General features: G+C 67.0%; 108 protein-coding genes, 1 tRNA gene and 1 pseudogene (1 of these 110 only partly in view). 63 read left to right on the top strand and 47 right to left on the bottom strand.

Annotation, left to right across the window (positions count from 1 at the left end; genetic code table 11):
* Window positions 1-538, top strand: the final stretch of a protein-coding gene (gene glgC, locus AC5Y4C_RS13550; protein ID WP_499909765.1) for a glucose-1-phosphate adenylyltransferase. It extends 677 nt beyond the left edge of the window; the window shows 538 of its 1215 coding nt (coding positions 678-1215); its start codon lies off the left edge, out of view; its stop codon occupies window positions 536-538.
* Window positions 539-562: 24 nt separating this feature from the next.
* On the opposite strand, the gene AC5Y4C_RS13545 is transcribed toward glgC, so the two are convergent.
* Genes AC5Y4C_RS13545 through AC5Y4C_RS13530 form a run of 4 tightly spaced genes read right to left on the bottom strand, consistent with a single transcriptional unit; the run spans window position 563 to window position 4420 of the window.
* Window positions 563-1243 carry a methyltransferase family protein gene (locus tag AC5Y4C_RS13545; protein WP_499963593.1) on the bottom strand — a complete coding sequence of 227 codons (681 nt, stop codon included), beginning with the start codon at window positions 1241-1243 and terminating at the stop codon, window positions 563-565.
* On the bottom strand, window positions 1240-2877 hold the full coding sequence (locus AC5Y4C_RS13540; protein WP_499963591.1) for an ABC transporter permease: 1638 nt from the start codon (window positions 2875-2877) through the stop codon (window positions 1240-1242). Before AC5Y4C_RS13540 ends, AC5Y4C_RS13545 begins: the two co-directional genes overlap by 4 nt.
* Window positions 2874-3779, bottom strand: coding sequence for an ABC transporter ATP-binding protein (locus tag AC5Y4C_RS13535; protein WP_499963589.1), 906 nt, complete (start codon window positions 3777-3779; stop codon window positions 2874-2876). Before AC5Y4C_RS13535 ends, AC5Y4C_RS13540 begins: the two co-directional genes overlap by 4 nt.
* Window positions 3776-4420, bottom strand: coding sequence for a TetR/AcrR family transcriptional regulator (locus AC5Y4C_RS13530; RefSeq protein WP_499909774.1), 645 nt, complete (start codon window positions 4418-4420; stop codon window positions 3776-3778). The genes AC5Y4C_RS13535 and AC5Y4C_RS13530 overlap by 4 nt, the downstream gene beginning before the upstream one ends.
* Window positions 4421-4551: 131 nt before the next feature.
* On the opposite strand from AC5Y4C_RS13530, the gene AC5Y4C_RS13525 reads away from it, so the two are divergent.
* Window positions 4552-4791 (top strand): hypothetical protein, encoded by a 240-nt coding sequence (locus AC5Y4C_RS13525; protein ID WP_499909776.1) that lies wholly within the window; start codon window positions 4552-4554, stop codon window positions 4789-4791.
* A 5-nt stretch (window positions 4792-4796) separates the two neighbouring features.
* Here the strand turns inward: AC5Y4C_RS13525 and AC5Y4C_RS13520 are convergent, their stop codons facing one another.
* Window positions 4797-5429: an O-methyltransferase gene (locus AC5Y4C_RS13520; protein ID WP_499909779.1), complete on the bottom strand. Its 633-nt coding sequence runs from the start codon at window positions 5427-5429 to the stop codon at window positions 4797-4799.
* Between the two features lie 181 nt (window positions 5430-5610).
* Here AC5Y4C_RS13520 and sigE point away from each other — a divergent pair, with 181 nt between their 5' ends.
* The 4 genes from sigE (at window position 5611) to tatB (ending at window position 8899) form a co-directional block, all read left to right on the top strand.
* Entirely contained in the window at window positions 5611-6408 is a 798-nt protein-coding gene (gene sigE, locus AC5Y4C_RS13515) for an RNA polymerase sigma factor SigE (protein WP_499909781.1), read from the top strand.
* Between the two features lie 53 nt (window positions 6409-6461).
* On the top strand, window positions 6462-6857 hold the full coding sequence (gene rseA, locus AC5Y4C_RS13510) for an anti-sigma E factor RseA (RefSeq protein ID WP_499963587.1): 396 nt from the start codon (window positions 6462-6464) through the stop codon (window positions 6855-6857).
* A gap of 105 nt (window positions 6858-6962) precedes the next feature.
* Complete coding sequence (gene htrA / locus AC5Y4C_RS13505; protein ID WP_499963585.1) at window positions 6963-8489, top strand: serine protease HtrA; 1527 nt, start codon at window positions 6963-6965, stop codon at window positions 8487-8489.
* A complete protein-coding gene (tatB, locus tag AC5Y4C_RS13500) occupies window positions 8489-8899 on the top strand; it encodes a Sec-independent protein translocase protein TatB (RefSeq protein ID WP_499963583.1) in 411 nt (136 codons plus the stop codon). Before htrA ends, tatB begins: the two co-directional genes overlap by 1 nt.
* Before the next feature lie 6 nt (window positions 8900-8905).
* Here the strand turns inward: tatB and AC5Y4C_RS13495 are convergent, their stop codons facing one another.
* The 4 genes from AC5Y4C_RS13495 to AC5Y4C_RS13480 form a co-directional block, all read right to left on the bottom strand.
* Window positions 8906-10051 (bottom strand): Mrp/NBP35 family ATP-binding protein, encoded by a 1146-nt coding sequence (locus AC5Y4C_RS13495; protein WP_499963581.1) that lies wholly within the window; start codon window positions 10049-10051, stop codon window positions 8906-8908.
* A 29-nt stretch (window positions 10052-10080) separates the two neighbouring features.
* On the bottom strand, window positions 10081-11496 hold the full coding sequence (locus AC5Y4C_RS13490; protein ID WP_499963579.1) for a lytic transglycosylase domain-containing protein: 1416 nt from the start codon (window positions 11494-11496) through the stop codon (window positions 10081-10083).
* 124 nt (window positions 11497-11620) lie between these two features.
* Window positions 11621-12166: a DUF1003 domain-containing protein gene (locus AC5Y4C_RS13485; protein ID WP_499909865.1), complete on the bottom strand. Its 546-nt coding sequence runs from the start codon at window positions 12164-12166 to the stop codon at window positions 11621-11623.
* 32 nt (window positions 12167-12198) lie between these two features.
* Window positions 12199-13497, bottom strand: coding sequence for a magnesium transporter MgtE N-terminal domain-containing protein (locus AC5Y4C_RS13480; protein ID WP_499909793.1), 1299 nt, complete (start codon window positions 13495-13497; stop codon window positions 12199-12201).
* Window positions 13498-13521: 24 nt separating this feature from the next.
* Here AC5Y4C_RS13480 and AC5Y4C_RS13475 point away from each other — a divergent pair, with 24 nt between their 5' ends.
* Window positions 13522-14487, top strand: coding sequence for an HpcH/HpaI aldolase/citrate lyase family protein (locus tag AC5Y4C_RS13475; RefSeq protein WP_499963577.1), 966 nt, complete (start codon window positions 13522-13524; stop codon window positions 14485-14487).
* 2 nt (window positions 14488-14489) lie between these two features.
* On the opposite strand, the gene AC5Y4C_RS13470 is transcribed toward AC5Y4C_RS13475, so the two are convergent.
* Both AC5Y4C_RS13470 and AC5Y4C_RS13465 read right to left on the bottom strand, forming a co-directional pair.
* On the bottom strand, window positions 14490-14930 hold the full coding sequence (locus AC5Y4C_RS13470) for a DUF4190 domain-containing protein (RefSeq protein ID WP_499963575.1): 441 nt from the start codon (window positions 14928-14930) through the stop codon (window positions 14490-14492).
* 17 nt (window positions 14931-14947) lie between these two features.
* On the bottom strand, window positions 14948-15460 hold the full coding sequence (locus tag AC5Y4C_RS13465) for a DUF4190 domain-containing protein (RefSeq protein WP_499963573.1): 513 nt from the start codon (window positions 15458-15460) through the stop codon (window positions 14948-14950).
* Window positions 15461-15569: 109 nt separating this feature from the next.
* On the opposite strand from AC5Y4C_RS13465, the gene AC5Y4C_RS13460 reads away from it, so the two are divergent.
* From AC5Y4C_RS13460 to AC5Y4C_RS13435, 6 genes are all read left to right on the top strand, one after another.
* Window positions 15570-16079 (top strand): YflT domain-containing protein, encoded by a 510-nt coding sequence (locus AC5Y4C_RS13460; protein WP_499909799.1) that lies wholly within the window; start codon window positions 15570-15572, stop codon window positions 16077-16079.
* Between the two features lie 121 nt (window positions 16080-16200).
* Window positions 16201-17616: an ABC transporter substrate-binding protein gene (locus tag AC5Y4C_RS13455; protein WP_499963571.1), complete on the top strand. Its 1416-nt coding sequence runs from the start codon at window positions 16201-16203 to the stop codon at window positions 17614-17616.
* On the top strand, window positions 17613-18515 hold the full coding sequence (locus AC5Y4C_RS13450; RefSeq protein WP_499909803.1) for a carbohydrate ABC transporter permease: 903 nt from the start codon (window positions 17613-17615) through the stop codon (window positions 18513-18515). The genes AC5Y4C_RS13455 and AC5Y4C_RS13450 overlap by 4 nt, the downstream gene beginning before the upstream one ends.
* Window positions 18515-19351 (top strand): carbohydrate ABC transporter permease, encoded by an 837-nt coding sequence (locus AC5Y4C_RS13445; RefSeq protein ID WP_499909805.1) that lies wholly within the window; start codon window positions 18515-18517, stop codon window positions 19349-19351. Before AC5Y4C_RS13450 ends, AC5Y4C_RS13445 begins: the two co-directional genes overlap by 1 nt.
* 3 nt (window positions 19352-19354) lie before the next feature.
* Window positions 19355-20530, top strand: a complete 1176-nt coding sequence (locus AC5Y4C_RS13440) for an ABC transporter ATP-binding protein (RefSeq protein WP_499909808.1) — start codon at window positions 19355-19357, stop codon at window positions 20528-20530.
* Between the two features lie 5 nt (window positions 20531-20535).
* Window positions 20536-21036, top strand: coding sequence for a suppressor of fused domain protein (locus tag AC5Y4C_RS13435; RefSeq protein WP_499963569.1), 501 nt, complete (start codon window positions 20536-20538; stop codon window positions 21034-21036).
* Between the two features lie 29 nt (window positions 21037-21065).
* Here the strand turns inward: AC5Y4C_RS13435 and corA are convergent, their stop codons facing one another.
* From corA to AC5Y4C_RS13420, 3 genes are all read right to left on the bottom strand, one after another.
* Window positions 21066-22160, bottom strand: coding sequence for a magnesium/cobalt transporter CorA (corA, locus tag AC5Y4C_RS13430; RefSeq protein ID WP_499963567.1), 1095 nt, complete (start codon window positions 22158-22160; stop codon window positions 21066-21068).
* 76 nt (window positions 22161-22236) lie between these two features.
* Window positions 22237-23442: a cytochrome P450 gene (locus tag AC5Y4C_RS13425; RefSeq protein ID WP_499963564.1), complete on the bottom strand. Its 1206-nt coding sequence runs from the start codon at window positions 23440-23442 to the stop codon at window positions 22237-22239.
* A 2-nt stretch (window positions 23443-23444) separates the two neighbouring features.
* Window positions 23445-23900 (bottom strand): 2,4'-dihydroxyacetophenone dioxygenase family protein, encoded by a 456-nt coding sequence (locus tag AC5Y4C_RS13420; RefSeq protein WP_499963562.1) that lies wholly within the window; start codon window positions 23898-23900, stop codon window positions 23445-23447.
* A 121-nt stretch (window positions 23901-24021) separates the two neighbouring features.
* Between AC5Y4C_RS13420 and AC5Y4C_RS13415 the strand changes: the two genes are divergently transcribed.
* Entirely contained in the window at window positions 24022-25011 is a 990-nt protein-coding gene (locus AC5Y4C_RS13415; RefSeq protein ID WP_499909818.1) for a malate dehydrogenase, read from the top strand.
* Here AC5Y4C_RS13415 and AC5Y4C_RS13410 read toward each other — a convergent pair.
* Window positions 25008-25847: an SDR family oxidoreductase gene (locus tag AC5Y4C_RS13410; protein WP_499909820.1), complete on the bottom strand. Its 840-nt coding sequence runs from the start codon at window positions 25845-25847 to the stop codon at window positions 25008-25010. The two genes, AC5Y4C_RS13415 and AC5Y4C_RS13410, sit on opposite strands and share 4 nt — an antisense overlap.
* Window positions 25848-25913: 66 nt before the next feature.
* Between AC5Y4C_RS13410 and AC5Y4C_RS13405 the strand changes: the two genes are divergently transcribed.
* Window positions 25914-27113, top strand: coding sequence for an NAD(P)-dependent malic enzyme (locus tag AC5Y4C_RS13405; protein WP_499909822.1), 1200 nt, complete (start codon window positions 25914-25916; stop codon window positions 27111-27113).
* Window positions 27106-27948, top strand: a complete 843-nt coding sequence (locus AC5Y4C_RS13400; RefSeq protein WP_499963560.1) for a glycine betaine ABC transporter substrate-binding protein — start codon at window positions 27106-27108, stop codon at window positions 27946-27948. Before AC5Y4C_RS13405 ends, AC5Y4C_RS13400 begins: the two co-directional genes overlap by 8 nt.
* Here the strand turns inward: AC5Y4C_RS13400 and AC5Y4C_RS13395 are convergent.
* The gene (locus AC5Y4C_RS13395) at window positions 27937-28785 is read right to left on the bottom strand and encodes an SDR family NAD(P)-dependent oxidoreductase (RefSeq protein ID WP_499909826.1); all 849 of its coding nucleotides are present in this window, start codon (window positions 28783-28785) and stop codon (window positions 27937-27939) included. The two genes, AC5Y4C_RS13400 and AC5Y4C_RS13395, sit on opposite strands and share 12 nt — an antisense overlap.
* Window positions 28786-28928: 143 nt before the next feature.
* Here AC5Y4C_RS13395 and AC5Y4C_RS13390 point away from each other — a divergent pair, with 143 nt between their 5' ends.
* On the top strand, window positions 28929-29339 hold the full coding sequence (locus AC5Y4C_RS13390) for a DUF732 domain-containing protein (RefSeq protein WP_499912764.1): 411 nt from the start codon (window positions 28929-28931) through the stop codon (window positions 29337-29339).
* Here the strand turns inward: AC5Y4C_RS13390 and AC5Y4C_RS13385 are convergent.
* Window positions 29336-32980, bottom strand: a complete 3645-nt coding sequence (locus tag AC5Y4C_RS13385) for a multifunctional oxoglutarate decarboxylase/oxoglutarate dehydrogenase thiamine pyrophosphate-binding subunit/dihydrolipoyllysine-residue succinyltransferase subunit (protein ID WP_499912803.1) — start codon at window positions 32978-32980, stop codon at window positions 29336-29338. The genes AC5Y4C_RS13390 and AC5Y4C_RS13385 overlap by 4 nt on opposite strands.
* A 245-nt stretch (window positions 32981-33225) precedes the next feature.
* Entirely contained in the window at window positions 33226-33978 is a 753-nt protein-coding gene (locus tag AC5Y4C_RS13380) for a hypothetical protein (RefSeq protein WP_499912766.1), read from the bottom strand.
* 80 nt (window positions 33979-34058) lie between these two features.
* On the opposite strand from AC5Y4C_RS13380, the gene AC5Y4C_RS13375 reads away from it, so the two are divergent.
* Together AC5Y4C_RS13375 and AC5Y4C_RS13370 are read left to right on the top strand one after the other, a co-directional pair.
* A complete protein-coding gene (locus AC5Y4C_RS13375) occupies window positions 34059-35309 on the top strand; it encodes a multidrug effflux MFS transporter (RefSeq protein ID WP_499963558.1) in 1251 nt (416 codons plus the stop codon).
* Window positions 35310-35479: 170 nt separating this feature from the next.
* Complete coding sequence (locus AC5Y4C_RS13370) at window positions 35480-37429, top strand: MFS transporter (RefSeq protein WP_499963709.1); 1950 nt, start codon at window positions 35480-35482, stop codon at window positions 37427-37429.
* On the opposite strand, the gene AC5Y4C_RS13365 is transcribed toward AC5Y4C_RS13370, so the two are convergent.
* From AC5Y4C_RS13365 to AC5Y4C_RS13355, 3 genes are all read right to left on the bottom strand, one after another.
* Window positions 37426-38778, bottom strand: coding sequence for an FAD-binding oxidoreductase (locus AC5Y4C_RS13365; RefSeq protein ID WP_499963556.1), 1353 nt, complete (start codon window positions 38776-38778; stop codon window positions 37426-37428). The two genes, AC5Y4C_RS13370 and AC5Y4C_RS13365, sit on opposite strands and share 4 nt — an antisense overlap.
* Window positions 38775-42215 (bottom strand): TM0106 family RecB-like putative nuclease, encoded by a 3441-nt coding sequence (locus tag AC5Y4C_RS13360; RefSeq protein WP_499963707.1) that lies wholly within the window; start codon window positions 42213-42215, stop codon window positions 38775-38777. The genes AC5Y4C_RS13365 and AC5Y4C_RS13360 overlap by 4 nt, the downstream gene beginning before the upstream one ends.
* Before the next feature lie 106 nt (window positions 42216-42321).
* Window positions 42322-42885 carry an LppP/LprE family lipoprotein gene (locus AC5Y4C_RS13355; RefSeq protein WP_499947512.1) on the bottom strand — a complete coding sequence of 188 codons (564 nt, stop codon included), beginning with the start codon at window positions 42883-42885 and terminating at the stop codon, window positions 42322-42324.
* A 78-nt stretch (window positions 42886-42963) separates the two neighbouring features.
* On the opposite strand from AC5Y4C_RS13355, the gene AC5Y4C_RS13350 reads away from it, so the two are divergent.
* Entirely contained in the window at window positions 42964-44619 is a 1656-nt protein-coding gene (locus tag AC5Y4C_RS13350) for a DEAD/DEAH box helicase (RefSeq protein ID WP_499963554.1), read from the top strand.
* Window positions 44616-45755: an acyltransferase family protein gene (locus AC5Y4C_RS13345; protein ID WP_499963552.1), complete on the top strand. Its 1140-nt coding sequence runs from the start codon at window positions 44616-44618 to the stop codon at window positions 45753-45755. The genes AC5Y4C_RS13350 and AC5Y4C_RS13345 overlap by 4 nt, the downstream gene beginning before the upstream one ends.
* 15 nt (window positions 45756-45770) lie before the next feature.
* On the opposite strand, the gene AC5Y4C_RS13340 is transcribed toward AC5Y4C_RS13345, so the two are convergent.
* The 7 genes from AC5Y4C_RS13340 to tap form a co-directional block, all read right to left on the bottom strand.
* Window positions 45771-46139 carry an aminopeptidase gene (locus AC5Y4C_RS13340; protein ID WP_499912778.1) on the bottom strand — a complete coding sequence of 123 codons (369 nt, stop codon included), beginning with the start codon at window positions 46137-46139 and terminating at the stop codon, window positions 45771-45773.
* A gap of 63 nt (window positions 46140-46202) precedes the next feature.
* Window positions 46203-46784: a TetR/AcrR family transcriptional regulator gene (locus AC5Y4C_RS13335; RefSeq protein WP_499963705.1), complete on the bottom strand. Its 582-nt coding sequence runs from the start codon at window positions 46782-46784 to the stop codon at window positions 46203-46205.
* Window positions 46781-48022, bottom strand: a complete 1242-nt coding sequence (locus AC5Y4C_RS13330) for a cytochrome P450 (protein ID WP_499963550.1) — start codon at window positions 48020-48022, stop codon at window positions 46781-46783. The genes AC5Y4C_RS13335 and AC5Y4C_RS13330 overlap by 4 nt, the downstream gene beginning before the upstream one ends.
* A 44-nt stretch (window positions 48023-48066) precedes the next feature.
* Window positions 48067-49431, bottom strand: coding sequence for an FAD-binding oxidoreductase (locus AC5Y4C_RS13325; protein ID WP_499963548.1), 1365 nt, complete (start codon window positions 49429-49431; stop codon window positions 48067-48069).
* A complete protein-coding gene (locus AC5Y4C_RS13320; protein ID WP_499963546.1) occupies window positions 49428-50993 on the bottom strand; it encodes a succinic semialdehyde dehydrogenase in 1566 nt (521 codons plus the stop codon). The genes AC5Y4C_RS13325 and AC5Y4C_RS13320 overlap by 4 nt, the downstream gene beginning before the upstream one ends.
* 125 nt (window positions 50994-51118) lie before the next feature.
* Window positions 51119-51526, bottom strand: a complete 408-nt coding sequence (locus AC5Y4C_RS13315) for a dopamine receptor D4 (RefSeq protein ID WP_499912787.1) — start codon at window positions 51524-51526, stop codon at window positions 51119-51121.
* An 89-nt stretch (window positions 51527-51615) separates the two neighbouring features.
* Window positions 51616-52860 (bottom strand): multidrug efflux MFS transporter Tap, encoded by a 1245-nt coding sequence (gene tap, locus AC5Y4C_RS13310; RefSeq protein ID WP_499963544.1) that lies wholly within the window; start codon window positions 52858-52860, stop codon window positions 51616-51618.
* A gap of 73 nt (window positions 52861-52933) precedes the next feature.
* On the opposite strand from tap, the gene AC5Y4C_RS13305 reads away from it, so the two are divergent.
* Window positions 52934-53758, top strand: coding sequence for a uracil-DNA glycosylase (locus AC5Y4C_RS13305; RefSeq protein ID WP_499963542.1), 825 nt, complete (start codon window positions 52934-52936; stop codon window positions 53756-53758).
* Window positions 53759-53766: 8 nt separating this feature from the next.
* Window positions 53767-54804, top strand: coding sequence for an LLM class flavin-dependent oxidoreductase (locus AC5Y4C_RS13300; RefSeq protein WP_499963540.1), 1038 nt, complete (start codon window positions 53767-53769; stop codon window positions 54802-54804).
* Here AC5Y4C_RS13300 and AC5Y4C_RS13295 read toward each other — a convergent pair.
* A complete protein-coding gene (locus tag AC5Y4C_RS13295; RefSeq protein WP_499963538.1) occupies window positions 54801-55256 on the bottom strand; it encodes a nitroreductase family deazaflavin-dependent oxidoreductase in 456 nt (151 codons plus the stop codon). The two genes, AC5Y4C_RS13300 and AC5Y4C_RS13295, sit on opposite strands and share 4 nt — an antisense overlap.
* A gap of 10 nt (window positions 55257-55266) precedes the next feature.
* The gene (locus AC5Y4C_RS13290; RefSeq protein WP_499912799.1) at window positions 55267-55698 is read right to left on the bottom strand and encodes an HIT family protein; all 432 of its coding nucleotides are present in this window, start codon (window positions 55696-55698) and stop codon (window positions 55267-55269) included.
* 31 nt (window positions 55699-55729) lie between these two features.
* Between AC5Y4C_RS13290 and AC5Y4C_RS13285 the strand changes: the two genes are divergently transcribed.
* Window positions 55730-56221, top strand: coding sequence for a DNA-deoxyinosine glycosylase (locus AC5Y4C_RS13285; protein WP_499963536.1), 492 nt, complete (start codon window positions 55730-55732; stop codon window positions 56219-56221).
* Between the two features lie 309 nt (window positions 56222-56530).
* Here AC5Y4C_RS13285 and AC5Y4C_RS13280 read toward each other — a convergent pair whose 3' ends face one another.
* Entirely contained in the window at window positions 56531-57787 is a 1257-nt protein-coding gene (locus tag AC5Y4C_RS13280; protein ID WP_500008471.1) for an HNH endonuclease signature motif containing protein, read from the bottom strand.
* An 87-nt stretch (window positions 57788-57874) separates the two neighbouring features.
* On the opposite strand from AC5Y4C_RS13280, the gene AC5Y4C_RS13275 reads away from it, so the two are divergent.
* Window positions 57875-58078: a hypothetical protein gene (locus tag AC5Y4C_RS13275; protein ID WP_499912701.1), complete on the top strand. Its 204-nt coding sequence runs from the start codon at window positions 57875-57877 to the stop codon at window positions 58076-58078.
* Window positions 58079-58145: 67 nt separating this feature from the next.
* Window positions 58146-58709, top strand: a complete 564-nt coding sequence (gene abmR / locus AC5Y4C_RS13270; RefSeq protein ID WP_499912703.1) for an ATP-binding transcription factor AbmR — start codon at window positions 58146-58148, stop codon at window positions 58707-58709.
* Here abmR and AC5Y4C_RS13265 read toward each other — a convergent pair.
* The 3 genes from AC5Y4C_RS13265 to AC5Y4C_RS13255 all read right to left on the bottom strand — a co-directional run bounded on the left by AC5Y4C_RS13265 (window position 58706) and on the right by AC5Y4C_RS13255 (window position 64647).
* Window positions 58706-60880: a molybdopterin-containing oxidoreductase family protein gene (locus AC5Y4C_RS13265; RefSeq protein WP_499965128.1), complete on the bottom strand. Its 2175-nt coding sequence runs from the start codon at window positions 60878-60880 to the stop codon at window positions 58706-58708. The genes abmR and AC5Y4C_RS13265 overlap by 4 nt on opposite strands.
* A gap of 135 nt (window positions 60881-61015) precedes the next feature.
* Window positions 61016-62908 (bottom strand): ABC transporter ATP-binding protein, encoded by a 1893-nt coding sequence (locus AC5Y4C_RS13260; RefSeq protein WP_499965140.1) that lies wholly within the window; start codon window positions 62906-62908, stop codon window positions 61016-61018.
* 8 nt (window positions 62909-62916) lie between these two features.
* Entirely contained in the window at window positions 62917-64647 is a 1731-nt protein-coding gene (locus AC5Y4C_RS13255; protein ID WP_499912707.1) for an ABC transporter ATP-binding protein, read from the bottom strand.
* Between the two features lie 184 nt (window positions 64648-64831).
* Between AC5Y4C_RS13255 and AC5Y4C_RS13250 the strand changes: the two genes are divergently transcribed.
* Both AC5Y4C_RS13250 and AC5Y4C_RS13245 read left to right on the top strand, forming a co-directional pair.
* Window positions 64832-65392: a DUF3558 domain-containing protein gene (locus AC5Y4C_RS13250; RefSeq protein WP_499912710.1), complete on the top strand. Its 561-nt coding sequence runs from the start codon at window positions 64832-64834 to the stop codon at window positions 65390-65392.
* Window positions 65393-65436: 44 nt separating this feature from the next.
* Entirely contained in the window at window positions 65437-65943 is a 507-nt protein-coding gene (locus AC5Y4C_RS13245) for a DUF3558 domain-containing protein (protein WP_499912755.1), read from the top strand.
* A gap of 32 nt (window positions 65944-65975) precedes the next feature.
* Here AC5Y4C_RS13245 and AC5Y4C_RS13240 read toward each other — a convergent pair whose 3' ends face one another.
* Window positions 65976-66476 carry a SixA phosphatase family protein gene (locus AC5Y4C_RS13240; protein ID WP_499965126.1) on the bottom strand — a complete coding sequence of 167 codons (501 nt, stop codon included), beginning with the start codon at window positions 66474-66476 and terminating at the stop codon, window positions 65976-65978.
* Window positions 66477-66577: 101 nt separating this feature from the next.
* Here AC5Y4C_RS13240 and AC5Y4C_RS13235 point away from each other — a divergent pair, with 101 nt between their 5' ends.
* From AC5Y4C_RS13235 to AC5Y4C_RS13220, 4 genes are read left to right on the top strand one after another with little or no spacing between them, the layout of a single operon-like run.
* Window positions 66578-67711 (top strand): metallophosphoesterase family protein, encoded by a 1134-nt coding sequence (locus tag AC5Y4C_RS13235; protein WP_499965124.1) that lies wholly within the window; start codon window positions 66578-66580, stop codon window positions 67709-67711.
* Window positions 67708-70320: an AAA family ATPase gene (locus AC5Y4C_RS13230; RefSeq protein ID WP_499965122.1), complete on the top strand. Its 2613-nt coding sequence runs from the start codon at window positions 67708-67710 to the stop codon at window positions 70318-70320. The genes AC5Y4C_RS13235 and AC5Y4C_RS13230 overlap by 4 nt, the downstream gene beginning before the upstream one ends.
* 50 nt (window positions 70321-70370) lie before the next feature.
* Window positions 70371-71348 (top strand): alpha/beta hydrolase, encoded by a 978-nt coding sequence (locus AC5Y4C_RS13225; RefSeq protein WP_499912719.1) that lies wholly within the window; start codon window positions 70371-70373, stop codon window positions 71346-71348.
* Window positions 71349-71396: 48 nt separating this feature from the next.
* Complete coding sequence (locus AC5Y4C_RS13220; RefSeq protein WP_499912721.1) at window positions 71397-72644, top strand: alpha/beta fold hydrolase; 1248 nt, start codon at window positions 71397-71399, stop codon at window positions 72642-72644.
* Here AC5Y4C_RS13220 and AC5Y4C_RS13215 read toward each other — a convergent pair.
* The 4 genes and pseudogenes from AC5Y4C_RS13215 to AC5Y4C_RS13200 all read right to left on the bottom strand — a co-directional run bounded on the left by AC5Y4C_RS13215 (window position 72634) and on the right by AC5Y4C_RS13200 (window position 78181).
* Window positions 72634-74262, bottom strand: a complete 1629-nt coding sequence (locus AC5Y4C_RS13215) for an ABC transporter family substrate-binding protein (RefSeq protein WP_499965138.1) — start codon at window positions 74260-74262, stop codon at window positions 72634-72636. The genes AC5Y4C_RS13220 and AC5Y4C_RS13215 overlap by 11 nt on opposite strands.
* Before the next feature lie 183 nt (window positions 74263-74445).
* A pseudogene (locus tag AC5Y4C_RS13210) lies at window positions 74446-76275 on the bottom strand (dipeptide ABC transporter ATP-binding protein); the annotation flags it as partial.
* Window positions 76272-77207 (bottom strand): ABC transporter permease, encoded by a 936-nt coding sequence (locus AC5Y4C_RS13205; protein WP_499912723.1) that lies wholly within the window; start codon window positions 77205-77207, stop codon window positions 76272-76274. The pseudogene AC5Y4C_RS13210 and the gene AC5Y4C_RS13205, both read right to left, overlap by 4 nt.
* The gene (locus AC5Y4C_RS13200; RefSeq protein ID WP_499965120.1) at window positions 77204-78181 is read right to left on the bottom strand and encodes an ABC transporter permease; all 978 of its coding nucleotides are present in this window, start codon (window positions 78179-78181) and stop codon (window positions 77204-77206) included. Before AC5Y4C_RS13200 ends, AC5Y4C_RS13205 begins: the two co-directional genes overlap by 4 nt.
* Before the next feature lie 192 nt (window positions 78182-78373).
* On the opposite strand from AC5Y4C_RS13200, the gene AC5Y4C_RS13195 reads away from it, so the two are divergent.
* Complete coding sequence (locus AC5Y4C_RS13195; RefSeq protein WP_499965118.1) at window positions 78374-78865, top strand: beta-class carbonic anhydrase; 492 nt, start codon at window positions 78374-78376, stop codon at window positions 78863-78865.
* 10 nt (window positions 78866-78875) lie between these two features.
* Here AC5Y4C_RS13195 and AC5Y4C_RS13190 read toward each other — a convergent pair whose 3' ends face one another.
* Window positions 78876-79259 carry a VOC family protein gene (locus AC5Y4C_RS13190; protein WP_499912729.1) on the bottom strand — a complete coding sequence of 128 codons (384 nt, stop codon included), beginning with the start codon at window positions 79257-79259 and terminating at the stop codon, window positions 78876-78878.
* Window positions 79260-79320: 61 nt separating this feature from the next.
* Here AC5Y4C_RS13190 and AC5Y4C_RS13185 point away from each other — a divergent pair, with 61 nt between their 5' ends.
* The 7 genes from AC5Y4C_RS13185 to AC5Y4C_RS13155 all read left to right on the top strand — a co-directional run bounded on the left by AC5Y4C_RS13185 (window position 79321) and on the right by AC5Y4C_RS13155 (window position 84237).
* Window positions 79321-79848, top strand: a complete 528-nt coding sequence (locus AC5Y4C_RS13185; RefSeq protein WP_499965116.1) for a GNAT family N-acetyltransferase — start codon at window positions 79321-79323, stop codon at window positions 79846-79848.
* 2 nt (window positions 79849-79850) lie between these two features.
* A complete protein-coding gene (locus AC5Y4C_RS13180) occupies window positions 79851-80873 on the top strand; it encodes a nitronate monooxygenase (RefSeq protein WP_499965114.1) in 1023 nt (340 codons plus the stop codon).
* Window positions 80874-80875: 2 nt separating this feature from the next.
* The gene (locus AC5Y4C_RS13175; protein WP_499965112.1) at window positions 80876-81751 is read left to right on the top strand and encodes an LLM class flavin-dependent oxidoreductase; all 876 of its coding nucleotides are present in this window, start codon (window positions 80876-80878) and stop codon (window positions 81749-81751) included.
* A 28-nt stretch (window positions 81752-81779) separates the two neighbouring features.
* Window positions 81780-82232, top strand: a complete 453-nt coding sequence (locus tag AC5Y4C_RS13170; protein ID WP_499912735.1) for a MarR family winged helix-turn-helix transcriptional regulator — start codon at window positions 81780-81782, stop codon at window positions 82230-82232.
* A complete protein-coding gene (locus tag AC5Y4C_RS13165) occupies window positions 82229-83044 on the top strand; it encodes an ATP-binding cassette domain-containing protein (RefSeq protein ID WP_499965110.1) in 816 nt (271 codons plus the stop codon). The genes AC5Y4C_RS13170 and AC5Y4C_RS13165 overlap by 4 nt, the downstream gene beginning before the upstream one ends.
* Window positions 83045-83102: 58 nt before the next feature.
* A complete protein-coding gene (locus AC5Y4C_RS13160; RefSeq protein WP_499912761.1) occupies window positions 83103-83855 on the top strand; it encodes an ABC transporter permease in 753 nt (250 codons plus the stop codon).
* 67 nt (window positions 83856-83922) lie between these two features.
* The gene (locus AC5Y4C_RS13155; protein WP_499912741.1) at window positions 83923-84237 is read left to right on the top strand and encodes a hypothetical protein; all 315 of its coding nucleotides are present in this window, start codon (window positions 83923-83925) and stop codon (window positions 84235-84237) included.
* A gap of 10 nt (window positions 84238-84247) precedes the next feature.
* Here the strand turns inward: AC5Y4C_RS13155 and AC5Y4C_RS13150 are convergent, their stop codons facing one another.
* The 4 genes from AC5Y4C_RS13150 to AC5Y4C_RS13135 form a co-directional block, all read right to left on the bottom strand.
* On the bottom strand, window positions 84248-84775 hold the full coding sequence (locus AC5Y4C_RS13150; protein ID WP_499965108.1) for a peptidoglycan endopeptidase: 528 nt from the start codon (window positions 84773-84775) through the stop codon (window positions 84248-84250).
* 224 nt (window positions 84776-84999) lie between these two features.
* On the bottom strand, window positions 85000-85521 hold the full coding sequence (locus tag AC5Y4C_RS13145; protein ID WP_499965106.1) for a DUF4333 domain-containing protein: 522 nt from the start codon (window positions 85519-85521) through the stop codon (window positions 85000-85002).
* Window positions 85522-85537: 16 nt separating this feature from the next.
* Window positions 85538-87001 carry a neutral zinc metallopeptidase gene (locus AC5Y4C_RS13140; protein ID WP_499965105.1) on the bottom strand — a complete coding sequence of 488 codons (1464 nt, stop codon included), beginning with the start codon at window positions 86999-87001 and terminating at the stop codon, window positions 85538-85540.
* Between the two features lie 253 nt (window positions 87002-87254).
* Window positions 87255-88016 (bottom strand): Rv3717 family N-acetylmuramoyl-L-alanine amidase, encoded by a 762-nt coding sequence (locus tag AC5Y4C_RS13135; RefSeq protein WP_499965103.1) that lies wholly within the window; start codon window positions 88014-88016, stop codon window positions 87255-87257.
* A gap of 155 nt (window positions 88017-88171) precedes the next feature.
* Here AC5Y4C_RS13135 and AC5Y4C_RS13130 point away from each other — a divergent pair, with 155 nt between their 5' ends.
* Window positions 88172-88351, top strand: coding sequence for a hypothetical protein (locus tag AC5Y4C_RS13130; RefSeq protein WP_499965101.1), 180 nt, complete (start codon window positions 88172-88174; stop codon window positions 88349-88351).
* A 203-nt stretch (window positions 88352-88554) separates the two neighbouring features.
* On the opposite strand, the gene AC5Y4C_RS13125 is transcribed toward AC5Y4C_RS13130, so the two are convergent.
* Window positions 88555-88627, bottom strand: a tRNA-Arg gene (locus tag AC5Y4C_RS13125).
* 124 nt (window positions 88628-88751) lie between these two features.
* On the opposite strand from AC5Y4C_RS13125, the gene argS reads away from it, so the two are divergent.
* The 6 genes from argS to rho all read left to right on the top strand — a co-directional run bounded on the left by argS (window position 88752) and on the right by rho (window position 97305).
* On the top strand, window positions 88752-90404 hold the full coding sequence (gene argS, locus AC5Y4C_RS13120) for an arginine--tRNA ligase (RefSeq protein ID WP_499965100.1): 1653 nt from the start codon (window positions 88752-88754) through the stop codon (window positions 90402-90404).
* Between the two features lie 35 nt (window positions 90405-90439).
* Complete coding sequence (gene lysA / locus AC5Y4C_RS13115; protein WP_499965136.1) at window positions 90440-91825, top strand: diaminopimelate decarboxylase; 1386 nt, start codon at window positions 90440-90442, stop codon at window positions 91823-91825.
* The gene (locus AC5Y4C_RS13110) at window positions 91822-93147 is read left to right on the top strand and encodes a homoserine dehydrogenase (RefSeq protein WP_499965098.1); all 1326 of its coding nucleotides are present in this window, start codon (window positions 91822-91824) and stop codon (window positions 93145-93147) included. The genes lysA and AC5Y4C_RS13110 overlap by 4 nt, the downstream gene beginning before the upstream one ends.
* The gene (gene thrC / locus AC5Y4C_RS13105; protein WP_499912586.1) at window positions 93144-94226 is read left to right on the top strand and encodes a threonine synthase; all 1083 of its coding nucleotides are present in this window, start codon (window positions 93144-93146) and stop codon (window positions 94224-94226) included. Before AC5Y4C_RS13110 ends, thrC begins: the two co-directional genes overlap by 4 nt.
* 14 nt (window positions 94227-94240) lie before the next feature.
* Complete coding sequence (thrB, locus tag AC5Y4C_RS13100) at window positions 94241-95194, top strand: homoserine kinase (protein WP_499965096.1); 954 nt, start codon at window positions 94241-94243, stop codon at window positions 95192-95194.
* Window positions 95195-95535: 341 nt separating this feature from the next.
* Entirely contained in the window at window positions 95536-97305 is a 1770-nt protein-coding gene (gene rho / locus AC5Y4C_RS13095) for a transcription termination factor Rho (RefSeq protein ID WP_499965134.1), read from the top strand.
* A gap of 59 nt (window positions 97306-97364) precedes the next feature.
* Here rho and AC5Y4C_RS13090 read toward each other — a convergent pair whose 3' ends face one another.
* Window positions 97365-97817 carry a hypothetical protein gene (locus AC5Y4C_RS13090; protein ID WP_499912580.1) on the bottom strand — a complete coding sequence of 151 codons (453 nt, stop codon included), beginning with the start codon at window positions 97815-97817 and terminating at the stop codon, window positions 97365-97367.
* Window positions 97818-98175: 358 nt separating this feature from the next.
* On the opposite strand from AC5Y4C_RS13090, the gene rpmE reads away from it, so the two are divergent.
* The 15 genes from rpmE (at window position 98176) to AC5Y4C_RS13015 (ending at window position 111023) form a co-directional block, all read left to right on the top strand.
* Window positions 98176-98418, top strand: a complete 243-nt coding sequence (gene rpmE / locus AC5Y4C_RS13085; protein WP_499912578.1) for a 50S ribosomal protein L31 — start codon at window positions 98176-98178, stop codon at window positions 98416-98418.
* A 132-nt stretch (window positions 98419-98550) separates the two neighbouring features.
* Window positions 98551-99603, top strand: a complete 1053-nt coding sequence (gene prfA, locus AC5Y4C_RS13080) for a peptide chain release factor 1 (protein WP_499965132.1) — start codon at window positions 98551-98553, stop codon at window positions 99601-99603.
* Complete coding sequence (gene prmC / locus AC5Y4C_RS13075) at window positions 99600-100451, top strand: peptide chain release factor N(5)-glutamine methyltransferase (protein ID WP_499965094.1); 852 nt, start codon at window positions 99600-99602, stop codon at window positions 100449-100451. The genes prfA and prmC overlap by 4 nt, the downstream gene beginning before the upstream one ends.
* Window positions 100448-101101: an L-threonylcarbamoyladenylate synthase gene (locus AC5Y4C_RS13070; protein WP_499912573.1), complete on the top strand. Its 654-nt coding sequence runs from the start codon at window positions 100448-100450 to the stop codon at window positions 101099-101101. Before prmC ends, AC5Y4C_RS13070 begins: the two co-directional genes overlap by 4 nt.
* A 32-nt stretch (window positions 101102-101133) precedes the next feature.
* Entirely contained in the window at window positions 101134-102333 is a 1200-nt protein-coding gene (locus AC5Y4C_RS13065; protein WP_499965092.1) for a glycosyltransferase family 4 protein, read from the top strand.
* A 235-nt stretch (window positions 102334-102568) separates the two neighbouring features.
* Window positions 102569-103018 (top strand): ATP synthase subunit I, encoded by a 450-nt coding sequence (locus tag AC5Y4C_RS13060; protein WP_499965090.1) that lies wholly within the window; start codon window positions 102569-102571, stop codon window positions 103016-103018.
* Window positions 103015-103770: a F0F1 ATP synthase subunit A gene (atpB, locus tag AC5Y4C_RS13055; RefSeq protein ID WP_499912566.1), complete on the top strand. Its 756-nt coding sequence runs from the start codon at window positions 103015-103017 to the stop codon at window positions 103768-103770. Before AC5Y4C_RS13060 ends, atpB begins: the two co-directional genes overlap by 4 nt.
* 60 nt (window positions 103771-103830) lie before the next feature.
* Window positions 103831-104085 carry a F0F1 ATP synthase subunit C gene (locus tag AC5Y4C_RS13050; protein ID WP_499912564.1) on the top strand — a complete coding sequence of 85 codons (255 nt, stop codon included), beginning with the start codon at window positions 103831-103833 and terminating at the stop codon, window positions 104083-104085.
* 9 nt (window positions 104086-104094) lie between these two features.
* The gene (locus AC5Y4C_RS13045; protein WP_499912562.1) at window positions 104095-104604 is read left to right on the top strand and encodes a F0F1 ATP synthase subunit B; all 510 of its coding nucleotides are present in this window, start codon (window positions 104095-104097) and stop codon (window positions 104602-104604) included.
* A 2-nt stretch (window positions 104605-104606) separates the two neighbouring features.
* A complete protein-coding gene (locus tag AC5Y4C_RS13040; protein ID WP_499965088.1) occupies window positions 104607-105944 on the top strand; it encodes a F0F1 ATP synthase subunit B/delta in 1338 nt (445 codons plus the stop codon).
* 77 nt (window positions 105945-106021) lie between these two features.
* Window positions 106022-107674: a F0F1 ATP synthase subunit alpha gene (gene atpA, locus AC5Y4C_RS13035; RefSeq protein WP_499912558.1), complete on the top strand. Its 1653-nt coding sequence runs from the start codon at window positions 106022-106024 to the stop codon at window positions 107672-107674.
* A 4-nt stretch (window positions 107675-107678) separates the two neighbouring features.
* Window positions 107679-108602, top strand: a complete 924-nt coding sequence (locus tag AC5Y4C_RS13030) for a F0F1 ATP synthase subunit gamma (protein WP_499912556.1) — start codon at window positions 107679-107681, stop codon at window positions 108600-108602.
* Window positions 108603-108627: 25 nt separating this feature from the next.
* Window positions 108628-110193 carry a F0F1 ATP synthase subunit beta gene (gene atpD, locus AC5Y4C_RS13025; protein WP_499912553.1) on the top strand — a complete coding sequence of 522 codons (1566 nt, stop codon included), beginning with the start codon at window positions 108628-108630 and terminating at the stop codon, window positions 110191-110193.
* 8 nt (window positions 110194-110201) lie between these two features.
* A complete protein-coding gene (locus AC5Y4C_RS13020) occupies window positions 110202-110567 on the top strand; it encodes a F0F1 ATP synthase subunit epsilon (protein ID WP_499965086.1) in 366 nt (121 codons plus the stop codon).
* Between the two features lie 12 nt (window positions 110568-110579).
* Window positions 110580-111023, top strand: a complete 444-nt coding sequence (locus AC5Y4C_RS13015) for a DUF2550 domain-containing protein (protein WP_499912549.1) — start codon at window positions 110580-110582, stop codon at window positions 111021-111023.
* 1 nt (window position 111024) lies between these two features.
* Here the strand turns inward: AC5Y4C_RS13015 and AC5Y4C_RS13010 are convergent, their stop codons facing one another.
* Window positions 111025-111603: a cob(I)yrinic acid a,c-diamide adenosyltransferase gene (locus tag AC5Y4C_RS13010; protein ID WP_499912547.1), complete on the bottom strand. Its 579-nt coding sequence runs from the start codon at window positions 111601-111603 to the stop codon at window positions 111025-111027.
* A gap of 84 nt (window positions 111604-111687) precedes the next feature.
* Here AC5Y4C_RS13010 and murA point away from each other — a divergent pair, with 84 nt between their 5' ends.
* Complete coding sequence (gene murA / locus AC5Y4C_RS13005) at window positions 111688-112941, top strand: UDP-N-acetylglucosamine 1-carboxyvinyltransferase (protein WP_499965084.1); 1254 nt, start codon at window positions 111688-111690, stop codon at window positions 112939-112941.
* The last annotated feature ends 216 nt before the right edge of the window (window positions 112942-113157 follow it).

Genomic DNA, 113157 nt, shown 5'->3' with positions numbered 1-113157 from the left:
CGGCGACATCATCCCGCGGCTGGTGGCCGACGGGCGTGCGGCGGTGTACGACTTCGCCGACAACGAAGTGCCTGGCGCGACGGAGCGCGACCGCGGATATTGGCGCGACGTCGGCACGCTGGACGCGTTCTACGACGCGCACATGGACCTGGTGTCGGTGCACCCGATCTTCAACCTGTACAACAAGCGCTGGCCCATCCGCGGCGAGTCGGAGAACCTGGCGCCGGCGAAGTTCGTCAACGGCGGCTCGGCGCAGGAGTCGGTGGTCGGCGCCGGCAGCATCGTGTCCGCGGCATCGGTGCGCAACTCCGTGCTGTCGTCCAACGTCGTGGTCGACGACGGCGCGATCGTCGAAGGCAGCGTGCTGATGCCGGGCGTGCGGGTGGGCCGCGGCGCAGTGGTGCGGCACGCGATCCTGGACAAGAACGTCGTCGTCGGGCCGGGCGAAATGGTGGGTGTCGACCTGGAACGCGACCGTGAACGCTTCGCGGTCAGTGCCGGCGGCGTGGTGGCCGTCGGCAAGGGCATCTGGATCTAGCGGTCCGGGCCGATTTCTGCGCCGTCACCACACGTACGGCACCAGACGGTAACGGACGTCGTCGGTGTATTCGCGGTAGCCGGCGAGCCCTTGATCCAGTGCCCGCTCCTCGTCGACGATCCGCATGGCGAGCATCGCGACGGCCGGCACGAGGGTCAGCAGCGCCCAGTAGGAACCGAGCGCCAGCGGCATTCCTGCCGACATGACTAGCGCCCCGGCGTACATGGGGTGCCGGACGAGGCGGTAGAGCCCTGTGGTGACCAGCTGTTGTCCATCTTCGATGGTGACGTTCGCTGCGGCATAAGCGTTTTGGATGACCACCAGTTGCGACATGGAGAATCCCGTCGCGACGAGGACGTCACCGGCGATCACTGCCCACAACGGCACGGTCGACCAGCCGAACCGGTAGTCGAGCGCGCTGATCACGATGCTCGCCAGGCCCGAGACGAACACGCCCGTGACGGCGATCTTCTGGGTTGTCCGGGTTTCGGCTGCAGGTCCGGCATGCATGCGACGCTCCAAGGCGGCCGGATTCGTCGTGAGCAGATAGATGGCCGGCACCACTGTGCATGCCATGAACACGGCGATGAAAACCCAGGCCTGCCAATACCGTAACGTCCCGGCGGGAATGAACAGCAGCGCACCCAAGCCCACCAGACCCAGCAGCGACGTGGTCGCGGCTCGTGCGGCAACCGTCGTCCTCATACGCGTAAATCCCTGCGGCCGAAGGCAATAGCGCCGAGCACAGTCAGCACAGAATCGAGTACCAGCAACCACACCAGCGGCGTCGCGGTGAAGGTACCGGTGCCCACGAGCGGAATCTGCCCGAACGGCTCGAGGTTCAGCAGCCACTGGGGGAAACCCGACAACGACCCGAGCAGGTAAAGCGCGATGAACGCCACCAATACGCCCCAAGCCACCGGCGTGAAACGCGGGACGATCCCGAACAGAGCGACCGTGACCGCCGCCGACAGCCACACCGCAGGTATCTGCACGGCGGCGGTGCCCAGCACGAAGGACAACTTCGCGCCGATGTCGCCGGCCGCTGCGCCGTAAGTCACGCCGGCGACCAGGCCGGTGATCATCAGTGCAGTCGCCGATCCGAGCAGCGCAATGCCGAAATGGCTTGCCAGCCAACGTGTTCTGCTTACTGCGCCGGCCAACAGGGTCTCGGCGCGGGTACTCGACTCCTCGTTGTGCAGCCGCAGGGTCAGCGAGATCGCGAACGCCGACGCCACCATGGCGAGCATGCTGAACGCGACCGCCATGAACGCCTGCTCGAGCGCTCCGCTGCCGCCGAGGCGCGCCACGATCTCGCGCGCCGACGCACTGCCGAGCTCGTCGCCGATACCGTGCACGACGCTGCCGACCACCAACCCGTAGAGGCCCAGGCCGATCGTCCACAACGCAACCGCGCCGCGGTCGAGCCGGCAGGCCAGGCTCAGCGGCCCACGCAACCACGGTCGCGCCTCACCAGGGCCGGGCCGGTCGGCGATCAGGCCGGCGCCTACGTCGCGCCGAGACAGCAACCGGTAGGCGACGACCATCAGCACCGCGGTGGTGGCCAGGTGCAGCGTCAGCACCCAGTAGCGGTCGCCGGCGTACGGCCGCACCTGCAGTGACCACCCGAGCGGCGAAAGCCATGACATCGCCGACGCTCCGGCATCGCCGACGGCGCGCAGCGTGAAAGCGGCTGCCAGCACGGCGAACGCGGCACCGCGCGCGAAGCGGGCACTCGGTGACAGCTGCGCGGCGACACCGGCCACCGCGGTGAACACCAGCCCGGAGCAGGCCAGTGCGAGCCCGAATGCCAGCGAGCCGGTCGCCGGCACGTCCGTGGTGAGCAGCCCGGCGAATCCGACGAGACCGGTCACAATGGACGCACCCGAGGCCAGGATCAGCGCAGCGGTCAAACTCGCGTACCGGCCGACTGCTGTGGAGTCGATCAAATCCGTGCGGCCGTTCTCCTCGTCGCCCCGCGTATGGCGGACCACTGTAAGGATGACGGCCACCGCGATCAGCGTGTGGAACATGCCGGCCTTCCAGATCCCCACGGCGCCAAGGTTGTCCGCGTAGATTGCCCCGTAGAGCGCGCGCTGCGCGGGGCTGGCCATGATCGTCGCGGCGAACGCCGCTCGGTCTGCCTGACTGGGATAGACCGCCGCGATGCTGCCGACGTACACGGTGGCCAGCGGCACCGACAACAAGAGCACCCACAGCGGCAGCACGATCCGGTCGCGGCGCAGATAAAGCCGCAGCAGAGCACTGGTGCCAGAGAACAGCGAGCCGCTTGGCAGCTCGTGGGCAGGGTGCCGACGCTCCAAAGTCGCGGTGCTCATGCGCTCACCTTCTGCGCCTCGTCGTCGACGTTGTAGTGCCGTAAGAACAACTCTTCGAGCGTGGGCGGCTGACTGGTCAGGCTGCGTACCCCGGCGTTGCCGAGCACCCTGACAAGCTCACCTAGCGCCTCGGCGTCGACTTGGGCTCGTATCGTGTTGCCGTCCACGGACACGTCTTCGACCCCGTCGATGCGGCTGATGTCGCCTGGGTCGCCGATCATCTCGGCCTTGATCGAGGTGCGGCTGAGGTGACGCATCGAGTCCAGCGTCCCGCTCTCCACCGTCTTGCCGGCGCGGATGATGGTCATCCGCTGACAGAGCGCTTCTGTCTCGCCGAGGATGTGGCTGGACAGCAAGATCGTGGCGCCGCGCTCGCGCGCTTCCCGCACACACTGCTGAAAGACCTTCTCCATCAACGGGTCCAGCCCGCTGCTCGGCTCGTCGAGGAGAAGCAGTCGGGCGTTCGACGAGAACGCCGAAACCAGTGATACCTTCTGGCGGTTGCCTTTCGAGTAGGTGCGCGCCTTCTTGTGCGGGTCGAGCTCGAAGCGCTCGATGAGCTCGTTGCGGCGCTTGGCGTCGATGCCGCCGCGCATCCGGCCCAGCAGGTCGATGATCTCGCCGCCGGTCAGCGACGGCCATAGCGTGACATCGCCTGGCACATAGGCGATTTCGCGGTGCAGAGCGACCGCGTCGGTCCACGGGTCGCCGCCGAGCACACGCACCGTGCCGCCGTCGGCTCGCGCCAGGCCCAGCAGGATCCGGATCGTCGTCGACTTGCCGGCGCCGTTGGGTCCCAGAAAGCCGTGGACTTCGCCGTCGTGCACTGTCATCTCGAAGCCGTCGAGCGCGCGTACGGTGCCGAAGTTCTTTGTCAGCCCGTGGATTTCGATCGCCGTCATCCGACTTCTCCTTGCTTGTCCAGTTGTTCTCGTCGCGCCACGAACGCGTCGTACATCGTGGTATCGGTCAAGAGCCCGTGCGAATAGACCTCCAGCGCCGGCAGGACCATCTCCTCGCCGTAGTCGTGCAACACCGCGGCCATGTCGGTCGGCTTGTCGTGCATCTGCAGATACATCAGAAACGCCCCGCCACCGGTCATGGCAAGGAACTTCGCGCGGGCCTTCGGGTCGCGGCTGGGCTTGATGGTGCCGGCTTGCACACCTTCTTCGATGTACTGCTCGGCGTTGTCGATCATTCGCTGCCAGAACGACTTCGCGAGCGCGGTGCCGGACTGCAGGCTACGCACCAGATAGGCCATCAGCGGCGCGTAGGACTCCATTTCGGCGACCTGGGCGAACCAGGTCGCGGGGTCGGCCGACCGCAGCGACTCCGATTTGATGCTGCGGACCTCTTCGGCGATGTAGTCGTCGCAGGCCTTGCGTAAACCGTCTTTGGACCCGAAGTGGTGGATCACCAGTGCAGCACTGACACCGGCCGCTTCGGCGATGGCGCGCAGGCTCATCTGAAAGCCGTGCTGTCCCCACTGCTCGATGGCGGCATCGCGGATCTTCGCCGCCGCGGTGAGGTCGGCTGAACGCATGTTCAGTAGACTAAACGCGTGTTCAGTCCGTCGTCAAGGGAGAACGAGCGTCGTCGCAATGTCGGCGAAACGCCCCGCGGCATGCAGGCTCGGTGTCACGCTGTCAACACCAGAAGCGAAGTGGGGGTGAGATGGGCACACCATTGCAGGAAACGGCGCCGGACACCGTGTCGGCATTGCTACGGATGCTGAAGGTCAACCATGCGTCCGCCGAAAGCCAGGCGGCGGCACTGCGTAACTGGTTGCGCGCCAACGTAGCTGGGCCCGCGTTGCGTCTGAGCCTGCTGGCCAATGGCTACGGGGACATCTTCGACGAGGCCGTCGGTCGCCTGCCGCGTCACGCCCACCACGCGACCATGTACTCGGCCTGACGAATTCAGTCCCGGGCGGCAATCAAGATGCCGTCGCCGAGCGGCACCAGCACGGGGGTCAGCCGCTCGTCTTCGGCGATCAGGCGCGCCGCCTCGCGGACCGCGGTCACCTCGGGGTCGGCTGCCTCGGGGTCGCCCGCGCGGCCGCCGAGTGCCGCGCGATGCACCACGATCGCCCCGCCGGACCGCAGCAACCGGACGCCCTCGGCAATGAACTGCGGCTGGTCGATCGGATCAGCGTCGACGAAGACGAGGTCGTAGGACTCGTCGGCCAGCCGCTGCAGAACCTGTTGGCCCCGGCCGACGATCACGCGGGTGCGCGACGGGGCGATGCCCGCCTCGTTGAACGCTTGCTTGGCCAGCCGCTGGTGCTCCGGCTCCACGTCGATGGTCGTCAGCACGCCGTCGTCGGCCATGCCGCTCAACAACCACAACCCACTGACACCGGCACCGGTGCCTACCTCGGCGACCGCCTTGGCGCCCGACAGCCGCGCCAGCACAGAAAGCAGCGCACCCACCGCTGGAGTGACGGCGCCGGCGCCGGCGTCGACCGCGCGCTCTCTGGCGGCGGCGACAATCGGATCCTCCGAAATCGAGCCCTCGGCGTGTCCCAGGATTCCAAGCTGCGAGGCGACCATGCCCGCAGCGTAGAGCCAAAACCCGCCGGACCCGGGCAGGCGCGCCAGAGAACCGACACGCCCGGTTCTCGGCACGAATTTCGCCGGATCCGCCCAGCCAGTGGCCCTGATGGACGGCATTCTCAGGGAAACTTCAGGTACCTCATATATCGGGCACACCGGCATGGGGAACGGTAAGCGGATGGCTCACCCAGGCTGGCTGTTCGGGAATAGCTCCGACGGACTCGACGTTGGCCGCTACGACGCATCATCGCCGGCGCCTGCCGGCAGCGACGAATTGCCGGCGGCCGCCGGCTCGGACCTGGAGGATCTCACGACCCGCACGCTAGCCCAGACCGTGGTGCCGCCTGCAAGCATGACGCACTTCGAGCGTTCCTTCGATTCCGGCTGGGTGGAGGAACCCGACGAGCCCCAAGGCACCGCGGTGTTCGACGCCACCGGCGACAAGAACGCCATGCCCTCATGGGACGAGCTGGTGCGCCAGCACGCCGATCGGGTGTACCGGCTGGCCTACCGGCTGTCGGGGAACCAGCACGACGCCGAGGACCTGACCCAGGAGACGTTCATCCGGGTGTTCCGTTCGCTGCAGAATTACCAGCCCGGAACCTTCGAGGGCTGGCTGCACCGCATCACCACCAACCTGTTCCTCGACATGGTGCGCCGGCGCGCGCGGATTCGGATGGAGGCGCTGCCGGAGGATTACGACCGCGTGCCCGCTGACGAGCCGAACCCCGAGCAGATTTACCACGACGCCCGGCTGGGGCCGGACCTGCAGGCGGCGCTCGATTCGCTGCCGCCGGAGTTCCGCGCCGCAGTGGTGTTGTGCGACATCGAAGGCCTGTCGTACGAGGAGATCGGCGCGACGCTGGGCGTCAAGCTGGGCACTGTGCGCAGCCGCATCCACCGTGGTCGCCAGGCGCTGCGGGACTACCTCGCCGCACACGGCAGCACCGAAGCCCCGGCCGCCGAATCTGTCTGAGCGCCGTGACCCGCGCTACATTCGAGGGTGCCACGTCCGCCAGAGGAGGGATCATGGCCGATCCAGGGCACGTGTTCAGGCGCGTGTTCTCGAGGCTGCCCTCGCCGTTCGCCTCGCAAACCGACGCGCCAGTCGGCCCGCGCCAATTCAGCTCTACTGAGCACCTGTCGACTGAGGCCATCGCCGCGTTCGTCGACGGGGAATTGCGGATGACGGCTCATCTGCGCGCCGCCAACCATCTGTCGCTGTGCCCGCAATGCGCGGCCGAGGTCGAAGGCCAGCGGCAGGCCCGCGCCGCGTTGCGTGATTCGCGGCCCATCCATGTGCCCACCTCGCTGTTGGGCGCGCTGGCGCAGATTCCGAACCTGTCCGAGCAACCCGAGGAGGACCCGGGCGGCACGGCCACCGACGAGTCAGGCATGCCGCGCGGTCGCCGCAAGCGCCGGTAGGGTGGACAGCACTTCACAGGCTATGAGCGCATCACGCGACGGACACCACAGTGCGATCAGCGCCCCGCCATGGCACGCCGTCCGCAGGCCCGAAAGAGGAGCCCGTTGAGCCCCGACAAGCACAACACCGACACCCCTGACGGCTGCCCGCCTCTCGGCTCGGGCGACGGCAACGCGTCCACCCGCCTGGCTCCCCGGCCGATCTCGCGGCCCCCGGTCGATCCTGCCGCCAGCCGCGCGTTCGGCCGCCCGGCCGGCGTCGCCGGCTCGTTCCTCGGCGCCGACAAGCATCGCGACCAGGGCGAATACACCCCGCGCGACGCCCCGCCAGATCCCGTGCTGGCCGAGGCGTTCGGCCGCCCCTACCCGGGTGTCGAGTCCCTGCAGCGCCACCCCGCCGACGCGGGTGCGCTCGACGGCGAGCGCGACGACGAGACCGATGGCGCCGAGGACCCGTGGCGCGACCCGGCCGCGCCGGCGTCCCTGACCGCGCCGGCGTTGCCCCAGCCCCGACCGGTGGCGGCGAGTGGTGACACCGGCAAGCTCGGCGTGCGCGACGTGCTGTTCGGCGGCAAGGTGTCGTACCGCGCATTGGCGGTACTGGCGGGCATCGCGTTGGCGATCGCGTTCATCGGCGGCTGGGTGGGCCGCAAGACCGCCGAGGTGGTCGAGGCGTTCACCACGTCGAAGGTCACGCTGTCGACCAGCGGCAGCCAGCCGCCCGAGGGCCGGTTCGCACAAGTGGCCGCGGCCGTGGCCGACTCCGTCGTCACCGTCGAGGCGCTCAGCGACCAAGAGGGGTCGCAGGGCTCCGGCGTGGTGGTCGACGGCCGCGGCTACATCGTCACCAACAACCACGTCATCTCGGAGGCGGCCAACAGCCCGAGCCAGTTCAAGATCACGGTGGTGTTCAACGACGGCAAAGAGGTGCCGGCCAACCTGGTCGGCCGTGACCCCAAGACGGACCTCGCGGTGCTGAAGGTCGACAACGTCAACAACCTGACCGTCGCCCAGTTCGGCGACTCCGACAAGGTCCGCGTCGGCGACGAAGTGATCGCCGCAGGGGCGCCGCTCGGCCTGCGCAGCACCGTCACCGCAGGCATCATCAGCGCGCTGCACCGGCCGGTCCCGCTGTCCGGTGAAGGGTCCGACACCGACACCGTCATCGACGCCCTGCAGACCGACGCGTCGATCAATCACGGCAACTCCGGCGGTCCGCTGATCGACATGAACTCTCACGTCATCGGAATCAACACCGCCGGAAAGTCGTTGTCCGACAGCGCAAGTGGGCTCGGCTTCGCGATCCCGATCAACGAGGCGAAATCCACCATCGAAGCGCTGATCAAAGACGGCAAGGTCGTCCATCCCACGCTCGGCCTGACGGCCCGCTCGGTCAGCAACTCGGTGGCGTCCGGCGCGCAGGTGGCCAATGTGAAGGCCGGCGGACCCGCCGAGAAGGGCGGCATCCTGGAGAACGACGTGGTGGTGAAGGTGGGCGACCGAACAGTCGCGGACGCCGACGAGTTCGTAGTCGCGGTCCGTCAGCTCAAGATCGGCGAGCCGGCTCCGATCGAGGTGGTGCGCGACGGCAGGCATGTGACGTTGACGGTCACTCCAGCGCCGGAAAGCTGATGTTCGCCAACATCGGCTGGGGCGAAATGCTCGTGCTGGTGGTGGTCGGGCTCGTCGTGCTCGGTCCGGAACGGCTGCCGGGAGCCATCCGCTGGACAGTCAACACGCTGCGCCAAGCCCGCGACTACGTCAGTGGCGCCACCAAGGACCTGCGCGACGAGCTGGGGCCCGATTTCGATGAACTGCGCGAACCGCTCGCCGAGTTGCAGAAGCTGCGGGGCATGTCGCCGCGTGCCGCGTTGACCAAGCATCTTCTCGACGGCGACGACTCGATTCTCACGGGCAAGTTCGACAAGCCGGCCGATGAGCGCTTGCGCGAAGAGCAAAAATTCCACCTACCACCGGACACGCCCGCGACGAAGCCCCAAACACCAGACGGCCCCGCGCCCTTCGATACCGACGCGACGTAGGCGCGCTCAGCGGCGGGCGGTGTCGATGCCCAGCGACAAGCCGGCCAGCCCGCGCCGGCGCGACGCCAGCGCGTCGGCAACCTTGCCGAGTTCTTTGCCAGCAGGCGAATCCGGCGCCGACAGCACCAGCGGCACGCCCGCATCGCCGGCGGTCACCAGCGCAGGATCCAGCGGCACCTGACCCAGCAGCGGAATCTCCGCGCCGACGGCCTTGGACAGCCGTTCGGCCACCTGGCGGCCACCGCCCTCGCCGAACAGCTGCATCGTGGACCCGTCAGGCATCAGCAGCCCGGACATGTTCTCGACGACCCCGACGATGCGCTGGCGGGTCTGCAACGCGATCGCGCCGGCGCGCTCGGCCACCTCGGCGGCCGCGATCTGCGGCGTGGTCACCACGAGGATCTCCGCGGTCGGGATCAGCTGGGCCACCGAGATCGCGACGTCGCCGGTGCCCGGCGGCAAATCGAGCAGCAGCACGTCCAGGTCACCCCAGTACACGTCGGCGAGGAACTGCTGAAGTGCGCGGTGCAGCATCGGGCCGCGCCACACCACCGGGGTATTGCCCTGGGTGAACATCGCGATCGAAATGACCCGCACGTCGTGAGCGACGGGAGGCAGGATCATCGACTCGACCTGCGTCGGCCGGTCGGTGACGCCCATCATCCGCGGGACCGAGTGGCCGTAGATGTCGGCATCGAGCAGCCCGACGGACAGGCCCCGGGCCGCCATTGCCGCCGCCAGGTTCACCGTCACGCTCGACTTGCCCACGCCGCCTTTTCCGGAGGCGACGGCATACACCCGGGTCAGCGAGCCGGGCTGGGCGAACGGAATCACCGGTTCGCGTTCGTCGCCCCGCAGCATCTTGCGCAGCTCGGTGCGCTGCTGATCGCTCATCACGTCGAGGCTGACCCGGACCGCGCCGGTGTCCGGGACGTCGGTGACGGCTCGGGTGACCCGTTCGGCGATCTCGGTCTTCTTCGGGCAGGCCGCGGTGGTCAGGTAGATCTCGACGTGCACGCCGCCGCCCGGCTCGATCGAAATGTTCTTGACCATGCCCAGTTCGGTGATGGGCCGGCGCAGCTCAGGATCGATCACCTTGGCCAGTGCTGAGCGCACGGCTGCCAACGTCAGGTCGGTGGGGTTTTCGGCCATCGCCGACGAGTCTACGGGCCGACCTCGGTTCAGCTGGCTGGGCCGGGCAGCGGTCCCGTCGACGGCGGCAACCCAGCTGCCGGCGTCTGCTCGGCAGGAGCGGGAGCGGGCGGCGCAGGCATGCCGGGCCACGGCGGCATTGCGGGTGCCGGCGCTGCGACGACCGGCATCGGCGCGGCCGGACCCGGAAGCGGTGCGGCGGGACCCGGCAGCGGTGCGGCCGGCGCCGGGCCGGGCAGCCCGCCCGGCCACTGGCCAGCCGGCGCCATCCCGGGCAGCGGCGGCCCGAACGGCGTCGCAGTCGGCGGTGTGACGGCGGGCATGGAGTTGGGGCCGAAGCACACCAGCGTCGGGCAGGCAGGCGGTTGCTCCGGGTACTGGCTGGGGTCCATGCCCGGCGGTAGCGCCGGCATCTGGTTGGCGACGGACGTGTTGCCGAAGTTGACAAGCTGCATCTGGGTCATCGGGTCGCCCATCGGCAAGCCCAGCACGTTGAGCGGCAGGCCAGGCCCGAGCCCCTCTGGCATGGACCCCTGTGCACCTTCGAGGTGCGCGTCACCCATTGGCGGAACCGGTCCGGTGATCGGCGGCAGATCGACGGGCACCACGCCGGTCGCATATGCCGCGGCCCAGCCCAGTACGTTGCGGGCATACGGCATCGAGTTGTTGTAGCGCAGGATCGCGCTCAGCACCTGCGACTGGTCACGCAGGTTCAGTCCGCCGCTGCACAGGTAGCGTGCCGCGGCCAGCGAGGAGTCGAACAGGTTCTGCGGGTCGGCCTTGCCGTCGCCGTCGCCGTCGGACGCATAGCGGGCCCAGGTGCCCGGCAGGAACTGCATCGGACCCATCGCGCGGGCGTAGGTCGGCTGACCGCTGGGCGCCATGCTCTGCACGATCACCTCGTTGCCCGGCAGCGATCCGTCCAAAGTCGGGCCGTAGATCGGGCGCACGGCGGTACCGCGAGCGTCGGTGGCGCCGTTGTTGGCGTGCAGCGATTCGATGCGCCCGATGCCGGCGAGCAGGTTCCAGCTGACGCCACAGGCCGGCTGGGCCAGCGACATCATCCGCTCGGCGTTGCGGTAGGCGGACAGCGCCATCGACGGAATGCGAAGAGCGCCAGGGGAATTGACGACGACCGCGGGCGGCGGCGCGGAGATCGACGCGGCCGCCACGTGGAAGCTCGACGGCGGGCGGCTGACCTGGACCACCGAGGGACCCGAGATGTCACCGCGGTTGGGCACCACCGCGGCCAGCGTCATCACGTTGGCGTCCTGGGTGGGCGGATGCACCAGCGGCGCCGGGTTCGGCGCAGCGGCGACAGCGCCCGCGAACACTACCGGCGCCACAACGATCAGGGCCGTCGCAGGCGTGCGAGCGGCTCGGGTAACCCGTCGGCGCGCCCACTCGAGGGCGTTGCGAGCCCCGGAGCCTCCCCCTTCGTGCACTCACACCGTCCTGACGTCGTCGGGCCTGTGAACTGAATCACCATACCTATTCGGAAACGAGATGTATGCACATTGGTCACTGTGAAATCTCCCGCACCAGAAAGACGCGCTGCGATCTCGCCGGCTACGTAGCGCGCTTCGCCCGCCGCTCGGCGAGATCGGCCTTGGCCGCGGCCTCCGGTTGCGACGAATCCGCCAGCGACTGCTCGATGACTTCGCGCAGCTCGTCGAGCTCGCGGCGAAGGTAGTCGCGGGTCGCCACTTCGCCGATCGCCAGGCGCAGCGCCGCCAGCTCCCGGGCCAGGTACTCGGTGTCGGCCTTGGTCTGGGCTGCTCGTCGGCGGTCCTCGTCGAGCGCCACCCGGTCGCGGTTCTCCTGCCGGTTCTGCGCCAGCAGGATCAGCGGCGCGGCGTAGGCGGCCTGCGTGGAGAACGCCAGATTGAGCAGGATGAACGGGTAGGGGTCCCAGCGCCAGCGCACCGCGCCGAGGTTCAGCCCGATCCAGACGACCACGATGATCGTCTGCCACAGCAGATAGCGGCCGGTGCCCAGGAAACGTGCGATCGACTCACTGAATCGCCCCACCGCCTCGGGGTCGAACGAAGGCGTCAAGCGGTGCCGGTAGGGCCGGGGGGTGTCGAGCCGCTGACGCGCCGACGCCGCGCTGATGGGCCGATCCGTCTGCGCTTCTCGCCTGCTGCTCACGTCACCCCCTCAGCGCTCGACGAGAGTTCGGGTTCCTCGAATTGCAGCCGCCAGTCGTCCGGCAGCAGGTGGTCGAGAACGTCGTCGACGGTCACGGCGCCCAGCAGGTGGTTCTGGTCGTCGACCACCGGCCCGCAGACGAGATTGTAGGCAGCGAAGTATCGGGTCACCGCCGCCAGCGACGACTCGGGAGCCAGGCTTGGCAGGTCGGTGTCCACCATGCCGCTGACCAGCGCCGCCGGTGGTTCCCGCAGCAGGCGCTGCAGATGTACGCAGCCCAGATAGCGGCCGGTCGGGGTGGCCGTCGGCGGCCGCGCGACGAACACCAGCGACGCCAGCGCCGGCGTCAGATCCGGGTCGCGGACTCGGGCCAGCGCTTCGGCGACTGTGGTGTCCGGCGCGAGCACCACCGGATCGGACGTCATCAACCCGCCCGCGGTGTCGGGGGAGTGGCTGAGCAGCCGGCGCACCGGCTCCGAGTCCTCAGGGTCCATCCGACGCAGCAGCACCTCGCGATCGACCGGGTTGATCACCTGCAGCAGGTCGGTGGCGTCGTCGGGATCCATCGCCTCGAGCACGTCAGCCGCGCGTTCGGTGTCCAGCTGCATCAGCAGCGCGCGCTGCTCGCTTTCGGACAGCTCCTGCAGCACGTCGGCGAGGCGTTCGTCGTCAAGCGCGTTGATCAGCTCGACGCGGCGCTTGGTGGGCAATTCGCGGATCGCTTCGGCGACCTCGATCGGGCGCTGGTCCTCGAACTGGTGCAGCAGCTGTGCCACTCCCTGGCCGGGCAGCGCCAGCGCCGACGGCGTCAGGCCCTGCACGTGCTGCCAGTCGACGACGTAGATGTTGCTGCGCCGACCGAGCCGGCGCGGGCTGCGCACCGCGACCTTGGTCACCACCCACTCGCGGGTACGCGTCTGCTCCACGCCCAGATCCACGACCACGACGTCCATGCCGGCCAGCTGCTCGAGTTCGGGATCGGTGACCCGCACGCGGGTCTCCACCACCTGGCCGAGCACCAGCACCTCACCGGGGCGCTGTGCGAACCGGCGCAGCGACACATTGGCCGTGGTGAGGGTGACCGCATTCGGCTCGATCGCGGTCACTCGGGTGATTGGAACGAAAATCCTTCGGCGCGTGAGCAATTCGACAACCAAACCCAACACGCGCGGCTGCTGGCGGACGATGCTGATGCTGATCACCACATCGCGCACCCGGCCGATCGACTCGCCGTCGGGGCCGAGCACGACCATGCCCGCCAGCCGCGCCGCGTACACCCTGTTCACCGCAGCCATGACTGCAAGGGTAGGAGTAATCCCGTGGATGAGACTGAGCAGACCGCCTATCGGCCGCGCCGGACCTGTCTTTCCGTGCCGGGCAGCAGCGCCAAGATGATCGAGAAGGCCAGGGGCCTGAGCGCCGACGAGGTGTTCGTCGACCTGGAGGACGCCGTCGCGGTCGACGCCAAGGAACAAGCCCGCACGCAGGCGGCGATCGCGCTGTCAGAACCCGGCTGGAATGCGAAGCTGCTCGGGGTTCGCGTCAACGACTGGACGACGCCGTGGACGTACACCGACGTGATCGAGGTGGTGTCCACCGCTGGTGCCGCGCTGGACATCGTGGTGCTGCCGAAGGTCAGCGACGTGTCACACGTTCAGGCGCTTGATCTTCTGCTGACTCAGCTGGAGATGACGCACGGCCTTCCGGTCGGCCGCATCGGCATCGAGGCGCAGATCGAGAACGCCCAGGGGTTGACGAACCTGGACGCGATCGCGGGCGGCCCGCGGATGCAGGCGCTGATCCTCGGACCCGCCGATCTGATCGCCAGCCTCAACATGCGCACCCAACAGGTCGGTGAGCAGCCGCCGGGCTACGACGGCGACGCGTACCACCACGTTCTGATGTCGATTCTGATCGCCGCCCGCACGCACGGGATCGCCGCGATCGACGGGCCGTACCTGAAGGTGCGCGATGTCGACGGATTCCGAAGAGCCGCAGGCCGATCCGCGGCACTGGGCTATGACGGCAAGTGGGTGCTGCACCCCGACCAGATCACGGCGGGCAACGAGATCTTCAGCCCGCGCCAGGACGAGTACGACCACGCCGAGCTGGTTCTCGAAGCCTACGAGTGGCACACCTCGGCGGCCGGGGGCGCGCGGGGCGCAGTGATGCTCGGCGACGAGATGCTCGACGAGGCCAGTCGCAAGATGGCGCTGGTGATCGCCGCGAAGGGCCGGGCCGCCGGCATGACGCGCCAAGGCGAACGGTTCCAGCCGCCGCGCTGAGGCTAGGTGTAGGACGAGGAGTCCGGGGACATTCCGATGAAAATCCAAAACGGTATGCCGAGCACCAGCGTGACCACGCCGACGATCACGGCCGCCAGCGCCATGCCGTGCCCGCTTTGGCCGGTGCGCGCAGTCTGACTCATCGCGACCACGCCCAGCACGATCCCGACGAGCGAGGGAACGAAGCAGAAGCACAGCGGCACCCCCAGGCAGGCCGCCACGAGCGCACCGATCGCCATGCCGTTGGTGCCTTGCGGTCGCTGCATCGCGTACGGGTCGTACGGGTTCGCGCCGTATTGCTGGTACGGCGGCGGGAACGGCGGATATCCGGGAGGCGGGCCGGGATAGCCGGGAGGCGGGCCGGGATACGGCGGCGGACCCGAAAACCCTTCCGTCGACGGGTATTCGAACGGACGGTCGGGGTCGTTGGGATCGTACGTCACGACTGACTCACGGCGGACTATGAAGAACCGAAGGCGAAGAGGCCGATGACGAGGATCGCGACGATGGCGAGCAGCAGCGTCACGGCACCGACGATGATCCCGGCAAGCGCCATGCCGCGGCCCTGTTCACCGGATTCTTTGATCTGGTTGATCGCGATGATGCCGAGCACGACGCCGACGATCGCGGCGATCACTCCGAATATCCCGCACAGGAAATCCAGAGGAATACCGATGATCGAGGCGACCAGCGAGCCGACGGCCAAGCCGTTTGTTTTCTGTTGGGGCGGATAACCTCCCGCGTAGGGCACGGGGGGATATCCGGGCATCGGCGGCGGCGGATAACCGCCCGGCGGCGGGTATGACGGCGGCGGGTAGGGCGGCGGATAGCCCGGTGGCCCATACGCGGGCGCAGGAGGCGGGGGATAGCTTGGCGGCGGCGACTGCGGCTGCTCGATCGGGGGCGGCTCGTATCCCCCCGAGGGAACGTCGTGCTCGCCGGGCCGCCGGCCCGGGTCGCCGGGTGTCGTCATGGCGATCAAAATAGCTTACGGGCTGGTGACGCGCGGACCTTCACCGACTTCGAGGCCGGCCGGGGCACAATCGAGCGGTGCACCGCACACACGTGAGGAGACAGAACCGATGACGAGCCCATTCCAGGGGCAGACGCCCAACACACCGGGACCGGGGCCCAAAGGGCCGTCGCTGCCCACCCCGCCGAAGGGTTGGCCGATCGGGTCGTATCCGACATATGCCGAAGCGCAGCGCGCGGTGGACTACCTGTCCGACCAACAGTTTCCGGTGCAGCAGGTCACGATCGTCGGCGTCGACCTGATGCAGGTGGAACGCGTCACCGGCCGGCTGACCTGGCCCAAGGTGCTCGGCGGCGGCGTCGTCACCGGGGCCTGGCTGGGTATTTTCATCGGCCTGGTGCTCGGGCTGTTCACCGGGACGTTGCTGGTGCCACTGCTGTACGGGGTGGTCTCGGGTGTGGTCTTCGGGTTGATCACTTCAGCGGTCCCGTACGCAATGGCCCGCGGCACAAGGGATTTCAGCTCCACGATGCAACTCGTGGCCGGGCGCTACGACGTGCTGTGCGATCCGCAGAACGCCGAGAAGGCCCGAGACTTGCTGGCCCGCTTGACGTTATAGCCGCGCAGGTTGGCGCTACGCCGTTTTTCGGCGCAGGTCACGATTGCGCTGCAAGCGCCGCGAGGGGTTGGACATCGCGCGCGTCGGCCTTTACCGTTTGCGCGCGGGAAAGGAGGCGGCCGTGCGGGACAGGTGGCGCAGTGCACTGCGCCGGCTCTGTGCGGCGACGGCTGCCGCACTGACCGCGACGACTGTCGTGTCCGGCTGCTCCACCGCCGCCCACGGCACCGTGATCACGTTCTACACCCCGGCCGGCGACGCGAACACGTTCGCCGCGCTCGCCAAGAAGTGCACCGAGCAGTTCTCCGGGCGCTTCCGCGTCCAGCAGATGAGCCTGCCCAAAGGCGCCGACGACCAGCGGCTGCAACTGGCCCGCCGACTCACCGGCAATGACACGACGCTCGACGTGATGGCGCTGGACGTGGTGTGGACGGCCGAATTCGCCGAGGCGGGCTGGGCGTTGCCGCTATCCGACGACCCGGCGGGCCAAGCGGAGGCCGACGCGCGTGCCGACACTCTGCCCGGCCCGCTCGAGACCGCCGAATGGAACGACAAGCTCTACGCCGCACCGATCTCGACGAACACCCAATTGCTCTGGTACCGAGCCGATTTGGTGTCCACGCCCCCGACGGACTGGGACCAGATGGTGGCCGAGGCCACCCGCCTGCACAAGGAGGGCAAGCCAAGCTGGATTGCGGTGCAGGGCAGGCAGTACGAGGGCCTGGTGGTGTGGTTCAACACCTTGCTGGAAAGCGCTGGGGGACAAGTACTTTCCGACGACGGCAAGACGGTCACGCTGACCGACACCCCGCAGCACCGAGCGGCGACCGTCCGAGCACTGCAGATCATCAAGAACGTCGCCACCGCGCCAGGAGCCGACCCGTCGATCACCCAGACCAACGAAGAGACCGCGCGGCTGGCGGTGGAGCAGGGCAAGGCAGCGCTGGAGGTGAACTGGCCGTTTGTGCTGCCCTCGATCATGGGCAACGCGATCAAGGGCGGGGTGTCGTTCCTGCCGCTCAACCAGCGCGGCGACCTCGCCGGCGCGATCAACGACATCGGCGACTTCGACGCCGACGACAGCCAGTTCGCCACCGCATACGACGCAACCAAGGAGGTGTTCGGCTTCGCGCCATACCCCGGCGTGCAGGCCGACCAGCCGGCCAAAGTCACTCTCGGCGGCCTGAACCTCGCCGTCGCCAAGACCACGCAACACCGCGCCGAGGCCTTCGAAGCGATCCGCTGCCTGCGCGACCTCGACAACGAGAAGTACTTGTCGACGCAGGGCGGCCTGCCCGCGGTGCGGGCGTCGCTGTACGACGATCCGCAGTTCCAGCTGAAATATCCGGCCTACGACATCATCCGGCGCCAGCTCACCGACGCCGCGGTGCGACCTGTGACGCCGAATTACCAGACCGTGTCGATGCGGATCGCCGCCGCGCTCGCGCCGATCACCGAGATCGACCCTGAAAAGACAGCGGACAAGCTGGCCGCCGAAGTGCAGAAGGCGATCGACGGCAAGGGGCTGATTCCGTGACAGCCACGACCGCCCCGGCGCGCAGCGAACGTCGAGCGCAGCTGCGGCTGGCCTACCTGCTGATCACGCCCGCGGTGCTGATGATGTTGGCGGTCGCGGCGTACCCGATCGGCTACGCGGTGTGGCTGTCACTTCAGCGGATCAATCTGGCCACGCCCGCCGACCGGGCGTTTGTCGGGCTGGCCAACTATCAGACCGTGCTCGCCGACCACTACTGGTGGACTGCTTTGGCGGTGACGTCGGCGATCACGGTGGTCTCGGTGACCATCGAGCTGTTCCTCGGCCTTGCGCTGGCGCTGGTGATGCACCGCACGATCTTCGGCAAAGGCGTGGTGCGCACCGCCGTGCTGATCCCGTACGGGATCGTGACCGTCGCCGCGTCGTACAGCTGGTACTACGCGTGGACGCCGGGCACCGGCTACCTCGCGAACCTGCTTCCGCAAGGCAGTGCTCCACTGACACACCAGATTCCGTCGCTGGCCATCATCGTGCTCGCCGAGGTGTGGAAGACCACCCCGTTCATGGCTCTGCTGCTGTTGGCCGGCCTGGCACTGGTGCCCGACGAGCTGATGCGGGCCGCGCAAGTGGACGGCGCGGGCGCGTGGAAGCGGCTGGTGAAAATCACGCTGCCGCTGATCAAGCCGGCCGTGCTGGTGGCCTTGCTGTTTCGCACGCTGGACGCGTTTCGGATCTTCGACAACATCTACATCCTGACCGCCGGCGCCAACAACACCGGTTCGGTGTCGATCCTGGGCTACGACAACCTGTTCAAGGCCTTCAACCTCGGGCTCGGTTCGGCGATCAGCGTGCTGATCTTCGTGTGCGTGGCGCTGATCGCGTTCGTCTTCATCAAGCTGTTCGGGACGTCGGCGCCCGGAGCGGACGACAGAGAGACCTGATGGCCGAACGGGTGAGCGCCGGGCGCAAAGCGTGGTGGGTGATTGTCGACGTGCTCGTGGTGGTCTACGCGCTGTTTCCGGTGCTGTGGATCCTGTCGCTGTCGCTCAAGCCGACCTCGACGGTCAAGGACGGCAAGCTGATCCCGGCGCAGATCACTTTCGACAACTACCGCGGCATCTTCAGCGGCGACCTGTTCGGCCCGGCACTGCGCAATTCGGTGGGCATCGGGCTGATCACCACGGTCATCGCGGTCGTGATCGGCGCGATGGCCGCCTATGCGGTTGCGCGCCTTGACTTTCCGGGCAAGCGATTACTCGTCGGCGTCGCACTGCTGATCGCAATGTTCCCCCAGATATCCTTGGTGTCACCGCTGTTCGACATCTCCCGCGCGCTTGGGCTGTTCAACACTTGGCCGGGGTTGATCATCCCGTACATCACGTTTGCGCTGCCGCTGGCCATCTACACACTGTCCGCGTTCTTTCGCGAGATCCCGTGGGATTTGGAGAAGGCCGCCAAGATGGACGGCGCCACCCCGTTCCAGGCTTTCCGCAAGGTGATCGTCCCGCTGGCGGCACCCGGTGTGGTCACCGCGGCGATCCTGGTCTTCATCTTCGCGTGGAACGATCTGCTGCTGGCGATTTCGCTGACGGCCACCACCGCGTCGCTCACCGCGCCGGTGGCGATCGCGAACTTCCCGGGCAGTTCGCAGTTCGTCGAGCCCACCGGATCCATCGCCGCCGGCGCGATCGTGATCACGGTGCCGATCATCGTTTTTGTTCTAGTCTTCCAGCGACGGATCGTCGCCGGGCTGACGTCCGGCGCAGTGAAGGGATAGCCGATGGCCGAGATCGTGCTGGACAGGGTGACCAAGAGTTACCCCGACGGCACCACCGCCGTGTCCGAGCTGTCCCTCGAGATCGCCGACGGCGAGTTCATCATCCTGGTCGGCCCGTCGGGCTGCGGCAAGTCCACGACGCTGAACATGATCGCCGGCCTCGAGGAGATCACATCGGGGGAGTTGCGCATCGACGGGCAGCGGGTCAACGAGAAGGCGCCCAAAGACCGCGACATCGCGATGGTGTTCCAGTCGTATGCGCTGTATCCGCATATGACCGTGCGTCAGAACATCGCTTTCCCTTTGACATTGGCGAAGATGAAGAAGGCCGAAATCGCCCAGAAGGTCGAGGAGACCGCGAAAATCCTTGACCTGACCGAGCTGTTGGACCGCAAGCCCGCCAGCCTGTCCGGCGGTCAGCGGCAGCGCGTGGCGATGGGACGCGCGATCGTCCGCAACCCGAAGGCTTTTCTGATGGACGAGCCGTTGAGCAACCTCGACGCCAAGCTGCGCGTGCAGATGCGCAGTGAAATCTCCCGCCTGCAGCACCGCCTCGGCACTACCACGGTCTACGTCACCCACGACCAGACGGAGGCGATGACGCTGGGTGACCGCGTCGTGGTGATGCGCGCCGGAGTGGCCCAGCAGGTCGGGACTCCGCAGGAGCTCTACGACAAACCGGCCAACTTGTTCGTCGCCGGGTTCATCGGTTCCCCGTCGATGAACTTCTTTCCCGCGCAGCTGACCGACGTCGGGGTCCGCCTGCCGTTCGGCGAGATCACGCTCATGCCTGAGGTGCTCGACGTCGTCGCCCAACATCCCACGCCCGACAACGTCATCGTCGGCGTGCGGCCGGAGCATCTCGACGACGCTGCGCTGATCGACACGTTCCAGCGGCTGCGCGCGCTGGTGTTCGAAGCCGACGTCGAAATCGTCGAGTCGTTGGGCTCAGAGAAGGTGGTGCACTTCTCCACCGACGGTGCCTCGGCCCAGTCGGCTCAGCTGGCCGAACTGGCGGCCGACTCCGGAGTTGGCGAAAATGATTTCGTCGCAAGGCTTTCCGCCGAATCAGCCGCCGCGGCCGGTCAGCGCATCGAGTTGGCATTCGACATCACCAAGCTGGTGATCTTCGATGCCGACTCAGGGGTGAACCTGACGATTCCGCCCGCATCCGGGTGACCGACGTGCGTGCGCACCTACAGGCGCACTTCGCTGCCGGTGAGCCGGACACCGCGAGCGTCACGTTCGTGGGCGTCGCACCGATCGACGTGTTGCGGTTCGGTCCTGACGTCGACGGGGTGGTGCACTACGTGTCGGTTGCGGGCGACGCGGCCGCGCAGGTGGTGGTCAGCCTGAGGACCGCCACCCCGCTGCCCGGCTTGGCGCGCAGCGTCGCGGTGCTGGCAGCAGCGCCGGTCGTGGAGGGATTGGTGTTGACGGCCGACGCACTCGTCGACCTGGGCCACCCGCTTTGGCAGGGCGCCCCATTCACGGCAGTCCTGTTGGGCCACAGCACTATTGAGCCGTCCGACGCGGTAGAGTTCTTCAGCGCGGTCCCGGTCACCGCCAACGAGGCGGCGTGGGTGCGGCTGAAAGGGCCCGCGGCGATGCGCCAGGCGTGGCGCGAGGACGGCGTCGACGTGCTCGACCCGGCGCGGCGGGCGGGCTCGCCCGGCGGGTGGTGACTGCGACAGACTCGACGAGCGCGCGGCCGCTACAGCCACTCGTTGTTGCGGAATATGCGGTACAGCGTCAAGCAGACCACCAGCATCAACCCGAGCACTGCGGGATAGCCCCACACCCAATGGGTTTCGGGCATGTGGTCGAAGTTCATCCCGTAGATCCCGGCGAGCGCGGTCGGCACCGCGGCGATGGCCACCCAGGCCGAGATCTTGCGCATGTCGACGTTCTGCTGCATCGCGACCTTGCCGAGCGCTGCCTGCACCAGCGAGGACAACATCTCGTCGTAGCTGACGATCCGGTCGGACGCCGCGATGTTGTGGTCCAATACGTCGCGCATGTAGCGGCGCACCTCGATCGAGACCAGATCGTCGTTTTCGGCCAGCCGCTGCAGCGCCAACGTCAGCGGGCTCACCGACCGGCGTAGCTCGGCGACCTCACGCTTGAGCAGGTAGATGGCTTCGATGTTGGTGCGCTTGCGCGGCGAGAAAATGTCCAATTCCATTGCGTCGACGTCGACTTCGATCATGTCGGTGACTTCCAGGTAGTGGTCCACCACATGGTCGGCGATCGCGTGCATCACCGCGTACGGGCCCAGGTTGAGCATCGCGGGCGAAGTCTCCAGCCGCTTGCGCACGCCCGCAAGGCCGCTGAAGTCGCCGTGGCGGACGGTGACGACGAAGTCGCGGCCGACGAAGATCATGATCTCGCCGGTCTCGACCACCTCGCGCGCCTTGGCCATGGACTCGTGCTCGACGTACTTGACGGTCTTGAGCACCATGAACAGCGTCTCGTCGTAGCGCTCCAGCTTGGGCCGCTGGTGTGCATGCACCGCGTCCTCCACGGCCAGCTCGTGCAGGCCGAAAACATCAGCGACCGTCTGCATCTGGCGCTCGTCGGGTTCGTGCAATCCGATCCACACGAACGCCTCGTTGCCCGCACGCTCCAGCTCGTGCACCTTGTCCAGCGCGGCGGCGTGGGCGTACTTGCCCGGCAGGCGCTTGCCGTCCATGTAGACGCCGCAGTCCACCATCGCGTGCGCGACGGGAACATGGATGGAGCTGGGGTCGGCGGTCTTGCCGCGCACGGCCGGTCGCAACGACGGCGGCAACGAGGGAAACGATGGCATCGGGACCGGACCTCCCGTCGCAACGCAGTCTGACGCGACGATCATGCTACGCGCTTTCGCGGTCTGGCCGACGCTGTCAGGCGACGAGCCGCACGGGCAGGCGTTTGAACGAATTGTTCAGGTTCGAGCGGATTCGCACCGGCTCGCCGGTGATGTCGATGCTCGAGAACGTCGAGAGCAACTCGTCGAAGAACACCCGCCCTTCCAGGCGCGCAAGATGCACACCGAGGCAGAAATGACTGCCGATCCCGAACGACAAATGTGGATTCGGATGCCGGTGAATATCGAAGGCCTGTGGGCGATCGAAGACTTCTTCGTCACGGTTGGCCGACGTGTAGTACATCGCGACCTTGTCTCCGGCCGCAATGTATGTGCCGGCCAGTTCGGTATCGATTAGTGCTGTGCGCCGGAAGTAGTGCAACGGATTGTCGTAGCGGATGATCTCTTCGACGGCGCCGGGCAGAAGCGACGGGTCGGCCCTCAGCTCGGCGAGTTGATCCGGGTGACGAAGCAATGTGAGGAGCCCCGACGACAGAATGCCTTTGGTGGTGTCGTTGCCCGCGGTGACAAGCTGAACGAAGAAGCCGCCGAAGTCGACGTCGCTCATCGGCTTGCCGCCGAAGTCGGCGCTCAAAATCGCCGTGGTCAGGTCCTCGGTGCCACCCCGTTTTCGCCGCGCGGCTGCCAATTCGATTGCATACATTGCCATCTCGATGGTCGCCGCTTGGGCGTCACCTTCCGGGCCGGCCAGCTCCGGGTCTTGTCCGGAGGTGTTGCGTTCGGCCAGCTCATGCAAGTGGTCCCAGTCTTGCGGTGGCAGGCCGAACAACTCGCCGATCACGCGTGTCGGTAGGCGCGCGGCGACCTGGTGGACGAACTCGACGTCGCGACGCTCGCGGGCCTCGGCCATGATGCCGCGGCACACGTCGCGCACGCGGTCCTCCAGCCCGGCGACCACCCGGGCGCGGAAGTGCAGCGAGAGCGGGCCCCGGTGCGCGGTGTGCGCCGGCGGGTCCATCGCCAGCAGCATGGTGCGCATCATCACCAGGTTCTCGGGCGACAGGTTTTCGACGACCACGCCGCCCTCGCTGGCCGAGAAGATCTCCGGGTGGCGGGCAACGTGGGCCACGTCGGCGTGGCGCAGCACGGCCCAGAACCCCGGCTCGCCGTCCATCGGCTGCCAGTGCACAGGATCAGTACGCCTCAGCTCGGCCAGGGCGGCATGCGGCGGACCGCCGACGAATGCGTCGGGGTTGGCCAGGTCGACGGAGGACGTCGTCACGGCTACCCGATCAATACACTCGGCCGAGGCAGCCCGGCCGCCTCACACAGCGCGACGTACGCCGCCAGGGTCAGGGCACCGTCGAGCACGCTCTCGACGTTGCCGTCCGCGTCGAGGTTCAAGTTCGCCCCGTACATCTGGAACCAGACGTGGGTGTCGTCCTCGAGCACCTCGAGCGTGTGCACCGATCCCGCAGGTTCGTACAGGAACGACCCTGCGCGGTTGACGTACTCGTATTCCTTGTATTTCCAGGCGCCCGAGGTCGTGTACGCGTACACCGGGCCGGTGTGCTTGTGGCGCTGTACTTCATAACCGGCTCCGAAAATGTTCTCCACGATCCACAGGCCCTCGGCCTCCTTCACCTGGACCACCTTGAGCTTGGAGCCGTCACCGATGTCGACGAACGGAAGATCGTCGGCGCCGATGTGCACGGCCGTCGGCACTTCGACTGTCGTCATCGCAAGGCCTCCTGAAAGATCGGCGTGAACTGACGGTACGCCTGGCCTACTGGTGCCCGGCGGCTTTTCGAGGTGCGCTAGTTTCGTCGGCGAACCCATCGGAGACGAGGAGCAACCTGACGTGAGCACAACTCCCCTCAAGGTCGCCGTCACCGGCGCCGCCGGCCAGATCGGCTACAGCCTGCTGTTCCGCCTGGCGAGCGGCTCGCTGCTGGGGCCGGACCGCGAGATCGAGCTGCGGCTGCTCGAGATCGAGCCCGCGCTGAAGGCACTCGAAGGTGTGGTGATGGAGCTCGACGACTGCGCGTTCCCGCTGCTGGCCGGCGTCGAGATCGGCGCCGACCCGAACAAGATCTTCGACGGCGCCAACCTGGCGCTGCTCGTCGGTGCCCGTCCGCGCGGGCCGGGCATGGAGCGCAGTGACCTCCTGGAGGCCAACGGCGCGATCTTCACCGCACAAGGCAAGGCGCTCAACGAGGTTGCGGCCGACGATGTCCGTGTCTTGATCACCGGCAACCCGGCCAACACCAACGCGCTGATCGCGATGAGCAACGCCCCCGACATCCCGCGCGAGCGGTTTTCTGCGCTCACCCGCCTGGACCACAACCGCGCGATATCCCAGCTGGCCAAGAAGACCGGTGCGAAAGTCACCGACATCAAGAAGATGACGATCTGGGGCAATCACTCGGCCACCCAGTACCCGGACATCTTCCACGCCGAAATCGGCGGCAAGAACGCCGCCGAAGTGGTCAACGACCAGAACTGGATCGAAAACGACTTCATCCCCACCGTCGCCAAGCGTGGCGCTGCGATCATCGACGCGCGCGGCGCCTCGTCGGCAGCGTCGGCCGCATCGGCGACCGTCGACGCCGCGCGCGACTGGCTGCTGGGCTCGCCCGAGGGGGACTGGGTGTCGATGGCGGTGGTCTCCGACGGTAGTTATGACGTGCCGGAAGGCCTGATCTCGTCGTTCCCCGTCACCACCAAGGACGGTAACTGGACGATCGTGAGCGGCTTGGAGATCAACGACTTCTCCCGCTCCCGGATCGACAAGTCGACCGCCGAGCTCGCCGACGAGCGCAAGGCCGTCACCGAGCTCGGGCTTATCTAGAGGATCGGCCTGCCGCCGGTCACCGCGATCCGCGCGCCGGAGATGTAGCTGCCCTCGTCGGAGGCCAGCAGCACGTAGACCGGCGCGAGCTCGGCGGGCTGACCGGCCCGCCCGAGCGGAGTGTCGTCGCCGAAGTTCTTGACCTTCTCCGGCGGCATCGTCGCCGGGATCAACGGGGTCCAGATCGGTCCTGGCGCAACGCTGTTCACGCGAATTCCCTTGTCGCCCAACAGCTGTGCCAGGCTGGCCGACAGGTTGGCGATCGCCGCCTTGGTGGCGGCATACGGTGCCAGCGTGGGGGAAGGCATGTCGGAGTTGACCGACGAGCTGCCGATGATCGACGAGCCGGGCGGCATGTGCGGCAGCGCCGCCTTGACGAGATAGAAGTACGCGCCGACATTGAGCCTGAACGTGTAGTCCCACTCCTCGTCGGAGATCTCGTCGAGGCTCTGGTGCGTCATCTGGAAGGCGGCGTTGTTCACCAGCACGTCGATGCTGCCGAATTCGTCGACGGCACGCTGGATCACAGCGCGGCAGTGCTCGGGGCTGGACAGGTCGCCGTCGACCAGCACGCATGTGCGGCCGGCCTCTTCGACGAGGCGCGCGACCTCGCGGGCGTCGTCGTGCTCGTTGAGGTAGGCGATCAGCACGTCGGCGCCTTCGCGGGCGAACGCGATCGCAACCGCGCGACCGATGCCGCTGTCCCCGCCGGTGATCACCGCCTTCTTGCCGGTCAGCTTGCCCGAACCGCGGTAGCTCTGCTCGCCGCAGTCGGGTACCGGATCCATCTGCGCTTGACTGCCGGGAACCTGTTGCTGTTGTTCGGGGAAACCCATGGCGCACGGATAGCCGATCCGGCGCCGTGAAAACCTGCGGGCAGCGGTTCAGTACGCTAGACCCCCGTGTCCGAAAAGCCCCACGCCAACGAAAACTCGCCAATCGTCATCGGAGATGACGAGATCTTCGAAGCGCATGTGGGAGGCAAGCTTTCCGTGGGGCTGAAGGCCCCGCTCGACACCCAGCGGGCGCTGTCGATCGCCTACACCCCCGGAGTTGCACAGGTCAGTCGTGCCATCGCGGCCGACCACACGCTGGCCGCCCGCTACACCTGGGCGCACCGGCTGGTGGCCGTGGTCAGCGACGGCAGCGCAGTGCTGGGCCTGGGCGACATCGGCGCGGCTGCGTCGCTGCCGGTGATGGAAGGCAAGAGCGCGCTGTTCAAGGCGTTCGGCGGGCTTGACTCGATCCCGATCGTGCTGGACACCAAGGACCCCGACGAGATCGTCGAAACCCTGGTGCGGCTGCGCCCCACGTTCGGCGCCGTCAGCCTCGAAGACATCTCGGCACCCCGCTGCTTCGAGATCGAGCGGCGCGTCGTCGAAGCGCTGGACTGCCCGGTCATGCACGACGACCAGCACGGCACCGCGATGGTGGTGCTGGCGGCGCTCAAGGGTGCCACCACACTGCTCGACCGCGACATGACGTCGCTGCGCGTGGTGATCTCCGGTGCCGGCGCCGCGGGCGTCGCCTGTGCGAATCTCCTTCTCGCAAGCGGAGTTTCGGACATCATCGTGCTCGACTCGCAAGGCATCGTCCATCCCAGCCGCGGCGATATGAACAGCGTCAAGGCTGAGCTGGCGCAACGCACCAACCCGGCCGGACGCACCGGCGGCATGGTGGAGGCGCTCGACAAGGCCGACGTGTTCATCGGGGTGTCGGCGGGTGTGGTGCCCGAGGAGCTGATCGCCACGATGGCGCCCGAGGGGATTGTGTTCGCGCTGTCCAATCCGGATCCGGAGATTCATCCGGATGTCGCCGCCAAGCACGCCGCGGTGGTGGCCACCGGCCGCAGTGACTTCCCCAACCAGATCAACAACGTGCTCGCGTTCCCCGGTGTGTTCCGCGGAGCCCTGGACGCCGGCGCGCCCAGGATCACCCAGAAGATGATGGTGGCCGCCGCCGACGCGATCTTCTCTGTGGTGGCCGACGATCTCGCGCCGGATCGGATCGTGCCCAGTCCGCTGGATCCGCGCGTGGCGCCGGCGGTGTCGGCGGCGGTGGCCGCCTCGGTAGAAGCCTCAGCAGACGCCTCGGGTGGCTAACCGCCTGCTCGGTGTGCTGCTGGCTGCGGTGCTGCTGCTGGCCGGCTGCGCCGAGCGGCCCGCGACTCGTGACGTGGTGGTCGGCGCCGGAACCGACGCCCGATCGGCAGTGCTCGCAGAGTTGTACGCGGCGGCGCTGCGGTCCTACGGCTCGACGGCGAAGGTGGCACGCATGCCCGACCCGGTAGGCGCCCTGGAGGGCGGTGACGTGGACGTGGTGCCGGGGTTCACCGGCCAGCTGCTGCAACGGTTCGCCCCGGGGACCGCCGCGATCTCCGACAAGAGCGTCTACCACGCGCTGGTGTCGGCGCTGCCCGAAGGGGTGGCGGCCGGTGACTATGCCACCGCGGCGCAGGACAAGCCGGCGCTGGCCGTGACGACGAAGACCGCCGACGCGTGGGGCGGCCGGGATCTGAGCGCGGCGGTCCGCCACTGTGCGCAGGTGACGACGGGTGCGGTGGCCGGCGCGTGGCCACCGGCGAAGATTGGCAGTTGCAACCTCGCGCCGCCTCGCGAATTCCCAACGGCGGCGGCACTTTTCGATGCGCTCAGCGCGGGCCGGCTCATCGCGGCGTGGACTACCAGCGCTGCGCCTGACATTCCCGCCGACGTCGTGCTGCTGGCCGACCGCTCACCCCCGATGATTCAGGCCGAAAACGTGGTGCCGCTGTACCTCCGCAACAAGCTCACCGAGCAAGAAGTGCTTGCCGTCAACGGCATCGCCGGCGAGTTCGATACCACCGCGCTGGCCGACATGCGCCGCCAGGTCGACCAGGGGGCCGATCCCCGACAGGTCGCCGAGGCGTGGTTGGCCGCGCACCCGCTAGGTCGATGACCCGTACCGCGGCTTGGTCGGAATAGCGCGCGCGGTGACGGCGGCGAACAGCCGCTGATAGCCCGAGCCGGTCAGCCGCACGATCACGTCGAGCACCTTTGCGTCCGGGCCCACCAGAACGCGGGCCTTGTTCTTGCGCACCCCGTCGAGGATGATGCGTGCCGCCTTCTCGGGTGTGGTGTTGGCCAGCCTGGTGTCGAACCGGTGTGCCAGGTCGGCGACGTCGATGCCTTCGGCGGCGGTCATGTTGCGCGCGATCGCGGTCTTGATTCCGCCGGGGTGCACGGTGGTGACCTTCACCGGATGCTTGGCCAGAAGCATCTCCTGGCGCAGCGCCTCGGTGAATCCGCGCACCGCGAACTTGGCCGAGTTGTAGGCGGCTTGCCCGGGCACCGAGAACAACCCGAAGATGCTCGAGACGTTGACGACGTGTCCGTCGCCGGAGGCGATCAGGTGCGGCAGAAATGCCTTGGTGCCATTGACCACGCCCCAGAAGTCCACGTCCATCACGCGTTCGATGTCTTTGAATCCGCTGACCTCGACGTCGCCGGTGAACGCGATGCCGGCGTTGTTGTAGATCTGGTTGACGGTGCCGTAGTGGTCGTTGACGGCGTCGGCGTAGGCGAGCACGGCTTCGCGTTCGGTGACGTCGAGGCGGTCGGCCTTCACCGGTGCGCCGATGGCCTTGATCCGCTCCTCAGTGGCGGCCAGACCCTCGAGGTCGACGTCACTGATGGCCAGCTTGGCACCCGAACGCGCCAGTTCAATGGCCAGCGCCTGGCCGATGCCGGAGCCCGCCCCGGTGATTGCAACGACTTTTCCGGCGAACCCGTCCACTGAGCTCCTTACCCGTCTTGCGCGAGCGTGCGTGTCGCGTCAGCGCCACGCCGATGTCGCTGACACTCTACGCACGCTCGGCAGGCGCGTGGACGGTCGGGCGATTCGGTAACGCCGGCCCGTCCGGTTACGATGCCCCAATCATGAAGCGCACTTTTGCTGCGGCCGTCGGGTCGCTCATTGTTTCCGGCGGACTCGCGGCCGCGGCGACCGGGGTGGCCGCCCCGGCGCAGGCCGACCCCGACAGCGACGCGTTCATCAGGAACCTCGCAGACGCCGGCCTGGGCAACGTCGACCCGGCATACGCGGCGCAGCTGGGTCAGCAGGTGTGCCCCATGCTGGCCGAAAGTGGCCAGAACACGGCGGACGTCGCGTCCAAGGTCGCCGACGCGGGCGGCATGTCGATGGGGCCCGCCACCATGTTCACCGGGATCGCGATCTCGCTGTGGTGCCCGGGAGCGATCGCGCGGATCGGCAACGGGCAGATCGACGGCTTGCCGGGCATCGACACCCTGCCGGCCCTCAACAGCCTCAACAGCATTCTCGCCCGCTAAGCGAACGCCTCGTCGAGAATCTCCTGCTGCTCGACCGCGTGCACTTTCGCCGAACCCGATGACGGCGCGGACATGGCCCGTCGCGAAATCCGTTTGATCCCTTGGAGTTCGGGCACCAGCTCGGGCAACGCCAAACCGAAGGTCGGCCACGCACCCTGGTTCGCCGGCTCCTCCTGCACCCAGAAGTACTCCTCGACGTTCGGGTATTGCTCGAGCGTGTTCGGCAGCCGGTAGCGCGGGATCGGGTACAGCTGCTCGACGCGCACGATCCCCACGTCCTCGCGCTTCTCCTTGGCTTTGCGCTGGGCCAGCTCGTAGTACAGCTTGCCGCTGACCAGAAGCATCCTCTTGACCTTGCTGCGGTCGCCGTCGCCCACGTCGTACATCGGTTCCTCGAGCACCGAGCGGAACTTCATCTCGGTGAACTCACGCAGCTCGCTGACCGCGGCCTTGTTGCGCAGCATCGACTTCGGCGTGAACACGATCAGTGGCCGGTGGATGCCGTCCAGTGCATGCCGGCGCAGCAGGTGGAAGTAGTTCGCGGGCGTCGACGGCTGCGCGACCGTCATCGAGCCCTCCGCGCATACCTGAAGGAACCGCTCGATGCGGCCGGAGGTGTGGTCGGGCCCTTGGCCCTCGTGGCCGTGCGGCAGCAGCAGCACCACGTCGGACGTCTGGCCCCACTTGGCCTCGCCGGAGCTGATGAACTCGTCGATGATCGACTGGGCGCCGTTGATGAAGTCGCCGAACTGCGCTTCCCACAGCACCAGCGCGTCGGGGTTGCCCAGCGAGTAGCCGTACTCGAAGCCGACGGCGGCGAACTCCGACAGCGGCGAGTCATACACCATGAACTTGCCGCCCGTGGGGTTCCCGTCCTCGTCGGCGGCCAGCAGCTGAAGCGGTGTGAACTCTTTGCCGGTCTTGCGGTCGATGATCACCGAGTGCCGCTGGCTGAACGTGCCGCGGCGGCTGTCCTGGCCCGTCAGCCGCACGGTGCGGCCCTCGGCCACCAGCGAACCCAGCGCCAGCAGCTCGGCGAACGCCCAGTCGATCTTGCCGTTGTAGGCCATCTCACGGCGCTTCTCCAGGCCGGGCTTCACGCGCGGGTGAACGGTGAACCCGTCGGGGAAGGACAGGTGCGCGTCGCCGATGCGGGCCAGCAGTGACTTCTCGACGGCCGTGGCCAGCCCACGCGGCAGCTGCTGTTCGGCTTCCACCGACTCACTCGGCTCGATCTCGTGTTTCTCGAGTTCGCGCACTTCGTTGAAGACCTGCTCCAGCTGGCCCTGGTAGTCACGCAGCGCGTCCTCGGCCTCTTTGATCGAGATGTCGCCGCGGCCGATCAGCGCCTCGGTGTAGGTCTTGCGGACACCGCGCTTGGTGTCGATGACGTCGTACATCGCCGGCTGCGTCATCGACGGGTCGTCGCCCTCGTTGTGCCCGCGGCGGCGGTAGCAGATCATGTCGATGACGACGTCTTTCTTGAACTTCTGCCGGAAGTCCACCGCCAGCCGCGCCACCCAGACGCAGGCCTCCGGGTCGTCACCGTTGACGTGGAAGATCGGCGCCCCGATCATCTTCGCCACGTCGGTGCAGTACTCCGACGACTTCGCGTCGGAAGGCGATGTGGTGAAACCGATTTGGTTGTTGACGACGATGTGGATCGTGCCGCCGGTGCGATAGCCGCGCAGCAGCGCGAGGTTCAGCGTCTCGGCCACCACGCCCTGCCCGGCGAACGCCGCATCGCCGTGCAGCATCAACGGCAGCACGGTGAACCCGTCGTCGCCGTCACCTTTGTCCAGCAGATCCTGTTTGGCTCGCACCAAGCCCTCGAGCACCGGGTCGACGGCTTCGAGGTGCGACGGGTTGGCGGTCAGCGACACCTTGATGTCGTTGTCGCCGAACATCTGGATGAACTTGCCTTCGGCGCCGAGGTGATACTTCACGTCGCCGGAACCGTGCGCCTGCGACGGATTCAGGTTGCCTTCGAATTCGGAGAAGATCTGGCTGTACGGCTTGCCGACGATGTTGGCCAGCACGTTGAGCCGGCCGCGGTGCGGCATGCCGATCACCACTTCGTCGAGCCCATGCTCGGCGGACTGGTCGATCACCGCGTCCATCGCCGGGATGACGGTCTCGGCACCCTCGAGCGAAAACCGTTTCTGGCCAACGTATTTCGTCTGGAGGAAAGTTTCGAAGGCCTCGGCGGCGTTCAGCTTGCTCAGGATGTACTTCTGCTGGGCGACGGTGGGCTTCTCGTGCTTGACCTCGATGCGCTCCTGCAGCCACTTCTGCTGCTCGGGCTCGAGGATGTGGGTGTACTCGACGCCGATGTGGCGGCAGTACGCGTCGCGCAGCAGGCCGAGCACGTCGCGCAGCTTCTTGTATTCCGCGCCGCCGAACCCGCCGACCTTGAACACGCGGTCGAGGTCCCACAGCGTCAGCCCGTGGGTCGCGATGTCGAGGTCGGGATGGCTGCGGAACCGGGTCTTGTCCAGGCGCAGCGGGTCGATGTCGGCCATCAGGTGGCCGCGGTTGCGGTACGCCGCGATCAGTTCGATGACGCGGGCGTTCTTGTCTTGGATCGAGTCGGGGTTGTCGGTGCGCCAGCGGACCGGCTCGTAGGGGATGCCCAGCTCGTGGAAGATGTCGTCCCAGAAGTCGTCGGAGAGCAGCAGCTGGTGCACCGTGCGCAGGAAGTCGCCGGATTCCGCGCCCTGGATGATGCGGTGGTCGTAGGTCGACGTCAGCGTCACCAGCTTGCCGACGCCCAGGTCGGCGATGCGTTCTTCGCTGGCGCCCTGGAACTCGGCGGGGTACTCCATGGCGCCGACGCCGATGATCGCCCCTTGCCCGCGCATCAGCCGCGGCACGGAGTGCACGGTGCCGATGGTGCCGGGGTTGGTCAGCGAGATCGTCACCCCGCTGAAGTCCTCGGCGGTGAGCTTGCCGTCGCGGGCCCGCCGGACGATGTCCTCGTAGGCGGCGATGAACTGGCCGAACCGCATGGTCTCGGCCTTCTTGATCCCGGCGACCACCAGTTGGCGGCTGCCGTCTTTGCCTTGCAGGTCGATCGCGAGCCCCAGATTGGTGTGCGCCGGGGTGATCACAGTCGGCTTGCCGTCCACTTCGGCGTAGTGCCGGTTCATGTTCGGGAACTTCTTGACCGCCTGCACGATCGCGAACCCGAGCACATGGGTGAACGAGATCTTGCCGCCGCGCGTGCGCTTGAGGTGGTTGTTGATGACGATCCGGTTGTCGATCATCAGCTTGGCCGGGACCGCGCGCACGCTGGTGGCGGTCGGCACGTCCAGCGACGCCGCCATGTTCTTGGCCACCGCCGCCGCGGCGCCACGGATCACCTGCACCTCGTCGTCGGGCGCCACGCTGACTGCGGGCGCCTTGGCCGGCTTGGACTCTCTCTTCGGCTCCGGCTTGCTCTTGGGTTCAGCGTCTTTCGGTTCGGCTGACGCGGTCTTCGCCTGGCCGTCGGCTGCGGGCTTCGTGGTGGACTGCTGCTGCTTCTGCGGCGCGCTGTCGGTCTGCTGACCGTTGCCCGTCGGCTCGGGTGAGTAGTCGACCAGGAAATCGTGCCAACTCGGGTCAACCGACGAGGGGTCGTCGCGGAACTTGCGGTACATCTCTTCGACGAGCCACTCGTTCTGACCGAATGGCGAAGGTGAACTGCTCACAGCGGCTGCTCGCCTCGATTCCTCTGTCCGGGAAGCGTCCTGGAGGGCGCTTGCCCACCTCTGCTACTGGCGACGGTCTCTGCTGTTTCCGCCTCGGTAAAGGCTAACCCGTTGGTCTTCGCAGCGACCACGTGCGCGGTATTCCCGGCGTCGCCGTTTCTAACAGTACGCCCGTTCTGGGAGAGGTGCGTGGCCTAAGACGACGCGGTGGCCGACGGCAGCACGTGCAACGCGACGGGCCAGCGGGCCGGCGCAGGCCCAAAAGCCTTGCGCGCGTTGGCGATGATCTTCTTGGCCATCATCCGGTTACCGCCGCCGCCGATCGCGGCGCCGATGCCCATCGGCAACATCTTGCCGACGGCCATCACACCCCGCTTGAGTGTGTAGCGCTTCACGAAGTAGCGCAGCAGCCGATTGTTGAGTTGCGACACCACCGGCAACGGCAGCGACGCGGTGCTCTCGGCCAGCCAACCGCCGTTGGTGCGGCCCGGGCCGACCAGGTCGCGCACCGCGCGCTTGCTGTCCTCACCGACCAGCACGGCCAGCACCAACGCTCGCCGGTGCTCACGCTGATCGGCCGGGATGCCGTGCACTTCGGCCACGGCCAGCACGAAAAGCGCGGTGGTTTCCAGGAACAGCACGGTCTCGCCGGCCACCGCGGACAGCGCAGCCACCGTGCCGATGCCCGGGAGGGCGGCCGCCGAGCCCACCGCCGCCCCGCTGGCCATGGCCGCGGCCAGATAGCGCTTCTCGAGCATGGTGACGATTTCGGCCGGTGAGGCATCGGGATGCTGTCGTCGCAGCCGCTGCACGTACGCCGTGACCGCCGGTGCCTGAACGCGCGCCCCGCGCTCGAGGATGTATGACAGCGCTTTGGCGCCCGCCCCGGCGTTGTCGTCGGTGGCAGCGTTGAGCTGCGCTGGAGGGCGCGGGCGTGCGGCGTTCATGAGGCCTCCTGGCGGATCGCGTCTTTCCAGGCTACCGGCGGGTGGGAAGAAAATACCGGCGTGCGGTGCTGGTGTGGGTCATGGCAACATCGCGGGCTGTGGGTGTGACGAGCGAGGGCGAGCTGACGACGGGACGTCCCCTCACTCCGAGCCGCACCCGGATGATCGTCGTGCTCGGTGCCCTGGTCGCGCTCGGTCCGTTGACGCTCGACCTCTATCTGCCGGCGCTGCCGAGGATCACCGAAGAGTTGGCGGTGTCCTCGTCGGTGACGCAGTTGACGTTGACGGGGACGCTGGCCGGGCTGGCGCTGGGCCAGCTGATCGTCGGACCCTTGTCGGACTCGGTGGGCAGGCGCCGGCCGCTGATTGCCGGGATCGTGCTGCACATGATCGCGTCGCTGGTCTGCCTGGCGGCTCCCGACATCGCGGTGCTGGGCAGCGCCAGAGTGCTCCAGGGCGTCGGCGCGTCGGCGGCGATGGTGGTCGCGATCGCTGTGGTCGGTGACCTGTTCGACGACTCGGCCGCCGCCACGGTGTTGTCGCGGCTGATGCTGGTGCTCGGTGTGGCGCCGGTCGTCGCGCCGTCACTGGGGGCGGCGGTGCTGCTGCATGCGTCGTGGCACTGGGTGTTCGCAGTGCTCGTGGTGCTGGCGGGTGGCCTGCTCGTGGTGGCCGCGCTGGCGTTGCCTGAAACCCTTCCGGTCGAGCATCGCCGGCCGTTGCGGTTGGGTGCGGTCGGCGCCACGTACCTTGCGTTGTTGCGCGATCTGCGGTTCGTGACCCTGGTGCTGGTCGCCGCGCTGGCGATGTCGGGGTTGTTTGCCTACATCTCGGGGGCCTCGTTCGTGCTGCAGGGCGGCTATGGGCTGACCCAGCAGGTGTTCGCGGTCGTGTTCGGTGCGGGAGCGATCTCGTTCATCACCGCATCGCAGATCAATGTGGTTCTGCTGAAACGGTTTTCGCCGCAACGCATCGTCGTGTTCGCGTTGGGCTTCGGCGTGGTGGTCGGCGCCGCGTTCGTGGCGCTGGCGCTGTCTCGCGTCGGCGGGCTGGTCGCCTTCCTGGTCCCGGTGTGGCTGATCCTGGGCTCGATGGGTCTGGTGATTCCGAATGCGCCGGCGTTGGCGCTGTCCCGCCATCATGAGGCGGCGGGAACCGCTGCCGCGCTGTTGGGTGCCGCACAGTTCGGCATCGGCGCTGCCGTCGCGCCGGTGGTGGGACTGCTGGGCAACGACGAGCGCGCGTTAGCCGCGGTGATGGCGGCGGGCGTGGTGGTGGCTCTGGTCGCGTTGGTCACCGTGATCCGCAGCACCGAGAACGCCTCGGCCTAGCGGCCGCTGGGTACCGTCGCATGCGGTTACTCCGGCGGAGTAGTTCGCGCCGGAATAGGGAATGATCTGCGCATGGCCGGTCACGTGACGTCGTGGGGCACCTCGGTGCTGGTGACGACGTGACCGCCGCTGAGCGCGACATACCACCGTGGGAGCGCGGGGAGCGCGACATGCAACCGTGGGAGCGCGCTGAGCGCGACATGCAACCGTGGCGTGCGCTGTGGGCCATGATGGTCGGCTTCTTCATGATTCTGGTCGACTCGACGATCGTCGCCGTCGCCAACCCGCGCATCATGGAGAAGCTGAACACCGACTACGACGCGGTGATCTGGGTGACCAGCGCTTATCTGCTGGCGTACGCGGTGCCGCTGTTGGTGGCCGGCCGACTCGGTGACCGGTTCGGCCCCAAGAATCTGTACCTGGCCGGCTTGGCGATCTTCACCGCCTCGTCGCTGTGGTGCGGGTTGGCCGGTTCGATCGAGATGCTGATCGCCGCGCGGGTGGTGCAGGGCCTCGGCGCCGCGCTGCTCACGCCCCAGACGTTGTCGACGATCACCCGCATCTTCCCGCCGGAACGCCGCGGCGTCGCGATGAGCGTCTGGGGTGCCACCGCAGGGGTCGCCACGCTGGTCGGCCCGCTTGCCGGCGGCACCTTGGTCGACAGCCTGGGCTGGCAGTGGATCTTCTTCGTGAACGTGCCGATCGGGGTGCTCGGCCTGGTGCTGGCGGTGTGGCTGATCCCGGTGTTGCCGACGCAACGCCACCGCTTCGACGTGCCGGGCGTGCTGCTTTCGGGCGCGGCGATGTTCCTGATCGTGTTCGGCCTGCAGGAGGGCCAGTCGCACGACTGGGCGCTGTGGATCTGGGCGACCATCGTCGGCGGCATCGCGGTGATGGGACTGTTCGTCTGGTGGCAGTGGGTGAACAAGAACGAGCCGCTGATCCCGCTGCGGGTGTTCCGCGATCGCGACTTCTCGCTGTCGAATGTCGGGGTCGCGGTGATGGGCTTCATCGCCGTGGGGATGGTGCTGCCGCTGATGTTCTATCTGCAGGGCGTGTGCGGCTTGTCGCCTACCCGCTCGGCGTTGGTGACAGTGCCGATGGCGGTGTGCACCGGGCTGCTGGCGCCTATCGTCGGGCGCATCGTCGACCGGTCCCATCCTCGCCCGGTGGTCGGGTTCGGTTTCTCGATGCTGGCGATCGCGCTGACGTGGCTGTCGGCGGAGATGACGCCGACGACGCCGATCTGGCGGCTGGTGCTGCCGTTCGCCGCTATGGGCGTCGGCATGGCATTCGTATGGGCGCCGTTGGCCGCCACCGCGACCCGCAACCTGCCGCCGCATTTGGCCGGCGCGGGGTCGGGCGTCTACAACGCGACCCGGCAGGTGGGTTCGGTACTAGGCAGCGCGAGCATGGCCGCGATGATGACCTGGCGGATCAGCGAAGAACTGCCGCCGATGCCGGCAGGTACTCCGCGTGGCGGCGAGGGGGCGGTGAGCCAGCTGCCCGGATTCTTGCACCAGCCGTTCTCCGACGCGATGTCCACGTCGACGCTCTTGCCGGCGTTCGTGGCGCTGTTCGGGGTGATCGCGGCACTGTTCCTCATCGGGGGCCGAACCGCTGGTGTTGCGAAATCCGTTGAGCCGCAACCATTTGACGATTCGGAGCCCCGCACCGACGCGATGCCGGTGATTGCCGCGCGCGCCGGCGACTCCGGCGGCTACTTCGGCGACGACGACGATTACCCGGAATACATCCTCGTGCCACCGGATCCCGACAGCGGGCCGCAACCGATTCCTTCGCCGGATGCCGACGACTCCGACACCGAACCGCTGGCCGTCCCTGCCGAGGCGGCGGGCAGCGAGCCGGTCGAGCTGGGGGCCGACAACCCGTACCAGACGCTCTACCACGAGCCGCCGGAGCGCTGGCTGCGTTCGGTGAGCGAGCCGATTGGCTTCGCGCACAACGGCTTTCGGGTACCTCATGGTAACGGATTGCCGGACGTTCCCGAGCAGCGGCGGCCAGGCAGGCACGCCGCCGACGACAGCGGGCCGACGTTCACATGGTTCGATCCGGACGCCGACAGCTACGGCAGGCACGCGACTCCTGCCGGTGACTAGGCGAACAGCACCGCGGCGTTCAGGTAGCCGGTGGGGTCGAGGGCGTTCTTGATCGTCCGCATCGCGGCGATATCCGCCGGTTCGCGGGACATCCCGACGTAGTCGCGCTTGAGGCTGCCGACGCCGTGCTCAGAGCTGACGTTGCCGCCGCAGCCGGCGATCAGCGTCATCATCGCCGCGTACAGCGCCCTTTCACGCTCAGCAGTCATGCTGCAGCGCAACACATTCAGATGCAAGTTCCCCTCGGCGATGTGGCCGAACAGCACGGGGATCGCATCGGGTGCATGCTCGGCGATCAGGGCGGACGACTGCTCCGCGAAGGTCGCGATCGCCGGCAGCGGCAGCGAGACGTCGAACTTCAGCGGCGGCCCGAAGACGCCGAGGATGTCGGCGATCGCCTCGCGTAGCCGCCACATCCGCTGCTGCGCAACGGCATCCACGCCGACCGCCGGCTCCGCGGACAACGGCGCATCCGTCAGCGCATCGGCCAGTCGGTCCGACTGATCGCGGTCACCGGCCATCTCGATCAGCATCAGCCAGGGGGCCGCCACCGGAGACGCGACGTCCAGATGCCGTGCGGTGAGCTCGAGCGCCCGCGCGTCGATCAGTTCCAGCGCCGCGATGCCGTCGAGATCGCGAAGGACCTGACCGGCCGCGGTCACCGCGGACAGGTCCGCAAACCCCGCCACCGCGGTGATCCGGTGCGCGGGCGTGGGGTGCAACCGCACGTCGAGCTCGGTGATCACACCCAGCGTGCCCTCGGCGCCGACGAACAGCGCAGCCAAGTCGTAGCCGGTGTTGTCGCGACGAACAGCGCTGTGCCGCCGCAGAATCGAGCCGTCGGGCAGCACCACCTCCAGTCCGACCACCTGCTCGCCCATGTTGCCGTACCGCACGGTGCGCAGCCCGCCCGCGTTCGTCGATGCCATGCCCCCGACCGTCGCGGAATCGCGGGCGGCGAGGTCCACCCCGAACACCAGCCCGGCTCCAGCGGCGACGCGCTGCGCCGCCGCCAGCGGAACGCCCGCACCCAGCCGCAGCCGGCGCTCGCCGGTGTCGACATCGCCGACTGTCGTGAGCCGCTCCGTGGACACCAACACGTCGTCGTGTTCGGGAACAGTGCCGGCCACCAACGACGTCCGCCCGCCCTGGATCGTGACGTGCGCGCCGGCGTCGCGGCATTCGGCCAGCACGGCCGCGATCTCGTCGGCGCACGCGGGCCGCACCAGCGCCGCGGCGCGCCCGCGATAACGCCCGGTGTGGTCGAGGCTGCGCGCCGCGAGCACGTCCGGATCGGTGCTCAGGTAGCTGCCGCCGACGATGCCTGCCAGCCGCTGCGCCAAACTCATTGCGGCGTCTCGCCCGGCGACAAGGTGAGAAACGCGCCGAGGGCCACCAAGTCGTCGGGGCTGGCCGGCAGGTACTCGGTCAGCGACGGCGATCGCACGATCACGGCCCGATACTTGGCCCGGCTGATCGCGACGTTGAGCCGGTTGCGGTTGAGCAGAAAACCCATGCCGCGCGGAATGTCGTCGATGGTCGACGAGGCCATCGACAAGAACACCACCGGCGCCTGCCGGCCCTGGAACTTGTCGACGGTGCCCACCCGCACGTCGTCGAGCTTCGCCGCGTGCAAGTGCGACCGGATGCACAGCACCTGGGCGTTGTACGGCGCCACCACGAGCACGTCGTCCTCTGTCAGCGCGCGTGTGCCGTGCTCGTCGGTCCACGGCGTGCCGATCAGCGCTTGGATCTGCTCGACGATTGCCGCGGCCTCTTCGTCGCTCGCGGTGTCGTTGTCGCGGTGGTCCACGAACAGGGTGTGCACGCCCGGCGCATGACCGGCTAGTTCGCGATGCGCGGCGATGTCGTCGGGCCGCAGCCGATTCTCATACGACAGCGCCGAAACCGCTTGGCAGACAGCGGGATGCATGCGGTAGCTGCGTTCGAGGAAGTACCCGAACTCGTCGGGCAACACATCGCGGTCGTCGACCAGCCAGCCCAGCGCCGAGCGGTCCACCGGTTCCGGGTGGGTGCCTTGGCTGACTTCCGGCAGTTGTTGCGGATCGCCCAGTAGCAAAAGGTTCCTCGCGGCCAGGGAGACTGCGATGGTGCTGGCCAGCGAGAACTGGCCCGCCTCGTCGATGGTCAGCACGTCGAGGCTACGCGGTGGAACTCGGGCAGCGTTGGCGAAATCCCACGCCGTGCCGCCGATGACGCAGCCGGCGTGCCCGGCGATGAAGTCGGCGTACTTGTTCTCGGGAACTACTTGCCAGGCACGGTGATTGGTGTGTTCGGCGCCGGATTTCTTTCCCACCAGCGACGGATCGACACCCGCACCGACGATCTCGTCGAGCAGGTTTTCGACCACCGCATGCGACTGCGCGACCACACCGATGCGCCAGTGGTGCTCGTCGACCAACCTGGCGATCACCCGTGCGGCCGTATACGTCTTGCCGGTGCCCGGCGGACCGTGCACCGCGACGTACGAGTCGCTCAACGCCAGCAGCGCCGCCGTGATCGACTCGATGTGGTCGCCGAGCCGGGGGAGAGGCCCGCCGCCGGTCAGTGTCGGCGGCTGGCGGCGCAAGATGTCGATCACCGCGCCATGCGGCAACCGCGAGCAGGTGCGCAGCGACTCGGCGGCCTCCGCCGCGACCGTCTCGATCACCTGCTCCATGTTGTCTGTGGACACCGGAAATCCCGGCGTCAACGCCATCGGGAGGTTGTCGAACGGGCCCGCGTCGGGCTGCAGTTCACAGATCAGCACCTCGACGGGCAAACCGGCTGCGGCATCGACAGTTTCGAGCACCGTCGCCTTGCCTGCCGCGCGCCGGTCGGGGTGGGCGTCGTCGAGGCCCGGGGGCGCCGGGCGGTCGTAGAGCACGCACACATTACGGTCGAGCTGCCCGCCGCAGAGGCTGCCGTACAGCCGGACATGGCGTCGTGGCTTGCGTTTGCGCGGCGGCAGATGCCAATCGGCCTCCACGCGCGCGTCCTCGACGCGGAACACCCCCGAGGTGTCGGCCCACTCCTCGACCGGCCCGGTGAGCCGGTCGAAGTGGCTCCACCAGAAGGGTTTTCGTTCTCGTTGGTAGTAGCCGCGCGCGGCGGCGATCAATGCAGCCGCCATCTGGTCGGGTGAGCGGTGATCGCGGTCTGCTGCGTCTCCCGCGAAATCGTTCAGCAGACAAGCGATGTCATCGTCAGTGGGTACGGTTTCCCCCGGGGGCGCCGGCCGGGTCAGATGGGTGACCCCGTTCTCGAACGCCCGCAGCACCAGCCAGTCGCGGAGCTTGCGCGTCGACGTGCAGTCGTAGTGGTTGTAGTCCTCGATTTCCTTGAGCACGCTTGCTGCCTCGTCGTCGCGGCCGGCGTCACGCAGTGCGCAGTACCGCGCGTACTGGGTGATCGAGTCAGTTGCGGTGGTGACGTCTCCGCCGCGCAGCTGCTCACCCATGTACAGCGGCTCGATCGCCTTGAGCCCGTAAGATTCTGCGCCGACGAGGATGGCCTTGCGCACGATGGGATAAAGGTTCACCAGCACCTCGCTGCGCAGCAGCTCGTCGACCTCGTCTTCGCCGACGCCGTGGCGCGCGGCCAGCCGCAGCAACGCGGTCTTCTCGTACGCGGCGTAGTGGTAGATGTGCATGTTCGGGTAGCGCTTGCGGCGCTTGCGAACCATCGCCAGGAACTCGACCAGCGCCTCCCGTTCGCCGGGTCGATCGTGCGCCCACAACGGGTGGAAGGTGCCGTCGCGTTCGAGCACCCCGAACAGGTACTCCAGACCCCAGTCGACGCCATTGCTGGTCCACAGCGGATCGCCTTCGAAATCGAAGAACAGGTCGCCGTCGTCGATCGCGGGCAGCGCGCCGAGCGGATCCGGGTCGACGACGTCGTACTCGGCGACACCGGATTGCGCCTGGCGCACCTGTATGCGCGCCTGGGCGGTCAGCGTGGCAAGGGTTGCCGCAGCCATTCCGTCCACCGGGCCGGTGTGGTGGGCGAGTTCGGTGACGGTGCTGATGCCCGCGCCGAGCAGTTTGGCCCGCTGGCTGGCCCGCATGCCGGCCACCAGCAGCAGATCGTCGGATGCCCGCAGATGCGGCTCGCAAGCCGCGCAGCGCATGCAGGCACGCAGTTGCGGGTCGCCCCAGCTGACCGGCTGTCCCGACGCGAGGTGGCGGTCGAGCAGGTCCTCGAGCGCCGCCCGCTGGCGCAGATACACCTCGACGAGCTCGTGCACCGGGTATTCCGCCACAGCCTGGTCGCCGAGGATCAGACCGACGGTGGGGCTCACCGGGGCGCCCATCGCGCGCAGCGCTTCGGCGTAGCCCGCGATCTGCAGCAGCGCTTCGACTTTGGCGTGCCGCGCCAGTTTGGTGTCGCGAATCTGATACGCACAGCTCGCGTCTTCCCGAACCAGGAAGTCGGCGAATCCGACGAACCTGCCGTCGATCAGGGCCGCCTGGTACACCACCGCCGGTTGGCGAGCCAGCGCCTCGAGCGTCGCGCGCGCCGCTGCCTCGAACGACGCCACGGTGTACGCGGGCCGGCCAATGGTGACCACCCCGTCTCCGTAGCGGGCGACGTAATCGTCGAGGATGCGGCGTTCGTGCGCACCGCCCAATTCGGCGGTGCGCCTGAGTAGTTCGTCGTCGTCGGTCTCGGGGGCGGGCCCGCGGCCGAGCTTGTGGTCGAACTCGCGCAACAACGCATACTCACACCTGGCGGCGGCGGCCAGGTCCGAGGCGCTGTAGTACACGCGGCCGTTGTCGACGAACACGGTGTCACTGTAGGTTTCTTCGCCGCGAGCGTGCATGTCTGTACACCGACACGCCGCGTTCGCCGTACCCCAGCGCACGCTCACGGCTCACCAGCCGTGCGCGTGCTTACGCCGTGTTGGCGACCAGTTCCACGTTGTTGCCGTTCCACCGGAATCGCACCACGCTGTCCAGCCCGGGCATCCCGTTGGAGAATTTCAGCGCGACGGTGTCGCCGGTACTCGCCGACGAGTCGATCGCATTGAAGCCGAACGTGTCAGGCACCCCTGAGGGAATGAACTTGCCCTGGTGGAACATCACCGCGCGGGTGTTCGGGTTGTCGGCGTTGGTGTTGGCCCGCACGATCACCACCGACAGCTGCGCGCATTCGTTGTAGTTCCCGGCGACGGGCTCAGGGTTCCAGCGCTGGCCGCTGCGCGGGTCGGGCGGCAGGCTGGCGACGGCTTTGGCGATCTCAGGTGCCGCCAGGTTGACCGCGCAGGGGTCGTATGGGGCGGGCGGCGGTGGGGCGGGCGCCGCTGGCGGCGGCACGGGCGGTGCCGGGGGCCCAGCCGCCAGCGCAGTGCTACGCGGCTCCGGGGTCTTCGCGACGGTGGAATCCCCGGCGCCGCAGCCGGCCGACGCCACCGTCACCGCCGCGGCCACCGCGACGACGATCCCGATCCCTTTCACAAGTGCGCACCGTACCGTCGCGGTCCGCGATTCGATCGCAGGCGGGGCCGACTGCGCGGCCACTAGACTCATCTCACGATGACCTCCCCGGACCAGGACCTTTCGCGTCCTGCCACCTCGTTCGCCGACCTGCACATCCATCCCGCGGTGCTGGCCGCTGTCGACGACGTCGGCTACGAATCGCCTTCACCGGTCCAGGCGGCGACGATCCCGGCGATGATGGCCGGCTCCGACGTCGTCGGCCTGGCGCAGACCGGTACCGGCAAGACCGCCGCGTTCGCGATGCCGATCCTGTCGAAGATCGACACGTCGAGCACCGCGACGCAGGCGCTGGTGCTCGCACCCACCCGCGAGCTCGCGCTGCAGGTGGCCGAGGCGTTCCGCCGCTACGGCGCACATCTGCCTCGGATCAACGTGCTGCCCATCTACGGCGGTCAGTCCTACGGCGTGCAACTGGCCGGGCTCAAACGCGGCGCGCACGTGGTGGTCGGCACCCCCGGACGGGTGATCGACCACCTCGAACGCGGCACGCTGGATCTGTCTCGCCTGGACTATCTGGTGCTCGACGAGGCCGACGAAATGCTGCAGATGGGCTTCGCCGAAGACGTCGAACGCATCCTCGCCGACACTCCCGAGTACAAGCAGGTGGCGCTGTTTTCCGCGACCATGCCACCGGCCATCCGCAAGATCACCTCCAAGTACCTGCACGATCCGGTCGAGGTCACCGTCGAGGCGAAAACCGCGACGGCAGAGAACATCTCGCAGCGCTACATCCAAGTGGCCGGTCCACGTAAGATGGACGCCCTGACACGGGTGCTCGAAGTCGAGCCGTTCGACGCGATGATCGTGTTCGTGCGCACCAAGCAAGCCGCCGAGGAGGTGGCCGAAAAGCTCAGCGCCCGTGGGTTTTCCGCGGCGGCGATCAACGGTGACGTGCCGCAGGCGCAGCGTGAGCGCACCATCGCGGCGCTGCGGGACGGTGGCATCGACATCCTCGTCGCTACCGACGTCGCGGCCCGCGGCCTGGACGTGGAGCGCATCTCGCACGTGCTCAACTACGACATCCCTCATGACACCGAGTCGTACGTGCACCGGATCGGACGCACGGGCCGGGCCGGCCGCAGTGGCTCGGCGCTGCTGTTCGTCTCGCCGCGGGAACGGCACCTACTCAAGGCGATCGAGAAGGCGACACGCCAAAAGCTCACGGAGGCACAGCTTCCCACCGTCGAAGACGTCAACGCACAACGGGTCGCCAAGTTCCGCGATTCGATCACCGACGCGCTCAGTGCGCCCGGCATCGAACTGTTCCGCAGCTTGGTCGAAGAATACGAACGTGAGCACGACGTGCCGATGGCCGACATCGCCGCCGCGCTCGCTTTGCAGTCGCGTGACGGTGAGCAGTTCCTGATGGCGCCGGAGCCGCCCGTGGAGCGGCGCAAGGAGCGTGCCGAACGCCCGGCCAAGCCGCGCCGCACCAACCAGAAGATGGCCACCTACCGCATCGACGTCGGCAAGCGGCACAAGGTCGGCCCGGGCGCCATCGTGGGGGCCATCGCCAACGAAGGTGGTTTGCACCGAAGCGATTTCGGCCACATCGCGATCCACTCGGACTTCTCACTCGTCGAACTTCCGGCGAAGCTGCCCCGCGAGACGCTCAAGGCCCTGGAGAAGACCCGCATTTCCGGCGTGCTCATCAACCTCAAGCCCGACCGCAGGAGACGGCCGACGCAATGACGGTGTCGCGGGAACTCGACGCGCAGGGTGGGCTGGAGTCGGTCTCGCGGGCCGAACGGGTGGCGTCTCTCACCGGCATCCGCGCCGTGGCCGCACTGCTGGTGATGGGCACGCATGCGGCCTACACGACGGGCAAGTATCCGCAGGGCTACTGGGGTTTGTTCTTCTCGCGCATGGAGATCGGCGTGCCGGTCTTCTTCGTCTTGTCGGGGTTTTTGCTCTTCAGTCCATGGGTGCGCGCAGCCGAGCAGGACCGGCCGGCTCCGTCGATCGCCCGCTATGCCTGGCACCGGGTGCGACGCATCATGCCGGCCTATGTGGTCACGGTCGTCGCGGCCTATGTGGTGTACCACTTCCGTACCGCCGGTCCGAACCCCGGCCACCACTGGACCGGGTTGGTGCGCAACTTGACCCTGACCCAGATCTACACCGACAACTACATGTATTCCTATCTGCACCAAGGGCTTACGCAGATGTGGAGCCTGGCCGTGGAGGTGGCGTTCTACGTGGTGCTGCCGCTACTGGCCTATCTGCTGCTGGTGGTTCTGTGCCGCCGACGGTGGCAGCCGCGGCTGCTGCTGACAGGTCTGGCCGCACTCAGTCTGGTCACGCCGCTGTGGCTGATTCTGGTGCACACCACCGACTGGCTGCCCGATGGCGGACGGCTTTGGCTACCAACATATTTCGTGTGGTTTCTCGGCGGCATGATGCTGGCCGTCCTGGCCCCGATGGGCCGGCGCTGGCATGCCGGCGTCTGCCTGTCACTGGCGCTGGTGTGCTACCTGATCGTCTCGACGCCGATCGGCGGCGAGCCGACCACGTCTCCCACGAAGTTGTGGGAGGCGCTGGCCAAGGCGGCGTTCTACGCGGTGATCGCGACGTTGATGGTGGGACCGCTGGCTCTGGGCAACCGCGGCTGGTACGCCCGTGTACTGGCCAGCCGGCCGATGGTGTGGCTGGGCGAAATCTCCTACGAGATCTTTCTGATCCACCTCGTCGTGATGGAGATCGCGATGGTCGAGGTGCTGCATTGGCGGGTCTACACCGGCAACATGCTCGCGCTGTTCGCGGTCACGTTGACCATGACGGTGCCGCTGGCATGGCTGCTGCACCGCGTCACTCGCGTGCGCGCCTGACGTCGACGCGTGCCGTCAGCGGGCCGGTGCCCGACCGCGGATCAGGAACGAGCCACCCGCCAAGACCAATCCCAGCACTGCCACGGGGATCGCCCACTCGAGGCGGTTGTTGATCGCGTTCTTGCAGTTGTCCTCGTACTGGTGGCTCTGGGTCTGCGGCGCGACGTCCTGGATGACCGGCCCGATGACCGGGGTGTTGCCGAGCTGGTTCCCGACGGTCTCGTTGTCCTTGTCGCGCGCCGCTTGCAGGTCGCCACCGGCGATCGGAACTCCGCAGCCGACGCTGCCCCGATCACCCGAAGCGCTGGGCGGGACCAGCAAGAAGATGATCCCCACGATCGCTGCGATCGCCCCGACCAGCAATAACAACCGTTGCGCGTTCACCGTTTAACCCCCTGGGCTGTCGAATGTCTGAGCCTCGATACCCGGGCCCAGTTGCGTCCAAACCTAGCGTCGCGCCGGGGCGCCGACGACGGTCGACACGACGAACTCCCGCAACAGGTGCCGTTCGTCGTCCTCGTCGCGGCCCGGGAACATCAACAGCGAGGTGATCACCCGGACCAGCCAGCGGGCGCGCCGCTCGACGACGGCCGGATCGTCGGCGCCAAGTGAGTTCAAGAACGCGGCCGTCAGCGCTTTGATCACCTCGGACTGCTCGGCCATCTCGCCGCCGATCGGCGGCTCGTTCGCCGCGAACCACGACGCCAGCGCCGGACTGCTGCGCACCATTCGCAGCGCGGTGGTGACACCGGCGATCAGCCGTTCGGCAGGGTCTTCGACGTCGCGGATCTGATCGGTGAGTTCCCGGTGCAGCCGGTAGGCCTCCCGGTTGACGAACGCGGTGTGCAGCGCCTCGCGGTTTTCGAAGTAGCGATACAGCGTAGCGCGCGAACAGCCTGCGGCACTTGCGATTTCCTGCATACCGACGGTCGCCGCGTCACGTTCGGCGAACAGCGTCGCCGCCGCGTCCAGGATGCGGTCGACAGCCACCTCGCTGCGGTTGCTGGCCAGCCAGTCGCGTGCCATCAGCTGGTAACCCGGAACGGCACCGACAGCGGACGGCGCACGTAGCTGCCGCCGGCCCAGACGATGCGGTCCTCGTCGACCTCGAAATCGGGGCAGTGGGCCAGCAGTTCGGTCAGCGCGACGCGGGCCTGCATGCGGGCGGCGGCCGCGCCGAGGCAGTGGTGAGCGCCATGGCTGAACGTCAGGATCTTCGCCGGGCGGCGTGTCACGTCGAGTTCCCCTGCGTCAGGGCCGTATTCGCGTTCGTCGCGGTTGGCCGACCCGTACAGCAGCAGTACCCTGCGTCCGGCCGGAATCGTGGTGTCGCCGACGGTGACGTCGCGGGTCGTCGTGCGCGCCAGCCCTTGCACCGGCGAGGTCAGCCGCAGCAGCTCGTCGACCGCGTCGGCGATCAGGTCCGGTTGCTGGGCCAGCAGCCTGCGCTGGTCGGGCCGCTGGTGGAGCAGTTGCACGGAGCCGCCGAGCATGCCGGTGGTGGTGTCGTTGCCTCCGGTGACCATCGTGAACGTGAACGCCAGCACTGACAGCGTGCCCGCGATGTCGCCGTCGGCCCCGACGCCGGCAGCCACCAGGTGTGACACCGTGTCGTCGCCCGGCTCGCGCCGTCTGCGCTCGATCAGCTCGGTGAAGTAAGCCATCATCGAGCCCACCGCGTCGCCTACCGATTCGAGCGCGTTGCCGATGCCCCCTTCGACGGTGTTGGCCGCGACGATCGCCTCGGTCCAGCCGTCGAACTGGTCGCGGTCCTCTTCCGGCACGCCGAGGTAGTGGGCGACGACCATCGAAGGCAGCGGCTTGAACAGCTCGGTGACGATGTCGCCGCCGCCGGCCGCCAGTAGCTTCTCCAGCCGTTCGACGACGAATGCGCGCACCACGGGCTCGACGGCCTGCACCTGGCGCGGTGTGAAACCGCGCGCCACCAGCTTGCGGAATTCGGTGTGCACCGGCGGGTCCTGCATTACCATCGGTGGATTGTCTTGCAGCCCAATCAATTCCAGTTCACCGTAGTTGACCGTCAGACCCTGTGCGGAGGAGAAGGTCTCGTGGTCGCGCGCTGCCGCCCACACGTCGGCGTGCCGAGACAGCACCCAATAGTCGTGGTCGGGCTTCTCCGGCGGGACGACGTGGTGGACGGGATCGTGGTCGCGCAGCGCCCTGTACATCGGCCACGGATTGGGCCAGGTCTGCGCGCTCGCGAGCTGGAACGCCACCGGAGAATTGTGAGACAGAACCGCCGTCATGTCTCATAGCATCGACAAGCTACGGGCGCCTGTCAAGACAACGGCTAGATCGCCGCGCCAGGGTTGAGAATGCCCGCCGGGTCGAGTGCGTCCTTGATGCGGCGGTTCAGCGCCATCGCGTCGGGCCCCAGCTGACCGGCCAGCCATGGCCGCTTCAGCCGACCCACCCCATGCTCACCGGTGATCGTGCCGCCCAGCTGCACGGCGAGATCCATGATCTCGCCGAACGCCAGCTCGGCGCGCTGGCTCATCGCGGCATCCGACGGGTCGAACACGATCAGCGGGTGGGTGTTGCCGTCGCCGGCGTGCGCGATCACCGAAATCATCACGTCGCGGTCGGCGGCGATTCGGGCCACCCCGGTCACCAGATCGGCCAGCGCCGGCAGTGGCACCCCGACGTCCTCGAGCAGCAGCGAGCCCTTCAATTCCACCGCAGGGATTGCAAAGCGGCGCGCGGCGACGAACGCCTCGCCCTCGTCGGGGTCGTCGGTGGAGAACACCTCGGTGGCCGCATGCTCGGCGAAAACCGAGGCCATGAAGTCGGCGTCTTGCCCGGCTGCGCCACGCTCGTCAGAGGCGGCCACCAGCATCGCTGCGGCGTTGCGGTCCAGCCCCATTCGCAGTTTGTCTTCGACGGCGTTGATCGCGACGGCGTCCATGAACTCGAGCATGGCCGGGCGGATCTTCGCCGTCACCGCCAGCACCGCGCGCATGGCGGCCTCGACGGACGAGAACGTGGCCACCACGGTGCTCTGCGGCTGTTGCGGTGGCAGCAGCCGCAGCGTCACCTCGGTGATCACACCCAGTGTGCCCTCACTGCCGACGAACAGCTTCGTCAAACTCAGCCCTGCAACGTCTTTCAGTCGTGGGCCGCCCAGCCGCACCGCAGTGCCGTCGGCCAATACCACCTGCAGTCCCAGCACGTAGTCCGTCGTGACGCCGTACTTCACGCAGCACAGCCCACCCGCATTGGTGGCGATGTTGCCGCCGATGCTGCAGATCTCATACGACGACGGGTCCGGCGGATACCACAGCCCGTGTTCGGCGACTGCGTGTTTCACCTCGGCGTTGAACAGCCCCGGCTGCACGACGGCCGTGCGGGTGACCGGGTCGACGGTGATGTCGCGCATCCGCTCGGTGGACAGCACGATGCCGTTGTCCAAAGCTGTTGCACCACCTGACAATCCGCTGCCGGCGCCCCGCGGCACGACTGGGACACGATGCCGCGTGGCCCAGCGCAGCACCGTCTGCACGTCCTCGGTGCGGCGCGGCCGGATCACGGCCATCGGCTTGCCCGCGGCGGGGTCTGCCGCACGGTCCTGCCGGTACGACTCGGTGATCGCCCGATCGGTCACCACCATGCCGTCGGGTAGCGAGGCGATCAGTTCGGCGAGGACGTCTGCGGTCATTTGACGCCCGGCAGCCGGCGCAGCGCGCGAAGGCCGGTCGTCATCACGCGTGCGTAGCGGTCGGCGCGCAACCACGGCGGCGGCCCTACTGGGAGCAGCTTCTCGATCGCAATCGTTTGCGGCTCAGTGTATTTCAAGATGCCATGCTCTCCGTGGCGCCGCCCGAGGCCGGAATCCTTCATGCCGCCCATCGGGGCGTCGATCGACCCCCACGCGGCGGCGTAGCCCTCGTTGACGTTGACGGTGCCCGCCTGCAGCCGAGTCGCGACACGCCGCCCGCGCGCCGGGTCGGAAGTCCAGACGCTGAAGTTCAGGCCGAACCGGCTGTCGTTGGCCTTCGCGATCGCCTCGTCCTCGCTGTCGACGCGGTAGAGCGACACCACCGGCCCGAACGTCTCGTCGGCGAATGCGGTCATGCCCTCGCGCACGCCGGTGAGAATCGTCGGCTCGTAGAAGAACGGACCGATGTCCGGCCGCGCCCGGCCACCCGCCAGCACGGTCGCGCCCTTGCTCACCGCGTCGTCGACGTGATGTGTGACGGTCTGCAACTGCGTCTCGTTGATCAGCGAGCCCATGTCTGCCGAATAGTCAAGCGCAGCAGACAGTTTCATGGCCTTGGTGGCTGCGACGAACCGGTCGACGAAGTCGTCCCACAGCGGCGTCGGGACGTAGATCCGCTCGATCGAGATGCACAGCTGGCCCGCGTTGGAGAACGCGGCCCGCACCGCGCCGGTCGCTGCCTTGCCGACGTCGGCGTCGTCGAGAACAAGCAGCGCGTTCTTGCCGCCCAGTTCCATCGAGCAGTCGATCAGGCGTTCGCCCGCTTGGGCCGCCACCTTTCGTCCGGTTTCGGTGGAACCCGTGAACATCAGGTAGTCGCTCTGCTGGATGATCGGCGTGCCCAACTCGGAGCCGGGCCCGGTGACCATCTGCACCAGGCCGGCCGGCATCCCGGCCTGCTCGAGCAGCTGCACCGCCCACAGCGCTGAGAACGGGGTGCGGTCGTCGGGCTTGGCGAGCACGGCGTTGCCGGCGACGAGCGCCGGAAGCGCATCGCTGATGCCCAGCGTCAACGGGTAGTTCCACGGCGAGATGATGCCGACCAGGCCTTTGGGGTGGTGGTGTTCCCACACCTCGGTCAGCATCAACTGCACCCCTTGACGGCGTTTGGGGCTGAGATAGGCCTCGGCGGTGTTGGCGTAGTAGCGCGCGGTCAGCGCAACGTCGGCGACTTCCTCGAATGCGTGCCTGCGGGCCTTGCCGTTCTCGAGCTGGATGATGTCGAGGATCTCGTCCTGGTGCTGCAACACCAGGTCGTGCAGCCGCAGCAGCACCTCCGCGCGCTCCTGCACCGGCCGGGCCGCCCACTGAGCCTGCGCCTCGCGGGCCCGGCGCGCGGCGGCGGCGACGTCGTCAGCGGTGCAGTGCGGCACGCGGCCCAGCGGCTCGCCGGTCATCGCGTTGGTGACTTCGCGATAGACGCCAGTGTTGGTGCTGTCGACCCGCGCCGCAAGCTTCCCCAACAGCGGGCCAACGGCAATGGGCTCGCGAACCGTGGTCATCGACGATCCTTCCTCGAATCAGGCGGCACAGCCGACAGTGCGCCGGTTACCTCCATGCTTCCCTTGTGGAGGAGTCGAGGAAAGGTCGGGGGGCTACAGAGGGAAAGGGAGTGGCGACGGAACGCTTAGGGAGTCGGCGCAGCGGCGGGCGGCTGTGGACCGGGCGCGACGCCCGGCGGAGGAGCGGCGTCCGGGTTCATCGGCCGCTGCGCCAGCAGAAGAAGGCCGTCCTTCCAGGTGAGGTCTCGATCCTGGATCGCGTTCCAGATGCCCCGCAGATACGACATGCGCGGACCCTCGTTGCTCGGCGTGTCCGTGGTTCCCGGTGGCAGGTTCTCGGGGCTGGTCAGATGCGGCACCGAAGCTGGTTGAGGAGCGGTGGCTGAGTCCGGGGCAGAGGCTTGGGCGACGACGTCCGGCGACGGTGGGATATCGGGCGTCGGCGGATCGGCCAACGCGGCCGGCGCCGACAGAAACGCCGCAGTACAGGCGGCAGCGCCGAGGCCCGCTGCCACTCGGGTGTCGATCTTCATCGTCAACCTCTCGTGTCCCTGCCTAAGGCTTCGTTGCGACGACACAATCGTTACAGGTGACACCTATTCTGCGGGCGGCCTCGCCGCTGTCAATTCGGTACCGGCTCCGGATCGTGCCGGTCCAGCTCGCGCAGGGAGGGCAGCCGCAGCGAAACCAGCCCGACTGCCATCATCGGGACCGCCAGGGCCAAAAAGGTCGTGCGCAGCCCGAATGCGTCGGCCAGCGGACCGGCCAGCATGAAGCCCAACGGGCCGGCCGCATACGCCAGCGAGGTCATCACACCGACGACCCGGCCGCGCAGCGGCGGCGGCGACTTGGTCTGCATCACGTAGTTGTAGATCGGCGCGATCGGCCCGTACACCAGACCGACCACTGCGCACAGCAGCAGGATCACCGGCAGTGGCGGCAGCACGGAGATCGCGGCGGTGCAGACACCGAGGGTCAGCGTCGCCACCAGCAGCGTCACGCGGCGGCTGATCCGCCGCACCAGCAGCGGGTAGGCGAGAGCGCCGACGAGCCCGCCGACGCTCAGAGCCATCAGTACCCACCCGAGCTGGGCGGGTTCGTCGCGATCGGTGAAGTACTTCGGAAACAGCACGCTTTCCATCGGCAGGTACAGCCCGGTCATCGCCAGCTCGATCAACGCGAGCATGCGCAGCACCTTGAGGTTCCACACGAACCGCAGCCCCTCGGCCATCCCGGACCAGGCGCTGTCGGGGCGTTCGTGAACCGCGGGCGGCCCGGCGCCCTCGAGCCGCAGCACGGCGACCGCGACGATCGAGAGCACGAACGTCGCAGCGGTCACCCACATCGTGTTGATGCCGCCGATCGTCGCGATCAGCAGCCCACCGAGGCCTGGTCCGACGATGTAGGCGACGTTGAACACGGCTTCGTACAAGCCGTTGGTGCGATCCAGCGTCCATCCCGCACGCGCGGCCGCCTCCGGAAGCATCGACTCGCGCGCGGTGATTCCGGCCGGGTCGAACAACGCGCCCAACGCGGCGAGCACGGCCAGCACAGTCACGTTGACCGCGGTTTCGCCCAGCACCAACGCCAGCACCGGGATCGCCGCCACCGTCGCCGCCGACATCACATCCGAGACGATCGAAATGCGTTTCCTGCCCAAGAAATCCACGGCGGTACCGGCCAGCAGTGTCGAGAACAGCAGCGGCAGCGACGCCGCGCCGGCCACCACCGAGGCCTGCAGCGCACTGCCGTTGCGCTGCAGCACCAGCCACGGGAACGCGACGATGCTGATGCCGTTTCCGGCCGCAGCCACCAGTGCGGCGAACAGCAAAAGGGAGACCGGCGCGCGTGACGTGGTGGATTTCATGGGGTTTCTGCCCGGAATCTAGCAGCGGGCATCCGGGTGGGCGACCGAATTTCCGGGCGGGCACAGTGGACCGGTGCTGCCTCATCCGCGTCTCGGCACGCCTTTCGACTCCCCGGTGCCGCCCGGCTGCGGCTGGCCCGGCGATCCAGCGACGCCGAAGACGCCCGTGGCCTCAACCCCCGAACAGGTGGCCGCTCTCGCCGCGGATGTTTCGGCCGTCGCGGATCTGGACGCAATGGTGTCGGTGTGCCGGGCCTGCCCGCGGCTCGTGGAATGGCGTGAGCAGGTGGCCCGGGTGAAGCGCAAATCCTTTGTGGCAGAACCATATTGGGGTCGCCCGATACCAGGGTGGGGATCCGAGGAGCCACGCGTGCTCATCGTCGGGTTGGCGCCGGCGGCCCATGGGGGCAACCGCACCGGCCGGGTGTTCACCGGTGATCGATCCGGGGACGTGCTGTATGCCGCTCTGCACCGCGCCGGCCTGGCCAACCAGGCGCTGGCCGTCGACGCCGCCGACGGGCTGGCGCTGATCGGCACCCGCGTCGCAGCCGCCGTGCGCTGCGCTCCGCCCGCCAACGCCCCCACTCCGGAGGAGCGGCAGACGTGCAAGCCGTGGCTGGATGCCGAGTGGCGGCTGGTGGGCCGCTACGTGAAGGTGGTCGTCGCGCTCGGCGGGTTTGCCTGGCGCGCCGCCCTGCAGATGGTGGGAGCTGGCTCGCCGGCGCCGCGCTTCGGACACGGCGCCGAAGCGACCGTTGGCCCCGGCCTGGTGCTGCTCGGCTGTTACCACCCGAGTCAGCAGAACACGTTCACCGGCAAGCTGACTCCGGCGATGCTCGACGACGTGTTCACCCGGGCCAGGGCGGTGGCGGGAATTCCGGATTCACCGACGCGTTGAAGAAACCGATGCAGCTTTCTGTTCTCGATCTCGTTCCGGTGCGTGCGGACCAGTCCACGGCCGACGCGCTCGCTGCGACGGTGCGGCTCGCCCAGGCGGCCGACCGGCTCGGCTACACCCGCTACTGGGTGGCCGAGCACCACAACATGCCGTCGGTGGCGGCGACCAGTCCGCCCGTGCTGATTGCACTGCTCGGGGCGCACACCTCGCAGCTGCGGTTGGGTTCCGGCGGTGTGATGCTTCCCAACCATGCGCCGCTGGCCGTCGCCGAGCAGTTCGCGCTGCTCGAGGCCGCTTACCCCGGGCGCATCGACATCGGTATCGGCCGCGCGCCGGGAACCGACCCGGTGACGTCGTACATGCTGCGCGGACCCGCCGGTCGCGACGATTCGGACATCGACAAGTTCCCCCAGTACCTCGACCATGTCGTGGCGCTGATGAGCCCATACGGGGCGCAGGTGGCCATTCCCCGTCAGCGCTACCTCCTCAAGGCCACCCCGGCGGCGGTCAGCGAGCCGCGGCTGTGGCTGCTCGGGTCGTCGGCGTACTCGGCGCATCTGGCGGCCGCCAAGGGCCTGCCGTGCGTGTTTGCACACCACTTCACCGGCAAGGGCACCGAGGAAGCGCTGCGGATCTACCGGTCCGAATTCGTACCCGGTGAGCTGGCCTCGGAGCCGGTGACGTTCTTGACCGTCAACGCCTCAGTGGCGCCGACCCGGGAGGAGGCCGAGGCGCTGCTGCTGCCGAACCTGCAGATGATGGCGCGACTGCGCACCGGGCAACCGCTCGGCCCGCTCGATCTCGTCGAGGACGCGCAGGCTGCCCGGATCAGCTCAGCCGAGCAGGCGATCGTCGACGCCGGACTCGAACGCGCCGTCGTCGGCACCCCAGCTGAAGCGGCCGCGCAGGTGCGGGCGCTGGCTCAACGTTTCGACGTCGACGAAGTGATGGTCCACCCCGTCGCATCTGCCCACCGGGGTACCGACCCGGCGACAAGCCCCGGCCGGGAGATGACGCTGGAATTGTTGGCCAAGGAACTTTTCTAAGCGGTCTTGGCTTTGAGTTCGAAGATCGGAATCGGCCGCGACGTCCGGCGCTGATAGCCCTTGTAACGGTTGCTGTTGTTCTTGTTGACGATTTCCCACAGCCGCTCATAGTCGGGCTCGTCAGGAGTGACGCAGCGGGTGCTCACCGGGAAACGCCTTGTGCCGACGTTGATTTCGGCATTCGGGTTCTTTCGCAGGTTGTGGTACCAGCCGGGATAACGCGGCGATCCGCCGTTGGACGCGACGATCAGGTAGGCGTCGCCGTCGCGCGCGTACGTCAACGAGTTCGTCCGCGGTTGCCCCGTCTTGGCGCCGGTGGTGTGCAACAGCAGCATCGGCGGGACGCCGGGGAACTTGTGCCCGATCCGGCCATCGGTCCGCTGGTAGAGCTGATCGTGAAGCCGCAGCAGCCGCGCACCGACGTTCTTTTCGACCCACTCGGAGACACCCATGGCGCAAGTCTTACTGGTCGGCGTCTATCCGCGCCAGCGCATCGCGCAGGATGCGTGCGGTCTCCTCGCGGTCGTGGTCGCGGCGCAACACCACGCCCTTTGCAAACGACAACTTGTCGCCGTTTCTGCGGGGCACAACGTGAAGGTGGATGTGGAACACCGACTGGAAGGCGGCGCTGCCGTCGTTGATCACGACGTTGTTGCCGTCGGCGCCGAGTTCCGACGCGCGGGCAGCCAGCCCGATGCGCTGGCCGATCGCGACCATGTCGGCCAGCGTCTGCGCAGGGGTGTCGGTCAGGTCGACGGTGTGCCGCTTCGGCAGCACCAGGGTGTGTCCTCGCGTGAACGGGCGGATGTCGAGGATCGCCAGGTAGTCGTTGTCTTCGTAAATCCGGATCGCAGGCGCGTTGCCCGCGACGATCTCACAGAACACGCATGACATCCCGCCACCGTAGCGGTCGTAGGGTGAGGCGGTGCCGAGTGGTCTGCCGCCCGTCGTCGATTCACGCACCCGCGTTCTGGTCTTGGGCTCGATGCCGGGTGAGGTGTCGCTGCGGATGGGCGAGTATTACGCGCATCCGCGGAATGCCTTCTGGCGCATCATGAGCGAGCTTCTCGGTTTCGATGTATCCGCCGACTATGCAGCTCGGCTTGATGCATTGTTGTCGGCCGGCGTCGGGCTGTGGGACTTGTTGGACAAGTGTGAGCGGGTCGGCAGCCTGGATTCGGCGATCGTGCGAGAAGGCATGAGGGCCAACGAATTTGGCGCCTTGTTCGCCGAACATCCGCGCATTCACCGCGTTTGCTTCAATGGCGCGAAGGCTGAGCAGGTGTTCCGCAGGCTTGTCGCCCCGTCGTTGACGTCGTTGCCGGTCTGCATTCGCTTGCCGTCGACGAGTCCGGCCAACGCAGCAGTCCCATACCGCGACAAGGTGCACGCTTGGCGTGCTGCGGTCGACGATTGACGCGCGCGGCCTTGCCATGGTTGCGCGCACGTGCCGCGAACGGGTCTGCGGTAAGGGGGCGCCGCCCAATTAACAGCATGGCGACCCAACAGACAACGCCGTCTTCAACCCGCACCGCAGGCTCAAAGGCGTTCGGCTCAGCTCACGTTGGTGCGCACCGGTTGCGGTCGGTGGCAACGACGGTCGTGTGGGAATCGCGGGTGGGGGCGCCCTCGCGCGGGTGTGGTTGTGCCCCTTGGCCTTCGAGGATGCGATCCGTCTGCGCTTCACTGCCTTGTCGGCTGTGAGCGGTCCGGGTAGAAGGGCACCTCAGTTGTTGGTCAGTGGTGGTTGGGGTTGGAAGGGTTGGTACCACCACCACTGGGCGCGCTCACCGGTGGGCCCCGGACAGGGCGGCACCGCGGGCGGGGGTTGGGTTGGTGGGCGGGCCAGCGAGGCGGCGCTCAGTACTCGCCCAGCGTTGTCGGTGACGACGAGCGCGTCGGCGGGCCCGGTGATGGTGATCAGGCCGCGATGGTGCAGCCGGTGATGATGCGGGCACACCAACACCAGGTTGGCCAACTCGGTGGGGCCGCCGTCCTCCCAATGCCGAAGGTGGTGGGCGTGCAAACCGCGGGTGGCTCCGCAGCCGGGCACCACACAGCTGCGGTCGCGATGCTCAAGTGCGCGGCGCAGCCGCCGGTTGACCACCCGGGTGGTGCGCCCGGCGCCGATGGGTTGCCCGTCGCGTTCGAACCACACCTCACAGGTGGCATCACACGACAAATAGCGGCGCTCGGAATCCGACAGCACCGGCCCCAGATGCAGCGCCGCGACGCGCGCCTCGACATCCAGATGCATCACCACGGTGGTGTGCTGGCCGTGCGGGCGGCGCGCCACCTCGACATCCCAGCCCGCCTCGACCAGCCGCATGAACGCATCGACGCTGCTCGGCATGGGCGGGGCCGTCTCCGACGGGCGCTCCTCGTCGCCGTGGTCGCGTTTGTACTCGGCGATCAACCCATCCAGATGCGACGCCAACGCCGCATCGAACGTCGCCGCCTCATCATGGGGAAGCCTGATCCGATAACAGCTGAACGCGTCGTTGGTGGTTTTGGTGATCGAGCGCTCCGGCTCGCGCCGTGGCTCGGGGTCGGGTTGGGGTCGCGGTTCGAGCTTGACCGCGGTGCGCAACTGATTGACCGTGGCCACGCCGGCCAGCTGCGCATAATGCTCATCAGACCCCTCACCCGCGTGTGCGGCGATCACCCCGACCTGATCCAGCGACAACCGGCCCTCGGCCAACCCTTCGACACAGCGCGGAAACTCCGCCAGCCGGCCCGCCACCGTGGCGATCGTGTGCGCCGTCGCCGACGACACGCCCAGCTTCCAGGCCACCAACGCCGGCACCGACCGCGCCCCCGTCCCACCCCACAACCCCTCACCATCGATCTCGGCGACGATCTCCACGATCCGGCCATCGATCGCATTACGCTGACCCGCCAACTCCGCCAACTCCTCGAACAACACCTCAAGACGCTGCGCAGGACTCACCGCAACAACGGCCGACGACGCGATCGAGGACATAACGACACCATCGCACCCACCACCGACAAGTCCGCGGCACCAAGTACGAGGCCGCTCTCGCGATCGGACCGCTGGCATCCTTGGCTCATGGCTGGCAAAGAAATCGACCGCGTCAGGGTCCGCAGTGCGCTGGACGTCGTCAAACAGCACCCCGTCATGGTGCTGTTCGGGCTTTCGCCGGTAATCGCCGTGGCGATCCTGGTCGGCTGGCTGACACACCCATTTTGGGCAGTGCTGCTGTTCATCGTCGCGCTGGCAGCCGGTAGCTGGGCGGTTGTCCGCAAGCGGTAGCTCTCATCCGCTTCCGCCGTGGGAGAACAACCTCCCCTCGCCGCTGCAACGGTGTAATCATGTAATCATGCGATCACATCACCAACACGGACGGCGGTTCGGCCGTCCCGGCGGCTGGCAACAGGCTGACCAGCCCGACGCCGCAGACGCCGCCGACTGGTTTGCCGGCCGGTTGCCCGACTCCTGGTTCACCGAGGACCCCGAGGTCGTCGTCGACCGCGAGGAAATCACGGTCATCGGCAGGCTCCCGGAACCCGAAGGTGCAGAAGAGGGTGCCGACGCCCGCGGTGCCGGTCGGGCGGCCCGCTTCCGCGAGGAGACGCGGGCGGAGCGCATGCGGATCGCCGACGAGGCGCAGGCGCGTTACCGCCGCACCGTCAGTTGGGGGGTGCGGATCGGCGGCGAACAGATCATGTTCACCAACATGGCGGTGCCGGTGATGACGCGGCTGCGCCAACAAGAACGCCGCGTCCTCGACACGCTCGTCGACGCCGGTGTCGCGCGGTCGCGGTCGGACGCGCTGGCCTGGTGCGTGCGACTGGTCGGGGAGCACGCCGACGAGTGGCTGTCGCAGCTGCGTGAGGCGATGTCGGCCGTCGACGACCTGAGGGCCAAAGGTCCCGAGCTCTAGACTCGCTCGACTCCGACGTAGGACGAGCTCAGCGGCGGGGTCTGCGACAGCGGATCCACCACGGAACCGTCGATCAGCAGGTTCCGGTTGGCGCCGTACGACTCCGCCGAGCAGCCACCGCGCGGATCGAAAACTCTTGAGCCCCAGCCGTGGTCGACGATCACGACCCCACGACGCGGCCTCGAGCTCACCGACGCGGGCACTTCGATCGCTCCGACGGGCGAGAAAACCCGCACCGAGTCGCCGTCGCTGATGCCCAGTGCTGCAGCGTCTTCGGTGTTGATCACCGCCACATTGCCCTTGCCGGCGGGGTGCAGCCCGGGAAGCTCGTTGAGCCACGAATTCATCGAATGCCGGTTCCGCCGACTGGCCAACTGGAACGGGTAGCCGACGGGCGCTTCCGGCACCGGCCCGGCGAGCAGGTCCCGGGCGCGCGCGACGAGCTCCGGCGGCGCGACGTGGATCTTCTTGTCCTCGGTCCGGAGCGCACCACGTAGGTGGCCGAACTCGCGTGGACCCAGCACTATGCCATGCGGATGATCTACGATCTCACGCCATGTGACCTTGCGCGAGTTGACTTTTCGGCTAGTCGCCACCAACACCCGGTCGATCCAGCGCGGTGAGAACTCGAGGCTGGGCCGCCGCGTCGCCCGCGCCAGTCGGCGGGTCGCCGTGACGAAGCCGTTGACGCCCTTGACGCCGAACAACGGTCGGCGCATAGCAAGCGCGAGATCGACGAAGATGCGCCATTCCTCGCGCGCGCCCGCTGGCGGTTCCACGGCCTTGCGGCCGTATTGCACGTACGGTTCGTCGTGCAAGTTACTCGTGAAGGCCATCAAGTCGTCCCGCTCCAGCCAGTGCACCGCCGGTAACAGCCAGTGCGCGTGGCGATGGCTCTCCCGTTGCACGAAGTCGATCGCCACCAGCAGATCCAGTTGCGCCAGTGCTGCATCCAATTTCGCGCCGTCGGGCCCGGAGACCACCGGGTTGCCGCAATTGATCACCATCGCCCGGATTCGGCCCGGCCCTGAAGTCGTGATCTCGTCCGGCAACTCGGCTAGTGCGTGCGCACCCGCCACCATGCCGCGTCCCTTCACGCGGCTCTTGTGAGCAGACGGCTTGACCATGTCGAACATCCGCAGCGCGTCGACGTAGCCCGGCTCGAATCTGCGGCCGCCGGGTTTGTCCATGCGGCCGGTGATCACGTTGAGGACGTGTCCCAGCCACTCGCCGACGGTTCCGGTCAGATGCATCGACACCCCGGTGCGGGTGATAACCATCGCGCTGCGGGCGGCGGCGAAGTCTCGGGCCAGCCGTTCGATCACCGACCGCTCGATGTCGCAGCGTGCGGCGAGATCGTCGAGATCGGCATCGACGACAAGGGCTCGCAGCTCGGCGACTCCGGACGCCAATTCGCTGCAGTCCGTACGGTTTTCGAGACCCTCGTCGAGGACCACCTTCACCATCGCCAGTAGCAGCGCCCAGTCCTCGCCCGGCCGCACCGCCAGATGCTGGTCGGCCTTGTCGGCGGTCTCCGTGCGCAGCGGGTCGACAACCACGATCTTCGCGCCCAGCCGTTGCCGCGCCAACGCCCGCTGCCAGCCGCGGGGCACGGTCTCCAGCCAGTTCCACGCGCTCACCGCGGGATTCGTGCCGACGAGAACGAACAAGTCGCAGTTGTCGACGTCCGACACCGGCGCCATGAGCGCCGATCCGTACATCGCCTCGGCGACGACGTGCAGGGCGTTCTGGTCAACCGAGCCGACGGCATAGCGATTCTGGGTGCCGATCGCGTCGAGCCACGCGTTCATGAACAGCACATTCGACGACGAAAAACCGGCTGGGTTTCCGTAGTACAAGCCGATTGCATCTGGGCCGTCCGCGTCGATCAGCGCGGTCATCCGCGCTGCGATGTCGGTGACCGCCTCATCCCATGTCGCTTCGACGTAGGATTCGCCGATCCGCCGCATGGGGTTGAGAATTCGCCGCGGATGCTCGACGAGCTGTCCCGCCGTGCGGCCCTTGGCGCAGAAGTCTTGCCAGCTGTGGGGGTTGAGCCGGTCGGGCGAAATCTTGGTGACCCGGTTGTCCTCGACCGTCACCGCGACGCCGCAGGCCGCAAGGCAGTACCGGCAGAACGTATACACCGTTTTCGTCTTGTCTGTTGCCATCAGCCCATCCCGCCTGAAATGCAGCCACTTCGTCGCAACCGCAGTCTCGGAGATCTCAAACTACGCCGAGGCCACGGTTGTGGACGAGATCGGCCGAGAATGCGTCATCAGACCGAAGTCTCGGCGAACCTGCGCCTACACCCGCGTCATCGCCCAGTAAGCGCCACGCTTAGCCATCAGGTCGGCATGGCTGCCACGTTCGACGATCCGCCCGTCGTTCATCACCAGGATCACGTCGGCGTCCCGGATCGTCGAAAGACGGTGCGCGATCATGAAACTCGTTCGGTCACAGCGCAATTCGCGCATCGCGTGCTGGATCAGCACCTCGGTGCGCGTGTCCACCGAACTGGTGGCTTCGTCGAGGATCAGCAGTTTCGGCTGGGCCAGAAACGCCCGCGCGATCGTGATCAACTGCTTCTCGCCCGCGCTGATGTTGCCGCCGTCGTCGCTCACCCATGTGTCGTAGCCGTCGGGCAGCGTGTGCACGAACCGGTCGACGTACGCCGCCGTCGCGGCGCCCACCACCTCGTCGTCGCTCGCGTCAGGCCGTCCGTAGCGAATGTTCTCGGCGATCGTCCCGCCGAACAGCCAGGTGTCCTGCAGCACCATCCCGATACGGGAGCGCAGCGATTGACGGCTCACCGTCGCGATGTCCACCCCGTCCACCAGAATGCGGCCGGAGTCCACTTCGTAGAACCGCATCAGCAAATTCACCAGCGTCGTCTTGCCGGCACCTGTCGGGCCGACGATCGCGACCGTGCTGCCCGGCTCCGCCACGAACGACAGGTCTTCGATCACCGGAGTGCCGGGCCGGTAGCTGAATTCGACGTGCTCGAACTCGACGCGCCCGCCCCTGCCGTTCAACGACGGCAACGGCACCCCGGTGTCCGGCTGTTGTTCCTCGGCGTCCAGCAGGTCGAAAACCCTTTCCGCGCTGGCGATTCCGGACTGCAGCGTGTTGTACATCCCGGCCACCTGGGTCAGCGGCTGGTTGAACTGGCGCACGTATTGGATGAATGCCTGGATGCTGCCCAGCGTGATCTGGCCGGTCGCCACCTGCAACCCGCCGACCACCGCGACGGCGACGTAGCTCAGGTTGCCGATGAACATCGTGAACGGCGACACCAGGCCCGACAGGAACTGCGCGCGGAAGCTGACGTCGTACACGTTGGTGTTCAGTTCGGCGAACCGTTGCTGAGCGTGGGCGCGGTGGCCGAACGTCTTCACCAGCGTGAAGCCGCTGTAAGTCTCCTCGATGTGCGCGTTGAGGCGTCCGGTGTTGGCCCACTGCCTGGCGAACAGCCGTTGCGACTTGCGTGCGATCGTCCGCGTCACCCACAGCGACAGCGGCACCGTCAGCACCGTGATCAACGCCAGCAACGGCGAGATCCTCAGCATCATCACCAGCACCGCGACCACGGTCAGCACCGAGGTCAGCAACTGGCTGATCGTCATCGACACGGACGTCTGCACGTTGTCGATGTCGTTGGTGACCCGGCTGAGCACCTCGCCGCGCTGCCGGGAGTCGAAGTACGCCAACGGCAGTCGGTGCACCTTGTCCTCGACGTCGGCGCGCAGAGCCACCATCGTGCGCTGCACGGTGACGTTGAGCACCCGCGCTTGTGTCCAAATCAGAAGCGCTGCAAGCAGATACAGGCCAAGCGCCAACAACAATGTGCGGCCCACCGCGCCGAAGTCCACACCGACACCCGGTGTGACGTCCATCCCGGACAACAGATCGGCGAACGTCGAGTCACCGCGGGCCCGGGCTGCCGCGACGGCTTGCTCCTTGGTGAGGCCGGCCGGCAGGTGCCGGCCGACGACGCCACTGAACAACAGGTCAGTGGCGTGGCCGAGCACCCGTGGTCCGATGACCCCGATCGCGATGCTGCCGATGCCCAGCCCGATCACCGCGGCGGCCAGTCCCCGCTGTGGAGTCAGCCGCTGCAAGAGCCGAATTGCGGTGCCCCGGAAGTATCGCGACCGCTCCACCGGCGGCTGCATCGCGATGCGGGTGCCTAGCCGCATGGGACCGCTCACGACGCGACCCCCACCGCTTGCGAGTCCGCGAACTCCGCATACTCCGGGCACTGCGCCAGCAGTTCGCGGTGTGTGCCCGCTCCGACGACCCGTCCGTCCTCGATCACGACAACCTGGTCCGCCTCGACGACCGTCGAAACTCGCTGCGCCACGATGACGACCGTCGAGTCCGCGGATACGTCCCGCAGGGCCGCCCGCACCCGCGCGTCGGTGTGCACGTCGAGTGCGGAGAACGCGTCGTCGAACAGGTAGATCCGCGGCCGGCGGATGACCGCACGAGCGATCGCCAATCGCTGCCGCTGCCCGCCGGAGAAGTTGATACCCCCTTGTGCCACAGGCATATCCAGACCGTCGGCGTGCGCGCGCACGAACCCGTCGGCGGCTGCCACCCGCAGCGCGTCCCACATCTCAGCCTCGGTGGCATCGGCCTTGCCGTAGCGCAGGTTGTCGGCGACAGTGCCCGAAAACAGATAGCCGCGCTGCGGCACCAGGCCCAGGGTCGACCACAGTTTTTCGATGTCGTAGTCGCGGACGTCGACGCCGTCGACGGTGACCGAGCCGTCGGTCACGTCGTAGAGCCGGCAGATCAACGACACCAGCGTGGATTTGCCCGACCCGGTGCTGCCGACTATCGCGGTCACTGTCCCGGGCCGAGCCGTCAGCGAAACATCCTGCAGCACAGGGCGATCGGCACCCGGGTAGCTGAAGGTCGCCGCCGTCAACTGCACCAGTCCGTGCGCCGGAGCCGACGCTGCGGTGCGGGCTGGGCTGCTAATCGTCGGCCGGGTCGACAGCACGTCGGTGATCCGCTCGGCGCACACCGACGCCCGCGGCAGGATGACCAGGATCAGCGTCGCCATCATGACAGCGGTCAGGATCTGCATGAAATAGGACAGGAACGCGATCAGCGAGCCGACCTGCACCTGGCCGGCGTCGATCCGTAGGCCGCCGAACCAAATCAGCGCCACGCTGGACAGATTGATCACCAGCGTCGTGACGGGCAGCAGGAGCGCCTGCCAGCGCCCGGCCGCCAGCGCGGTGTCCGACAGCGCCTGGCTTGCCTCGGCGAAACGCCGACGTTCGACGGATTCACGCGCGAAGGCCCGGACCACCCGGATGCCCGACAACTGCTCGCGCAGCACGCGGTTGAGGTTGTCGATCAGCTTCTGCAGCCGGCGGAAGATCGGCAGCATCTGCGACACGATCAGATAGTTCGCGATCGCCAGCACGGGCACGCTGACCAGCAGCAGCCAGGACAGCTGCGCGTCCTGGTGCAAGGCCATGATGATGCCGCCGACGCACATGATCGGCGCGGCGATCAGCATCGTGCACGTCAGCTGGATCACCATCTGGATCTGCTGGACGTCGTTGGTCGTGCGCGTCAGCAGCGACGGCGCGCCGAAGCGTGCGGTCTCCTGAGCGGAGAAGCTGGTGACGTGGTTGAAGATCGCCGAGCGCAGGTCGCGACCGAAACCCATCCCGGTGCGCGACGCGAAGTACACCACCCCCACCGAGCACAGCACCTGCAGCGCGGTGACGGCCAGCATCACGCCGCCGAGCCGCAGAATCGTCTCGGTGTCGCCCTTGGCGACGCCTTCGTCGATGATCGCCGCGTTCACGGTGGGCAAGTACAACGACGCCAGCGTGCTGATCACCTGCAACAGCGCCACGACCGCCAGCAGCGACCGGTACGGCCGCACATAGTTGCGCAGCAGGCTCAGGAGCATCTCCGTACTGTCGCACATCACGATCGCGGTCCGGCAGCTGACGCACGGCGTGCTGCAGCGCGAAATCGCTGGTCAACCGCTAGATTGCGCGGCGTCGGGACGGCTGCGGCTATCCTGCTTGCTGTGACGGGCGGTGGGGGTGCCGCCGCGTCGGCGAAAGTGACGTGACCAGGAAGCGAGTTCCGTGAGACGCAGACTGCCCTCCGCGGCCATCGGCCCCGTGGTCATTGGAGTAGCCACCGTCGCACTGGTCGCCGCCTGCTCCAACGACTCGTCGGGCCCCGGCAATGCCACCACCTCGGCGACCCCCGCTCAGCAGAAAGCCAGCCATGGCCCGTTCTTCCCGGAATGCGGCGGCGTCAGCGACCAGACGGTCAACCAGTTGGCGCAGGTGCCGGGCCTGGTGAACACGGCGAAAAACTCCGCCGGCTGCCAGTGGCTGCAGAACGGCGGCATCATGGGCCCGCATTTCTCGTTCACCTGGTATCGCGGCAGCCCGATCGGGCGCGAGCGCAAGACCGAAGAGTTGTCGCGCACCAGCGTCGAGGACATCGACATCGACGGCCACAAGGGCTTCATCGCGCTGGCGAACGATCCCACTCTGGGTGACAACCTGTGTGAGGTCGGTATTCAATTCGACGACGACTTCATCGAATGGTCGATCAGTTACAACCAGCAGCCGTTCCCGCCGCCATGCGACGTCGCCAAGGAACTTGCCCGCCAGTCGATCAGGAACGCGAAATGAGCCGGGCCAGCCGGCTGCTGTGCGCGCTTGTTGCGGCGCTGGCCATGGTCGCGATGGTCGGCGGCTGCACCCGCACGACGGGGGGCAACGCCGTCGTCGCCGGATCCAACGGTGATACGCCGCGCAACGACAACTCCGAGCGGCAGTATCCCAACCTGCTCAAGGAATGCGACGTGCTGACCACCGATGTGCTGGCCAAGACCGTCGGCGCCGACCCCCTCGACATCCAGAGCACCTTCGTGGGCGCGGTGTGCCGGTGGCAGGCGGCTAATCCCGAGGGGCTGATCGATATCACGCGGTTCTGGTTCGAGCAGGGCAGTCTCGACAACGAGCGCAAGGTCGCCGATCAGCTGAAGTACCAAGTCGACAGCCGCTCGATCGCCGGCGTCCGGTCGATCGTCATGAAGGCCAACGACGCCAACGGCGCATGCGGAGTGGCCAGCGACGCCGGCGGGGTGGTCGGGTGGTGGGTCAACCCGCAGACGCCCGGAATCGACGCGTGCGGTATGGCGGTCAAGCTGATGGAGCTCACGCTCGCCACGAATGCGTGATCGTCCGGTCCGCGGACGACGCGTCATCGCGGTTACCTCGGCACGTGGAATTCCACCAGCGTCGCCCCGCCTAACGTGAGGTCACGCCACGGTCCCTCGAACTGCAGCACCGCGATCGCCGACGTCGGAAACTTCGTCGAAATCCGCTCTGCGGCAACCGGATTGCTCCTCGCCGCATCGGCGAGCATGAGCGTGACACTGCTCATCGCCGGCTCGTGCGCGAGCACCAGCAGCGTGGCGACAGCATCGTCGACATTGTTGATCTCCTCGATCACGGTCCCTGGCACCGCGTCGTAGAGCCGTTCGGCGAACGTCACCGGCGCGTCGAGTCCCGTCGCGGCCAAGGTTTCGCGCGTTCGGGTCGCGGTCGAGCACAGCACCGCGTCGATCGGCGGCACGTGGGACCGCAGCCACTCGCCGGCGAGCCCGGCCTCCCGCACGCCGCGCGGTGCCAGCGGGCGGTCGTGGTCGGCCACGCCGGTCGGGTAGTCCGACTTGGCGTGGCGCATCAGGAGCAGCGTGCGCTGGGCCATCCGTCCACGCTAAGCCATGCCGTTCGAGGTCCACGAACTTGTCGGTGACCGGTCCTACACTCGCCTTGCTCACGACGCCGAGCACCGGAAGGGAGGCCGACATGCGATTCATCCACACCGCCGACTGGCAGCTCGGCATGACGCGGCACTTCCTCAATGACGATGCACAGCCAAGGTATTCAGCCGCTCGTCGTGACGCGGTCCGGGCGCTCGGTCCGCTGGCTGCCGAGACGGGGGCCGAGTTCGTCGTGGTGGCCGGTGACGTTTTCGAACACAATCAACTGGACCCACGGGTGGTCAGCCAGTCGCTGGAGGCCATGCGCGCGATCGGGGTTCCGGTCTACCTGCTGCCCGGCAATCACGACCCGCTGGATGCGTCGTCGGTGTACACCAGCACACTGTTCGCGGCCGAGCGGCCCGCGAACGTCATCGTGCTCGACCGGCAGGTTGTCGACGTGCGGCCCGGGGTGCAGATCGTCGCGGCGCCGTGGCGATCGAAGGCACCCACCACCGATCTCGTCGCCGACGCGCTGCGAGGGCTGACCGCCGACGGTGTCACCCGCATCGTCGTGGCGCACGGCGGCGTCGATGTCCTGGCACCGGCGCCGTCCGCGATGTCGCTGGACACCGTGCACCAGGCACTGGCCGGGGGCGTGGTTCACTATGTGGCATTGGGGGACAGGCACTCTCGCACGCAGGTCGGTGAGACGGGACGGGTGTGGTACTCCGGATCGCCGGAGGTCACCAACTTCGACGACGTCGAACACGATCCGGGGCACGCGCTGGTTGTCGACATCGAAGAAGACGACGCAGCACGGCCAGTGACGGTCACGCCGCACCGAGTCGGGCAGTGGCGATTCGTCACGCTTCGCCGCCCCGTGGACGGCAGCCGCGACGTCACCGACCTCGACATCAACCTGGACCTGCTGACCGACAAAGACCGTACGGTGGTGCGGTTGGCGCTGACCGGGACGCTCAGCGTCACCGAACGGGCAGCGCTGGACGCGTGCCTGGACAAATACGCTCGGCTGTTCGCGTCGCTACGAATCTGGGAGCGGCACAGCGACATTGCGGTTGTGCCCGAAGACGCCGAGTTCACCGACCTGGGCATCGGCGGGTTCGCCGCCGCGGCTGTCGAGGAGTTGGTCACAACTGCGCGCTCGACGGAGCAGGCGGCAGCCGACGCGCAGGCGGCTCTGGCTCTGCTGCTCAGGCTGACAGGACAACCGGCATGAAGCTGCACCGGCTGGTCTTGGAGAATTACCGCGGCATCGCATACCGCGAGCTCGTGCTACCCGACAACGGCGTGATCGTGGTCAGCGGCGCCAACGAGATCGGGAAGTCGTCGATGATCGAGGCCGTCGATCTCCTGCTGGACGCCAAGGACCGCTCGACCAAGAAGGAAGTCAAGCAGGTCAAGCCCACCCATGCCGACGTCGGCGCCGAGGTGACAGCTGAAATCAGCACCGGCCCATACCGATTCGTGTATCGCAAGCGCTTCCACAAGCGGTGCGAGACGGTGTTGACCGTGTGGGCGCCCAAGCGTGAACAGCTCACCGGTGACGAAGCGCACGAACGGGTCTGCGCGATTCTGGCCGAGACCGTCGACACCGAGCTGTGGCGAGCGCAACGCGTCTTACAAGCGGCCTCCACTGCCGCGGTGGACCTGTCAGGCTGCGATGCGCTGTCGCGCGCACTCGACGTGGCGGCCGGTCAGTCGGACGCGCTGTCGGGCGGCGAGCCGGTGCTGATCGATCGCATCGATGCCGAGTACGCGCGGTATTTCACGGCGACCGGCCGCCCGACGGGCGAGTGGGCGGCGGTCCAGAACCGTCTCGCAGCCGCGGAGGACGAAGTCGCTTGCTGCAGACAGGCGGTCGAGGAGGTCGACGAATGCGTCCGCCGCCACGCCGAACTCTCGGAACAACTGGCGGAGCTCTCGTCCCAGCACACGGCGGCTCAGAAGCGCCTCGACGCGGCTCAGGCGGCTGCCGCGGTGGTCACTGCGCTGGAAGCGGAACTCAAAGAGGCGCAGGCGCTTTCCACTGCCACCCGAATAAAGGCGCAAGCGTCGGCCGAGGCGCTGAGCGAACGGCAGCGGTTGGCCGCTGATGTCTCCGACCGCGAAAGCGCAATTGCGCACCTGGAATCGCAGGTAGCGCAGGCGGTTGACGACGAGGCGGTGGCAGCCGAAGTTCGTGACGTCGCGGCCACCGCTGCCGAAGAGGCCAGCGCCGCAGTCGATGCCGCGCAGTCGCGCGTCGACGCCGCCCGGGCCACCGTCGACAGGTTGTCGGATCGCGACGAGGCCCGCCGGCTACAAGCGCGGCTGGCCAAGATCGACGCCGCTCGCGCCGAGCTCGATTCCGCCGAACGCGCCATCGCGGCCAACCCGGTTACCGACGCCGTCCTGCGCGACATCGACATCGCGGAAGCAGCGGTGGACCGAGCGTCGACCCGTGCCGAAGATGCCTCGGCCAGAATAGAACTCGCGTCCTGCGTTGATTTGGTGGTGACGGTCGACGGGCAACTGGTCGAGTTGGCGGCCGACCAGGGATTCGCCGTCAGCGCCACCGCGCCCACCGACATCGAGCTGCCCGGTGTGCTGCGGGCCAGGATCATCCCCGGTGCACCCGCGGGGGATACCCAGGCCATGCTCGAGGCCGCCCGCCACCACCTGGCCGGTCTGCTCGCCGCGGCGGGTGTCGCCGACCGAGACGACGCCCGTGCGCTCGCCGAGCAGCGCCGCCAACTGGTCGGCGAACGCGACCGCCTGACCGCTACCCTGGCGGGGCTCTGCGGTGATGACTCCCTCGACGAGCTGCGCTGCAGGCTCGCAGTGTTGGCCGGCCGCGACTACGCGGATGACGCCGCGGGCATCGATCTGCCGGCAGCCCGTGCGGCGCTGGACGCCGCGACCGCCGCTCACCGCGAGGCCGTTGCGAACTGCCAACGCGACCGCGACCTCGCCGCCGCGGCTGCCGCCAGCTTCGCCGAGAAGGCCACTCGCGCGGCGGTGCTGCGCGAGAAGCTGGCTACCACCCGCGTTGAACTGGACGCTTCCCGAGCGCGACTGGCCCAACAACGCGCCGCCAGCAGCGACGAGCAGTTGGCTGCCTGCGCACGAGATGATGCCGATGCGTCGGCACACGCCGCGGCGCGCGTAGCCGACCTACAGTCCCGGTTTGCTCAAAAAGCCGATGCAGCAAGCGAACTGACCGACGCCCGATCCCATGCCGAGGAGGTGCTGCGGCGTCATGAGGACGTCGTCGGCGAATTGCGCGACGTGACAACGCAACTGCGCATCCTGGGTGGCGAAGGCCGAAAGGGCAGACTGGACGCTGCCGAAACCGAACGCGAGCACGCGCACAGCGAATGGCAGCGGGTGGGCCGTCGAGCACGCGCCGTGCAGCTGCTGCGCTCGGTGATGCTGCGCCACCGCGATGACATGCGTCTGCGTTATGTCGAGCCGTTCAAAGCCGAGGTGGTGCGACTCGGGCGAATGGTGTTCGGCGACACCTTCGATGTGGAGGTCGACAGCTCGCTGCGGATCTGCAGCCGCACGCTGGATGGCCGCACTGTGCCGTACGAATCGCTGTCCGGCGGTGCCAAGGAGCAATTGGGCATTGTCGCGCGCCTCGCCGGGGCGGCGTTGGTGGCCAAGGAGGACGGCGTGCCGGTCATCATCGACGACGCCCTCGGCTTCACCGACTCCGACCGGCTGGTCAAGATGGGCGCCGTGTTCGACGCGGTGGGTAGCGACGCTCAAGTGCTCGTGCTGACGTGCAGCCCGCACCGCTATGACAGCGTCGGCGGCGCGCACCACATCCGGCTCACCGCATAGTCGCTGGTGTCGCTGTTGCCTTGCTGTGGACGGCACCCCATAATCACCCGGTGACCCAACTGAAGAATCGTGCGTGCGTCCTTGCTGTGCTGTTGCTCATGTTGTCGCTTTTGCCAAAATCGGTCGCTTTCGCCGATCCTGCAGGCGCACGGATAACCGGAATCGAGCCGGTCAACGATCGCTGGGTCAAGATATCGGTGTATTCCCCGTCGATGGACAAGGTCATCGTCAACGACGTGTACAAGGCTCCCGGTGCCTCGGCGCCGGTCTTCTATCTGCTGAACGGAATTGACGGCGGGCTGGACAACAAGGGCTGGTTCGGGCTCACCGACATCCAGGGCTTCTTCGCCAACCAGAATGTCAACGTTGTCTCGCCGATCGGCGGGCAGTACAGCTACTACACCGATTGGCTTGCCGACGATCCCGCCCTCGGACGCAACAAGTGGCAGACCTACCTGACCCAGGAACTGCCGCCGCTGATCAACCAGGAGTTGAAAACCAACGGCCGCAACGCAATTGGCGGCCTGTCGATGAGCGGCGGCGCCGCACTGGATCTAGCGACCCAAGCGCCCGGTCTGTACCGCGCGGCGGGCTCCTACAGCGGCTGCCCGGCGACGTCGGATCCCAATCAGGCGCAACAGATTGCGCTGTCACTGGTGCCCAGCGGGGCCAACGCCGCCAACATGTGGGGTCCGCTGGGCGGACCGGACTGGGTGGCGCACGACCCGTCGAAGAACGTCACCAAGCTCAAGGGCGTGGCCGTGTACGCCGCCGCGTCCACCGGCGCCGTGGGTGAGGTCGACAAGCTGCCTGCCGACTTTCCCACGCCCGTCGGCGGCCAGCTCGTCGAGAGCATCACGCTGAACTGCACCCAGCAGTTCGCCGACGCCGCCAAGGCTGCCGGCGTTCCAATCACGTTCGTGGTCCGGCCGGAAGGCGCGCACACGTGGGGCCTGTTCGAGTCGGAAATGCACGAGTCGTGGAACAACGTCATCGCGCCGGCGTTGGGTACGACCTCCCGGGCATGATGCTGCGGGGCGCACGCCCCGCGCGCCGGACCGGCACAATGGCCGGTGATGACGATGAACGCCAAGCGTCGCCGCGCGCACCGGAAGCTGGCGTCATTGCCCGGCGTGCGCTCGGTGCGCCGACCGGTGACGCCGGACGCCGCCGAAGAGTTCGACCTGTACTACGTGCGTAGCGGGCGCAAGTCCGCTCACCCCCTGGTGGTGATCCCGGGCGGGCCCGGTGCGGCGTCAATTGCCCTCTACCGCGGTTTCCGCCGCCGAGCGGCCACGGCCGGCTTGGACGTGATCATGGTCGAGCACCGCGGCGTGGGCATGTCGCGCCACGACGACGCCGGCGCCGACCTTCCTCCGGAGGCGCTGACCATCGAGCAGGTCGTCAACGACATCGTCGCCGTGCTCGACGACGCGCACGTCGACAAGGCGATCCTCTACGGCGCCTCGTACGGCAGCTATGTCGCCGCCGGCGTCGGCGTACGCCATCCGCAGCGGGTACACGCCATGGTCCTCGACTCGCCGGTGCTGTCCGCGGCTGACATCCACGAGGTGCGGGCCGCCATCCGCCGCGTGCTGTGGGAGGGCACCGAGCCGGAGACCGCCAGCTTGGCGCCGAAGGTCCGCCAGCTGGTGACCGACGGCGTGCTCACCCCGGCGGCCGGCCAACTCGTCGCGGCGGCCTACGGGCTCGGCGGACCGGCACTGCTGAATCGCCAGTTCGACCTGCTGCTGCAGGGCCGTTACGCTGTGTGGACGCTGATCGATCGTCTGACCCGGCTGCTGATCGGCCGCAAGGCGCCCTACCGCAACGAACCAGACCTGGTGGACCGCATCGGTTTTCGCGAACTCAACTACGGCGACGTGCCCGACGGCTCGCCGCTGGATCCCGCGGCCGCCTACCGCGAGTTCGCGTTCGACCCGGTCCCTTTCGAGGCCGAACCCTACGACCTGGCGGCCGAGATGCCGGCGTTCGCCTGGCCCACCGTCGTGGTGTCGGGCGGCCGCGACCTCATCACGCCGCCTGCCATCGCCAACCGGATCGTCTCGCTGATTCCCGGCGCGGTATTGGTGAGGCTGCCGACGGCCGGCCACAGCGCGCTGGACAGCCGGGAGCGAGCCGCCCTGCAGATCGCACAAGCCGTGATGCACGATCACGTTCAGTCATTGGCAGACCGTGCCGCCGCGCTGGATGAGCTGCCCACAAGCCCCGCGCTACGCCTGATGGTGGCGGCGATCTCGGTCGCGACGGCCGTCGAGCGCATACTGCCGCGGTTGGTCCCCCGCGCTGCCGTTACTTCATGAAACCGATTGCGGTGTAGTTCAGGTCGCCGAGGCCGGCCGGGCCGAAGTTGGCGAGACTGCTCCGCACGGCGACATTTCCCGGCGACTGCATCAGCGGCAGGCTGAAGCCGATGTCCCAGATCATCACGTCGAGTTCGTTGGCCAGCCGCCGCGCCGCACCGGAATCCAGTTCGGCCAGGGTCTCTTCGATTTTCGCGTCGATCTCCGGGCTGCCGATCTTGCCGTAGTTGCTCTCCCCGTATGACGCATAGATCTGCGTCAGGCTCGCCAGGGGGAATGCGTCGCCTACCCAGCCGAACAGCGCGATGTCGAAGTCGCCGGTGTTGATGTACTTCGAGAAGAAACCACCGCCGCCCTTGGCGTCGATATCCAGCTTCACCCCGATCTGCGCCAGGCTGTTCTGAGCGACTTGGGCGATCTGGCGACCGGAGAGCGCGTCGAACAGAACAAGTCGAATCGACAACGTGCGGCCGTCTTTCTGACGGAAGGGACCGTTGAGTTTCCAGCCCAGATCGTCGAGTTCTCGGCGTGCCTGATCGGGGTTGAAGGCCACCACGTTGCTGTTGTTCTGGTAGCCCTCCTGCCCGGCGACGTAGATGTGATTGTTCAGCGGCTTGGGGTTGTTGACCAGGCCCCGCTGGCTGACGTTGACAATTGCTTGGCGGTCAATGCCTTTCATGATCGCCAGCCGGAGCTTGCGGTCGGCGAGGATCGAACCCGGCGCCCCGTTGAACGTGAAGTGTGTCCAACTGGCACCCGGGGCGCGGCGAATCGAGATTCCCGGCGAACTGCGCGCGCGCATCAGGTCGTCCAACGAGGCCAGTCCGGCCGCGTCGATCGCGTTGTTCTGCAGTGCGGGAATGATCGCCGCCGGGTCCAGGACGGTGTAGGTGATCGAATTCAGCCGCGGTCGCTGGCCCCACCATTTGGTATTGCGCGTTAACACAATTCGCTGCGCCGACCTGTCCACCGTGGTGAAGACGAACGGTCCGGCGGACGGGCCGGGGCCGTCGAGTTGCGCCTTGTTGAACGTCTCCGGGGTCGAGGTCATGCTGCGCGGCAACAGCATTCCGTTGCCCGCGAACATGCCCTTCCAATCCGCGTAGGGCTTGGCGAACGTCATGACAGCCTGCCGGTCGTCGACCCCTCGGGTGACCGACGCGACACGTTCGGCTCCGTTGGGGCTCGCGATCGCGAACGCGGGGTCCTTACCGCTGAGTGCATGGATCTGTGCCGCGATGTCTTCCCAGTTGAGTGGGGATCCGTCCGACCACACCGCTTTCGGGTTGATCGTATAGGTAACCACCTGCGGATTGGTTTTGGTCAGTTCGATGCTGGTGAAGTAGTCGGTGTTGAGCGTGGTGGAGCCATCAGGCTTGATGATGAACGCCCGCGGCAGCGTCGCCTTCATCATCGACGCGGTGTCGGCGCTGTTGCCGTCGATGTGGAGGATGTTCCAGTTGACAGGGAACTCGCTCAGCGACAGCCGCAGCGTTCCGCCGTCGATCAGGCTGGTCGGGTTCTGCTGGTTGATGTCGTTGGTGGTGCCCAGCTCGGCGGCCCCGGTTCCGGTGGTGCCGTGGCGATCGCCACCCAGCCTGGTAGCCAGCACCCCGATTACCACCAGCGCGACGATCACCGCCAGTGTCGCAACGATTTTCACCGCTGATTTGCCTACGCCTTGTTCGGGCGGTGGTGGTGGCGGAGGTTGTTGCGGCGGTCTCGCCGAGGGAGGCGGTGGCGGTGGCGTGTCCGCGCCGCGCTGCGTCGGCGGCTCGGCATCGGACGAACCGGCGACGTCCGGCGGCGGTTGCGGTACGGCCTTGAGAAGCCGCTTGGTGTAGTCATGTTGCGGATCGCTCAGCACGCGGTCGGTGTCGCCTTGCTCCACGACAGTGCCCTTGTACATCACCGCGACGTCGTGGGCCAAATGCTTGACCACAGACAAGTCGTGCGACACGAACAGGTATGAAAGACCGAACTGCTCTTGGAGATCCAGCAGGAGGTTGATGATTCCGGCCTGGATCGAGACGTCCAGCGCTGAGACCGGTTCGTCGAGGGCCAGGACCTTCGGCTGCAGGGCCAGTGCCCTCGCGATGCCGATGCGCTGCTTTTGGCCGCCGGAGAACTCGGCCGGATACCGCGGCGCGTCGGCGCGGCGCAGCCCGACGATGTCCAGCAGCTCGCCCACGCGTTGGTCGGCGCGCTTCTTGTCAAAACCGTTGGCCAGCAAGGGCTCTGCGATCACATCGGACACCGGTAACCGGGGATCCAGCGACGCGACCGGATCCTGGAACACCACCTGTACGTCGCTGCGCAGCGCGCGTCGGCTTCGAGCGTCCAGGGTGGCGACGTCGGAGCCCAGCACCTCGATGGAGCCGGCCTGCGGTGGCGCCAGCTCGAGGATCTGGTGCAGCGTCGTGGATTTGCCCGAACCCGACTCGCCGACGATTCCCAGCGTGCGGCCTTCGCGCAGTTCGAAGCTGACGCCGTCGACCGCCCTGACCTCGCCGACCTGGCGCCGAAACACCACACCCTTGGTCAGCCGATAGGTTCTCACCAGATCGCGTACCCGCACCACCACCGTCTCGTGGCCCGACTCGACGCGCGGTGGCGGCGCGGTGGGCACCCCGTAGATCTCGGCGGCGCTGCGGCCGGCGACGTGTTCGGTCCTGATGCACGCAGCGCGATGTGCGGGCCCCACCGTGACGAGTTCCGGCTCGGCGGTAAGGCATTCGTCGATCGCGAGCGGACAGCGCGGCGCGAAGGGGCAAGCGTCAGCCACGGGCATCGCCAGGGAGGGCGGGCTGCCGGGAATCGGGACCAGCCGCGCGCCGCGCGACGCGTCGAGTCGCGGCACCGAGCCGAGCAGCCCGGCGGTGTACGGCATCCGCCGGTCACCGTAGAGCGTGTCGACGTCGGCCACCTCCACCGCGCGGCCGGCGTACATCACCAGCGCACGGTCGGCGAATTCGGCGACCACACCGAGGTCGTGGGTGATGATCACCACCCCGGCGCCGGTCACATCGCGCGCGGTTTTGAGTACGTCGAGAATCTGCGCCTGCACAGTCACGTCCAGCGCAGTGGTGGGCTCGTCGCAGATCAACAGATCGGGATCGTTGGCGATCGCGATCGCAATCACCACGCGCTGCCGCTCGCCCCCTGACAACTCGTGCGGAAACGCCCGAATCCGCCGGTGCGGTTGGCGGATGCCGACGAGGTCGAGCAGCTCGACCGCTCGCTCGCGGGCTGCGCGGCGGGTGACGCCCGGCTGGTGGATCTGAATCGCCTCGGCGACCTGATCGCCGACGGTGTAGACCGGTGTCAGCGCAGACATGGGGTCCTGGAACACCGTGCCGATCGATTTGCCGCGAATGCGCGAGATCTTCTTGTCGGGCATGCCGAGCAGTTCGTCGCCGCGCAGCCGCACCGAGCCCGACACCTCTGCGTACTCGGGCAGCAAGCCGATGACCGCCATGGCCGAAGCAGACTTCCCGGAACCTGATTCGCCGACGATCGCCACCACTTCGCCGGCTCCGACGGAATAGCTCAGGCCGCGGACGGCCGCGACCGTGTCGGTGTCGGTGGGGAAGCTGACGCGCAGGTCGGCGATTTCCAGCAGCGGGCTCATGCGCGCGGTCTCCGGCGCGCGGGCGTCCGTCGCCGTCGCAGCGTGCCGCTGCTGGGATCCAGCGCGTCGCGCAGTCCGTCGCCGATGAGGATGGCGCAGAACAGGATCACCACCAGCACGCCTGCGGGGAACAAGAACACCCACGGGAACGTGGTCGCGGAACTGGTGCCGTCGGCGATCAGCGTGCCCAGCGACACGTCGGGTGGCTGAACGCCGAATCCCAGGTAACTGAGCCCGGTTTCGGCCAGAATCATCAGCCCGACGTTGAGCGCGGTGTCGATGATCAGGATCGACGCGACATTCGGAAGGATGTGGCGGACGATGATGCGCCGGTTCGGCACACCCATATACCTTGCCGCAGCGACGAATTCGCGCTGGCGCAGGCTCATGGTCAGGCCGCGTACCATCCGTGAGCTGATCATCCAGCTGAAGACGGCCAGCAGCAGGATGAGCCAGAAGACGGTGCCGGATTGCTTGGTGCGCGGCGTGACGATCGCGATCAGAATCAATGACGGCACCACGAGCAGCAGGTCGACGACGAACATCAGCACGGCGTCGCGCCAGCCGCCGAAAAACCCACTGATCGTGCCGACAGTCGCGGCGATCGTCGCGGAGATGACCGCTACACAGACGCCGATCAGCATCGACTTCTGCATGCCTCGCAAGGTCTGCGCCAAGATGTCCTGGCCCAGCGAGTTGGTGCCGAAGGGGTGGTCCGGCGAGGGCGGCTCTTGCAGCGCCGAGTAGTCCAGATCGGTGTAGCCGTGCGGCAATAGTGGCGGCAGCGCATAACAGGCGACGAACAACATCACCAGCAGGATGAACGCCACCACCGCGGCTTCGTTGCGCAGGAACCGTCGCAGCACCAGTGCGCGCCGCGACACGAATTCGGTTGACTCCACGCTTTTTTGGACGACCTGCGGCTGGGTCATGTCACCCGCACCCTCGGATCCAGCAGCGCGTAGATGACGTCGGAGAGCAACCCGGCCATCAGAACCATCGCAGCGGCGAACAGCGTCACCGCGACCACGATATTGGTGTCCTGGGTCGAGATGCCCTGCACCACCCACTCGCCGATGCCGTGCCAGCCGAAGATCTTCTCGACGAACACCGCGCCGCCGACCAGACCGCTGATGCTGAACGCGAACAGCGTGGCCATCGGTATCAGCGCCGTGCGCAGCCCATGCTTGAACAGCGCGCGCCGCCGTGTCAGCCCCTTGGCGCGGGCGGTCCGGATGAAATCCTGGCCGAGCACGTCGAGCATCGCGTTGCGCTGGTATCTGCTGTAGCCGGCCATCGAGACCAGTGCCAGCGTCAGCGTCGGCAGCACCAGATGCTGCAACCTGTCGACCAGCTCAGCCCACCAGCCGCCATGCCCGCCCGCCGAAAGCTCTCCGGTGTACTCGAACAGTTGCACGCCGAACAACGAATTGATCCGGAGGGCCCCCAGAATCAGCAGATTTGCCATGACGAAGGTCGGGACGCTGAGGACCAGCAGCGACAATGCGGTGATCACGCGATCGCTCAGCCGGTACTGGCGAATTGCGCCCCACGCTCCGATGACCACGCCGACGACGGTGCCGATCACCATGCCTGTCACCACGAGGCGCAGGCTGATTCCGATCCGCCGCCACAGCTCTTCGGAGACGGGTTGACCACCGACAGTCGTGCCGAAATCGCCGCGCACCGCCCCCGACACCCACTTGCCGTAGCGCACCGGTATCGGCTTGTCGAGATCCAGTTCGGCCGCTTTCGCGTCGATGACCGACTGCGGCGGTCGCGGATTGCGCTGAAGAAGGCTGTCGAGCGGATGGAAGGTCACCGACGTGAGGCTGAACGTCAGAAACGACGCGAACACAAGCAGCACCACGTGCTTGAGCAGCCGACGGGTCAGGAAGCCGATCATCCCGCCCTGCCGCCCGCGCGCATGCGGCCAATGTAGGAGATGAGCCCACCGGCGCGCCGCTTATCGGCTATTCGGCGGTTCGCAAGCGCCAGTTTGTACCAAGAATCTGGCTGATCATGACCGCCCGATGAAAGCTCCGCCGTTGGTAGCATCGGCCTGCCATCGGTTGCCCGCCGCATCCTGGAGGTCCCCATGAGCGTGACCGACGAGTATCTGGCCAACAACGCCGAGTACGCCAGGAACTTCAAGGGTCCGCTACCCCTGCCGCCGAGCAAGCACGTCGCGGTGGTCGCGTGCATGGACGCCCGCCTGGACGTGTATCGGATCCTCGGCCTCAACGAGGGCGAGGCGCACGTGATCCGTAACGCCGGCGGCGTGGTCACCGACGACGAGATCCGGTCGCTGGCCATCAGCCAACGACTGCTCGGCACCACGGAGATCATCCTGATCCACCACACCGATTGCGGCATGCTGACTTTCACCGACGACGACTTCAAACGGTCGATCCAGGACGAGACCGGCATCAAACCGGAATGGGCGGCAGAGGCGTTCAGCGACCTCGAAGAGGATGTGCGTCAGTCCATCCGCCGCATCGAGGCCAGCCCCTTCGTCACCAAACACGAGTCGCTGCGCGGGTTCGTCTTCGACGTCGCGACCGGAAAACTGAACGAGGTCACACTCTAGTCAGCGGTAGTCAGGCGCCCGAACCGTAAGGCCTGGTGATGATCTCGAGGAAATGACCGGCTGGATCGCGGAAGTACACGCCGCGGCCGCCGTCGTTGTGGTTGATCTGCCCAGGCCGGGCGCCCCGCGGATCGGCCCAGTGCTCCAGGCCCCGCTCGCGGATGCGGCCGTAGATGGCGTCGAAGTCGTCTTCTGAGACCAGAAATGCGTAGTGCTGCGGGCGAATGTCCCCGTCGGTGTCGGCGTAGTCCAAAGTGGCGCCATGGTCGAGCTGGACCGCGAGGAAGTGGCCGAACGGCCTGGGCTCCGGCAAGCCGAACAATTCGGTGAAGAACCGAGCCGACACGTTCTTGTCGTGTGCGGCGACGATGGTGTGGTTGAACGCGATAGACATAGTAGGACCAGTCAACCAGCCGGTCGCGGCCGGCAAAAGGGCGCGAATACAGTATCGGAGCATGGCCCCCGTCGTTTCCGGCCCGCGCGTTCTCTTGCGCGAACCGAGGGCGGAAGACGCGGAGGAGTTGTTCTCGGCGATCACCTCCGACCCGGCGGTCACGAAGTTTCTGTCATGGTCGCCGCACCGTGATGTGGAGGAGACGCGTCGGGTGATCACCCAGCTGTTCAACCAGGGCGACGACCACACCTGGCTGGTTGTGCTGCGTGAGTCGGGGCAGGTGATAGGTCAGTTCGGCTACCGGCGGTTGCGGGGCCGCACCGTCGAAATGGGCTATTGCCTGGCCGCCCAGTGGTGGGGGCAGGGGCTGATGGCCGAAGCAATCGAGCTGGGTCTGGTTGAGATGCAGCGCGATCCGGAGGTGGCGTCGGTGACGGCGGCCTGCCACGTCGACAACGAGCGGTCAGCCCGGCTACTCGAGAAGTGCGGCTTCGTGCTGCAAGCCCGGGTGTCCGACCACACCGTCTTTCCGAACCTAGCGCCCGGACCGCAGGACTGCCTGCTGTACTCGCGGCAGATTGCGAGGTAGCGATGAGTATTTTCCAGTTCGCCGATCTGCCTGTACCGGTGATCGCCGCGCCGATGGCGGGCGGCCCGTCGACACCGCAATTGGCGGCCGCCGCCACGGACGCGGGCGGGCTCGGTTTTGTCGCCGGCGGATACCTGTCGGTCGACGACTTCGCCGACCGCCTCGCCGCCGCCCGTAAAATGACGACCGGCCCGGTGGGCGCGAACGTGTTTGTGCCGCAAGACAATACAGCTGATAGCGCTGAGCTCGACCGGTATGCCGAGGCGCTCGCCGGCGAGGCGGAGCGCTACGGCGCAGAGCTGGGTGAAGCGCGCTACGACGACGACAAGTGGGCGCCGAAGCTGGACATGCTGCTGGATGTGCGGCCGGAGATCGTGTCGTTCACGTTCGACGTGCCCAGCACAGAGGACATCCGCAGATTGGCCGGGGCCGGTATCACCACCGCGGCGACGGTGACCACTGCGGCGGAGGCTGAACGTGCGGTGTCGCGCGGTGTCGATGCGCTCGTCGTGCAGGGTCCGGCCGCGGGCGGTCACCGCGGCACGTATGACCCTGCGGCCATCCCGGCCGCGCAGCCATTGTCTGAGCTTCTCGCCGATGTCCTCTCGCGCGTGGCGGTTCCGGTGGTGGCGGCTGGCGGACTGATGACCGCTGACGACGTCGCCGCGGTGCTGCGGGCGGGTGCGGTCGCCGCTCAACTGGGCACGGCGTTCCTGCTGTCCGATGAGGCCGGCAGCAGCCCGGTGCACCGCGCGGCGCTGCAGGACGCACAATTCACGGAAACGGCTGTGACAAAGGCGTTTTCGGGTAGGTATGCCCGGGGTCTGCGGAACCGCTTCATCGACGAGCACGACGCGCAGGCCCCGCTGGCCTATCCGCACGTCCACTATCTGACCAGTCCGGTGCGGGCGGCTGCTGTGCGGGCCGGTGACCCGCACGGCGTCAACGTTTGGGCGGGAACGGGATTCAAGAAGACCAAGGCCGCGCCGGTGGCGGCCATCATGGGAGAACTGGCGTGCAAATAGGCATGACCATGCCGGTGATGGAGCCGGATCTGGACCACGCGACGCTGCGGGCGTGGGCGCGTGCGATCGACGAAGGCCCTTTTGCCTCAGCGTGTTTTGGTGAGCGCATCGCGTTCGACAACCCCGACACGCTGACGTTGCTGGGAGCTCTCGCGGCGTGGACCGACCGGGTGCAGTTGGTGACGACGGTCGTCGTGCCCCAGCTGCACGATCCGGTCATGCTCGCCAAGGCGCTGGCCACCGGCGACATGCTCAGCGGCGGCCGGCTGACCGTCGGGTTAGGCGTGGGCGGCCGCCACGAGGACTACCGCGCGGTCGGCGCCGACCCCGCCACCCAGACGATGCGCGACATGGCACAACGGGCGCTTGTGATGAAGCGTGTGTGGGCGGGCGAGCGGCTCACCGAGTCAGTGTGTCCGGTCGGTCCACCGCCGGTCCAGCGCGGCGGGCCGCCACTGCTGGTGGGCACTATGGGCCTGAAAACCGTTCGGAGCGCGGCGAAATGGGCAGATGGGCTGGCGGGCACGACGCTTGACCTCGACGTCGGCAAGGTGGGCTCGTTGTTCGACGTCGCTCGAACGGCGTGGGCCGCAGAAGGCAAACCGCCGCCGCGACTGACGACGTCGTTCTGGTTTGCGCTCGGGCCGGGCGCGCGCGAGCAGGTGCACCGGCACTTGCGCCGCTACATGAACTGGATCCCCGCCCAGCACGTCCACGCGATGGCGCCGTTCACGGGGTTCGCCGGAAGACAAGACGAATTACTTGCAGTCTTGCGTGCCTTCGCTGACATCGGCACCGACGAAGTGCACCTGATTCCGACGAGCAAGGACATCGGCCAGCTACGCGATGCCGCCGAGGTGGCCGCGCAGGTGAAATAGCTCTGTAACAGAGGTACCGTGGGATGTCATGCGGACCACCACCGACCTCGTCACGGACGTGTTCGCTGTCGTCGGACGCTTCCGCCGGCAGCTGCGGCGGTCCGCGGGACGGGGCTTCGACACCACCGGGTTGACGGAATCGCAGGCAGAGCTGTTGCGGCTGGTCGGCAGGCGTCCGGACATCTCGATCCGGGAAGCCGCCGCGGAGCTGGGATTGGTGCCCAACACCGCCTCCACATTGGTGTCCAAGCTGGCCTCCGACGGGCTGATCACCCGCACGGTCGACGCCGGCGACCGCCGCGTGGCCCGGCTGCGGCTCACCGAGTCGGCGCAGCACATCGCCGACGCGTCGCGGGCCGCGGGGCGGGCTGCACTTGCCGAGGTGCTCGACGACCTCGACGACGACCAGCTTGCCGCGCTGACGCGAGGGCTGTCGGTGCTGGCCGAGATCACCCGACGACTGCAGGAGAAGCAGACATGAGTGCCGCCGAGTTGGCCGTCGACTGCCGGAATCTGACGCACCGGTACGGCGACTTCACCGCAGTCGACGACTTCACGTTGCAAGTGAGGCCGGGGGAGACCATGGGGCTTCTCGGTCCCAACGGTGCCGGCAAGACCACGGTGGTGCGTGTCCTCACCACGCTCACGCCGCCGCAAGCCGGTCAGGTATTCATCTTCGGCCTTGACAGCCGCCGACAGACCATGGACGTCCGCTACAACATCGGCTATGTGCCGCAACAACTTTCAATAGAGCCGGCCCTCACCGGGCGGCAGAATGTGGAGTGGTTCGCCAGGCTGTACGACGTGCCGCGACGGCAGCGGGCCGAGCGCGTGGACCAGGCGCTCGAGGCGATGAACCTGCTCGACGTCGCAGACGAGGTCGCCACCACCTATTCCGGCGGAATGGTCCGGCGGCTCGAGCTGGCGCAGGCACTGGTGAACCGGCCGTCGCTGCTGATCCTGGACGAACCGACCGTCGGCCTGGATCCGATTGCCCGCGACGGTGTTTGGACACATGTCGCCGACATGCAGGCCGATTTCGGCATGACCGTGCTGCTGACCACGCACTACATGGAAGAGGCGGACGCACTGTGTGACCGCGTTGCGCTGATGCACCACGGCAAGCTTCAGGCCGTCGGCACGCCGGAGCAGCTGAAGGCGAGCGTGTCACGCAACGCCACCCTCGAAGACGTATTCCGCCACTATGCGGGCTCCGATCTGGGCGACGAGACGTCACGGACCGGTCTGCGCGACATCCGTTCCAGCAGAAGGATTGCGCGCCGTGTCAGTTGAACCCCGAGCCGAGGCCGGGATCGTCCGCGCACCACGAGGCTGGCGACGGGTGCAGGGGATGTTCGTCCGGATCGGCACGTTCTCACTCGTCGAGCTCCAGAAGCTGGCACACGACCGTGCCGAGCTGGTCACGCGCATGGTGCAGCCCGCGTTGTGGTTGCTGATCTTCGGGCAGACGTTCTCGCGCCTGCACGTCATCGACACCGGCGGAGTGCCGTATCTGGCGTTTCTGGCGCCCGGCATCATCGCCCAGTCGGCGTTGTTCATCTCGATCTTCTACGGGATCCAAATCATCTGGGACCGCGACGCAGGCATCCTCGCCAAGTTGATGGTGACGCCGGCGCCGTCGTCGGCGTTGATCACCGGCAAGGCGTTCGCAGCGGGCGTGCGGTCGGTGGCTCAAGTGGTCGGGGTGCTGCTGCTGGCGTACCTGATGGGCGTGCACCTGACCACGAATCCGCTGCGGGTCGTCGCCGCAATGGCTGTGGTGGTGCTGGGCTCGGGGTTCTTCGCGTGCTTGTCGATGACGTTGGCCGGGCTGGTGCGCAACCGGGATCGGCTGATGGGTATCGGCCAGGCGATCACGATGCCGCTGTTTTTCGCCTCGAATGCGCTGTATCCGGTGGACGTGATGCCGCACTGGCTGCGGTGGCTATCGGCGGTGAACCCGTTGAGCTACGAGGTGAACGTGTTGCGCAGCCTGTTGATCGGCACGCCGTCGAATTGGCTGCTCGACATGGCAGTGTTATTTGTCGCAGCGGTCGCGGGCATCGTGGCGGCCTCGGCGCTGCTGCGGCGACTGGTGCGCTGAGCACTCGCGCTTCGCCGCAACTATGGGCACAATGTCTCCGGGAACTCGACGAGGGGCGGGATTGACCATGCGGCGTTCGATGCGAGTGCTGGCCTATGCAGCGGCGGCCGGGGCGGTCGTTGCGATTCCGATCGGCATCCAGGCTGCCCCCTCCCAGACACTTGCCGACTGTGGCGGCATCAACATGTCGGTTCTGGCCGAGGGTGTGCCGGTGGACATGTGCCCGGCGCCGGTGGCGCCGCCCCCCACCAGCGGGGGTGCACCCACGCAGCAGCTCCTCACCGCGTGCGGCGGCATCCCGGGATGCCTGTCGAACGCGCTGTACGGACCCGGCAGAGTCGTCGTCCCGAGCCCTAATACGAGGGTTCAGCAGAGCCAGTAGTCGCGCGTCGTCAGGCGTCGGCGGCCGGAGGCTCAACAGGCGGGGGCTCAGCGGGCGGTGCGTCAGCAGGCGGTGCCTCTTCCGGCGCGCCTTCGGGGGCCGGCGAGGTGACCACGTCAGCGGCTAGTTGCACCATGTCCGGCTGCGGCGCGTCTTGTGCGGGTGCCTGGTCCTCGACTGGGGCCAGCGCTTCCGCCGGCAGATACATGTGGTGGGTGAACTGCGGCTGGTATGCGCCCGGGCCACCGAGCCTCACCCCGCCGCGCTCGCCGGACGACACGGATGTGCCATCAGGCAGCGTCACCGCGGTGTGGTAGCTGTTCCAGCCGATCACCAGTGCCCCGGGCTGCGTTCCATGTTGAAAACCTCGGGCGAGCAGGGCGCTTTCTTCATTCTGCGTGGTGAACCGGTTGCCGAATGCGGGCCTGCCGGTCGCCACGTTGCTCACCCACGACGCCAGGCCGGAACAGTCCGTACCGGCGGGCGAATCGCCGCCGGAGACGTACGGCGTGCCCGATACCTGGGTAATCAGGGTCATCAACGTTGCTAAAGCAAACACGCGGCGGGACGTTAACAGAGCGGTTTCTGAGCCGCCAAAAATTGTGAACCCCTTCACAATACGCAGTCGATATAGCCTGGTTCACGAAGAGAAGCGTTGGCTCTTTTGCCAATTTGCGCTTCGGCCGCAGTCTATGTCATGAGAAATGTTCGGAGGGAACATATTTCGCTAGGTACGAGACGAAAACACTTGTGCTGCAACGATTATCGCGGTCTGTCGACCTCATATGTTCCGTCTTCGTCGACGAACAACACGGCCACCCGGTGCCTGCTACCGTCGACCGTCACATCGCAGAAGAAGGTTTCACCTTTCTTGACCGCAGGGTTGTCGCCGTTGTTGCAGCGGACGCCGGTGACGTCTCTGAGGCCGTAACCGTTCGTCGGGTCGGTGAGCACTTGCCGGACGCCGTTCTCCGCTGATGTGACATCGAGTTCTTTGCGATGCGTCACACCCAGCGCCCACAGGACCGCAGCGACAACAGCTACGGCCAGCACCACGCCGACAACGACGCCGACAGCAACAAGCGCACCGTTGGATTTCTTGCGCGGGGCGGTCGAGACAGCGGGCGGCGTGGCGTAAGGCGGCTGCGGATAGTACTGCGGTGCCGGCGGCCGGTCGTGGCGTACCTGCTGCCACCACGGGATCTCCGCCTGTCCGCCCTGCGGCTGACGCTGCGGGTCGGGCCGTCGGGACCACGGACGCGCGGGCTCGGAAGGTCTGCTCATCGCGCGTCGTCCTGTGTCATGGGAATCGCTGATAGCACTGGTTCTCGTCGCCGACGAGACCGGACCGGTAGGCGAGAATCCTTGTGAACCCGGCCGGCACGGTACTGCCGTTGGTGTCGCTTGCGACGAGACCGTTGGTCAGCAGACCGGAGATCGCTTCGTCGACGTCGCCGGCAGTCAGCACCAGCGTCTTTCCCGAGGGCACGCCGACCGGTTCGGCCATCCTGCGTTGCGCCACACCGGTCAGGCACGCGGTTCGCAACGCCGCCGTCGGCGAGTCGAGCGGCATCGCTTTCTCATGTTGCAGCGCAAGCGTGTATCGCGACGTGACGACTGAAATCGCGGTGTTGTCGCCTTGCAACAAAACCAACTGTGATTCGTCGGCGGGCGCCCCCATGTCTTGCAGTGCCGGCATGTCGACGTTGATGGTGTTGGTGCCTGGGCAGTAGGACGCCGGCGCCGATTTTCTCGCGTCAGAACAGCGTTGCGAATCGGTATGCAGGGTGGGTGGATTAATGGGATGGAACACCTCGCCGAGAACCTCCATCAGCGTCGAAAGGGTGTCGGTGTCGACGCGCACCTCGCCGGTCTGGACATTGCCTGCCGGGTCGACCTCCAGGGATGTCGGCAGATCACCGCGCCGCTGCGTGATTTCATCCATGTCGATCTTGGCGCACGCGGCGGCACCGGTGTCGAAACCGACTTGAAAGGCGCTGACGCGGTCCATCGCCGAGCCGTGCGGATCGGCGTTCGAGTCCTCGACCGTCATCACCGGATCTCTCAGTTCGATGGCCCCGGCCAGCACATGGTCGAGTCCGTCGGTGGTACTCAGCGTGAATCGGGGCGACTTCCCTTCGGCGACCCAGCGCACGTAGGCCCCGGAGAAGCAGTCGGCCTGTTGCTCGGCGACGAGGCCGGGCGTGCTGGGATTGACGGTTCTTGCCATCTGCTGCACGGCGTGCCCGTATTCGTGAGCCAGCACCGCGTTCACCGACATCACGCCGAAGTACTTGGTGGCCAACGGCATCAGGCGGCCACGGTCCCATGCCATCAGGTCTTCGGGCGCACAGTAGAACCCGTTGACCAACTTGTAGGTGGGCGCTCCGCACGCCGACGGGCTTCTGGGGTCGGACGCGTCGTAGGACAGCATCGTCGACACCGGTCTGAAGCTGCCTCGCAGTGACTCCGAGTAGTTCTTCTGCCAGAAGTCCTCGATGTCGTTGAGCGCCAGCAACGCCAAGCGGTCGACTTGGCCGCCGTCCGTGTTCTCCACGGTGCCGGAAGGCTGGGGGGCGTTCGAACGGGCGCCGCTGGGTCCATTGGTGGCGGGAAGGCCGCCGACGCGGTTCGGATCCCAGAGCATCGACAAGGGCCGGCCGTGCACGACGGTGGCACTGCACCCGGTGACGAGCAGGACCGCACAGGCGGCACTGAGTACGGCTCTGGCGAGGGCCGTTCGACGCTGCGTCACAGGGCACACCTCCCGTCAACGCCCAGGCGGGCTCAACGCTAAAACAACGGCGATCGGCGTGGGGCGGGAATAACACTCACTCATCGGATGTGCATCGGTAATTAGGGGGATGGTCAGCCCGCGCTGGCCCACGGCGAAGCACGATGCCGACGGCTGGGTGGAGGTTGCGCCGGTCGCGCGAAATCGTCGGCCAGGTAACAGACTGTGCGGCAACAGAACTCGGCGTTACGGAACACTGCGCGGCATGGCCTCCGCCACTACGTCAGGCAGTAGGCGTTTTGCTTGTCAGGTAGGCGACCACACCCCGTGTCACCGCAGCGGCGTACTTGGCGCGTCCGTCTGCGGACTCCATCAGTGCGGCCTCATCGCTGTTTCTCATGTTGCCCAACTCCACCAAGACGGCCGGATAGTCGGCCAGATTCAAACCGGCGAGATCGGCACGGCCGTACAGGCCGTTGGAGCCGAGGTACGTCGACGGGGTCAGTCCGTCGAAGGACAGTGCGTCGCGCATGGCTATGGCCAGCGGCATCGCCGGACCCGCCTGCGCGGCGTTGAGCGGAGGACTCGAGTAGTTGACGTGGAACCCTCGGCCCGACGGCGGTCCGCCGTCGGCATGGATGCTGACGATGGCGTCCGGGCGCATGGCATTGGCGGCCGCAGCGCGCTGGTCGACACACGGACCGGAGGAGTCGTCGTCGGCGCGGGACAGCTGAGTGCGCACGCCCAGACGATCCAGGGAATCGCGGACCCGGGACGCCACATCCCAGGTGAAGCTGTGTTCCGGATAGCCGTCGTTGGTCGACGTGCCGGTGGTCTGGCAGTCCTTGGTTCCCCCACGGCCGTTGGGAACTTGTCTGGTTATCGACGAGTCGTTGGCACCGCTGTGACCGGGATCGAGGAACACCGCCATTCCGGCGAGATTCGAAACGGCCGACGCGCGGGGGCCGTTCAGTTGGCCAGCGACCCAGCACAGCAGTGCGCCGACGAGTACGACAGTGGCTGTTCGCACGACCGCAAGACGCATCCCGGACAGCGTAACAACGCCGTACGGGATTCGACCGCGGCAAATTGTGTGGTCCGCAGCCGACTTAAAGCGTTGAACCTTCACCAAGAATCCGCCAAGAGCCGCGCTCGATTCTTTGTGTGTCAGCACGACAACCGACCCAAGGAGTGACACACATGATCAGCCAGATCCGCGCCATCGTCCATACCACCGCCGGTGCCGCCCTGCTGGCCTCCGGCCTGGGGCTTGCTGCGCTGAGCATCGCCCAGGCAGCGAACGCCGCACCTGTGCACCCGCCGCAGAGCGTGTGCTGGGAGACCTACAGTGACGGCAGCTACTTCTACTACTACTGCTAGATCGCGGTAACCATTCGCGAAACTCGAAGCCCTCGCGGTGTTGTCGCTACTAGGCGGGCATGTCCGTCCCCCGGGGAGCGGAGACAGAGCTGTGACTTGCAAGTCCCTAAGGACCTCGTCGGCCACACAGGCTACTTCAGTCGCAGCTGCGGTGGAGATTTTGCTGCCCGCCTCTTAGCGACATCGCCGCAGGTCAGAAAGGGTGCCCCCGGCAGGATTCGAACCTGCGGCCTTCTGCTCCGGAGGCAGACGCTCTATCCCCTGAGCTACGGGGGCGCATCGCCACGACTTCGCCGAGACGCTGCGCCGTTGGGCTCGCCCAGACTAGCGCATCGCGGCCGTCGCAAACCCATCGGAATGGATTCGGGCTGTAAACGCCCAGCCCATAGGATGGACCCTCGTGACCCCCGCCGACCTGGCCGCGCTGCTCAGGACCACCGCCGCAGCGGTGCTGGACCAGCATGGCCTCGATACGGCCGCGCTGCCCGCCACGGTCACAGTCGAGCGGCCGCGCAACCCCGAGCACGGTGACTACGCCACCAACCTGGCGCTTCAGCTCGGCAAGAAGGTCGGAGTCAACCCGCGCGAACTCGCCGGGTGGCTGGCGCAGCAGCTCGGCAACGTCGACGGCATCGCCTCCGCCGAGGTGGCTGGGCCCGGCTTCGTCAACCTGCGCATCGCCGCGTCGGCCCAGGGCGCGATCGTCAGCAACATCATCCAGGCCGGCCCAAACTACGGGCACGCCACGACACTCGACGGCCGCAAGATCAACCTCGAGTTCGTCTCCGCGAACCCCACCGGACCGATCCACATCGGCGGCACCCGCTGGGCCGCGGTCGGCGACGCGCTCGGCCGGCTGCTCTCCAGCCAGGGTGCCGACGTCACTCGCGAGTACTACTTCAACGACCACGGCGCACAGATCGACCGATTCACCCGCTCGCTGATCGCCGCGGCGAAAGGCCAGCCGACCCCCGAAGACGGCTATGCCGGCAGCTACATCCAAGAGATCGCCGCCCAAGTGCTCGAGAAAGCGCCCGACGCGCTGAGCCTGCCCGACGATCAGCAGCACGAGACGTTCCGGTCCATCGGCGTCGACCTGATGTTCAGCCACATCAAGCAGTCCCTGCACGACTTCGGCACCGACTTCGACGTCTACACGCACGAAGAGTCGATGCACACCAGCGGTCGCGTCGAGCAAGCCATCAAGAGGCTGCGCGAGACGGGCAACATCTACGAGAAAGACGGCGCAATCTGGTTGCGCACCACCGAATTCGGTGACGACAAAGACCGAGTCGTGATCAAGAGCGACGGCCAGCCGGCCTACATCGCCGCCGACCTCGCCTACTACCTCGACAAGCGGCAACGCGGCTTCGACCTCTGCATCTACATGCTCGGTGCGGATCACCACGGCTACATCGCGCGGCTCAAAGCAGCAGCCGCCGCGCTGGGCGACGACCCGGACACCGTCGAAGTGCTGATCGGCCAAATGGTGAACCTGGTCCGCGACGGGCAGCCGGTGCGCATGAGCAAGCGCGCCGGCACCGTCATCACGCTCGACGACCTGGTCGAAGCCATCGGCGTGGACGCCGCCCGCTACTCGCTGATCCGCAGCTCCGTGGACACGCCCATCGACATCGACCTGGCTCTATGGTCGAGCGCCTCGAACGAAAACCCGGTCTACTACGTGCAATACGCGCACGCCCGGCTCTCGGCACTGGCGCGAAACGCCGCCGAACTCGGCCTGCAAGCCGACACCGGTCACCTTCACCTGCTCGCGCACGACCGCGAAGGCACGCTGATCCGCAGCCTCGGCGAATTCCCGCGCGTCCTCAAAACGGCTGCTGCACAACGCGAACCGCATCGCATCAGCCGTTACCTGGAGGATCTGGCCGGCGACTACCACCGCTTCTACGACACTTGCCGAGTTCTGCCCCAGGGCGACGAGCCGCCCACCGAACTGCACGCCGCCCGGCTGGCGCTGTGCCAGGCCACGCGCCAAGTCATCGCCAACGGCCTCGACATTCTCGGTGTCACCGCTCCGGAGCGCATGTGATCGCCCATCCGGCCGGACCTCGCCACGCGGAGGAAGTGCACCCTGCGGCCGCCCCGCCGAAGCCGCAGACCGCCGAGGAGCTGCTGGCACTCGCGCCGAACGTCTGGCCGCGCAACGTCTTTCGCGGCGACGACGGGGTGGTTCGGGTGGCCGGCGTGCCCGTCACCGATCTCGCCCGCGAGTTCGGCACCCCGTTGTTCGTGATCGACGAGGACGACTTCCGCGGCCGTTGTCGCGCGATGGTCGCCGCGTTCGGTGGCGGGGAGAACGTCCACTACGCCGCAAAAGCGTTCCTCTGCACCGAGATTGCGCGCTGGATCGCCGACGAAGGGCTCTGTCTGGACGTGTGCTCCGGCGGCGAGCTCGCCGTCGCCCTGCAGGCCGGCTTTCCGCCATCGCGAATCGCGTTCCACGGCAACAACAAATCAGTCGGCGAGCTGAGCGCCGCCGTACGGGCGGGCATCGGTCACGTCGTGGTGGATTCCATCGCCGAGATCGATCGGCTGAACGCGATCGCCGGTGAGCAAGGCACCGTTCAGGATGTACTGGTCCGCGTCACGGTCGGGGTCGAGGCCCACACCCACGAATTCATCTCCACCGCGCACGAGGACCAAAAGTTCGGGCTGTCGCTTGCCGGCGGCGAAGCGATGGCGGCCATTCGCCATGTCTTCGCGGCCGACCATCTGCGGCTGGTTGGCCTGCACAGTCACATCGGCTCGCAGATATTCGACGTCGCCGGCTTCGAGCTGGCGGCACACCGCGTGATCGGACTGTTGCGTGACGTCGTCGCCGAATTCGGAGTGGCCAAGACATCGCAGATCTCCGCGATCGATCTCGGTGGCGGCCTTGGCATTTCCTATCTTCCGCACGACGACCCGCCACCCGTCGAGGATCTCGCCGCCAAGCTGTCCGGCATCGTGCGCCACGAGTCAGCGGCCGCGGGGCTTCCTGAACCGCGGCTGATCGTCGAACCCGGCCGCGCGATCGCCGGGCCCGGCACCATCACGCTGTACGAAGTCGGAACGGTCAAAGACGTTGCGGTCACACCGCACGCAAACCGGCGCTACGTCAGCGTCGACGGCGGAATGAGCGACAACATCCGCACCGCGCTGTACGGTGCCGAGTACGACGTGCGGTTGGTGTCCCGCACCAGCGATCGACCCGCGGTCCTCGCGCGCATCGTCGGAAAGCATTGCGAGAGCGGCGATATCGTCGTCCGCGACACGTGGGTCAATGACGACGTGCAACCGGGCGATCTGCTGGGGGTCGCGGCGACGGGCGCGTACTGCTATTCCATGTCCAGCCGTTACAACATGATCTGCCGACCGGCTGTCGTGGCCGTGCGCGATCGGCGAGCCCGCCTGATCCTGCGCCGGGAGACGGTCGACGATCTACTGAGTTTGGAGGTGACCACCGGATGACAGGCGACGAAAAGCCCGTAGGCGTAGCCGTGCTCGGGTTGGGCAATGTGGGCAGCCAGGTGGTGCGAATCATCAACGACAGCGCCGCCGATCTGGCCGCCCGCATCGGTGCCCCACTGGAGCTTCGCGGCGTCGGCGTCCGCCGGGTCGCCCCTGACCGGGGCGTTCCGGTGGAGTTGCTCACCAGCGACATCGACGAGTTGGTGTCGCGCGACGACGTCGACATCGTCGTCGAACTGATGGGACCGGTCGATCCTGCGCACAAAGCCATTCTCGGCGCGTTGGAACGCGGCAAGTCCGTGGTCACTGCCAACAAAGCGCTACTGGCGCAGTCGACCGGCGAACTGGCGCAGGCCGCCGAGCGAGCACATGTCGACCTGTACTTCGAAGCCGCCGTCGCGGGCGCCATCCCGGTGATCCGCCCGCTGACGCAGTCGCTGGCCGGTGATTCCGTGCTGCGAGTGGCCGGCATCGTCAACGGCACCACGAATTACATCCTGTCCGAAATGGACTCCACCGGAGCCGATTACACAACCGCGCTTGCCGACGCGAGTGCGTTGGGCTACGCCGAGGCCGATCCCACCGCCGACGTCGAAGGCTATGACGCCGCCGCGAAGGCTGCGATTTTGGCGTCCATCGCCTTCCACACCCGCGTCTCGGCCGACGACGTCTACCGGGAGGGCATCACCAAAGTCACTCCCGCCGACTTCACCTCGGCGCGCGCCCTGGGCCGCACCATCAAACTGCTGTCGATATGTGAGCGGATCACCGGAGACCATGGGCAGCAACGGGTTTCGGCCCGGGTATACCCAGCCCTGGTGCCGCTGAGCCATCCTCTCGCGGCAGTGAACGGCGCATTCAACGCGGTGGTCGTGGAAGCGGAAGCTGCTGGACGCGTGATGTTCTACGGCCAAGGTGCCGGCGGCACGCCCACGGCGTCGGCAGTCATGGGCGACGTGGTGATGGCGGCTCGCAACCGCGTGCAGGGCGGTCGCGGCCCGCGTGAGTCGAAGTACGCCAAGCTGGCCATCGCGCCGATGGGCATGATCGTCACCCGCTACTACGTCAGCATGAACGTGGCCGACCGACCCGGTGTATTGGCCGCCGTGGCAGCCGAATTCGCGAAGCACGAGGTGAGCATCGCCGAGGTCCGCCAGGAGGGCGTGGTCAGCCAAGAAGGTCAGAGAGTCGGCGCGCGGCTGGTGGTCGTCACCCACGAAGCCACCGATGCCGCGCTGTCGGACACCGTCACCGCGCTGGCCGGGCTGGACGTGGTGCAGAATGTCGCGAGCGTGCTGCGGTTGGAGGGAAACAGCGAATGACCGCGACGGAATCAACGGTGCATCAGCCCTGGCCGGGGGTGATCGGCGCGTATCGTGACCGCCTGCCGGTGGCCGCCGACTGGACGGCAGTCACCCTGCTCGAGGGTGGCACTCCGCTGGTGTTCGCGCCGAGATTGTCCGAAATGACCGGCTGCACAGTGCATCTCAAGGTAGAGGGCGCCAACCCCACGGGCTCGTTCAAGGACCGCGGCATGACCATGGCGGTCACCGACGCCCTCGCGCGGGGTCAGCAGGCGGTGCTGTGCGCGTCGACGGGCAACACCTCGGCGTCCGCGGCGGCGTACGCAGCACGCGGTGGTATCACCTGCGCGGTGCTGATTCCCCAGGGCAAGATCGCGATGGGCAAGCTCGCCCAGGCAGTCATGCATGGCGCCAAGATCATCCAGGTCGACGGAAACTTCGACGACTGCCTCGAACTGGCTCGCAAGACCACCGCCGACTTCCCGACGGTCGCGCTGGTGAACTCCGTGAATCCGGTCCGCATCGAAGGGCAGAAGACCGCCGCGTTCGAGATCGTCGACGTGCTGGGCACCGCGCCTGACGTGCATTCCCTACCGGTGGGCAATGCGGGCAACATCACCGCGTACTGGCGCGGCTACACCGAGTACCACCGCGACGGACGCAGCGACAGGCTGCCCCGGATGCTGGGCACGCAAGCCGCCGGTGCGGCACCGCTGGTGCACGGCGAACCCGTCAAGAATCCCGAGACGATCGCGACCGCGATCCGGATCGGCTCCCCGGCATCGTGGGGACCCGCGGTCGAAGCCCAGCAGCAGTCCGGTGGCCGGTTTCTGGCGGCCACGGACGACGAGATCCTGGCCGCGTACCACCTCGTCGCATCCAGCGAGGGCGTGTTCGTCGAACCGGCATCGGCGGCCAGCATCGCGGGCCTGCTCAAGTCGGTGGAAGACGGCTGGGTCCGTAAAGGGTCCACGGTGGTGTGCACAGTGACCGGCAACGGCCTCAAGGATCCCGACACCGCCCTGAAAGGCATCCCGCCGGTATCGCCGATTCCGGTCGACCCCACTGCGGTCGTCGAAAAGCTGGGCTTGGTCTAGATGGAGTCGCCACCGTGACATCCGCTCTTCCGGCCGGATTGACGGCCAGTGCCGTGGTTGCGGCGTCCTCTGCGAATCTCGGCCCGGGATTCGACAGTCTCGGTCTGGCGCTCAATATGTACGACGAAATCGTCGTCACGACACGGGAATCCGGGCTTCAGGTCGAGGTGGAGGGCGAAGGAGCCGGACACGTTCCGCTGACGCGTGAGCACCTGGTGGTGCGCGCCGTGGAGCGCGGGCTCGCGGCCGCCGGCGTCACGGCTGCCGGACTTGTGGTGCGCTGCCGCAACGACATTCCGCATTCGCGTGGGCTCGGGTCCTCGGCGGCCGCGGTGGTCGGCGGGCTCGCGGTTGCGAATGGTCTTGTCGCACAAGCGGGTTGGCCATCGATGAGCAGCGGCCAGCTGATCCAGCTCGCTTCGGAGGCCGAAGGGCATCCCGACAACGCCTCAGCTGCCGTACTGGGCGGCGCAGTGGTGTCGTGGACGGAAAACGACGGCGATACCGACAAATACTCGGCCGTGCCGTTGCGGCTGCACCCCGATATCCGCATCTTCACCGCGATTCCCGAGGAGCGGTCGCTTACCGCCGCAACCCGGGTGCTGCTTCCAGGCCACGTCAGCCACGAGGACGCCCGCTTCAACGCCAGCCGGGTCGCGCTGTTGGTTGTCGCGTTGACCGAACGACCGGATCTACTGTTCACCGCGACCGATGACGTGCTGCACCAACCGCACCGCGCCTCCGCGATGCCGAGGTCGTGGGAATACCTGCGAGTGCTGCGGCGTTGCGGTGTTGCGGCGGCGCTCTCAGGAGCTGGACCAGCGGTTATCGCGCTGACTACGCGGTCTGAGTTGCCCGCCGAAGCCCTCGAGTTCGGTTTGGCCAACGACTTCACTGTCCGTGAGATGTCGGTCGGGGAGGGGGTGCGATGGACTTCAGACGTCGTGGCACCTCGCCTGCCGCGATGACAAACACAGTGGCCGACGCCTAGTGGCGTTTCTTGCTTCCGCCCCGGAAGCGGGTTATCCTCGGTGCCGTCCAGCAATCGCAGCTTCTACCTGCGCCGACAGTAGGACGACCACCAATTCTTCTCGGGGAATGACGGTTCGCCCGACAGCTGCGAACCGATGCGATCACCGTTGCAACTACAGCGGTGGGACATAAGCACCCAGCGGATCGCTGAGTGCAACGAACCCCTCGTATGGCGAAACTGCGAGGGAAAGAAAGGACATCCGTGACCGATACGGACCTCATAGCGGCTGACAGTGGCGCCGAACACCCAGAGTTGCCCACCACCGTGACAGCCGAAATCTCGAACTCCGCGCCCGCCGAAGCGCCGACGCGTGACGTCAAGACTGACGGTGGACTGGCCACGATGGTGCTGCCGGAATTGCGCGCACTGGCCAACGAGGTCGGCGTCAAGGGCACCTCGGGCATGCGTAAGAGCGAGTTGATCGCCGCCATCCGCGAGCACCGCGGAGAGTCAATCAGCAAGGGCCGCAACGGCGATGCCTCGGCCACCGAGGCTGCCGCGGGGCAGGCGGCAGATAACGCCGTCGACAAGTCAGTCGAGAAGGCGCCCGCCAAGACCGCCGACGGCGCCCAGAGCGGCAGCGAGGAGACCGGGACACCTGCCACCGGTGACGCGGCCAAGTCCGATCAGGCCGATCAGGCTGAGGCCGACGGTGCTGCCAAGACCGCCGGCGATACCAAGCCCGACACTCGCCAACGCGGCGACCAAGCGCAAGGCGACCAGGGCCGCAGCGATCAAGCGCAAGGCGACCAGGGCCGCGGCGACCAAGCCCGCGGCGACGACGACGGCGAAGGCCGACAGGGCCGTCGCGGCCGTCGGTTCCGGGACCGCAGGCGGCGCGAACGCGGTGCCGAAGGCGGCGGCGGCGAAACCGAATTGCGCGACGACGACGTCGTCCAGCCGGTCGCCGGCATCCTCGACGTGCTCGACAACTACGCGTTCGTCCGCACTTCCGGGTACCTCGCCGGCCCCAACGACGTGTACGTCTCGATGAACATGGTCCGCAAGAACGGTCTGCGCCGAGGCGATCACATCACCGGCGCAGTGCGTCTTCCCAAAGACGGCGAGCAGCCCAACCAGCGGCAAAAGTTCAATCCGCTGGTGCGCATCGATACTGTCAACGGCGGCCCGGTCGAGGACGCCAGGAAGCGCCCCGAGTTCGGCAAGCTGACCCCGCTGTATCCGAACCAGCGGCTGCGCCTTGAGACCACCCAAGACCGGCTGACCACCCGGGTCATCGACCTGATCATGCCGATCGGCAAGGGCCAGCGTGCGCTGATCGTGTCGCCGCCCAAGGCCGGCAAGACCACGGTGCTGCAGGACATCGCGAACGCGATCACGCGCAACAACCCCGAATGCCACCTGATGGTGGTGCTGGTCGACGAGCGGCCCGAGGAAGTCACCGACATGCAACGCTCGGTGAAGGGCGAGGTCATCGCCTCGACGTTCGACCGTCCGCCGTCCGATCACACATCGGTCGCCGAGCTGGCTATCGAGCGCGCGAAGCGCCTCGTCGAGCAGGGCAAAGACGTGATCGTGCTGCTCGACTCGATCACCCGATTGGGCCGTGCGTACAACAATGCGTCGCCCGCGTCCGGCCGGATCCTGTCCGGCGGCGTCGACTCGACCGCGCTGTATCCGCCGAAGCGGTTCCTCGGCGCGGCCCGAAACATCGAAGAGGGTGGCTCGCTGACGATCATCGCGACCGCGATGGTGGAGACCGGCTCGACGGGCGACACCGTGATCTTCGAAGAGTTCAAGGGCACCGGCAACGCCGAGCTCAAGCTCGACCGCAAGATCGCCGAGCGCCGGGTGTTCCCGGCCGTCGACGTGCACCCGTCCGGCACCCGCAAAGACGAGTTGCTGCTGTCCCCGGACGAGTTCGCGATCGTGCACAAGCTACGCCGGGTGCTGTCGGGTTTGGACTCGCACCAAGCCATCGACCTGCTGATCTCGCAGCTGCGGAAGACCAAGAACAACTACGAGTTCCTGATGCAGGTGTCCAAGAACGCGCCTGGGCCGGTCAACGAAGAATTCGCCTCCTAACGGAGACGACGGAAAACGGCCGCCTTGCGGTGACGCAAGACGGCCGTTTCCTCTGCTGGCTAGTAGCCCTGGATGCCCACGATCGGGATCCATACTCCGAAGAGCCAGATTCCCCAGCCGTGGAAGCCGTCATCCCACACCGGGGTGGCGGTGTAGCCCCAGTAGTTGATCGGGTGCGGATCCACCCACGGCGGCGGGCCGGACCATTGCGCAGGTGGCGGTGGCCCCCAGAATCCCCACGGCGGCAGATCGTCGTCACGCCACCATTTGCCGGGACGGCCCCGCCACCAATCGGCGCTGCCGACCGTCCAGTCTCTGTTGCCCTTGTCCCAATTCCAGTTCTCACCGCGGTTGCGACCCGGCCCGGGCCAGCAGTCGTCGTCGTGACCACATTGACCCGGCTTGGCCGGCATCACCGGTGAGGCAGCCGCCACCGCGGCCCCCGCGCCGAGAGCACCGGCAGACAGCGCGCTGGTCAAAGTCACCGCTGCCAAAACCTTCTTCACCCTCATCTATCACTCCTATTGCGACCGGCGAACTTCGAATCGCCCCGACCGGTCCGAAGCTGGCACCTTTGTTGTCAAACTCTTCGACGGCCGCGCCGACAATCGGCCGCTGTGCCGAAGAGACGGGCGCCTCACCGCGCCATTGCCGTGAGACAGACCCACGACCCCCTAACGCATTCATCGGCCGAGGCCATCCGGCCGTTACCGCAGGAATCGTCGACGCCGGAATAGCGCCTGGCACCCAGGCGTTTCGCGTGAGTGGCGGTTGAGCTGGCATAATCGACCGTCGACACCTCGGTTCCGGTTCACGTCTGACAACTCACGTCTGACCAGGCGACCCGGGTCCACGATTGAAGAGGACACCATGAAATCGGGTATTCACCCTGACTACGTCGAGACCACTGTGCACTGTGGCTGCGGCAACACGTTCACCACGCGCAGCACCAAGAAGAGCGGACAGATCGTCGTCGAGGTCTGCTCTCAGTGCCACCCGTTCTACACCGGCAAGCAGAAGATCCTCGACAGCGGCGGCCGCGTGGCGCGGTTCGAGAAGCGTTACGGCAAGCGCAAGAACGCCTCCGCGCAATCGGCCGACGCCGACAAATAGCTGTTCGTCCGACGCCCGATCTGTCGCCCCTGAGCGCGGAACGGGCGTCGGCTCGCGTTCGGGAGAAGTTCAGAACCGGTCCGGGAGGTGACACAGGTGGCGCACACCAGCGCTGACACCGGCGCGCCCGCGATCGACGCGTTGCTGGCCGAGCATGCCGAACTCGAGCGTCGCCTGTCCGACCCTGAACTGCACGCCGACCCCGGTGCGGCCCGCAAGGCCGGACGCCGGTTCGCGCAGTTGGCGCCGATCGTTGCGACGTACCGCAAGCTGACCGTTGCGCGCGGCGACCTCGAAGCTGCGCGCGAGCTGGCCGCCGACGACGAGTCGTTCGCCGACGAGGTGGTGCAACTGCAAGCGCAGGTCGACGAACTCGACACCCAGCTGACCGACATGCTGGCCCCGCGCGATCCGCACGACCCCGACGACATTCTGCTCGAGGTCAAATCCGGTGAGGGCGGTGAAGAGTCCGCTCTGTTCGCCGCAGACCTCGCCCGCATGTACATCCGCTACGCCGAGCGCCACGGCTGGACCGTGACGGTCCTCGACCAGACGACGTCCGACCTCGGCGGCTACAAGGACGCGACGCTGGCCATCTCCAGCAAGGGTGATTCACCCGACGGAGTCTGGTCGCGGCTGAAGTTCGAGGGCGGCGTGCACCGTGTGCAACGGGTGCCAGTCACCGAATCCCAGGGCCGCGTGCACACCTCCGCCGCCGGGGTGCTGGTCTACCCGGAGCCCGAGGAAGTCGGTCAGGTGCAGATCGACGAGTCAGACCTGCGCATCGACGTCTACCGGTCCTCGGGCAAAGGCGGCCAGGGCGTCAATACGACCGACTCGGCCGTGCGGATCACCCACTTGCCCACCGGCATCGTCGTCACCTGCCAAAACGAGCGCTCCCAGTTGCAGAACAAGACCCGCGCGCTGCAGGTGCTGGCCGCCCGGCTGCAGGCGCTGGCCGAGGAGCAGGCCCTGGCCGACGCCTCCGCCGACCGGGCCAGCCAGATCCGCACGGTGGATCGAAGCGAGCGGATCCGCACCTACAACTTCCCGGAGAACCGGATCACCGATCACCGCATCGGGTACAAGGCGCACAACCTCGACCAGGTTCTCGACGGCGACCTCGACGCACTGTTCGACGCACTTGCCGCCGCCGACAAGCAGTCCCGCTTGCAGCAGGCATGATGGCGCGACTGCGACAGGCGATCGACGAGGCCACACGCAGGCTCACCGAGGCTGGAGTGGCCTCCGCGCGCGTCGAGGCCGAGGAACTTGCGGCGCACGTCGCGCGCACCACTCGCGGCCGGTTGCCACTGCTCGACACCGTCGCCGACGGGTTCTTCGAGTGCTACCGGCAAGCCGTCACTGCTCGCGCCAAGCGAATTCCGTTGCAGCACATCACCGGAACGGCGTCGTTCGGACCGCTGACACTGACGGTCGGTCCGGGCGTGTTCATCCCGCGACCCGAAACCGAAGCGCTTTTGGAATGGGCGATGGCGCAACAATTTTCGGATGCAAGCCCCGTGATCGTCGACGTGTGCACCGGCTCCGGGGCGCTTGCCGCAGCGCTCGCCCGTCACAGTCCGTCCGCCCGGGTGATCGGCGTCGACATCTCGGTCGACGCCTTGGGCTACGCGCGCCGCAACACGAGGGGGACGTCCGTCGAACTGCGTCGCGGCGACGTGCGGGATCCGCTGCTCTTCGACGATCTCGACGGCCGCGTCGATCTGCTCGTCGCGAACCCACCGTATCTGCCCGACGGCGTTGCGCTGGAACCCGAAGTGGCCGAACATGATCCGCCGCAGGCGCTGTTCGGTGGACCCGACGGGCTGTCGATCATCGAGGCCATTGTGGTGCTGGCCGGGCGATGGTTGCGCGAAGGCGCGCCGTTCGCGGTCGAGCACGACGACGCCGCGTCGACGGCCGTCGTCGCAATGCTGGAGGGCACCAATATGTTCGACGAGGTGACGCCTCGTCGGGACTTCGGCGGGAGACCGCGGTTTGTCACCGCACGCAGGAAGGCCGCGTCATGAGTCAGACGTTCGATTGCGCCGACGAGACGCAGCGCGCCGACGGTCTCGCCGCCGCCGCCAACGCGGTCAAGAGCGGTCGCCTGGTGGTGCTGCCCACCGACACGGTGTACGGCGTCGGCGCCGATGCGTTCGACCCCGCCGCGGTCGCTGCGTTGTTGGCGGCGAAGGGCCGCGGCCGCGACATGCCCGTGCCGGTGCTGGTTGGTTCCTGGCAGACCATCGACGGGTTGGCGTTCGCTGTACCCGACGCGGCGCGGGAGCTGATCCGCGCGTTCTGGCCGGGCGCGCTGAGCATCGTCGTGCAACAGGCGCCGTCCCTGCACTGGGATCTCGGCGAAGCCCGTGGCACCGTGATGGTTCGCATGCCGCTACACCCCGTCGCGATCGAGCTGCTGCGCGACGTCGGCCCGATGGCGGTGTCGAGCGCGAACATCTCCGGCCGGCCACCGGCGGTCACCGCTGAGGAAGCGCGGTCGCAACTCGGCGATTCGATCGAGGTGTACCTGGACGCGGGCCCCGCGGTGCAGCAGGCGGCGTCGACGATCGTCGACCTCACCGGACCGACTCCGCGCATCCTGCGCGAGGGGCCGGTGCGAGCGGACGAGATCGCCGACGTTCTGGGCATCGACGCCGCGACCCTTCAGAGGTGAGTCGGGTGGCGCGCTAGCGGATCGGTCTCAGCTTGGTGCAGTACGGTTTTCCGGTGATCACGGCAGCCGGCACCGTGCTCGCCCTCGCCGAGCGAGGCGCGGGTGTTCCGTTGCGGGAGCTGGCTCTTGTCGGACTGACCGCAGCGATCATCACGTATTTCTGCACCGACGGCGTCCGCATGCTCGCTACCCGGCTAGGTGCCGTTGCCTACCCGCGGGAACGTGACGTCCACGTCCAGCCGACGCCACGCATGGGCGGGCTGGCCATGTACATCGGCGTGCTGGCCGCCGTGCTGCTGGCTTCCCAGCTGCCTGCGCTCACCCGCGGGTTCGTGTACTCCTCGGGGATGCCCGCCGTCCTCGTGGCCGGCGGGATCATCATGGGCATCGGGCTGATCGACGACCGGTGGGGACTGGACGCGCTGACCAAGTTCGCCGGCCAGATCACCGCTGCCAGTGTGCTTGTCACGATGGGCGTGGCATGGAGCGTGCTCTACATCCCGCTCGGGGGAGTCGGCACGATCGTGCTGGACCAGGTGTCGTCGATCCTGCTGACGCTGGCGCTCACGGTCGCCATCGTCAACGCGATGAACTTCGTCGACGGGCTCGACGGATTGGCTGCCGGCCTCGGGCTCATCACGGCATTGGCCATCTGCGTCTTCTCTGTGGGATTGCTGCGCGACCACGGCGGCGACGTGTTGTTCTACCCGCCCGCGGTGATTTCCGTGGTGCTCGCCGGCGCATGCCTGGGGTTCTTGCCGCACAACTTTCACCGGGCGCGCATCTTTATGGGTGACTCCGGGTCGATGCTGATCGGGCTGATGCTGGCCGCTGCGTCCACCACGGCCGCGGGCCCCATCTCACAGAACGCCTACGGGGCCCGCGACGTGTTCGTTCTGCTGTCGCCGTTTCTGCTCGTGGTCGCGGTGATGTTCGTGCCGATGCTCGACCTGCTGCTGGCGATCGTGCGCCGCACCCGCGCCGGCCGCAGCGCGTTCAGCCCCGACAAGATGCACTTGCACCATCGTCTGCTGCAGATCGGCCACTCGCACCGGCGGGTCGTGCTACTGATCTACCTGTGGGTGGGGATCGTCGCGTTCGGCGCCGCGAGCACGATTTTCTTCGACCCGCGCTACACCGGCGGAGTCATGTTGGCGGCCATCGTCGTTGCGATCGTAGTGACGGTGATACCGCTTCTGCGGCGCGGCGACGAGCTGTACGACGACGAGTAGTAGGGGCCGGTTTTGGGCTTCCTACCATGTGGTACGGTGCTGGTAGAACCCGGAAGTACCACCGCGGGTTGCCGGCCCCCCGGGCCGTCGGAGCGGACTTCGATGACCCGAGAACGACCGACATAGGGAGAAGCCCCTTGGGTGATTCCAGCGCGCCCGTCGCCCTCCGATACGCTCGGCGGGTCCACTGGGAATCGTCCAGGCATCTGTCAGACACGCGGGATTGAGGTAGCAAGTGACGACGCCAGCGCAGAACGCGCCGTTGGTGTTTCCCTCCGTTGCGTTCCGCCCGCTCCGGCTGCTGTTGATCTGCCTTGCGCTGACCGCCGTGGCGGTGGCCGCGGCCGCGTCGCTGGATCACGCGTCGTTCGGAGTGTTCCTCGGGATCGGTCTGGCTCTGGGTTTGCTCAACGCTGTGCTGGTGCAGCGGTCGGTGGAGTCCGTCACCGCCGAAGCTCATCCGCTCAAGCGCAAGATGGCGCTCAATTCCGCCACCCGTCTTCTGGTCATCACGGTCATCGGTCTGGTCATCGCGTTCGTCTTCCGGCCCGCCGGCTTGGGTGTGGTGTTCGGGCTCGCCCTGTTCCAGGTGCTGCTGGTTTTGACGACGGCGTTGCCGGTCATGAAGGCACTTCGTAAAGAGGGCTCGCAAGCCGCAGGTGAAGGGAGGGACACGACGTCATGACCGAGGCCATCCTCGCCGAGGGGTCGATCGAAGTCGGTCACCACGAGACCGCCAAGTGGTTCGGCCTGACCGTCAACACCGACACCATCTTGGCCACCGCAGTGGCTGCGGTCATTGTGCTTGGTTTGGCGTTCTACCTGCGTGCCAAGGTCACGTCGTCCGGCGTGCCGAACGGGGTTCAGCTGTTCTTCGAAGCCATCACCGTTCAGATGCGCAACCAGATCGAGACCACGATCGGTCTGCGCATCGCACCGTTCGTGCTGCCGCTCGCAGTGACGCTGTTCGTCTTCATCCTGATCGCGAACTGGCTCTCGGTGCTGCCGGTTCAGTACTCCAAGGACGGCAAGCCGCACGAACTACTCGCTCCACCCGCCTCGGACATCAACTTCGTGTTGGCTTTGGCGCTGTTCGTGTTCATCTGTTACCACGCCGCCGGAATCTGGCGGCGCGGCATCCTCGGACACCCGGCCCGGCTGCTCAAGGGGCACGTCGTCTTCCTGGCTCCGATCAACCTCGTCGAGGAGCTCGCCAAGCCAATCTCGTTGTCCCTGCGACTTTTTGGCAACATCTTCGCGGGCGGCATCCTGGTCGCGCTGATCGCCTTGTTCCCGCCCTACATCATGTGGGCGCCGAACGCGATCTGGAAGAGTTTCGACTTGTTCGTCGGCGCTATTCAGGCGTTCATCTTCGCGCTGCTGACCATCCTGTACTTCAGCCAATCCATGGAACTCGAGGACGAGCACCATGACTAGGCGCCCGAACTTGTCCGCAAATCCTGGTGGAAGCGCCACCAGCTAATTAGGAGGATATGAATGGCTGCTCTAGATCCCACAGTCGCCGCCGGCGCTCTCATCGGCGGTGGGTTGATCATGGCCGGCGGCGCAATCGGCGCCGGTATCGGTGACGGCGTCGCCGGTAACGCACTGATCTCCGGCATCGCGCGGCAACCAGAGGCGCAGGGCCGGCTTTTCACACCGTTCTTCATCACGGTGGGTCTGGTCGAGGCGGCCTACTTCATCAACCTGGCGTTCATGGCCTTGTTCGTGTTCGCCACCCCGGTCAAGTAGTCCCCCGAAATGCGCGAGGGGACCATGACGTTGCTTGCGGCTGAGGAAGGCGGTCAGCAGAACTTCCTCGTACCGAACGGCACGTTTTTCGTCGTGCTGATCATCTTCTTGATCGTGCTCGGCGTCATCGGCACATTCGTCGTCCCGCCCATCATGCGGGTGCTGCACGAACGCGATGAGATGGTCACCCGAACCATGCGGGACAACCGCGAAGCGGACAAGCAGTTCGCCGCCGCCGACGACGACTACCGGGCCGCCATGGCGGAGGCCCGCCGGGAGGCGTCGGGAATCCGCGATGAGGCACGTGCAGAAGGCCGCAGGATCCTCGAAGACATGAAGGCGCGCGTCTCCGAAGAGTCGGCATCGGCGCTGCAGAAGGCCAGCGAGGAACTCAAGGCGCAGGCCGACGCAATCTCTGCCGATCTTCGATCCTCGATGGAAAGTCTCGCGGCGACGTTGGCCAGCCGCGTACTCGGGGTCGACGTCGGTACCGAAGCATCCGCGAAGGCCAGGCGGTAGACATGTCGACCTTCATCGGGCAGCTGATCGGCTTCGCCGTCATCGCATTTTTGTTGTGGCGCTACGTCATTCCACCGGTGCGCCGGCTCATGACCGACCGCCAGGAGGCAGTGCGCAAGCAACTGGAAGACAGTGCCGCAGCCGAAAAGCGCCTCCAGGAAGCCAAGCAGGCGCACGACAGGGCTTTACAGGAGGCCGAAGAAGAAGCCAAGCGGGTGATCGAAGACGCCCGCGCGGACGCGAAGAGCATCGCCGAACAGCTGCGCGCACAAGCCGACGCCGAGGTGGAGCGCGTCAAAGTGCAAGGCCAGCAACACGTTCAGCTGCTCCGGGCTCAGTTCATCCGGCAGTTGCGCCAAGATCTCGGCGCCGAGGCCGTGGCGAGGGCCGACGAACTCGTGCGCGAGCATGTCTCCGATGCGGACGCCAGGTCGGCCACCGTCGACCGGTTCCTGGACGAGCTGGACGCGATGGCGCCGTCGAGCATCAGCATCGACGACCCCGCGACGGCCAAGCTGCGCTCCGGCAGCCGTGAAGCGCTCAACTCCTTGCTCGAGCGTTTCGACGAGGTGACCGGCGACTTGGACGAGTCGCAATTGGCAGACTTGGCCGGCGATTTGGCTGCGGTGACAAAACTTTTGAACCGCGAGGCGATCCTGACCAGGCATCTGGCCGACCCGTCGAGTGATCCCGAACCCAAAGTGCGGCTGCTCGAGTCGGTGCTGCGAGGCAAAGTCGATGACGCCGCGCTGCAGATCCTCGGCGCGGCAGTCTCCGGACGCTGGTCGTCGGATGCGAATCTGGTGGACGGAGTCGAGCACGTCGCACGGTTGGCGCTTTTGGTCAGCGCCGAGCGCGGCGGTCACGCCGACGAGGTCGAAGAGCAACTCTTCTGGTTCGGCCGCATTCTCGACGCCGAGCCGCAATTGGAGACCCTGCTCAGCGATTACACCCGCCCAGCCGACGGGCGAGTCGGGCTGCTCAAAGACGTGCTCGGCCGTGGCCGTGACGTGAACCCCACCACCGCGGCCCTGTTGGAACAGACGGTGGACCTGCTGCGCGGAGGCCGCGCCGACGAAGCCGTTGCCGCGCTGGCGCAGATGGCGGTTGCCCGACATGGCGAAGTCGTGGCGCATATCAAGGCCGCGGCCGAACTCAGCGACGCCCAGCGCGAGCGCCTGACACAGGTGCTCAGCCGTATCTACGGGCATCCCGTCTCCGTGCAGCTGGAGGTCGATCCGCAGCTGCTCGGGGGTCTGGCGGTGTCCATCGGCAACGAGGTGATCGACGGGACGTTGTCGTCGCGGCTCGCCGCAGCCCGCAATCGACTGCCGGACTGAATTCGAATGACAGCAACAGACATACGTACACAAAGACGACAAGCCACCACGAGCGCTTGCGCGAAGAGGAGAACCTGATGGCAGAGTTGACGATTTCGCCCGACGACATCCAGGGTGCAATCGAGGAGTACGTCTCCAGCTTCACCGCGGAAACGGCGCGCGAGGAGGTCGGCACGGTCATCGACGCCGGCGACGGCATCGCGCACGTCGAGGGTCTGCCGTCGGTGATGACGCAGGAGCTGCTCGAGTTCGAAGGCGGCGTCCTCGGGGTTGCGTTGAACCTCGACGAGCATGAGATCGGCGCGGTCATCCTCGGCGACTTCGAGAAGATCCAAGAGGGTCAGCAGGTCAAGCGCACCGGTGAGGTGCTGTCGGTCCCGGTCGGCGACGGCTTCCTGGGCCGGGTGATCAACCCGCTCGGCCAGCCGATCGACGGGCGCGGCGACATCGAGTCCGACGAGCGCCGGGCCTTGGAGCTGCAGGCTCCGTCGGTCGTGCAGCGCCAGAGCGTCAAGGAGCCGCTGCAGACGGGCATCAAGGCCATCGACTCGATGACCCCGATCGGCCGCGGCCAGCGCCAGCTGATCATCGGCGACCGCAAGACCGGTAAGACCGCGATCTGCGTCGACACCATCCTCAACCAGCGTCAGAACTGGGAGACCGGTGACGAGAAGCAGCAGGTCCGTTGCGTATACGTCGCGATCGGCCAGAAGGGCACCACGATCGCCAGCGTCCACAATGCGCTCGAAGAGGGCGGCGCGATGGACTACACGACCATCGTCGCGGCGCCGGCATCCGAGTCGGCGGGCTTCAAATGGCTTGCGCCGTACACCGGTTCGGCGATCGGCCAGCACTGGATGTACCAGGGCAAGCATGTGCTGATCGTGTTCGACGACCTGTCGAAGCAGGCCGAGGCCTATCGCGCGATCTCGCTGCTGTTGCGCCGTCCGCCGGGGCGCGAAGCTTATCCCGGCGACGTGTTCTACCTGCACTCCCGGCTGCTGGAACGGTGCGCGAAGCTCTCCGACGAGATGGGTGGCGGGTCGCTGACGGGCCTGCCGATCATCGAGACCAAGGCCAACGACATCTCGGCCTACATCCCCACCAACGTCATCTCGATCACCGACGGCCAGTGCTTCCTGGAGAGCGACCTGTTCAATCAGGGTGTGCGCCCGGCGATCAACGTCGGCGTCTCGGTGTCGCGCGTCGGTGGTGCCGCGCAGATCAAGGCGATGAAGGATGTCGCCGGCTCGCTACGGCTGGATCTGTCGCAGTACCGCGAGCTGGAGTCCTTCGCGGCGTTCGCGTCTGACCTGGACGAGAACACCAAAAAGCAGCTCGACCGCGGTGAGCGACTGGTCGAACTGCTCAAGCAGCCGCAGCATCATCCGATGCCAGTGGAAGAGCAAGTGGTCGCGATCTTCCTTGGGACACAAGGACATTTGGACTCGGTGCCGGTGGCCGACGTCGGGCGCTTCGAAACCGAGTTCCTCGACCACCTGCGCGGCGATCAGGACGGGATTCTCAAGGAGATTCGCGAATCGAAGGCGATGTCCGACGACATCAGCAAGAAGCTCGAAGAAGCCGTCAATCAATTCAAGAAGGGCTTCTCGACGTCGGATGGCAGTTCGATCGTGCCCGACGAACACGTCGAAGCGATGGACGAGTCCGAGGAACAAAAGGAATCGGTGAAGGTGCGCAAGCCGGCTCCGCCGCAGAAGAAGAGCTAGGTAGATGGCTGCCACACTTCGCGAACTTCGCGGCCGGATCCGCTCGGCCGGGTCGATCAAGAAGATCACCAAGGCTCAGGAGATGATCGCGACGTCGCGCATCGCCAAAGCGCAGGCGCGCGTCGAGGCGGCCCGGCCGTACAACGCCGAGATCACCACCATGCTGACGAACCTCGCCGACGAATCGGCATTGGATCATCCTCTGCTGGTCGAGCGGGAGAATCCGCGGCGCGCAGGCGTGTTGGTGGTGTCCTCGGACCGCGGTCTGTGCGGCGCGTACAACGCCAACGTCTTCCGGCGGTCAGAGGAGTTGTTCGCGCTTCTCCGAGAGGAGGGCAAGACTCCGGTTCTCTATGTAGTCGGCCGGAAGGCATTGAGCTACTACAGCTTCCGCAACTGGGACATCAAGGAGTCGTGGACCGGTTTCTCGGAGAAGCCGGATTACGAGAACGCCAAGGAAATCGCGTCGACGTTGGTTGACGCGTTCAACGCCGGCGCAGACGACGAGGGCGACGAACCGGGACCCGACAACGTTCTCGGTGTCGACGAATTGCACCTCGTGTTCACCGAATTCAAGACCATGATGTCGCAGGAGGCGGTCGCTTACCGCATCGCCCCGATGGTCGTGGAGTACACGGAGGAAGAGTCGGGACCGCGGACACTGTTCTCGTTCGAGCCTGACGCCGAGACGTTGTTCGACGCACTGTTGCCGCGCTACGTCACCACCCGCATTTTCGCGGCCCTCCTCGAGTCGGCGGCCTCGGAGTCGGCGTCGCGGCGGCGTGCGATGAAGTCGGCCAGCGACAATGCCGACGACCTCATCAGGGACCTGACGTTGCAGGCCAACCGCGAGCGGCAAGCACAGATCACCCAGGAAATCAGTGAAATCGTAGGCGGCGCAAACGCTTTGGCGGATGCCGCGCAATAGGACCCATTAGGAAAGCGGAGAACCCATGACTGCAACCGCAGAGCGCGACACAGAAAAGAAGGACAAGAAGGACACCAACGGCCGGGTGGTGCGGGTAGCCGGGCCGGTGGTGGACGTCGAGTTTCCGCGCGGCGCCGTGCCGGAGTTGTTCAACGCGCTGCACGCCGAGATCACCTTCGAGGATTTGGCGAAGAAGCTGACGCTGGAGGTGGAACAGCACCTCGGCGACAACCTGGTCCGCTGCATTTCCCTGCAGCCCACCGACGGCCTCGTCCGAGGGGTGGAAGTGATCAACACCGGCGCATCGATCGCGGTGCCGGTGGGCGACGGCACCAAGGGGCACGTCTGGAACGCCCTGGGCGACTGCCTCGACGACACGGAGTACGGCAAGGACCTGGACCGCTGGCCGATCCACCGCAAGCCGCCGAAGTTCGATGAACTCGAGCCCCGTACCGAGATGCTCGAAACGGGCCTGAAAGTCATCGACCTGCTCACGCCCTATGTCCGCGGCGGCAAGATCGCTTTGTTCGGCGGCGCCGGCGTCGGTAAGACGGTGCTGATCCAGGAGATGATCAACCGCATCGCGCGGAATTTCGGTGGCACATCGGTGTTCGCCGGCGTGGGCGAGCGCACGCGCGAGGGCAACGACCTGTGGGTCGAACTCGGTGAAGCCAATGTGCTCAAGGACACCGCGCTGGTGTTCGGGCAGATGGACGAACCGCCCGGCACTCGTATGCGCGTGGCGTTGTCGGCACTGACTATGGCCGAGTACTTCCGCGACGAGCAGGAACAGGACGTGTTGTTGTTCATCGACAACATCTTCCGGTTCACGCAGGCCGGTTCGGAGGTCTCGACGCTGCTGGGTCGTATGCCGTCAGCGGTCGGTTACCAGCCGACACTGGCCGACGAGATGGGTGAGCTGCAGGAGCGGATCACCTCGACGCGTGGCCGCTCGATCACCTCGATGCAGGCGGTGTACGTGCCGGCCGACGACTACACCGACCCCGCGCCCGCCACGACGTTCGCCCACCTCGACGCCACCACGGAGCTCAGCCGGGATGTGTTCTCGAAGGGCATTTTCCCCGCGGTCGATCCGCTTGCGTCCAGCTCGACGATTCTCGACGCGAACATCGTCGGTGACGAGCACTATGCCGTGGCGCAGGAAGTGATCCGAATCCTGCAGCGCTACAAGGACCTTCAGGACATCATCGCGATTCTCGGTATCGACGAGCTGTCCGAGGAAGACAAGCAGCTGGTGAACCGGGCACGTCGGATCGAGCGGTTCCTGTCGCAGAACATGATGGCCGCCGAGCAATTCACCGGCAAACCAGGTTCGACGGTTCCTCTCAAGGAGACCATCGATGCGTTCGACCGGCTGACCAAGGGCGAATTCGACCACCTGCCCGAGCAGGCGTTCTTCCTCATCGGTGGCCTCGAGGACCTCGAGCAGAAGGCGGAGAGCCTGGGCGTCAAGCTCGACGAGTCCAAGGACGACGGTGCGCCGACCAAGTCCGGCAAGGGCGAGGACGGAAGCGATTCCGGCAAGGACGATTCCGGCGACGAGGGCGACGGCGACAAGAATGACGAGTAGGCGCTGACATGGCCGACATGGATGTCAGTATCGTCGCGGTGGAGCGCGAGATCTGGTCGGGCAAGGGCACTTTCGTGTTCACCCGGACCACGACCGGCGAGATCGGAATCATGCCGCGGCACATCCCGTTGGTGGCGCAGCTCGTCGATGACGCGATGGTGCGCGTGGAGCGCGACGGCGAAGACGACCTCCGCATCGCGGTCGACGGTGGCTTCATGTCCGTGACGGACGACGGCGTCATCATCCTGGCCGAGTCGGCGGAGTTCGACTCGGAGATCAATGCCGACCAAGCCCGAAGCGACGCAGACTCCGACGATCCCAGTGTCGCCGCGCGTGGGCGCGCGAGACTGCGGGCGCTCGGCGAAATCGACTAGGAGCCGCCGCCGGTGAGCGCGTCGATGGCAATCATGGTCGCGCTCGTTGCCATGTTGCTGCTTGCCGTTCTCGCGCTGACGTACCGGCTGTGGAAACTTCGCCAGGGCGGGACCGCCGCGATTCTGCGCGACATTCCCGCTGTCGGCGGCCACGGCTGGCGACACGGTGTCATTCGATACCGCGGCGGCGAGGCGGGCTTCTACAGGTTGTCCAGTCTGCGGTTGTGGCCGGACCGCCGGCTCAGCCGCCGTGGCATCGAGATCGTGTCGCGTCGGGCCCCCCGCGATGACGAATTCGACATCATGACCGCCGAGACCGCGGTGTTGGAGTTGCGCGATACCGCCCAGGATCGGCGGCGCGGTTACGAAGTGGCGCTCGATCGGGGCGCTCTCACCGCGTTCCTGTCGTGGCTCGAGTCGAGGCCTTCGCCCCGCGCACAACGGCGGTCCGTGTAATCTATTGCGGCTCTTGACCGCCCGGCTGCCACAGCACATCCCCGTCGGGGTTGGCGATCCGGGACAGGATGAACAGGAGATCGGAGAGCCGGTTGAGGTATTTCGCCGGCAGGACGCTCATGGTGTCGGAATGTTGTTGTAGCGCAGCCCAAGCCGATCGCTCAGCGCGCCGCGTGACCGTGCGTGCCACATGCAGGAGGGCTGACAGTGCCGAGCCGCCCGGAAGGATGAACGAATTGAGCGCCGGAAGCGACTCGTTGTAGTGGTCGCACCAGCTTTCGAGCCGTTGAATGTACGCCTCGGTGATCCGCAGGGGTGGGTATTTCGGGTTCTCTTCCACGGGCGTCGACAAGTCCGCCCCCGCGTCGAACAGGTCGTTTTGTATCTGGCGCAACACCTGCGCGAGTTGCTCATCCGGCGAACCCAACGCAATCGCTGCTCCGATCGCCGCGTTCGCTTCGTCGCAGTCCGCGTAAGCCACCAGCCGCGGGTCGTTCTTGCTCACCCGCGAAAAGTCGCTCAAGCCGGTGGTGCCGTCGTCACCGGTTCGCGTATAGATCCGAGTCAGGTGAACTGCCATGGCCAAACCGTACCCGCCAGACGGACGCCAGATGTGTGCGCTCCTTGCGTCCACTCGGCTGGCGCGCTGTCTACACTAACCCGCGTGAGCGAGCGCTTTGTGGTGACCGGCGGCAACCGGTTATCGGGGGAAGTGGCCGTCACCGGCGCCAAAAACAGCGTGCTCAAGCTGATGGCTGCAGCTCTTTTGGCCGAAGGCACCAGCACGATCACCAACTGCCCCGACATTCTCGATGTTCCCTTGATGGCAGAGGTGCTGCGGGGCTTGGGCGCGACCGTGGAGCTCGACGGCTCCGTGGTTCGTGTGACGTCTCCCGACGAACTCAAGTACGACGCCGATTTCGCTGCGGTCCGCCAATTTCGCGCCTCGGTGTGCGTGCTGGGACCACTGGTCGGACGATGCAAGAAAGCGCGAGTCGCGCTGCCGGGCGGCGATGCGATCGGCTCTCGGCCACTTGACATGCACCAAGCCGGATTACGGCAACTCGGGGCCAATTGCAACATCGAACACGGCTGTGTGGTGGCCTCGGCAGAACACCTGCACGGGGCCGAGATCCAGCTCGAGTTCCCGTCCGTCGGTGCCACCGAAAACATCTTGATGGCGGCGGTGCTCGCCGAAGGCGTGACGACGATCCACAACGCGGCCCGTGAGCCGGACGTCGTCGACCTCTGCACGATGCTCAGCCAGATGGGCGCCGACATCGAAGGCGCGGGCACGTCGACGTTGACGATCACCGGTGTCGACCGTCTCTATCCCACCGAGCACCGCGTGATCGGTGACCGGATCGTGGCGGCCACCTGGGGGATCGCGGCGGCGATGACACGCGGCGACATCTCGGTTACCGGTGTCGATCCCGCACATCTTCAACTGGTGTTGCACAAGCTGCATGCGGCCGGAGCCACAGTGACCCAGCATGACAACGGATTTCGCGTGGTGCAGTATGAGCGGCCGAAGGCCATCAACGTGGCGACACTGCCGTTCCCCGGGTTCCCCACCGATCTGCAGCCGCTGGCCATCGGCTTGGCGGCGATCGCGGACGGCACGTCGATGATCACCGAGAACGTCTTCGAGGCGCGCTTCCGGTTCGTGGAAGAGATGATCCGGCTCGGCGCCGACGCGCGCACGGACGGCCACCACGCTGTCGTGCGCGGCATCCCGCAACTGTCCAGTGCGCCGGTCTGGGCATCGGACATCCGGGCCGGCGCCGGGTTGGTGCTGGCCGGCCTGGTGGCCGACGGAGACACCGAGGTTCACGACGTCTTCCACATCGACCGCGGGTATCCGCTGTTCGTCGAGAACCTCAAGAGCCTCGGTGCCGAGATCGAGCGGGTCTCGTAACAGACACGAGTCGATGGCCGGCCGACTGTGCTCGGACGGGTGAGCAGCGGTAGACTCGGTGACCGGCAGACCGTCGCGCGTTCAGCCAGCGGTTTGACCAGCTCTGCGAAACTGAGTACAGTGGCAGGGTTGCCTGTTGAACGGGTGTGTTGTTTGAGAACTCAATAGTGTGTTTGGTGGTTTTTGTTTGTTGTTTTTGTTTTGCCATGCCTGCGC

The organism is Mycobacterium sp. NGS35 (genome assembly GCF_059812855.1).
Note: the sequence above shows the minus strand (reverse complement) of the source record. Positions and strands in the feature narration are given on the sequence as shown.

Excerpts from the sequence above, each read along its gene's own strand:
- AC5Y4C_RS13185 (WP_499965116.1), top strand. The coding sequence starts at position 79,321 with ATGGCCCCCGTCGTTTCCGGCCCGCGCGTTCTCTTGCGCGAACCGAGG.
- AC5Y4C_RS13170 (WP_499912735.1), top strand. The coding sequence starts at position 81,780 with ATGCGGACCACCACCGACCTCGTCACGGACGTGTTCGCTGTCGTCGGA.
- AC5Y4C_RS13020 (WP_499965086.1), top strand. The coding sequence starts at position 110,202 with ATGGCCGACATGGATGTCAGTATCGTCGCGGTGGAGCGCGAGATCTGG.
- AC5Y4C_RS13460 (WP_499909799.1), top strand. The coding sequence starts at position 15,570 with ATGACGAGCCCATTCCAGGGGCAGACGCCCAACACACCGGGACCGGGG.
- AC5Y4C_RS13300 (WP_499963540.1), top strand. The coding sequence starts at position 53,767 with ATGCAGCTTTCTGTTCTCGATCTCGTTCCGGTGCGTGCGGACCAGTCC.
- AC5Y4C_RS13315 (WP_499912787.1), bottom strand. The coding sequence starts at position 51,526 with ATGAAGATCGACACCCGAGTGGCAGCGGGCCTCGGCGCTGCCGCCTGT.
- AC5Y4C_RS13205 (WP_499912723.1), bottom strand. The coding sequence starts at position 77,207 with ATGACCCAGCCGCAGGTCGTCCAAAAAAGCGTGGAGTCAACCGAATTC.
- atpB (WP_499912566.1), top strand. The coding sequence starts at position 103,015 with ATGACCGAGGCCATCCTCGCCGAGGGGTCGATCGAAGTCGGTCACCAC.
- AC5Y4C_RS13040 (WP_499965088.1), top strand. The coding sequence starts at position 104,607 with ATGTCGACCTTCATCGGGCAGCTGATCGGCTTCGCCGTCATCGCATTT.
- AC5Y4C_RS13195 (WP_499965118.1), top strand. The coding sequence starts at position 78,374 with ATGAGCGTGACCGACGAGTATCTGGCCAACAACGCCGAGTACGCCAGG.
- AC5Y4C_RS13260 (WP_499965140.1), bottom strand. The coding sequence starts at position 62,908 with ATGCGGCTAGGCACCCGCATCGCGATGCAGCCGCCGGTGGAGCGGTCG.
- AC5Y4C_RS13220 (WP_499912721.1), top strand. The coding sequence starts at position 71,397 with ATGACGATGAACGCCAAGCGTCGCCGCGCGCACCGGAAGCTGGCGTCA.
- AC5Y4C_RS13145 (WP_499965106.1), bottom strand. The coding sequence starts at position 85,521 with ATGAGCAGACCTTCCGAGCCCGCGCGTCCGTGGTCCCGACGGCCCGAC.
- abmR (WP_499912703.1), top strand. The coding sequence starts at position 58,146 with ATGCGATCACATCACCAACACGGACGGCGGTTCGGCCGTCCCGGCGGC.
- AC5Y4C_RS13530 (WP_499909774.1), bottom strand. The coding sequence starts at position 4,420 with ATGCGTTCAGCCGACCTCACCGCGGCGGCGAAGATCCGCGATGCCGCC.
- AC5Y4C_RS13325 (WP_499963548.1), bottom strand. The coding sequence starts at position 49,431 with ATGACCGCAGACGTCCTCGCCGAACTGATCGCCTCGCTACCCGACGGC.
- AC5Y4C_RS13165 (WP_499965110.1), top strand. The coding sequence starts at position 82,229 with ATGAGTGCCGCCGAGTTGGCCGTCGACTGCCGGAATCTGACGCACCGG.
- AC5Y4C_RS13280 (WP_500008471.1), bottom strand. The coding sequence starts at position 57,787 with ATGTCCTCGATCGCGTCGTCGGCCGTTGTTGCGGTGAGTCCTGCGCAG.
- AC5Y4C_RS13385 (WP_499912803.1), bottom strand. The coding sequence starts at position 32,980 with ATGTACCGCAAGTTCCGCGACGACCCCTCGTCGGTTGACCCGAGTTGG.
- AC5Y4C_RS13030 (WP_499912556.1), top strand. The coding sequence starts at position 107,679 with ATGGCTGCCACACTTCGCGAACTTCGCGGCCGGATCCGCTCGGCCGGG.
- AC5Y4C_RS13375 (WP_499963558.1), top strand. The coding sequence starts at position 34,059 with ATGGCAACATCGCGGGCTGTGGGTGTGACGAGCGAGGGCGAGCTGACG.
- AC5Y4C_RS13150 (WP_499965108.1), bottom strand. The coding sequence starts at position 84,775 with ATGACCCTGATTACCCAGGTATCGGGCACGCCGTACGTCTCCGGCGGC.
- AC5Y4C_RS13370 (WP_499963709.1), top strand. The coding sequence starts at position 35,480 with ATGCAACCGTGGGAGCGCGCTGAGCGCGACATGCAACCGTGGCGTGCG.
- AC5Y4C_RS13050 (WP_499912564.1), top strand. The coding sequence starts at position 103,831 with ATGGCTGCTCTAGATCCCACAGTCGCCGCCGGCGCTCTCATCGGCGGT.
- sigE (WP_499909781.1), top strand. The coding sequence starts at position 5,611 with ATGGCTCACCCAGGCTGGCTGTTCGGGAATAGCTCCGACGGACTCGAC.
- atpA (WP_499912558.1), top strand. The coding sequence starts at position 106,022 with ATGGCAGAGTTGACGATTTCGCCCGACGACATCCAGGGTGCAATCGAG.
- AC5Y4C_RS13390 (WP_499912764.1), top strand. The coding sequence starts at position 28,929 with ATGAAGCGCACTTTTGCTGCGGCCGTCGGGTCGCTCATTGTTTCCGGC.
- AC5Y4C_RS13410 (WP_499909820.1), bottom strand. The coding sequence starts at position 25,847 with ATGGGTTTCCCCGAACAACAGCAACAGGTTCCCGGCAGTCAAGCGCAG.
- thrC (WP_499912586.1), top strand. The coding sequence starts at position 93,144 with ATGACCGCGACGGAATCAACGGTGCATCAGCCCTGGCCGGGGGTGATC.
- corA (WP_499963567.1), bottom strand. The coding sequence starts at position 22,160 with ATGCCATCGTTTCCCTCGTTGCCGCCGTCGTTGCGACCGGCCGTGCGC.
- AC5Y4C_RS13320 (WP_499963546.1), bottom strand. The coding sequence starts at position 50,993 with ATGACCACGGTTCGCGAGCCCATTGCCGTTGGCCCGCTGTTGGGGAAG.
- AC5Y4C_RS13135 (WP_499965103.1), bottom strand. The coding sequence starts at position 88,016 with ATGCGTCTTGCGGTCGTGCGAACAGCCACTGTCGTACTCGTCGGCGCA.
- tap (WP_499963544.1), bottom strand. The coding sequence starts at position 52,860 with ATGAAATCCACCACGTCACGCGCGCCGGTCTCCCTTTTGCTGTTCGCC.
- AC5Y4C_RS13090 (WP_499912580.1), bottom strand. The coding sequence starts at position 97,817 with ATGAGGGTGAAGAAGGTTTTGGCAGCGGTGACTTTGACCAGCGCGCTG.
- AC5Y4C_RS13230 (WP_499965122.1), top strand. The coding sequence starts at position 67,708 with ATGAAGCTGCACCGGCTGGTCTTGGAGAATTACCGCGGCATCGCATAC.
- AC5Y4C_RS13265 (WP_499965128.1), bottom strand. The coding sequence starts at position 60,880 with ATGGCAACAGACAAGACGAAAACGGTGTATACGTTCTGCCGGTACTGC.
- AC5Y4C_RS13365 (WP_499963556.1), bottom strand. The coding sequence starts at position 38,778 with ATGAGTTTGGCGCAGCGGCTGGCAGGCATCGTCGGCGGCAGCTACCTG.
- AC5Y4C_RS13240 (WP_499965126.1), bottom strand. The coding sequence starts at position 66,476 with ATGGCCCAGCGCACGCTGCTCCTGATGCGCCACGCCAAGTCGGACTAC.
- AC5Y4C_RS13295 (WP_499963538.1), bottom strand. The coding sequence starts at position 55,256 with ATGGGTGTCTCCGAGTGGGTCGAAAAGAACGTCGGTGCGCGGCTGCTG.
- AC5Y4C_RS13465 (WP_499963573.1), bottom strand. The coding sequence starts at position 15,460 with ATGACGACACCCGGCGACCCGGGCCGGCGGCCCGGCGAGCACGACGTT.
- AC5Y4C_RS13190 (WP_499912729.1), bottom strand. The coding sequence starts at position 79,259 with ATGTCTATCGCGTTCAACCACACCATCGTCGCCGCACACGACAAGAAC.
- AC5Y4C_RS13420 (WP_499963562.1), bottom strand. The coding sequence starts at position 23,900 with ATGACGACAGTCGAAGTGCCGACGGCCGTGCACATCGGCGCCGACGAT.
- AC5Y4C_RS13495 (WP_499963581.1), bottom strand. The coding sequence starts at position 10,051 with ATGGCCGAAAACCCCACCGACCTGACGTTGGCAGCCGTGCGCTCAGCA.
- AC5Y4C_RS13545 (WP_499963593.1), bottom strand. The coding sequence starts at position 1,243 with ATGAGGACGACGGTTGCCGCACGAGCCGCGACCACGTCGCTGCTGGGT.
- AC5Y4C_RS13160 (WP_499912761.1), top strand. The coding sequence starts at position 83,103 with ATGTTCGTCCGGATCGGCACGTTCTCACTCGTCGAGCTCCAGAAGCTG.
- AC5Y4C_RS13380 (WP_499912766.1), bottom strand. The coding sequence starts at position 33,978 with ATGAACGCCGCACGCCCGCGCCCTCCAGCGCAGCTCAACGCTGCCACC.
- tatB (WP_499963583.1), top strand. The coding sequence starts at position 8,489 with ATGTTCGCCAACATCGGCTGGGGCGAAATGCTCGTGCTGGTGGTGGTC.
- AC5Y4C_RS13045 (WP_499912562.1), top strand. The coding sequence starts at position 104,095 with ATGCGCGAGGGGACCATGACGTTGCTTGCGGCTGAGGAAGGCGGTCAG.
- AC5Y4C_RS13445 (WP_499909805.1), top strand. The coding sequence starts at position 18,515 with ATGGCCGAACGGGTGAGCGCCGGGCGCAAAGCGTGGTGGGTGATTGTC.
- AC5Y4C_RS13520 (WP_499909779.1), bottom strand. The coding sequence starts at position 5,429 with ATGGTCGCCTCGCAGCTTGGAATCCTGGGACACGCCGAGGGCTCGATT.
- rpmE (WP_499912578.1), top strand. The coding sequence starts at position 98,176 with ATGAAATCGGGTATTCACCCTGACTACGTCGAGACCACTGTGCACTGT.
- AC5Y4C_RS13525 (WP_499909776.1), top strand. The coding sequence starts at position 4,552 with ATGGGCACACCATTGCAGGAAACGGCGCCGGACACCGTGTCGGCATTG.
- AC5Y4C_RS13130 (WP_499965101.1), top strand. The coding sequence starts at position 88,172 with ATGATCAGCCAGATCCGCGCCATCGTCCATACCACCGCCGGTGCCGCC.
- AC5Y4C_RS13110 (WP_499965098.1), top strand. The coding sequence starts at position 91,822 with ATGACAGGCGACGAAAAGCCCGTAGGCGTAGCCGTGCTCGGGTTGGGC.
- AC5Y4C_RS13290 (WP_499912799.1), bottom strand. The coding sequence starts at position 55,698 with ATGTCATGCGTGTTCTGTGAGATCGTCGCGGGCAACGCGCCTGCGATC.
- AC5Y4C_RS13155 (WP_499912741.1), top strand. The coding sequence starts at position 83,923 with ATGCGGCGTTCGATGCGAGTGCTGGCCTATGCAGCGGCGGCCGGGGCG.
- rseA (WP_499963587.1), top strand. The coding sequence starts at position 6,462 with ATGGCCGATCCAGGGCACGTGTTCAGGCGCGTGTTCTCGAGGCTGCCC.
- AC5Y4C_RS13345 (WP_499963552.1), top strand. The coding sequence starts at position 44,616 with ATGACGGTGTCGCGGGAACTCGACGCGCAGGGTGGGCTGGAGTCGGTC.
- AC5Y4C_RS13535 (WP_499963589.1), bottom strand. The coding sequence starts at position 3,779 with ATGACGGCGATCGAAATCCACGGGCTGACAAAGAACTTCGGCACCGTA.
- AC5Y4C_RS13350 (WP_499963554.1), top strand. The coding sequence starts at position 42,964 with ATGACCTCCCCGGACCAGGACCTTTCGCGTCCTGCCACCTCGTTCGCC.
- AC5Y4C_RS13235 (WP_499965124.1), top strand. The coding sequence starts at position 66,578 with ATGCGATTCATCCACACCGCCGACTGGCAGCTCGGCATGACGCGGCAC.
- AC5Y4C_RS13275 (WP_499912701.1), top strand. The coding sequence starts at position 57,875 with ATGGCTGGCAAAGAAATCGACCGCGTCAGGGTCCGCAGTGCGCTGGAC.
- AC5Y4C_RS13480 (WP_499909793.1), bottom strand. The coding sequence starts at position 13,497 with ATGGCTGCGGTGAACAGGGTGTACGCGGCGCGGCTGGCGGGCATGGTC.
- AC5Y4C_RS13245 (WP_499912755.1), top strand. The coding sequence starts at position 65,437 with ATGGTCGCGATGGTCGGCGGCTGCACCCGCACGACGGGGGGCAACGCC.
- prmC (WP_499965094.1), top strand. The coding sequence starts at position 99,600 with ATGATGGCGCGACTGCGACAGGCGATCGACGAGGCCACACGCAGGCTC.
- AC5Y4C_RS13330 (WP_499963550.1), bottom strand. The coding sequence starts at position 48,022 with ATGACGGCGGTTCTGTCTCACAATTCTCCGGTGGCGTTCCAGCTCGCG.
- AC5Y4C_RS13180 (WP_499965114.1), top strand. The coding sequence starts at position 79,851 with ATGAGTATTTTCCAGTTCGCCGATCTGCCTGTACCGGTGATCGCCGCG.
- AC5Y4C_RS13440 (WP_499909808.1), top strand. The coding sequence starts at position 19,355 with ATGGCCGAGATCGTGCTGGACAGGGTGACCAAGAGTTACCCCGACGGC.
- atpD (WP_499912553.1), top strand. The coding sequence starts at position 108,628 with ATGACTGCAACCGCAGAGCGCGACACAGAAAAGAAGGACAAGAAGGAC.
- AC5Y4C_RS13070 (WP_499912573.1), top strand. The coding sequence starts at position 100,448 with ATGAGTCAGACGTTCGATTGCGCCGACGAGACGCAGCGCGCCGACGGT.
- AC5Y4C_RS13010 (WP_499912547.1), bottom strand. The coding sequence starts at position 111,603 with ATGGCAGTTCACCTGACTCGGATCTATACGCGAACCGGTGACGACGGC.
- AC5Y4C_RS13255 (WP_499912707.1), bottom strand. The coding sequence starts at position 64,647 with ATGCTCCTGAGCCTGCTGCGCAACTATGTGCGGCCGTACCGGTCGCTG.
- AC5Y4C_RS13540 (WP_499963591.1), bottom strand. The coding sequence starts at position 2,877 with ATGAGCACCGCGACTTTGGAGCGTCGGCACCCTGCCCACGAGCTGCCA.
- AC5Y4C_RS13175 (WP_499965112.1), top strand. The coding sequence starts at position 80,876 with ATGACCATGCCGGTGATGGAGCCGGATCTGGACCACGCGACGCTGCGG.
- AC5Y4C_RS13200 (WP_499965120.1), bottom strand. The coding sequence starts at position 78,181 with ATGATCGGCTTCCTGACCCGTCGGCTGCTCAAGCACGTGGTGCTGCTT.